This window comes from Stenotrophomonas maltophilia R551-3 (assembly GCF_000020665.1).
Taxonomy (GTDB): domain Bacteria; phylum Pseudomonadota; class Gammaproteobacteria; order Xanthomonadales; family Xanthomonadaceae; genus Stenotrophomonas; species Stenotrophomonas maltophilia_L.
On the sequence record NC_011071.1, the window covers coordinates 362,501 to 475,644 of the forward strand.

98 protein-coding genes and 3 rRNA genes (2 of these 101 running past the window's edge) are annotated in these 113,144 nt (G+C 65.0%); 60 read left to right on the forward strand and 41 right to left on the reverse strand.

The genetic code is table 11. The features are described 5' to 3' along the window. From SMAL_RS01565 to rrf (SMAL_RS01575), 3 genes are all read left to right on the forward strand, one after another. Positions 1–1,124: ribosomal RNA gene (locus SMAL_RS01565) — 23S ribosomal RNA — on the forward strand (it extends 1,756 nt beyond the left edge of the window). A gap of 125 nt (positions 1,125–1,249) precedes the next feature. Further along, positions 1,250–1,364, forward strand: a 5S ribosomal RNA gene (rrf, locus tag SMAL_RS01570). A gap of 132 nt (positions 1,365–1,496) precedes the next feature. Next, positions 1,497–1,611 (forward strand): 5S ribosomal RNA (rrf, locus tag SMAL_RS01575). A 379-nt stretch (positions 1,612–1,990) separates the two neighbouring features. Here the strand turns inward: rrf (SMAL_RS01575) and SMAL_RS01580 are convergent. Together SMAL_RS01580 and SMAL_RS01585 are read right to left on the reverse strand one after the other, a co-directional pair. Beyond that, positions 1,991–3,706 (reverse strand): M28 family metallopeptidase, encoded by a 1,716-nt coding sequence (locus tag SMAL_RS01580; RefSeq protein WP_012509827.1) that lies wholly within the window; start codon positions 3,704–3,706, stop codon positions 1,991–1,993. Positions 3,707–3,792: 86 nt separating this feature from the next. Continuing rightward, positions 3,793–4,455 carry a DUF4097 family beta strand repeat-containing protein gene (locus SMAL_RS01585; protein WP_012509828.1) on the reverse strand — a complete coding sequence of 221 codons (663 nt, stop codon included), beginning with the start codon at positions 4,453–4,455 and terminating at the stop codon, positions 3,793–3,795. Between the two features lie 95 nt (positions 4,456–4,550). On the opposite strand from SMAL_RS01585, the gene SMAL_RS01590 reads away from it, so the two are divergent. Continuing rightward, positions 4,551–5,849 (forward strand): murein hydrolase activator EnvC family protein, encoded by a 1,299-nt coding sequence (locus SMAL_RS01590; protein ID WP_012509829.1) that lies wholly within the window; start codon positions 4,551–4,553, stop codon positions 5,847–5,849. Between the two features lie 108 nt (positions 5,850–5,957). After that, positions 5,958–7,454 carry a S41 family peptidase gene (locus SMAL_RS01595; RefSeq protein ID WP_012509830.1) on the forward strand — a complete coding sequence of 499 codons (1,497 nt, stop codon included), beginning with the start codon at positions 5,958–5,960 and terminating at the stop codon, positions 7,452–7,454. Positions 7,455–7,563: 109 nt separating this feature from the next. On the opposite strand, the gene SMAL_RS01600 is transcribed toward SMAL_RS01595, so the two are convergent. After that, on the reverse strand, positions 7,564–8,256 hold the full coding sequence (locus SMAL_RS01600) for a rhomboid family intramembrane serine protease (RefSeq protein ID WP_004138280.1): 693 nt from the start codon (positions 8,254–8,256) through the stop codon (positions 7,564–7,566). A gap of 226 nt (positions 8,257–8,482) precedes the next feature. Here SMAL_RS01600 and SMAL_RS01605 point away from each other — a divergent pair, with 226 nt between their 5' ends. Together SMAL_RS01605 and pnuC are read left to right on the forward strand one after the other, a co-directional pair. Next, on the forward strand, positions 8,483–9,832 hold the full coding sequence (locus tag SMAL_RS01605) for an outer membrane protein transport protein (protein ID WP_004138282.1): 1,350 nt from the start codon (positions 8,483–8,485) through the stop codon (positions 9,830–9,832). A gap of 112 nt (positions 9,833–9,944) precedes the next feature. Further along, positions 9,945–10,517, forward strand: coding sequence for a nicotinamide riboside transporter PnuC (pnuC, locus tag SMAL_RS01610; protein WP_032968313.1), 573 nt, complete (start codon positions 9,945–9,947; stop codon positions 10,515–10,517). Positions 10,518–10,635: 118 nt separating this feature from the next. Here the strand turns inward: pnuC and putA are convergent, their stop codons facing one another. Then, the gene (gene putA, locus SMAL_RS01615) at positions 10,636–13,854 is read right to left on the reverse strand and encodes a bifunctional proline dehydrogenase/L-glutamate gamma-semialdehyde dehydrogenase PutA (RefSeq protein WP_041864463.1); all 3,219 of its coding nucleotides are present in this window, start codon (positions 13,852–13,854) and stop codon (positions 10,636–10,638) included. Between the two features lie 274 nt (positions 13,855–14,128). Between putA and SMAL_RS01620 the strand changes: the two genes are divergently transcribed. Genes SMAL_RS01620 through SMAL_RS01645 form a run of 6 tightly spaced genes read left to right on the forward strand, consistent with a single transcriptional unit; the run spans position 14,129 to position 18,965 of the window. Further along, positions 14,129–14,605: a DUF2244 domain-containing protein gene (locus SMAL_RS01620; RefSeq protein WP_012509832.1), complete on the forward strand. Its 477-nt coding sequence runs from the start codon at positions 14,129–14,131 to the stop codon at positions 14,603–14,605. An 11-nt stretch (positions 14,606–14,616) separates the two neighbouring features. Then, the gene (gene coxB / locus SMAL_RS01625) at positions 14,617–15,579 is read left to right on the forward strand and encodes a cytochrome c oxidase subunit II (protein WP_012509833.1); all 963 of its coding nucleotides are present in this window, start codon (positions 14,617–14,619) and stop codon (positions 15,577–15,579) included. 59 nt (positions 15,580–15,638) lie between these two features. Next, complete coding sequence (ctaD, locus tag SMAL_RS01630; RefSeq protein WP_012509834.1) at positions 15,639–17,246, forward strand: cytochrome c oxidase subunit I; 1,608 nt, start codon at positions 15,639–15,641, stop codon at positions 17,244–17,246. An 8-nt stretch (positions 17,247–17,254) separates the two neighbouring features. Beyond that, entirely contained in the window at positions 17,255–17,488 is a 234-nt protein-coding gene (locus SMAL_RS01635) for a hypothetical protein (protein WP_004138469.1), read from the forward strand. Further along, complete coding sequence (locus SMAL_RS01640; RefSeq protein WP_012509835.1) at positions 17,485–18,075, forward strand: cytochrome c oxidase assembly protein; 591 nt, start codon at positions 17,485–17,487, stop codon at positions 18,073–18,075. Before SMAL_RS01635 ends, SMAL_RS01640 begins: the two co-directional genes overlap by 4 nt. Before the next feature lie 14 nt (positions 18,076–18,089). Beyond that, complete coding sequence (locus SMAL_RS01645; RefSeq protein ID WP_005412024.1) at positions 18,090–18,965, forward strand: cytochrome c oxidase subunit 3; 876 nt, start codon at positions 18,090–18,092, stop codon at positions 18,963–18,965. 20 nt (positions 18,966–18,985) lie between these two features. Here the strand turns inward: SMAL_RS01645 and SMAL_RS01650 are convergent, their stop codons facing one another. Further along, positions 18,986–19,204 (reverse strand): twin transmembrane helix small protein, encoded by a 219-nt coding sequence (locus tag SMAL_RS01650; protein ID WP_010484233.1) that lies wholly within the window; start codon positions 19,202–19,204, stop codon positions 18,986–18,988. 57 nt (positions 19,205–19,261) lie between these two features. Between SMAL_RS01650 and SMAL_RS01655 the strand changes: the two genes are divergently transcribed. The 5 genes from SMAL_RS01655 to SMAL_RS01675 all read left to right on the forward strand — a co-directional run bounded on the left by SMAL_RS01655 (position 19,262) and on the right by SMAL_RS01675 (position 23,741). Then, complete coding sequence (locus tag SMAL_RS01655) at positions 19,262–19,990, forward strand: SURF1 family protein (protein ID WP_012509836.1); 729 nt, start codon at positions 19,262–19,264, stop codon at positions 19,988–19,990. A gap of 96 nt (positions 19,991–20,086) precedes the next feature. Then, positions 20,087–20,656 (forward strand): hypothetical protein, encoded by a 570-nt coding sequence (locus SMAL_RS01660; RefSeq protein WP_012509837.1) that lies wholly within the window; start codon positions 20,087–20,089, stop codon positions 20,654–20,656. Positions 20,657–20,666: 10 nt separating this feature from the next. Next, positions 20,667–21,830: a COX15/CtaA family protein gene (locus SMAL_RS01665; RefSeq protein WP_004138484.1), complete on the forward strand. Its 1,164-nt coding sequence runs from the start codon at positions 20,667–20,669 to the stop codon at positions 21,828–21,830. 4 nt (positions 21,831–21,834) lie between these two features. Then, complete coding sequence (cyoE, locus tag SMAL_RS01670; protein WP_004138490.1) at positions 21,835–22,728, forward strand: heme o synthase; 894 nt, start codon at positions 21,835–21,837, stop codon at positions 22,726–22,728. A 191-nt stretch (positions 22,729–22,919) separates the two neighbouring features. Continuing rightward, the gene (locus SMAL_RS01675) at positions 22,920–23,741 is read left to right on the forward strand and encodes a hypothetical protein (protein ID WP_012509838.1); all 822 of its coding nucleotides are present in this window, start codon (positions 22,920–22,922) and stop codon (positions 23,739–23,741) included. 132 nt (positions 23,742–23,873) lie between these two features. Here SMAL_RS01675 and SMAL_RS01680 read toward each other — a convergent pair whose 3' ends face one another. The 6 genes from SMAL_RS01680 to rpsU form a co-directional block, all read right to left on the reverse strand. Then, positions 23,874–24,845 (reverse strand): bile acid:sodium symporter family protein, encoded by a 972-nt coding sequence (locus SMAL_RS01680; RefSeq protein WP_012509839.1) that lies wholly within the window; start codon positions 24,843–24,845, stop codon positions 23,874–23,876. 28 nt (positions 24,846–24,873) lie between these two features. Then, on the reverse strand, positions 24,874–25,374 hold the full coding sequence (locus SMAL_RS01685; RefSeq protein ID WP_012509840.1) for a protein tyrosine phosphatase family protein: 501 nt from the start codon (positions 25,372–25,374) through the stop codon (positions 24,874–24,876). A gap of 28 nt (positions 25,375–25,402) precedes the next feature. After that, positions 25,403–27,142: a DNA primase gene (gene dnaG / locus SMAL_RS01690; protein ID WP_012509841.1), complete on the reverse strand. Its 1,740-nt coding sequence runs from the start codon at positions 27,140–27,142 to the stop codon at positions 25,403–25,405. A 60-nt stretch (positions 27,143–27,202) separates the two neighbouring features. Beyond that, positions 27,203–28,147, reverse strand: a complete 945-nt coding sequence (locus SMAL_RS01695) for a YihY/virulence factor BrkB family protein (protein ID WP_012509842.1) — start codon at positions 28,145–28,147, stop codon at positions 27,203–27,205. Between the two features lie 103 nt (positions 28,148–28,250). After that, on the reverse strand, positions 28,251–28,694 hold the full coding sequence (locus tag SMAL_RS01700; protein ID WP_012509843.1) for a GatB/YqeY domain-containing protein: 444 nt from the start codon (positions 28,692–28,694) through the stop codon (positions 28,251–28,253). A gap of 132 nt (positions 28,695–28,826) precedes the next feature. Further along, positions 28,827–29,042, reverse strand: a complete 216-nt coding sequence (rpsU, locus tag SMAL_RS01705; protein ID WP_002808376.1) for a 30S ribosomal protein S21 — start codon at positions 29,040–29,042, stop codon at positions 28,827–28,829. A 166-nt stretch (positions 29,043–29,208) separates the two neighbouring features. Here rpsU and tsaD point away from each other — a divergent pair, with 166 nt between their 5' ends. Then, positions 29,209–30,234, forward strand: coding sequence for a tRNA (adenosine(37)-N6)-threonylcarbamoyltransferase complex transferase subunit TsaD (gene tsaD, locus SMAL_RS01710; RefSeq protein WP_012509844.1), 1,026 nt, complete (start codon positions 29,209–29,211; stop codon positions 30,232–30,234). Between the two features lie 137 nt (positions 30,235–30,371). Here the strand turns inward: tsaD and SMAL_RS01715 are convergent, their stop codons facing one another. Then, on the reverse strand, positions 30,372–31,037 hold the full coding sequence (locus SMAL_RS01715; protein ID WP_012509845.1) for a hypothetical protein: 666 nt from the start codon (positions 31,035–31,037) through the stop codon (positions 30,372–30,374). 516 nt (positions 31,038–31,553) lie between these two features. Here SMAL_RS01715 and folB point away from each other — a divergent pair. The 4 genes from folB to SMAL_RS01735 all read left to right on the forward strand — a co-directional run bounded on the left by folB (position 31,554) and on the right by SMAL_RS01735 (position 36,208). Then, on the forward strand, positions 31,554–31,907 hold the full coding sequence (gene folB, locus SMAL_RS01720) for a dihydroneopterin aldolase (protein ID WP_012509846.1): 354 nt from the start codon (positions 31,554–31,556) through the stop codon (positions 31,905–31,907). A gap of 58 nt (positions 31,908–31,965) precedes the next feature. Continuing rightward, positions 31,966–33,237 carry a mechanosensitive ion channel family protein gene (locus SMAL_RS01725; protein ID WP_012509847.1) on the forward strand — a complete coding sequence of 424 codons (1,272 nt, stop codon included), beginning with the start codon at positions 31,966–31,968 and terminating at the stop codon, positions 33,235–33,237. Positions 33,238–33,365: 128 nt separating this feature from the next. Next, on the forward strand, positions 33,366–35,540 hold the full coding sequence (locus tag SMAL_RS01730; protein ID WP_012509848.1) for a glycoside hydrolase family 3 N-terminal domain-containing protein: 2,175 nt from the start codon (positions 33,366–33,368) through the stop codon (positions 35,538–35,540). 131 nt (positions 35,541–35,671) lie between these two features. Beyond that, complete coding sequence (locus SMAL_RS01735) at positions 35,672–36,208, forward strand: hypothetical protein (protein WP_012509849.1); 537 nt, start codon at positions 35,672–35,674, stop codon at positions 36,206–36,208. Between the two features lie 117 nt (positions 36,209–36,325). On the opposite strand, the gene SMAL_RS01740 is transcribed toward SMAL_RS01735, so the two are convergent. Then, positions 36,326–37,489: a PQQ-dependent sugar dehydrogenase gene (locus tag SMAL_RS01740; protein ID WP_012509850.1), complete on the reverse strand. Its 1,164-nt coding sequence runs from the start codon at positions 37,487–37,489 to the stop codon at positions 36,326–36,328. 170 nt (positions 37,490–37,659) lie between these two features. Here SMAL_RS01740 and yiaA point away from each other — a divergent pair, with 170 nt between their 5' ends. After that, positions 37,660–38,112 carry an inner membrane protein YiaA gene (yiaA, locus tag SMAL_RS01745; protein ID WP_012509851.1) on the forward strand — a complete coding sequence of 151 codons (453 nt, stop codon included), beginning with the start codon at positions 37,660–37,662 and terminating at the stop codon, positions 38,110–38,112. Between the two features lie 52 nt (positions 38,113–38,164). Here yiaA and SMAL_RS01750 read toward each other — a convergent pair whose 3' ends face one another. The 6 genes from SMAL_RS01750 to SMAL_RS01775 form a co-directional block, all read right to left on the reverse strand. After that, positions 38,165–38,494, reverse strand: a complete 330-nt coding sequence (locus SMAL_RS01750) for a hypothetical protein (RefSeq protein WP_012509852.1) — start codon at positions 38,492–38,494, stop codon at positions 38,165–38,167. A 108-nt stretch (positions 38,495–38,602) separates the two neighbouring features. Further along, complete coding sequence (locus SMAL_RS01755) at positions 38,603–39,904, reverse strand: APC family permease (protein WP_012509853.1); 1,302 nt, start codon at positions 39,902–39,904, stop codon at positions 38,603–38,605. Beyond that, complete coding sequence (locus SMAL_RS01760; RefSeq protein WP_012509854.1) at positions 39,901–40,662, reverse strand: L,D-transpeptidase family protein; 762 nt, start codon at positions 40,660–40,662, stop codon at positions 39,901–39,903. The genes SMAL_RS01755 and SMAL_RS01760 overlap by 4 nt, the downstream gene beginning before the upstream one ends. 15 nt (positions 40,663–40,677) lie before the next feature. Further along, positions 40,678–41,526 carry a MurR/RpiR family transcriptional regulator gene (locus tag SMAL_RS01765; RefSeq protein WP_012509855.1) on the reverse strand — a complete coding sequence of 283 codons (849 nt, stop codon included), beginning with the start codon at positions 41,524–41,526 and terminating at the stop codon, positions 40,678–40,680. A gap of 421 nt (positions 41,527–41,947) precedes the next feature. Then, a complete protein-coding gene (locus SMAL_RS01770) occupies positions 41,948–43,042 on the reverse strand; it encodes a dipeptide epimerase (protein WP_004139139.1) in 1,095 nt (364 codons plus the stop codon). Then, positions 43,039–44,478 (reverse strand): C40 family peptidase, encoded by a 1,440-nt coding sequence (locus tag SMAL_RS01775; protein WP_012509856.1) that lies wholly within the window; start codon positions 44,476–44,478, stop codon positions 43,039–43,041. The genes SMAL_RS01770 and SMAL_RS01775 overlap by 4 nt, the downstream gene beginning before the upstream one ends. A 132-nt stretch (positions 44,479–44,610) precedes the next feature. Between SMAL_RS01775 and SMAL_RS01780 the strand changes: the two genes are divergently transcribed. The 9 genes from SMAL_RS01780 to hglS all read left to right on the forward strand — a co-directional run bounded on the left by SMAL_RS01780 (position 44,611) and on the right by hglS (position 55,573). Then, the gene (locus SMAL_RS01780) at positions 44,611–46,101 is read left to right on the forward strand and encodes a transglutaminase-like domain-containing protein (RefSeq protein ID WP_041864464.1); all 1,491 of its coding nucleotides are present in this window, start codon (positions 44,611–44,613) and stop codon (positions 46,099–46,101) included. Positions 46,102–46,152: 51 nt separating this feature from the next. Beyond that, positions 46,153–49,176, forward strand: coding sequence for a TonB-dependent receptor (locus SMAL_RS01785; protein WP_012509858.1), 3,024 nt, complete (start codon positions 46,153–46,155; stop codon positions 49,174–49,176). Positions 49,177–49,231: 55 nt separating this feature from the next. After that, positions 49,232–50,785 carry a serine hydrolase domain-containing protein gene (locus tag SMAL_RS01790; protein WP_012509859.1) on the forward strand — a complete coding sequence of 518 codons (1,554 nt, stop codon included), beginning with the start codon at positions 49,232–49,234 and terminating at the stop codon, positions 50,783–50,785. After that, entirely contained in the window at positions 50,718–51,431 is a 714-nt protein-coding gene (locus tag SMAL_RS01795) for a M15 family metallopeptidase (protein WP_012509860.1), read from the forward strand. The genes SMAL_RS01790 and SMAL_RS01795 overlap by 68 nt, the downstream gene beginning before the upstream one ends. Before the next feature lie 232 nt (positions 51,432–51,663). Beyond that, positions 51,664–52,035 carry a hypothetical protein gene (locus tag SMAL_RS01800; RefSeq protein WP_012509861.1) on the forward strand — a complete coding sequence of 124 codons (372 nt, stop codon included), beginning with the start codon at positions 51,664–51,666 and terminating at the stop codon, positions 52,033–52,035. A gap of 232 nt (positions 52,036–52,267) precedes the next feature. Then, the gene (locus SMAL_RS01805) at positions 52,268–52,678 is read left to right on the forward strand and encodes an EF-hand domain-containing protein (protein WP_004139214.1); all 411 of its coding nucleotides are present in this window, start codon (positions 52,268–52,270) and stop codon (positions 52,676–52,678) included. Positions 52,679–52,773: 95 nt separating this feature from the next. Then, positions 52,774–53,526 (forward strand): HAD family hydrolase, encoded by a 753-nt coding sequence (locus tag SMAL_RS01810; protein ID WP_004139358.1) that lies wholly within the window; start codon positions 52,774–52,776, stop codon positions 53,524–53,526. Between the two features lie 31 nt (positions 53,527–53,557). Next, positions 53,558–54,046 (forward strand): hypothetical protein, encoded by a 489-nt coding sequence (locus tag SMAL_RS01815; RefSeq protein ID WP_012509862.1) that lies wholly within the window; start codon positions 53,558–53,560, stop codon positions 54,044–54,046. A 162-nt stretch (positions 54,047–54,208) separates the two neighbouring features. Then, on the forward strand, positions 54,209–55,573 hold the full coding sequence (gene hglS, locus SMAL_RS01820) for a 2-oxoadipate dioxygenase/decarboxylase HglS (protein WP_012509863.1): 1,365 nt from the start codon (positions 54,209–54,211) through the stop codon (positions 55,571–55,573). Positions 55,574–55,692: 119 nt separating this feature from the next. Here the strand turns inward: hglS and scpC are convergent, their stop codons facing one another. Continuing rightward, positions 55,693–57,207, reverse strand: coding sequence for a succinyl-CoA:acetate CoA-transferase ScpC (gene scpC / locus SMAL_RS01825; RefSeq protein ID WP_012509864.1), 1,515 nt, complete (start codon positions 57,205–57,207; stop codon positions 55,693–55,695). 386 nt (positions 57,208–57,593) lie between these two features. Between scpC and glnE the strand changes: the two genes are divergently transcribed. Continuing rightward, positions 57,594–60,389: a bifunctional [glutamate--ammonia ligase]-adenylyl-L-tyrosine phosphorylase/[glutamate--ammonia-ligase] adenylyltransferase gene (gene glnE / locus SMAL_RS01830; protein ID WP_012509865.1), complete on the forward strand. Its 2,796-nt coding sequence runs from the start codon at positions 57,594–57,596 to the stop codon at positions 60,387–60,389. Between the two features lie 304 nt (positions 60,390–60,693). Here the strand turns inward: glnE and SMAL_RS01835 are convergent, their stop codons facing one another. The 6 genes from SMAL_RS01835 to SMAL_RS01860 form a co-directional block, all read right to left on the reverse strand. Continuing rightward, complete coding sequence (locus SMAL_RS01835) at positions 60,694–61,254, reverse strand: queuosine precursor transporter (RefSeq protein ID WP_004139497.1); 561 nt, start codon at positions 61,252–61,254, stop codon at positions 60,694–60,696. 75 nt (positions 61,255–61,329) lie between these two features. Continuing rightward, entirely contained in the window at positions 61,330–61,845 is a 516-nt protein-coding gene (locus SMAL_RS01840) for a hypothetical protein (protein ID WP_004139500.1), read from the reverse strand. Between the two features lie 32 nt (positions 61,846–61,877). Beyond that, the gene (locus SMAL_RS01845; protein ID WP_012509866.1) at positions 61,878–62,381 is read right to left on the reverse strand and encodes a hypothetical protein; all 504 of its coding nucleotides are present in this window, start codon (positions 62,379–62,381) and stop codon (positions 61,878–61,880) included. Between the two features lie 19 nt (positions 62,382–62,400). Continuing rightward, complete coding sequence (locus tag SMAL_RS01850; protein WP_012509867.1) at positions 62,401–63,252, reverse strand: DUF2145 domain-containing protein; 852 nt, start codon at positions 63,250–63,252, stop codon at positions 62,401–62,403. A 48-nt stretch (positions 63,253–63,300) separates the two neighbouring features. Continuing rightward, complete coding sequence (locus SMAL_RS01855; protein WP_012509868.1) at positions 63,301–63,528, reverse strand: hypothetical protein; 228 nt, start codon at positions 63,526–63,528, stop codon at positions 63,301–63,303. 199 nt (positions 63,529–63,727) lie between these two features. Next, positions 63,728–64,693, reverse strand: a complete 966-nt coding sequence (locus SMAL_RS01860) for a mitochondrial fission ELM1 family protein (RefSeq protein WP_012509869.1) — start codon at positions 64,691–64,693, stop codon at positions 63,728–63,730. Between the two features lie 121 nt (positions 64,694–64,814). Between SMAL_RS01860 and SMAL_RS01865 the strand changes: the two genes are divergently transcribed. Beyond that, on the forward strand, positions 64,815–65,405 hold the full coding sequence (locus tag SMAL_RS01865; protein ID WP_012509870.1) for a malonic semialdehyde reductase: 591 nt from the start codon (positions 64,815–64,817) through the stop codon (positions 65,403–65,405). Between the two features lie 75 nt (positions 65,406–65,480). Beyond that, on the forward strand, positions 65,481–66,188 hold the full coding sequence (locus SMAL_RS01870) for a YceI family protein (RefSeq protein WP_012509871.1): 708 nt from the start codon (positions 65,481–65,483) through the stop codon (positions 66,186–66,188). 515 nt (positions 66,189–66,703) lie between these two features. On the opposite strand, the gene SMAL_RS01875 is transcribed toward SMAL_RS01870, so the two are convergent. After that, a complete protein-coding gene (locus tag SMAL_RS01875) occupies positions 66,704–67,105 on the reverse strand; it encodes a hypothetical protein (protein WP_012509872.1) in 402 nt (133 codons plus the stop codon). A 236-nt stretch (positions 67,106–67,341) separates the two neighbouring features. On the opposite strand from SMAL_RS01875, the gene SMAL_RS01880 reads away from it, so the two are divergent. After that, positions 67,342–68,286 carry an IS481-like element ISStma3 family transposase gene (locus SMAL_RS01880; RefSeq protein ID WP_012509873.1) on the forward strand — a complete coding sequence of 315 codons (945 nt, stop codon included), beginning with the start codon at positions 67,342–67,344 and terminating at the stop codon, positions 68,284–68,286. A gap of 58 nt (positions 68,287–68,344) precedes the next feature. After that, positions 68,345–69,178, forward strand: coding sequence for a hypothetical protein (locus SMAL_RS01885; RefSeq protein WP_012509874.1), 834 nt, complete (start codon positions 68,345–68,347; stop codon positions 69,176–69,178). Between the two features lie 74 nt (positions 69,179–69,252). On the opposite strand, the gene SMAL_RS01890 is transcribed toward SMAL_RS01885, so the two are convergent. Next, positions 69,253–70,050 carry a siderophore-interacting protein gene (locus tag SMAL_RS01890; RefSeq protein ID WP_012509875.1) on the reverse strand — a complete coding sequence of 266 codons (798 nt, stop codon included), beginning with the start codon at positions 70,048–70,050 and terminating at the stop codon, positions 69,253–69,255. 59 nt (positions 70,051–70,109) lie between these two features. Continuing rightward, positions 70,110–70,670 carry a PadR family transcriptional regulator gene (locus tag SMAL_RS01895; RefSeq protein WP_012509876.1) on the reverse strand — a complete coding sequence of 187 codons (561 nt, stop codon included), beginning with the start codon at positions 70,668–70,670 and terminating at the stop codon, positions 70,110–70,112. Positions 70,671–71,238: 568 nt separating this feature from the next. On the opposite strand from SMAL_RS01895, the gene aceE reads away from it, so the two are divergent. After that, the gene (gene aceE, locus SMAL_RS01900) at positions 71,239–73,926 is read left to right on the forward strand and encodes a pyruvate dehydrogenase (acetyl-transferring), homodimeric type (RefSeq protein ID WP_004139606.1); all 2,688 of its coding nucleotides are present in this window, start codon (positions 71,239–71,241) and stop codon (positions 73,924–73,926) included. A gap of 74 nt (positions 73,927–74,000) precedes the next feature. Beyond that, complete coding sequence (locus SMAL_RS01905; RefSeq protein WP_012509877.1) at positions 74,001–77,039, forward strand: DEAD/DEAH box helicase; 3,039 nt, start codon at positions 74,001–74,003, stop codon at positions 77,037–77,039. A 98-nt stretch (positions 77,040–77,137) separates the two neighbouring features. Here SMAL_RS01905 and SMAL_RS01910 read toward each other — a convergent pair whose 3' ends face one another. From SMAL_RS01910 to SMAL_RS01920, 4 genes are all read right to left on the reverse strand, one after another. Next, positions 77,138–77,506, reverse strand: a complete 369-nt coding sequence (locus tag SMAL_RS01910; protein ID WP_012509878.1) for a hypothetical protein — start codon at positions 77,504–77,506, stop codon at positions 77,138–77,140. Continuing rightward, entirely contained in the window at positions 77,503–77,922 is a 420-nt protein-coding gene (locus SMAL_RS21005) for a hypothetical protein (protein ID WP_157628456.1), read from the reverse strand. Before SMAL_RS21005 ends, SMAL_RS01910 begins: the two co-directional genes overlap by 4 nt. Positions 77,923–77,958: 36 nt before the next feature. Beyond that, entirely contained in the window at positions 77,959–78,384 is a 426-nt protein-coding gene (locus SMAL_RS01915) for a TonB family protein (protein ID WP_041864465.1), read from the reverse strand. A gap of 274 nt (positions 78,385–78,658) precedes the next feature. Continuing rightward, complete coding sequence (locus SMAL_RS01920; protein WP_012509880.1) at positions 78,659–79,306, reverse strand: HEPN domain-containing protein; 648 nt, start codon at positions 79,304–79,306, stop codon at positions 78,659–78,661. A gap of 903 nt (positions 79,307–80,209) precedes the next feature. On the opposite strand from SMAL_RS01920, the gene SMAL_RS01925 reads away from it, so the two are divergent. The 7 genes from SMAL_RS01925 (at position 80,210) to SMAL_RS01955 (ending at position 93,906) form a co-directional block, all read left to right on the forward strand. Beyond that, positions 80,210–81,214, forward strand: a complete 1,005-nt coding sequence (locus SMAL_RS01925) for a helix-turn-helix transcriptional regulator (protein WP_004139622.1) — start codon at positions 80,210–80,212, stop codon at positions 81,212–81,214. Further along, complete coding sequence (locus SMAL_RS01930; protein WP_232054002.1) at positions 81,171–83,066, forward strand: dynamin family protein; 1,896 nt, start codon at positions 81,171–81,173, stop codon at positions 83,064–83,066. The genes SMAL_RS01925 and SMAL_RS01930 overlap by 44 nt, the downstream gene beginning before the upstream one ends. Next, positions 83,063–85,276, forward strand: coding sequence for a dynamin family protein (locus tag SMAL_RS01935; RefSeq protein WP_004139628.1), 2,214 nt, complete (start codon positions 83,063–83,065; stop codon positions 85,274–85,276). Before SMAL_RS01930 ends, SMAL_RS01935 begins: the two co-directional genes overlap by 4 nt. Then, the gene (locus tag SMAL_RS01940; protein WP_012509883.1) at positions 85,273–87,138 is read left to right on the forward strand and encodes a dynamin family protein; all 1,866 of its coding nucleotides are present in this window, start codon (positions 85,273–85,275) and stop codon (positions 87,136–87,138) included. Before SMAL_RS01935 ends, SMAL_RS01940 begins: the two co-directional genes overlap by 4 nt. Positions 87,139–87,668: 530 nt before the next feature. Then, the gene (locus tag SMAL_RS01945) at positions 87,669–88,859 is read left to right on the forward strand and encodes a DUF6361 family protein (protein ID WP_004139630.1); all 1,191 of its coding nucleotides are present in this window, start codon (positions 87,669–87,671) and stop codon (positions 88,857–88,859) included. A 35-nt stretch (positions 88,860–88,894) separates the two neighbouring features. Continuing rightward, entirely contained in the window at positions 88,895–90,694 is a 1,800-nt protein-coding gene (locus tag SMAL_RS01950; RefSeq protein ID WP_232274004.1) for a phospholipase D family protein, read from the forward strand. Next, positions 90,694–93,906, forward strand: a complete 3,213-nt coding sequence (locus SMAL_RS01955) for a helicase-related protein (protein WP_012509884.1) — start codon at positions 90,694–90,696, stop codon at positions 93,904–93,906. Before SMAL_RS01950 ends, SMAL_RS01955 begins: the two co-directional genes overlap by 1 nt. Before the next feature lie 53 nt (positions 93,907–93,959). On the opposite strand, the gene SMAL_RS01960 is transcribed toward SMAL_RS01955, so the two are convergent. After that, the gene (locus SMAL_RS01960) at positions 93,960–95,252 is read right to left on the reverse strand and encodes an XVIPCD domain-containing protein (protein WP_004139633.1); all 1,293 of its coding nucleotides are present in this window, start codon (positions 95,250–95,252) and stop codon (positions 93,960–93,962) included. Positions 95,253–95,279: 27 nt separating this feature from the next. After that, complete coding sequence (locus SMAL_RS01965) at positions 95,280–96,140, reverse strand: hypothetical protein (protein ID WP_004139637.1); 861 nt, start codon at positions 96,138–96,140, stop codon at positions 95,280–95,282. Between the two features lie 219 nt (positions 96,141–96,359). Here SMAL_RS01965 and SMAL_RS01970 point away from each other — a divergent pair, with 219 nt between their 5' ends. From SMAL_RS01970 to SMAL_RS01990, 5 genes are all read left to right on the forward strand, one after another. Further along, a complete protein-coding gene (locus SMAL_RS01970; RefSeq protein ID WP_012509885.1) occupies positions 96,360–97,286 on the forward strand; it encodes an XVIPCD domain-containing protein in 927 nt (308 codons plus the stop codon). 165 nt (positions 97,287–97,451) lie between these two features. Beyond that, positions 97,452–98,597, forward strand: a complete 1,146-nt coding sequence (locus tag SMAL_RS01975) for a YncE family protein (protein ID WP_012509886.1) — start codon at positions 97,452–97,454, stop codon at positions 98,595–98,597. A 143-nt stretch (positions 98,598–98,740) separates the two neighbouring features. Beyond that, positions 98,741–99,316 (forward strand): hypothetical protein, encoded by a 576-nt coding sequence (locus SMAL_RS01980; RefSeq protein ID WP_012509887.1) that lies wholly within the window; start codon positions 98,741–98,743, stop codon positions 99,314–99,316. 77 nt (positions 99,317–99,393) lie between these two features. Continuing rightward, the gene (locus SMAL_RS01985) at positions 99,394–99,969 is read left to right on the forward strand and encodes a hypothetical protein (protein ID WP_012509888.1); all 576 of its coding nucleotides are present in this window, start codon (positions 99,394–99,396) and stop codon (positions 99,967–99,969) included. Between the two features lie 40 nt (positions 99,970–100,009). Continuing rightward, complete coding sequence (locus SMAL_RS01990; protein ID WP_012509889.1) at positions 100,010–101,077, forward strand: XVIPCD domain-containing protein; 1,068 nt, start codon at positions 100,010–100,012, stop codon at positions 101,075–101,077. A 63-nt stretch (positions 101,078–101,140) separates the two neighbouring features. Here the strand turns inward: SMAL_RS01990 and SMAL_RS01995 are convergent, their stop codons facing one another. Beyond that, the gene (locus tag SMAL_RS01995; protein WP_012509890.1) at positions 101,141–101,557 is read right to left on the reverse strand and encodes an XVIPCD domain-containing protein; all 417 of its coding nucleotides are present in this window, start codon (positions 101,555–101,557) and stop codon (positions 101,141–101,143) included. Positions 101,558–101,632: 75 nt separating this feature from the next. Next, positions 101,633–102,112 (reverse strand): nuclear transport factor 2 family protein, encoded by a 480-nt coding sequence (locus tag SMAL_RS02000; RefSeq protein ID WP_012509891.1) that lies wholly within the window; start codon positions 102,110–102,112, stop codon positions 101,633–101,635. Positions 102,113–102,334: 222 nt separating this feature from the next. On the opposite strand from SMAL_RS02000, the gene SMAL_RS02005 reads away from it, so the two are divergent. From SMAL_RS02005 to SMAL_RS02025, 5 genes are all read left to right on the forward strand, one after another. Beyond that, a complete protein-coding gene (locus SMAL_RS02005; RefSeq protein ID WP_012509892.1) occupies positions 102,335–103,144 on the forward strand; it encodes an alpha/beta fold hydrolase in 810 nt (269 codons plus the stop codon). A 113-nt stretch (positions 103,145–103,257) separates the two neighbouring features. Beyond that, complete coding sequence (locus SMAL_RS20600; protein WP_139103709.1) at positions 103,258–104,214, forward strand: hypothetical protein; 957 nt, start codon at positions 103,258–103,260, stop codon at positions 104,212–104,214. Between the two features lie 244 nt (positions 104,215–104,458). Next, a complete protein-coding gene (locus SMAL_RS02015; RefSeq protein ID WP_012509894.1) occupies positions 104,459–105,076 on the forward strand; it encodes a hypothetical protein in 618 nt (205 codons plus the stop codon). Positions 105,077–105,105: 29 nt separating this feature from the next. Then, a complete protein-coding gene (locus tag SMAL_RS02020) occupies positions 105,106–105,765 on the forward strand; it encodes a hypothetical protein (RefSeq protein ID WP_012509895.1) in 660 nt (219 codons plus the stop codon). A 134-nt stretch (positions 105,766–105,899) separates the two neighbouring features. Further along, positions 105,900–106,868, forward strand: a complete 969-nt coding sequence (locus SMAL_RS02025) for a polysaccharide deacetylase family protein (RefSeq protein ID WP_012509896.1) — start codon at positions 105,900–105,902, stop codon at positions 106,866–106,868. 3 nt (positions 106,869–106,871) lie between these two features. Here SMAL_RS02025 and SMAL_RS02030 read toward each other — a convergent pair whose 3' ends face one another. Next, a complete protein-coding gene (locus tag SMAL_RS02030) occupies positions 106,872–107,714 on the reverse strand; it encodes a class I SAM-dependent methyltransferase (RefSeq protein WP_012509897.1) in 843 nt (280 codons plus the stop codon). Between the two features lie 1,228 nt (positions 107,715–108,942). Further along, on the reverse strand, positions 108,943–109,359 hold the full coding sequence (locus SMAL_RS02035; RefSeq protein ID WP_012509899.1) for a hypothetical protein: 417 nt from the start codon (positions 109,357–109,359) through the stop codon (positions 108,943–108,945). A 90-nt stretch (positions 109,360–109,449) separates the two neighbouring features. Here SMAL_RS02035 and SMAL_RS02040 point away from each other — a divergent pair, with 90 nt between their 5' ends. After that, entirely contained in the window at positions 109,450–109,734 is a 285-nt protein-coding gene (locus tag SMAL_RS02040) for a hypothetical protein (protein WP_012509900.1), read from the forward strand. Positions 109,735–109,822: 88 nt separating this feature from the next. Here SMAL_RS02040 and dmeF read toward each other — a convergent pair whose 3' ends face one another. Continuing rightward, positions 109,823–110,797, reverse strand: coding sequence for a CDF family Co(II)/Ni(II) efflux transporter DmeF (gene dmeF / locus SMAL_RS02045; protein ID WP_012509901.1), 975 nt, complete (start codon positions 110,795–110,797; stop codon positions 109,823–109,825). 48 nt (positions 110,798–110,845) lie between these two features. On the opposite strand from dmeF, the gene SMAL_RS02050 reads away from it, so the two are divergent. Continuing rightward, positions 110,846–111,130: a metal/formaldehyde-sensitive transcriptional repressor gene (locus SMAL_RS02050; protein ID WP_012509902.1), complete on the forward strand. Its 285-nt coding sequence runs from the start codon at positions 110,846–110,848 to the stop codon at positions 111,128–111,130. Positions 111,131–111,591: 461 nt separating this feature from the next. Here SMAL_RS02050 and SMAL_RS02055 read toward each other — a convergent pair whose 3' ends face one another. Continuing rightward, positions 111,592–111,966, reverse strand: a complete 375-nt coding sequence (locus SMAL_RS02055) for a MerC domain-containing protein (RefSeq protein WP_012509903.1) — start codon at positions 111,964–111,966, stop codon at positions 111,592–111,594. Positions 111,967–112,035: 69 nt separating this feature from the next. Here SMAL_RS02055 and SMAL_RS02060 point away from each other — a divergent pair, with 69 nt between their 5' ends. Further along, positions 112,036–113,144, forward strand: partial view of a GTP-binding protein gene (locus SMAL_RS02060; protein ID WP_012509904.1) — the 5' portion only. 217 nt of this gene lie beyond the right edge of the window; 1,109 of the gene's 1,326 nt are visible here — the first part of the coding sequence; its start codon is at positions 112,036–112,038; its stop codon lies off the right edge, out of view.

Sequence of the window (113,144 nt, forward strand, 5' to 3'; positions counted from 1 at the left end):
TCAAAAACACAGCACTCTGCAAACACGAAAGTGGACGTATAGGGTGTGACGCCTGCCCGGTGCTGGAAGGTTAATTGATGGGGTCAGCCGCAAGGCGAAGCTCTTGATCGAAGCCCCAGTAAACGGCGGCCGTAACTATAACGGTCCTAAGGTAGCGAAATTCCTTGTCGGGTAAGTTCCGACCTGCACGAATGGCGTAACGACAGCGGCGCTGTCTCCACCCGAGACTCAGTGAAATTGAAATCGCTGTGAAGATGCAGCGTTCCCGTGGCAAGACGGAAAGACCCCGTGAACCTTTACTATAGCTTTACACTGAACGTTGAGTTCGTCTGTGTAGGATAGGTGGGAGGCTATGAAACTGTGGCGCTAGCTGCAGTGGAGCCATCCTTGAAATACCACCCTGTCGTGCTTGACGTTCTAACCTGGGCCCATTATCTGGGTCGGGGACCGTGTATGGTGGGTAGTTTGACTGGGGCGGTCTCCTCCTAAAGAGTAACGGAGGAGCTCGAAGGTACGCTCAGCGCGGTCGGACATCGCGCACTGTGTGCAAAGGCATAAGCGTGCTTGACTGCAAGATCGACGGATCAAGCAGGTAGGAAACTAGGACTTAGTGATCCGGTGGTTCTGTATGGAAGGGCCATCGCTCAACGGATAAAAGGTACTCCGGGGATAACAGGCTGATACCGCCCAAGAGTTCATATCGACGGCGGTGTTTGGCACCTCGATGTCGGCTCATCACATCCTGGGGCTGTAGTCGGTCCCAAGGGTATGGCTGTTCGCCATTTAAAGTGGTACGCGAGCTGGGTTCAGAACGTCGTGAGACAGTTCGGTCCCTATCTGCCATGGGCGTTGGAGATTTGAGAGGGGCTGCTCCTAGTACGAGAGGACCGGAGTGGACGAACCTCTGGTGTTCCGGTTGTCACGCCAGTGGCATTGCCGGGTAGCTATGTTCGGAAGCGATAACCGCTGAAAGCATCTAAGCGGGAAGCGCGCCTCAAGATGAGATCTCCCGGGGCACAAGCCCCCTGAAGGAACCATATAGACTATGTGGTTGATAGGTCAGGTGTGTAAGTACAGCAATGTATTGAGCTAACTGATACTAATGATCCGTGTGGCTTGACCATATAACCTCAAGTTGCCTTGGCTTTACGACAGCGTCGTAAGAGCATCCAAGTGCACGCTACGTCACAAGAACTATGCGAGGCTGGCGCCTTGTCCTCCGGGACGAGTGCGACTCTCCAAAAGCCTCCCTGGTGAAATTAGCGCTATGGAACCACCCGATCCCATCCCGAACTCGGAAGTGAAACGTAGCTGCGCCGATGGTAGTGTGGCCTAAGCCATGCGAGAGTAGGTCATCGCCAGGGTTTATACCCAAAAACCCCGCTGCTCACGCAGCGGGGTTTTTCTTATTAAGTGAAGGCACTGCTTTTTGAGTGGCTTCCGCCCCAAGGGCAAGATCGCAATGCTGGCGCTGCAAGCGCTGCTGCAACCGTCTCCCTGGTGAAATTAGCGCTATGGAACCACCCGATCCCATCCCGAACTCGGAAGTGAAACGTAGCTGCGCCGATGGTAGTGTGGCCTAAGCCATGCGAGAGTAGGTCATCGCCAGGGTTTACACCCAAAACCCCGCTGCTCACGCAGCGGGGTTTTTCTTTGTGTGCCGGAAATACGGGTAGTGCCGGCCGCTGGCCGGCAACCCGATGGCGTTACATCGCCCGGTACATCCGCGCCACGCGTGGATGCCCTCTGCGAGGAGGCATGGCGCCAACCAAGGTTGGCGGCTACCAACAGCAGGCCCACACAGCGATCGCTTGCCGGCCAGCGGCCGGCACTACAAGTAGAACCAAGCCATGCGTGGATGCTCTCTGCACGGAACCACGGCGCCAACCAAGGTTGGCATCTACAACTGCAGGGCGATCACACACAAAAAAGCGGCGCCCTTGCGGGCGCCGCTTTGACCTCAACGATGCTCAGTCGAGCAAGCTCGACGCTACTTCGCCGCAGCCGGGGCCTTGTCCTTCATCATTGCATCGCGGGCCGCCTTGAACGGGTTGCCTGCATACCAGTTCGGCCAGCGATCGCCGCCGGCCAGTTCCTTGCCGACGCCGTACATCAGCTGCAGGTCTTCGACAGTACCGTCCAGCTTCCAGGTGGCCGCGTCGAACTCGTCCTTCGGGCCGTGGTAGCGGTTGGCGCCGTAGTCCGCTGCGGCCTTGCGGCCCGCGTCCACGCCACCGTCGCGCAGGTCCTCGCCGCCATCGGCGTACAGAGCCGGCACGCCGGCCTTGGCGAAGTTGAAGTGGTCGGAACGGAAGTAGAAGCCGCTCTGCACCGAGGTCTCACCGTGCAGGGTACGGTCCTGGGCCGCGGCCAGCGGCTTGAGGATGTCTTCCAGCTCCGAGCTGCCGAAGCCGGTGACGGTCACGTCCTTGGCACGGCCAGCCACCGACATCGCATCGATGTTGATCACGCCGGCGATCTTGTCCAGCGGGAAGGTGGGATGCGCGACGTAGTACTTCGAACCCAGCAGGCCGGATTCTTCCAGGGTCACGGCCAGGAACACCACCGAACGCTCCGGCTTCGGATCCTGGTGGGCCATTGCTTCAGCCACCTCGAGGATGCCGGCCACACCGGTCGCGTTGTCGACCGCACCGTTGTAGATGTTGTCGCCGGTCTCGCCCTCGTGCTTGCCCAGGTGATCCCAGTGCGCCATGTACAGCACGGCCTCGTCGGCACGCTTGCTGCCCGGCAGTACGCCCACCACGTTGCGCGATTGCTTCTGCGCGATCTGGCTCTTCAGATCGACCGCAGCGGTGGCCTTCAGCGGCACCGGCTTGAAGCCGCGCTTGCTGGCGTCCTTGTACGCCTGCGCCAGGTCCAGGCCGGCACCGGCGAACAGTGTCTTGGCGGCGTCGGCACTCAGCCAGCCCTGCACCGGGATGCGGGCTTCCGGGTCATCCTTGGCCGGCAGGTCGTACTGCGGGCCCGCCCAGGAGTTCTTCACCACGTCCCAGCCATAGGAGGCGCCGGCGGAGTCGTGCACGATCAGCGCGGCGGCGGCGCCCTTGCGAGCGGCCTCCTCGAACTTGTAGGTCCAGCGGCCGTAGTAGGTCATGCGCTTGCCGTCGAACAGCTTCGCGTCATCGACGTGGAAGCCCGGGTCATTGACGAACATGACGACCGTCTTGCCCTTCCAGTCCTGGCCGGCGTAGTCGTTCCACTTCTGCTCCGGCGCATCTACGCCGTAGCCGACGAACACCAGGTCGCTGGCATCGACCTTCACTTCGGCCTGGCCGGTACGGGTGCCCACCACCATGTCGGTGCCGAACTTCAGCTCGGTGGTCTTGCCGCCCTGGGTGATCTTCAGCACGGTCGATTCGTTGGCCGTGGTCTCGGTCATCGGCACGTCCTGGAACCAGCTGTCGCCGTTGCCGGGCTGCAGGCCGATGCGCTGCATCTGGTCGCGGATGTAGTTGACCGTCAGTTCTTCGCCCTTGCTGCCCGGGGCGCGGCCTTCGAATTCATCCGAGGCCAGGGTCTTGACCATTTCGGCGAAGTCGCCGGCGTTGATTTCCGGCGAGAACGAATGGGCGGCCGGCTTCGCAGCGGCGGTGTCGGTGGCCGGCGCGGGCGCCGGAGTATCTTCGCCTTTGCAGGCACTGAGCGCGGCCGCAGCGGCCAGGCACAGGAGGAGTTTGCGGGGCATCGTCGATTCCTGGAAAACAAAGGGCGGCCACACCTCGTGCGTGGCCGGTAACAGCGAGTATCACCGAACCGAACGGCCCGGTGCGCTCAATCCGCCGGAGCGGTTTCGGCGTCGAACGAGATCGGCTCGGCGCCGGTGACCGGCCCGATACGAGCGGTGCGATGCACGTACAGCACCACCTCGCGTTCGAACTGCAGTGGGCCGCTGACCACGGCGTTCGGGCCAATGATCACGCGCGGCTTGCGGCTGGCGGTGAGCGAGACGCTGAAGTTCGGCTTGCGCACATGCACGCCACCGTTCACCTGCGAACCGATGCCGACGGTGATATCGCCGTTGACGGTCTCCACGTCCTTGCCGACGCGGCTTTCGACCAGGCCGATGCCACCGTTCACGGTTTCGACGCCGCCTTCGATCTGGCTGCCGCGATCGCTGAAGATGCTGCCGTTGACCGTGCTGACGTCGCCACGGGCGATCACCTCGCGGCCCAGGCGCACGCCGCCGTTGACCGTCTCGATCTGGCCGGTGCGTGCGCGGTCGGCGACCTTCACCCCGCCGTTGACGGTGTCGATACTGCCGGTCTCGACACCTTCGCCGACACGGATGCCGCCGTTGACGGTATCCAGTTTGCCGTAGCGCTGGCCGGCGTCGGCGCTGATGCTGCCGTTGACCTTGCTGATGTCTTCCTGGGCCGCAACCGGCCCGGTGGCCAGCAGCACGCCGAACAGCAGCGGAATGGAAAGAGTTTTCATGGGGACCTCGATGGATGTGCGGCTGGCAGGCCGCGTGCGGAGATGTCACCATTCCCCGGTACCCCCTGCAACTGCCTGAAGTCACTGGAAAGCCCTTGCGCAACAACGCCTTCCCATCACGCCGACATCACATCGCCGCCATCCGCGGCGGGCGCTGCCTGCTGCTGGGGCTGGCGTTGGCCCTGGCCCTGCCGTTGCCCGGTGCTGCGCAGACCACCCGCGAGACCGAGCGCAAGCTGCAGAAGCTGCGCACCGAACTGAAGGGCGTGGCGCAGGAGCGCCGGCAGATCGAGGGGCAGCGCGGCCAGGCCTCGCAGCAGTTGCGCGACGCCGACGAGAAAGTCGCGCGCAGTGGCCGCGCCCTCGCGCAGACTGAAAGCGCCTTGCGCGAACAGAGCCAGGCGCTGGCCGAGGCCGAGCAGCGCCGCAGCACCCTGCAGACCAACCTGGCCCAGCAGCACCGCGAGCTGGCCGGGTTGCTGCGCGCGGCCTACCAGCTGGGCAACCACGCACCGCTGAAACTGCTGCTGTCGCAGGATACGGTGGCCGACGCCAACCGCGCCCTGGCCTACCACCGTTACCTGCAGCGCGAACGCGCGCAGCGCATCACCACGCTGACTGCCGACCTGAAGGAACTGGAGGCGCTGCAGGCGCAGATCGCCGAGCGCCGGCAGAAGCTGCAGGGCAGCCAGCGCGACCAGAAGCAGCAGGCCGCCACCCTGGCGGCCGATCGACGTGACCGCGCGCAGACCGTGGCTTCGCTGGACGAGCGCTTCAAGGACAAACGCGAGAAGGAACAGGCGCTGGGCCAGGATGCCAAGGCGCTGGAAACGCTGCTGGCCAACCTGCGTGCGGCTGCCGCCCGTGCCGAAGCCGAGCGTCGAGCCGCCGCGCGTCGAGCCGCCGCCGAAAAGGCCGCGGCCGAACGTGCCGCACGCCAGGCCGCCGCGCAGGGCCGGCCGCCGCCGCCCACCAAGGTCCCGCCTGCCGTGGCCTCGGCACCTGCGCCGAAGGTTGGAGGCCTGGGCTGGCCGTTGTCCGGCAATCTGCTGGCGCGCTACGGCGGCAAGTTGCCTGACGGCCGCACCAGCAGCGGTGTGCTGATCGGCGCCCCGGCCGGCAGTACCGTTACTGCCGTGGCCGATGGCACCGTGGTGTTCTCCGATTGGATGACCGGCTACGGCATGATCCTGATCGTCGACCACGGCAATGGCTACATGAGCCTCTACGCGCACAACGACACCCTGCTCAAGGACGCCGGCGCCCGGGTCAGCCGCGGCGACGCGGTGGCCAAGGTCGGCAATTCCGGCGGCCAGGGCGTGACCGCGCTGTACTTCGAGCTGCGGCGTGGCGGGCAGCCGGTCAATCCGGACAGCTGGCTGCAGCGGCGCTGAATCCAGCGCTACTGCGGGCATGGCCGATTCAACGGGAATTTAGCTGTGCTTCGCGCATAATCGGTGCATGTGCCTTGGGCACGATGCCATCGTCGACAGGAGTGATCCATGCGCGCAGCCCGTACCGCCACCCTCTTGCTGGCTCTGTTGCCAGCGCTGTCCTGGGCGCAGCAGACCGCGCCCGCCCCGAGCCAGGAAACCAGCGGGCAGGCGGCGAACAGCGAGGAGGCGGTGACCTCGAAGGTGCCGCTGGAAGACATCCGCCGTTTCGTGGCGGTCTACAACGCGGTTCGCGCCGCCTACGTCGATCCGGTCGATGACAAGAAGTTGATGCAGTCGGCGGTGCGCGGCCTGCTGCTCGACCTTGATCCGCACAGCACCTATTTCAACAAGGAAGACGCGCAGGCCTTCGACGAGCAGGCCAGCGGCGCCTATGAAGGCATCGGCGTGGAGCTGCAGCAGCAGCCGGACAACGCCAGCATGAAGGTGATCTCGCCGATCGACGACACACCGGCGGCGAAGGCCGGCATCCTTGCCGGTGATCTGATCATCGCCATCGACGGCAAGCCGATAAGCAAGATCGACGCCAGCGAACCGCTGCGGGGCGCCGCCGGCAGCAAGGTGGTGCTGACCATCGTGCGCGAGGGCAAGCCGAAGCCGTTCGATGTCAGCCTCACCCGGCAGACCATCCGTGTGACCAGCGTGCGCAGCCGCCTGCTGGAACCGGGCTATGGCTACATCCGCCTGAGTACCTTTCAGGCCGACACCGGTTCTGATTTCCAGAAGCATGTGCAGCAGCTGCAGAAGCAGTCCGGCGGCCAGCTCAAGGGCCTGGTGCTGGATCTGCGCAGCAACCCGGGTGGCCTGCTGACCGCCGCCGTGCAGGTGGCCGACGACCTGCTCGACAAGGGCAACATCGTCAGCACCCGCGGCCGCATCAGCATCAGCGATGCACGTTTCGATGCAACGCCGGGCGATCTGTTGAAGGGCGCACCGGTGGTGGTGCTGGTCGACGCCGGATCGGCCAGCGCATCGGAAGTGCTGGCCGGCGCGCTGCGCGACAACAAGCGTGCCCGCGTGGTCGGCAGCCGCACCTTCGGCAAGGGCTCGGTGCAGACCGTGCTGCCGCTGGACAACGGCGATTCGGTGAAGCTGACTACCGCGCGTTACTACACGCCCAGCGGCAAGTCGATCCAGGCCACCGGCATCGTGCCGGAGGTCGAACTGAAGCCGGCCGCTACGCCGGTCGAGGATGCACTACCGGCCAGCCTGAGCGACTACAGCGAAGCGACCCTGCCGGGCCATCTGCGCGGTGACGACGAAGGCACCGAGGGCTACCACGCCGGTGCGGTACTGCCGGGCGATGGCCCGATCAACGACGCGCTGGCCGAGCTGAAGAACCCGGGTTCGGTGGCTGCACGTCTGAAGGCCGAGGCAGCGAAGGCCGCTGCGGCCAAGGGTGCGAAGGCGGCGGCCGCGAAGCCGGAGGCCACGCCGGATGCGAAGGCCGAGCCGAAGGCGGAGAGCAAGCCGGAAGCAAAGCCGGAAGCAAAGCCGGAAGCAAAGCCGGAAGCAAAGCCCGCTCCGGCCCCTGCCAAGCCCTGACGGTAGCGCCGGGCCATGCCCGGCGACGAAACCTGCAGTCGAGCGAGCTCGACGCTACGAACGAACGAGCGGGTGCATGGAGCCGGCCAGCGGCCGGCACTACCAGGGGTCAGAAACCGTGGCGCTTGCGCAGCTTGCGGGCGATCGCGGCGCGCACGTAGACCCCGTACACCAGGCCGAACATGAAGCCGCCGATGTGCGCCCACCAGGCGACCATGCCGAAGCTCGGGCCGATGTGAGCGAACACCACCTGCAGTGCGGCCCAGACGCCGATCAGCAGGTAGGCCGGCGCGCGCACGAACTCCAGGAACAGGCCGAGCGGGATCACCACGCCCAGCCGGGCGCCCGGGAACAGGGCCAGATAGGCGCCGATCAGTGCGGACACCGCGCCGCTGGCGCCGATGATGATCTGGTCCGGGCTGCCCATGGTGTAGATCGCCACCAGGTTGGAGACCGCACCGCCGACCAGGAACAGCAGCAGCAACCGCCACGGCCCCAGTACCCGCTCGGCGGGCAGGCCGAAGATGAGCAGGAACACCAGGTTGCCCAGCAGGTGTGACCAGTCTGCGTGCAGGAACAGGGCCGTGAATAGCCGCAGCACGCTGCCGTCCTGCAGGGTCGCCCACCAGTCCAGCGGGTGGGTCAGGCCGGTGGACAGGGCGCCCCAGTCCAGCCAGAGGCTGCCCCGGGCGTCGTCCGGACGCGAGATCGACCACAGGAACGCCAGCCACAGTGCCGCAAACAGCACGGGCGTGGCCCAGCGCAGGGCCGCCTTCTTGCGCGACGGGAGGGAGACGAACATGGGCAATAGCCTAGCGTGCGGGCGCCTGCGGCGGGATTTGTCCTGTTCAGCTTTTGAGACGAAAAAAGCGCCTGCGCCGTTATTGTTTCATTAACAGCTCTGGGTAATACTCGCATACGGCGTCGTATGTCGGGAGGGGAATCCGGCGCGCTCCGAAGGGCCCCAGGGCCTGCCGGGCGCAGGCGCACTCAGAGCACCATCACCGCTTACCGGAGAGAGAACTACGATGCAAACCGCTTCCACCATTGCCCGACTGACCCTGCTGGCCGTCGGCGTTGCCGGTGCGCTGGCCGCCGCCGATGCCAACGCTGCCGCCTTCCAGCTGAAGGAAAACAGCGCCAAGGGCCTCGGCCGCGCGTTCGCCGGTTCCGGCAGCGCCGAGGGCGACGCCTCCATCATCGCCGTCAACCCGGCCGGCATGCGCCAGCTGGAAGGCACGATGGTCCAGGGCGACCTGAGCGCCATCAGCTTCAAGGCCGAGTTCAAGGGCCAGGGCCGCAATGCGGCAGGCCGCCCGCAGACCGGTGGTGACGGCGGCGACGCCGGCATGATCGCTCCGGTCCCGGCTGCGTACTTCCACATGCCGATCGGCGAGAAGGCCCACTTCGGTGTGTCGCTGACCGCACCGTTCGGCTTCAAGACCGAATACGACAACGGTTGGGTCGGTCGCTACAGCGGCCTGAAGACCGATCTGAAGGCCATCGACCTCGGCTTCGCCGCGTCGTATGACGTCAACCCGTACGTGTCGTTCGGCGCGTCGGTGTTCGTCGAGCACCTGACCATCGAGCTGAGCAACGCCGTTGACTACGGCAGCATCCTGGCCGGCGCCGGCGCTCCGGGCTTCGCCCCGGGCAGCTCGGATGGCACCCTGAAGATCGAGGGTGACAACAATGCCGTGGGCTGGACCGTCGGTGGTCTGTTCTCGATCGACGAGAACACCCATATCGGCCTGAGCTACCGTTCGAAGGTCGAGCACAAGATCACCGGTGGTGATGCGACCTTCAGCGGCGCCGACCGCGCCCGTTCGCTGCTGACCAACTCGCCGCGTACCCGTGGCTGGTTCATGGACACCAGCGGCAAGGCCACGGTGACCATGCCGGCCTCGGCCACCCTGAGCGTGACCCACAAGGTCAACGACCGCTGGACCGTGATGGGCGACGTGACCCGCACCGCCTGGTCGACCGCGTTTGACAGCGTGACCGTTGACTACGCTTCGCCGCAGCCCGATTCGGTTCTGGAGTTCGGCTACCGCGACACCACCTTCGTGTCGCTGGGCGCCGACTACAAGCTGAGCGACACCGTCACCCTGCGCGGTGGTGTTGCACTGGACCAGACCCCGACCACCGACGCACACCGCGACGTGCGCGTGCCGGATACCAGCCGCAAGTGGCTGTCGCTGGGCGTGGGCTGGACCCCGTCGGCAAACACCGAGTACAACTTTGGCTACACCCACCTGTTCACCAGCGATCCGAACGTGAACGTGCCGGCGACCACTGCCAACCAGGGCAATTCGCTGTCGGGCAAGTACAAGGTCCGTGGCGACGTGCTGGCGGCTTCGTTCCAGTACAAGTTCTGATTCGGGCCTCGGCCTGACGCAGTACACGGAAGGCCCCGCGCAAGCGGGGCCTTCTTTTTTGTGGGGCGGTTTGGGGCATCCACGCATGGCGTGGATCCACGACAATAGCGCCATGAACCTGTCCGATCCGAACTTCCAGCTGGAGCTGGCCGCCAACATCGCCGTCGCCGGCTCGATCCTGCTGGCCGGACGCAACAACGTGCACACCTGGTGGCTGGGCATCGTCGGCTGCGCATTGTTCGCCGCTGTGTTCGAGCGTTCGCACCTGTACGCGGACATGGTGCTGCAGTTCTTCTTCATTGCCATCAGCGTGCTGGGCTGGTGGCAGTGGCTGCGCGGCGATCACGGTGCGCCGCTGCCGATCACCTCATTGCGACCGCGTGCATGGGCCTGGCTGGCGCCGCTGGCGGTGGTGGCCACGTTCGGCTACGGCTGGATGCTGACCCGCCTGACCAATGCCTATGCGCCGTACATCGATTCGGCGGTGCTGGTGCTGAGTGTGATCGCGCAGATCCTGATGATGCGGCGCAAGCTGGAATCGTGGTGGGTGTGGCTGCTGGTGAATACCGTTGCAGTGCCGCTGTACTACAGCCGAGGCCTGCACCTGACCTCGATCCTCTACGTAGGTTTCTGGATCAACGCGCTGGTGGCATTGCGCCACTGGCGGCACCTGATGCGGGGGTAGAGCCGAGCCCATGCTCGGCTGCACCGTGCAAGCCGAGCATGGGCTCGGCGCTACAGGAAACAAGGCACAAAAAACCCCGCTTTCGCGGGGTTTTTCGTTCACCGCATCAACCGGGCGATCAGTCGCCCAGGGTCAGCAGCGAGGCGTTGCCGCCGGCAGCGGTGGTGTTCACCGTTACCGTCTTTTCAGTGGCGAAGCGCAGCAGGTAGTGCGGGCCGCCGGCCTTCGGGCCGGTGCCGGACAGGCCCTGGCCGCCGAACGGCTGCACGCCGACCACCGCACCGATCTGGTTGCGGTTGACGTAGACGTTGCCGACGTGGACGCCGTTGCTGATGCGGTCGACGGTCTCGTCAATGCGCGAATGCACGCCCAGGGTCAGGCCGTAGCCGGTGGCGTTGATCTGGTCGATCACCGCGTCGAGCTGGTCGCCCTTCCAGCGGATCACGTGCAGGACCGGACCGAACACTTCCTTCTGCAGCTGGCCCAGGTCCTTCAGTTCGTACGCACGCGGTGCGAAGAAGGTGCCGTTGGCTGCTTCGACAGACAGCTCGGCGGCAGCAATCAGGCGCGCTTCGCGGTCCATGCGTTCGGCGTGGTCCTGCAGGATCTTCAGCGCGTCGGCGTCGATCACCGGGCCGACGTCGGTGGACAGCAGGCCGGGATTGCCGACCTTCAGTTCCTTCATCGCACCGGCCAGCATGGTCATCACCTTGTCGGCGATGTCGTCCTGCACGAACAGCACGCGCGCAGCCGAGCAGCGCTGGCCGGCCGAGGTGAAGGCCGAGCCGATCGCATCCTTGACCAGCTGTTCCGGCAGCGCCGAGGAGTCGGCGATGAAGGCATTCTGGCCACCGGTCTCGGCAATCAGCACACCGATGGCGGCGTCACGTGCAGCCATCGCGCGGTTGATCGCACGGGCGGTGTCGGTGGAGCCGGTGAAGGCCACGCCAGCCACGCGTGGGTCGGCGGTCAGCGCGGCACCGACGGTCGCGCCGTCGCCAGGCAGGTACTGCACCACGTCGGCCGGCACGCCGGCGTCATGCAGCAGCTTCACCGCGTAGTAGCCGATCAGATTGGTCTGCTCGGCTGGCTTGGCGATGACGCTGTTGCCGGCGGCCAGTGCAGCGGCCACCTGGCCGAGGAAGATCGCCAGCGGGAAGTTCCACGGGCTGATGCAGACGAACACGCCGCGGCCATGCAGCTGCAGCTCGTTGGATTCGCCGGTCGGGCTCGGCAGCTTCTCGGCGTGGCTGAACTGCTCGCGTGCCTGCTTGGCGTAGTAACGCAGGAAGTCCACCGCTTCGCGCACTTCGGCGATGCCGTCGGGCAGGCTCTTGCCGGCTTCCTTCACGCACAGTGCCATGAACTCCGGCATGCGCGCTTCCAGCTGGTCGGCGGCGTGCTCGAGGATGGCGGCGCGGCTGGCGGCCGGGGTGCGGTTCCAGGCCGGCTGCGCGGCCACGGCATTGGCCAGTGCCTTCTGCACGGTGGCGGCATCGGCGGCCTGCCACTGGCCGACCACTTCGCGGGTGTCGGCCGGATTGGTCACCGGCTGCGTGGCGCCGGCTGGGTTGGCACCCGGCACCAGCGGCGCGGCCGACCACGGCTTGACGGCGGTGTTGAGCTGCTCGGCCAGGGCGCGCAGTTCGTTGTCGTTGGCGAGGTTGGCGCCCATGGAGTTCTTCCTGTCGTGGTTCTGGCTGCGCAGCAGGTCAACCGGCAGCGGGATCTTGGGATGCGGAATCGATTCGAACGAAGCAACCATCTCGACCGGATCGCGGATCAGGTCGGCGATCGGTACGCGCTCGTCGGTGATGCGGTTGACGAAGCTGGAGTTGGCGCCGTTTTCCAGCAGGCGGCGCACCAGGTACGGCAGCAGGTCTTCATGCGAACCCACCGGCGCGTACACGCGGCACGGCAGGTTCAAGCGGTCGGCCGGCACCACTTCGGCGTACAGGTCGTCGCCCATGCCGTGCAGCTTCTGGTGCTCGTACACGCCGCCATTGGCGATGCTGCGCACGGCCGCGATGGTGTGTGCGTTGTGCGTGGCGAACATCGGGTAGATCGCGTCGGCATGGGTGAACAGGCGCTTGGCGCAGGCCAGGTAGGAGACATCGGTGTTCTGCTTGCGGGTGAACACCGGGTAGCCCGGATAGCCTTCGATCTGCGCGCGCTTGATCTCGGCGTCCCAGTAGGCGCCCTTGACCAGGCGCACCTGCAGCCGGCGACCGGCGCGGCGCGCCATGTCGGCCAGGTGGTCGATCGTGTACGGCGTACGCTTCTGGTAGGCCTGCACGACCACACCGAAGCCATCCCAGCCGGCCAGCGACGCATCGGAGAACACCTGCTCGATGATGTCCAGCGACAGTTCCAGGCGGTCGGACTCTTCGGCGTCGACGGTGCAGCCGATGCCGTAGCTCCTGGCCAGCTGTGCCAGTTCCAGCACGCCCGGCACCAGGTCCTTCAGCACGCGCTCGCGCTTGGCATGCTCGTAGCGCGGGTACAGCGCCGACAGCTTGATCGAGATGCCCGGGGCGTTGTTGACGTCGCCGTCCGGGCGGCCACCGCGTGCCTTGTGATCGCCACCGATGGCGTGGATCGCACGTCGGTAGTCTTCCAGGTAGCGCAGCGCGTCCTTCATGGTCAGCGCGCCTTCGCCCAGCATGTCGAACGAGTAGCGGTAGCTGGCGTTGTCGCCCTTGTGCGAGCGCGACAGCGCTTCGCTGATGGTGCGGCCCATGACGAACTGGTGGCCCATGATCTTCATCGCCTGGCGCACGGCCAGGCGCACCACCGGCTCACCGACGCGGCCGACCAGGCGCTTGAACGCGCTGGGCGCATCGGCGCGGGTTGCGTCGTTCATCTGCACCAGCTTGCCGGTCAGCATCAGGCCCCAGGTGGAGGCGTTGACCAGCACCGAGTCGCTGCCGCCCAGGTGCTTTTCCCAGTCGGCATCGGCCAGCTTGTCGCGGATCAGCTTGTCGGCGGTGTCCTGGTCCGGAATGCGCAGCAGCGCTTCGGCCACGCACATCAGCAGCACGCCCTCCTCGCTGCCCAGGTCGTACTGGCGCATGAAGGCTTCGATTGCGCCCTGGTCCTTGGCGCGCACGCGCACGCGGCCGACCAGGTCGGCGGCCAGCGCCTGCACCTTGGCCTGTTCCTCGGCGGGAAGGCGCGCCTGTGCCAGCAGTTCACGCACGTGGCTGGCCTCGTCCTTCAACCAGCCATCGGTGATGGCCTGGCGGAACGGGTTGGGGGACGCCGGCAGTTCCGGCGACAGCAGCGCGCCGGGACGCGAAGCGTCGCTGGCGGCAGGGGAGGAGAAGGGTGCGTTCATGCCGGTCCGGCCAATGGAAAACTTGGCGATTTTAATCATTTTTGCGGCTTGGGGAAGTGCCCCGCAGCCACCTTCGTGAAGGGCTGATAGCCCCTAACGGTAGTGGGTTCAGCCTGTTCAGAAAGTCCTGCAGAATTTGTGCCGAATTCGTCATTCGCGTTGCCGGGGTCATGCTGTGTTGCAGCATCGGAAAAAGTGTGAATGCACCCTTGCTACTGGCGAGAGGGCGGGGCTACCATCGAGACGTTTCCCGCGGCAGGAACGCGGTTGCGACATGATCGAGGTGCTTACAGCTCCAGATGGATCAGGTACGCAGCTGCGACTGCGTCCCCCACGGGCGCTCGATGCCCGGCAGTTCGTCCTGTTGTTTGCTGTGTTGTCGGGAGCGATGTGGCTGGTGTCCGCCTTCGGGTGGTTGGCCGGCAATGCATTCGCCCCCCTGTTCGCGCTGCTGTACAGCCTGCTGCTGGCAGCCGCGTTGCGCGCGTTGTGGCGCAGCGGTGAACGGCAGGAGGAGATCCGGGTAGTACCGGCGTGCGTGGAGGTCATCCCCGTACCCGGTGGATCGCCGGTGTTCCGGGCCCACCCGCACTGGGTGCGCCTGCTCACCGACGACGAGAAGGTCCGGCTGGCATCCAGCGGCCGGCAGGTGGAGGTGGGGAGTTTCCTCGCGCCGGCCGAACGTCAAACGCTTGTTGAAACGCTTGAAGATTTGCTCGCCGCCAGCGATGGCGGCAACCGACGACGCTAAGGGTCTAGGCAATGAAGCAAAGCAGAGGGTGGGGCACGAAGTGCGTTGCAATGGTCGCCACGATGGCGGCTCTGCTGTCGATGCCGGGGACGGCACTGGCCCAGGCGGCCGATCCAAAACCGTGGCAGCTGAACATGGGCAAGGGGGTGACCCAGACCTCACGCCTGGCCTGGGAATCGAACAATCTCTCGCTGATCGTCTGTACGGTGATCGGCGTGATCGTGTTCGGCGCCATGGCCTACGCCATGTTCAAGTTCCGCAAGTCGAAGGGCGCGGTGGCCGCCACCTTCAGCCACAACACCAAGGCCGAAATCATCTGGACAGTGATCCCGGTGATCATCCTGGTGGTGATGGCGTGGCCGGCCACGGCCAACCTGATCAAGATGTACGACACCCGCGATGCCGAGATGACGGTGAAGGTCACCGGCTACCAGTGGATGTGGAAGTACGAGTATCTCGGTGAGAACGTCACCTTCACCAGCCGCCTGGACCGCGAGTCCGACCGCGTGCGGCAGAGCGGGGTCGTGCCGACCCGTGAGAGCCATCCGCATTACCTGCTGGATGTCGACAACCGGCTGGTGCTGCCGGTCGATACCAAGGTGCGCTTCGTCATCACCTCCGACGACGTGATCCACGCCTGGTGGGTACCGGCACTGGGCTGGAAGCAGGACGCCATCCCCGGTTTCATCAATGAAGCCTGGACCAGCATCGAGCAGCCCGGCGTCTACCGCGGCCAGTGCGCCGAGCTGTGCGGCAAGGACCATGGCTTCATGCCGATCGTGGTCGAGGCGGTGTCCAAGGAGGAGTTCAAACAGTGGCTGGCGCAGCGCAAGCCGGCGCCGCCCGCTGGGCCGGCAACGCCGGCGGCACCTGCCGAACCGGCTGCACCGGCTGCACCGGCGAGCGAGGCACCGGCTGCGCCTGCTGCTGCAGAAGCGGGCAGCGCACCTGCCACCGCTGCCAGCGGCGCGTGATGTAAAGCCCGCGGCCGCTTGCGGCTGCGGTGACAACCGATTCTGAGAGGTGTTTTGCAATGGCGCACTCGGCAGTTGGGCACGACGATCACCATCACCAGCAGAGTTTCTTCGAGCGTTGGTTCTTCTCGACCAACCACAAGGACATCGGCACGCTGTACCTGGGCTTCAGCTTCATCATGTTCATCATCGGCGCGGCGATGAGCGTGGTGATCCGGGCCGAACTGGCGCAGCCGGGCCTGCAGTTCGTCAAGCCCGAGTTCTTCAACCAGATGACCACCGTGCATGCGCTGGTGATGATCTTCGGTGGCGTGATGCCGGCCTTCGTCGGCCTCGCCAACTGGATGATCCCGCTGCAGATCGGCGCGCCGGACATGGCGCTGCCGCGCATGAACAACTGGTCGTTCTGGCTGCTGCCGGTGGCGTTCAGCCTGCTGCTGCTGACCCTGTTCCTGCCCGGCGGCGCGCCGGCCGGTGGCTGGACGCTGTACCCGCCGCTGTCGCTGCAGGGCGGCTACAACGTCGCCTTCAGCGTGTTCGCCATCCATGTGGCCGGCATCAGTTCGATCATGGGCGCGATCAACATCATCGCCACCGTGCTGAACATGCGTGCGCCGGGCATCGATCTGCTGAAGATGCCGATCTTCTGCTGGGCCTGGCTGATCACCGCGTTCCTGCTGATCGCGGTGATGCCGGTGCTGGCTGGCGCGGTAACCATGCTGCTGACCGACAAGTTCTTCGGCACCAGCTTCTTCAACGCCGCCGGTGGCGGTGACCCGGTGATGTACCAGCACATCTTCTGGTTCTTCGGGCACCCCGAGGTCTACATCATGATCCTGCCCGCCTTCGGCGTGGTCAGCGAGATCATCCCGACCTTCAGCCGCAAGCCGCTGTTCGGCTACCAGGCGATGGTGTACGCCACCGCGGCCATCGCGTTCCTGTCGTTCATCGTCTGGGCCCACCACATGTTCACCGTGGGCATGCCGCTGGGCGGCGAGATCTACTTCATGTTCGCCACCATGCTGATCTCGATCCCGACCGGCGTGAAGGTGTTCAACTGGGTCAGCACCATGTGGCGTGGCTCGCTGACGTTCGAGGCACCGATGCTGTGGTCGGTGGCCTTCGTCATCCTGTTCACCATTGGTGGCTTCTCCGGCCTGATGCTGGCGATCGTCGCCGCCGACTTCCAGTACCACGATACCTACTTCGTGGTCGCGCACTTCCACTACGTGCTGGTGACCGGCGCGGTGTTCGCGCTGATCGCCGCGGTGTACTACTGGTGGCCGAAGTGGACCGGGCGGATGTATAGCGAGAAGTGGGCCAAGGTGCACTTCTGGTGGTCGATCGTGTTCGTCAACCTGCTGTTCTTCCCGCAGCACTTCCTCGGCCTGGCCGGCATGCCGCGGCGTATTCCCGACTACAGCGTGGCCTTCGCCGACTGGAACCTGATCAGCTCGATCGGTGCGTTCGGCATGTTCGCCACGCCGTTCATGATGGCCGCGATCCTGCTGTCCTCGCTGCGCAACGGTGAGAAGGCCGAGGCCCGTTCCTGGGAAGGTGCGCGCGGCCTGGAATGGACGCTGCCGTCGCCGGCGCCGGCGCACACCTTCACCACGCCGCCGACGATCCGCCCGGGCGACCTGGCACACGACGACATCAGTCATTGAGGTGCGCGATGCACAACGAAGGCCCGCTGCAGACCTGTAGAGCCGAGCCATGCTCGGCTGATGCCCTGGGTAGAGTCGAGCCATGCTCGACTGACGAAAAGCAGCCGACCAGCGGTCGGCTCTACCAGGGTGGAAGCATCGAGCAGCAGCGCCAACGCGCCAGGCGCACCGCGCTCTGGGTCGGCGCCATCGCCGTGCTGGTCTACGTCGGCTTCATCCTCAGCGGGGTGATCGGCCGATGAGCGAGGCGCCGGCCAGCACACCGTCACCCAGTGCCGGGCTGCCGCGCCTGATCGGCGTGGCGGTGGCGGTGTTCCTGCTCACGTTCTCGCTGGTGCCGCTGTACCGTATCGCCTGCGAGAAGGTATTCGGCGTGCGCCTGGAGCGCGGTCCCGGCAGCGAGGCCAGTACCGGCGCCGTGACCGGCAAGCGCACCGTGCGCGTGGAATTCGATGGCGGGGTCAACTCACGGCTGCCATGGTCGTTCCATCCCGAGCAGCTGACCATGGACGTGGTGCCCGGCGAACTCAACGAAGCGCTGTACTTCGCCCGCAACGACAGCCAGCAGGCAGTGGTCGGCAGCGCGGTGCCTTCGGTGGCGCCGGCGCGCGCGTCGGGTTTCTTCAGCAAGACCGAGTGCTTCTGCTTCACCGCGCAGACGCTGCAGGCCGGCGAGAAGCGCGACATGCCGGTGCGCTTCATCGTCGATCCGGACCTGCCGCCGGAGATCAAGACGATCACCCTGTCCTACACCTTCTACCGCAACGACGCGCTGTCCGATCGGCTGGCTCCGGCCGCCACCTCGGAAGGCGCGCACGCCGCACCCTGACCCCGGATACCGACATGGCCCAGACACCGACCGACGCCAACGTGTACTTCGTCCCGGCCCAGAGCAAATGGCCGTTCGTGGGTTCCATCGCGATGATGGTGACCATGGTCGGCGTGGCCAGCTGGCTCAACGATGCCAGCTGGGGACGTTGGACGTTCTACATCGGCATCGCGATGCTGGTGCTGACCCTGTTCTGGTGGTTCAGCGATGTGGTGCGCGAATCGCAGGCCGGCAACTACAACCATCAGGTCGATGGCTCGTTCCGGATGGGGATGATCTGGTTCATCTTCTCCGAAGTGATGTTCTTCGGTGCGTTCTTCGGCGCGCTGTTCTACACCCGCAACCTGGGCCTGTCGTGGCTCAGCGGCGAAGGCCGCGGGGTGATGACCAACGAGCTGCTCTGGCAGGGCTACTCGGCGGGTTGGCCCACCAATGGCCCGGCGGCGATCGGTGGTGCGTTCCAGACCATTCCGGCCTGGGGCCTGCCGCTGATCAACACGTTGATCCTGCTCACCTCCGGCGTGACCCTGACCATCGCCCATCACGCGCTGAAAGCCGGCAACCGCCGCCAGCTGCTGATCTGGCTGGGCCTGACCGTGGTGCTCGGCCTCGGCTTTCTGACCCTGCAGGCGGAGGAATACATCCACGCCTACAAGGAACTGAACCTGACGCTCGGTTCGGGCATCTACGGTTCGACGTTCTTCATGCTGACCGGCTTCCACGGCGCGCACGTGCTGCTGGGCACGATCATGCTGATCGTGATGTGGCTGCGTTCGGCGAAGGGGCACTTCACCCGCGACAACCATTTCGGTTTCGAAGCCGCCGCGTGGTACTGGCACTTCGTCGACGTGGTGTGGCTGATGCTCTTCATGTTCGTCTACGTGCTTTGACCGCGCACGTATCGGTGGCCTCAGCCGCCGATACCGTGCGGTTTGATCCAGCCCATGTAGATGCTCACGATCACCAGTACGATCAAGGCCACCGACACCCCGATGCGGCGTGTCAGTGCGTTGACCGTGCGCTTGGTCTGGCCGCGGTCGACCAGCAGGTAATACAGGCCGGCGCCCAGATTCCAGACGATGACGATCAGAAACGCGATTACCAGCAGGGTCTTCAGCGAATCACTCATGCGCGGCTCGAGGGCAGGGTGGATGCGCCTATCTGACCGCGTTTGCGCGGACTTGTCATGATGCGCCAGCACACGCGCGTGATCGGATGGCTGCTGGCGCTGCTGGCGATGGCCGGTTTCAGCGCATTGGGGCTGTGGCAGCTGCAGCGCATGCATGCCAAACAGGCAATGTTGGATGCGCAGGGTCCAGCCGTGGCACAGGCGCTGCCACTGGCGCAGGCTCTGGCGCAGGCTCTGGCGGCGCCCGGCGCGTTGCACGGCGTGGCCGACCACGGCCGCTTCCTGCCCGGCGTGGTGCTGCTGGACAACCAGACCCGGCATGGTCGCGCCGGGGTGAAGATCTATCGTCCGTTCCGCAGTGACGGAGGCAGCGTGCTGCTGGTCGATCTCGGCTGGCGCGCGCTGCCGCCGGATCGCACGCTGCCGGATGTGCCGGCGCCGCCTTCGCCAGTGGCCGTGCGCGGGCTGCTGGCGCCGCCGCCGTCGGCGGGACTGGCACTGGGTCCCGCATTCTCCGCAACCGATGAGGCCGGGCGTTGGCTGGCCAGCCGCTTGCCCGCCGAGGGTCTCGCGCAGGCGCTTGGCCTGCCGGCATTACCCGACCGCGTGCTGCGGCTGGATCCGGCGCTGCCGTTCGGCGACGAACGCGATCTGGACCTGCTGCCGAACACGCTGCCGCCGCAGCGCCACCTGGGCTACGCCGTGCAGTGGTTCGGGCTGGCGCTGACCGTGCTGGTGGTGGCGCTGGTACTGGAATGGCGCAGGAGGCGCCCCATCGCCCGGTAGTGCCGGCCGCTGGCCGGCAATCCCTCGGTTTCCTGGGGGCCGGCCAGCGGCCGGCACTACCGGCATCCCTTTCCCAACCATGAGAAAATGCCCCGCATGAACACTGCTACGTCCCCGCAGGCGCGCGGCTCCGGCCGCCGGACCCTGGTGCTGCTGTTTGCCGTGTTCTTCGGGGCGATGGCGCTGGCCGCCGTGCTGCGCTTCACCGGCTGGCAGCCGACCGGGCACCGCAATGCCGGCCAGCTGCTGAAGCCGCCGGTCGACCTGCGGCAGCAGGCTCCGGCCCTGGCCAATGGCCAACCCTACCCTTGGAACCCCGAGGCGCGTACCTGGCGTCTGCTGGTGGCACCGGCCGGGGCCTGTGATGCGCAGTGCGTCACTTTGTCGCAGGGACTGGGCAAGGTGTGGCAGCTGTTCGGCCATAACGCCGATAATGTCGAGATTCTGTGGCTGGGAACGCCACCGGCGTCGATCGCCTCGCTGCCCGCGTTGCGGCCGCTGGCTCCGTCGCCAGCCCTGCGCGCGGCGTTGCCGGGCGTCGATGATCCGGCGGGCCTGCCGGTCTACGTGATCGATCCGAACGGCTTCGTGATCATGCGTCATGCCCCGGGCAGCGACCTCGGTGGCCTGCGCAAGGACATGGCCACGTTGCTGAAACTGAAGTGAGTCCTGTTTGATGAGCCTTTCCGCGCGTCCGGCGCTGCACCGCAATTTCCACCGCCTGGCGTGGTTCGCCATGATCATGACTGCGAGCACGATCATGTTCGGTGCGTTCGTGCGTCTGTCCGATGCCGGCCTGAGCTGCCCGGACTGGCCGACCTGCTATGGGCAGGCCACCTGGCCGCAGCATGTGGAAGAGACCCTGGGCCACCCGGCGACGGAGATCCGTCCGCTGGAAACGCACAAGGCCTGGCGTGAGCAGGTGCACCGCTTCCTGGCCGGCGCGCTGGGCATCGAGATCCTGACCCTGGCGCTGCTGGCCACGCGCAAGCGGCGATTCGGAAGCACGGCGGTGGTGACCGCCTGCGTGCTGGTGGCCGCCGGCATACCGCTGTACATGATGGGCTGGCATGGCACGGCCAGCGCCCTGGCGCTGATCGGCGAGGCGATCCTGCTGATCGCCGCGCTGCGCTGGAGCAACATCGACCTCGCCCGCGCTGCGTTGCTGACCTTGGCGGTGGTGATCTTCCAGGCCCTGCTGGGCATGTGGACGGTGACCCTGCTGCTGAAGCCGGTGGTGGTGATGGGCCATCTGCTGGGCGGCATGCTGATGTTCGGCCTGCTGGTGTGGATGGCGTGGCGCGCCACGCACATGCCGATCACCCTGGCCGAAGCACCGAAGCTGAAGTGGCTGCTGCGCATCGGCGTGGCGGTGCTGGTCACCCAGATCGCACTGGGCGGTTGGGTCAGCGCCAACTACGCGGCGCTGGCCTGCGGCGGCGGCAGTGCCTCGCTGGACAACTTCCCGCGCTGCGCCAACCAGTGGTGGCCGCAGCACAATTTCGTCGAGGGCTTCACCCTGTGGCGCGGCATCGGCGTGGACTACGAAGGGGGCGTGCTGGATGGCGCCTCGCGTATCGCCATCCAGATGGCGCACCGCATGTTCGCGGTGGTGGTGGCCGTTTACCTGCTGTGGCTGGGCGTGCGCCTGTTCCGGTTGCCGAGCATGCGTGGCTGGGCCAGCGCGCTGATCGCGCTGCTGGTGCTGCAGGTCACCCTCGGCATCCTCAATGTAAAGCTGGCGCTGCCGCTGGAAGTGGCGGTGGCCCACAACGGCGTGGCCGTTGCCCTGTTGTTCGTGCTGGTCAGCCTGCTGGCCCGCCTGCGTGCCCCGGACTGATTCCATGTTTTCCAATTACCGCCAGTACTGGGACCTGACCAAGCCCAAGGTCGTCGCCCTCATTGTTTTCACTGCCCTGGTCGGCATGGTCCTGGCCATCCCCGGCGTGCCCAGCTGGGAGCAGGTGCGCGCCGGCGTGCTCGGCTTCCTCGGCATCTGGCTGGCGGCGTCGGCCGCGGCCGCGATCAACCAGCTGCTGGATGCGCACATCGATGCGCAGATGGCACGTACCTCGTGGCGGCCGCTGGTGGTGGGCAAGGTCAAGCCGTGGCAGGTGCTGGTGTTCGCCAGCGTGCTGATCGTGCTGTCGATGGTGATCCTGGTGCTGTGGGTGAACCTGATCACCGCAGTGCTGACCTTCGCCTCGCTGATCGGTTACGCGGTCATCTACACCGTGTACCTGAAGCGTGCGACCTCGCAGAACATCGTCATCGGTGGCCTGGCCGGCGCGATGCCGCCGATGCTGGGCTGGGCCGCGGTGACCGGCATGCAGGGCTCGTCGGACTGGGCGTACTCGTCGCTGCTGGTGCTGATCATCTTCATCTGGACGCCGCCGCACTTCTGGGCGCTGGCGATCTTCCGCCGCGAGGATTATGCCAAGGCGGAAATTCCGATGCTGCCGGTGACCCACGGCGTGGTGCACACCCGCAAGCAGATCATGGTGTATTCGGTGGTGCTGGCGCTGGTCTGCCTGCTGCCTTACCTGGTGGGCATGAGCGGTGCGTTCTACCTGGGCGGCGCGATCGTGCTCAACGCCGTGTTCCTCTGGTACGCCTGGCGCATGCTGGACCCGCCGGACGAACTGTTCTCGATGAAGATGTTCTATTACTCCATCGTCTACCTGATGGCGCTGTTTGCGTTCCTGCTGGTCGACCACTGGATCCTGCCCTGGTTGTGACCTCGGGGTCGGATCCCCGAAGGGGCTCTGACCCCGTCTGATCCATGGCGCCAATCCACTGTAGAGCCGAGCCCATGCTCGGCTGAGGGTGGGTTGGAAGAGCAGCCGAGCGTGGGCTCGGCTCTACACTTGATCTCTTCCAGTGGCGTCGCCATTGCTGTTCCTGACCCCAAGGAAAGGAGGGAGCAGGGATGCATTCGATCTTCCGCTGGACCACTGCGTTGCTGCTGGCGCTCGGCATGGCCCTTAATGCGCATGCCGATGACACCGCCGCGCAGATCCGCCAGCATGCCGGTGACCATCGCCTGCTGGTGCTGGGTGAGTTCCACGGTACCCGCGAGACGCCGCTGCTGGTACGGGAACTGATGGAGGCCTACGCGGCCGATGGTGCACCGGTGCGGTTGGCTTTGGAGCTGCCGACTGACGAGAACGCCGCGCTGGCGACCTATATGGCGTCTGCCGGCACGGCCCGAGCGCGGGCTGCATTGCGTGGCACGACGTACTGGAACGTCCGCAGCCGGATGCATGACGGCCGCCGCAACGAAGACATGCTCGACCTGATCGAAGCGGTACGCGTACTGCGTAGCCAAGGCCGCGACGTGCAGGTGTTCGGCTTCGACCGCGTGCTTCCCGCCGAAATGGCCGGCACCGGCGCGCGTGACCGGGTGATGGCCGAAGAAGTACGGGCACGAGCGCAGGTGCTGCCGAAGAAAGGGCGGCTGCTGGTGCTGACCGGCAACGTGCATGGCATGCGCACGCAGCCGAAGGCGATTGCGTACCCGCCGATGACCGCGCTGCTGAAGGATCTGGATCTTTACAACGTGCGTATCGAGGCGCGTGGTGGGGAAGGCTGGGGATGTACCGCCGTTCAGCGCTGCGGAGCACGTCAGCTGGGCAGCCATGAAGGTGCATCGCCCAGACTGGATACCGACGCCGACCGTAGTTACGACCTGTGGGTGTGGCTGCCGCGCTTCAGTGTGGCGCGGCTGCTGGACAGCGCTTCGGTCTGGTGATCATCCACGCGCCGTTCAACCGCCAGCCGAGCATGGGCTCGGCTCTACAGTAGATCCACGCCATGCGTGATGTTTTCCCGCAGCGGCCCACGCGTCCAGTAGATCCACGCCATGCGTGGATGGATTTGCGGCTCAGGGCTTGCGCCGCGCGTACCGCTGCGCGATCACGCCGCAGACGATCAACTGGATCTGGTGGTAGATCATTACCGGCAGCACGATGGCACCGAGACTGCCGCCGGCGAACAGCACCTTGGCGATCGGCACGCCGGTGGCCAGGCTCTTCTTCGAGCCGCAGAACACGATGGCGATCTCGTCCTCGCGGTTGAAGCGCAGGCGACGGGCGATGAAGGTGATCAATGGCATGGCGATGCCGAGCAGCACGGCGGCGACCACCGCCACGGCCAGCAGCGACAGCAGCGGTGTCTTGCTCCACAGCCCTTCGGTCACCGCTTCGCCGAACGCGGAGTACACCACCAGCAGGATGGTGGCCTGGTCGGTGTAGCGCAGCAGCGCGCGCTGCTTCTCCACCCAGCCGGCAATCCACGGCCGCAGCAGGTGGCCGGCCACGAACGGCACCAGCAGCTGCAGCATGATGCCGCCGATCGCGTGCAGCGGGTCGTGCACGCCGCCGGAGGTACCGGCCAGCGCGGTCAGCAGCAGCGGCGTCAGGAACACACCGAGGATGCTCGACAGCGACGCGCTGCATACCGCCGCAGGCACGTTGCCGCGTGCCATCGAGGTGAACGCGATGGACGACTGCACGGTGGAGGGCAGGGTGCACAGGAACAGCACGCCCAGGTACAGCTCCGGGGTCAGCAGCCAGCCCGACAGTGGCTTGACCATCAGCCCCAGCAGCGGGAACAGGATGAAGGTGCAGGCCAGGATGGTCAGGTGCAGCCGCCAGTGCAGCATGCCGCCGATGATCGACTCGCGCGGCAGGCGCGCGCCATGCAGGAAGAACAGCGCGGCGATGGCGACGGTGGTGACATCGTCGAGCACGATGGCGGCGGCGCCCTTCATCGGCAGCAGCGAGGCCAGGCCGACGGTGCACAGCAGGGCGAGGGTGAAGTTGTCCGGTCGCAGGCGCGACCACCAGCGGGTCATGGTGGGCAGAGTCCTTGGTGCGGAGGGTTCAGGGCGAGGTGACCGGCGTGGCCAGGCGCTGGCGGGTGGCGGCTTCCAGCGACTTCAGGCCGGCACGCTGGCCGAGCTGCAGGGCCTGTTCCGGGCTGGCGTGTTCGTAGCGTGCATTGATCAGGCCGAGCACGGCACCGGCGCGGTTGCCGGAGGCGCAGTGCAGCAGCACCGGCCCCTGGCTCTGCTGCAGGGCCTGGTGCACGGCACGGATGTTGGCTGCATCCAGGCCGTCGGCGCCGGCCACCGGAATGCGTACGTAGCGCAGACCCAGTGATTCGGCCACGCGGGTTTCATCGAAGCCGCGGTCTTCGTCGGGCTGGCGCAGGTCGATCACGGTGCGCACGCCCTGCGCGGCCAGGGCCTGCAGCTGTGTGGCGCTGGGTTGGCCGCCGGCATACAGGCCGGGGCGGACTTCGTTCAGGGGCGCGTCTTCGGCCAGGGCCGTCAGCGGCAGGCAGAGCGACAACAACAGCAGGCAGGTCAGACGCAGCAGCATGGTCCTCTCCGTGAAAACGTTCTGCCCGCTACAGGCGCAGTCCGGCCCGCGCTTTCAGCAGCTCGCGCAGTTCGTATTTGTCAGTATCGTCCAGACCCTGTTGGCGCTGCTTTGCCAACAACTCCTCCAGACGTTGCACCAGCAGCTGTTTCTCCAGCTGGGCCACGGCATCGTGCAGTTCCTGGGTCCACATCGCGTCGTCGCCGGGCATCGTCTGCGCGGCCAGCGTGTGCAGTGACGCCTGCTCCTCACGCCCGTCGAAGTGCTCCAGCAGTGCGCCGGTGCTGATGTCCGGACGTTGCTCGACCAGGTCCAGCAGCTCCAGCAGCAGCTCCACGCCCGGCAGGCGCAGGCCCTGGAAGTGGTGCTTGCCGCCCAGCGTCAGCGCCAGCGACGGCTGCTGCAGCAGTACGGCGATCGCGCCGCGTACCAGGCTGCGCTTGGCCACGGGCTGGATCGCTCGCGAGGGCTGGCGTTGCGGCATCGGTGCGCGCGCTGCCTGGGCATTGCCGCCAAGGCCGGTCAGCTGCGCCAGCTGCTGCTTCATCAGGTCGCCGAAGGCGCCGTCGGGAATCTGCGCCAGCATCGGCTTTGCGCGCTCGGCCAGGCGCGCCTTGCCATCGAGCGTGCCCAGGTTGATTTCGCGGGTGAGCTCGTCGAAGAAGAACTGCGACAGCGGCGTGGCCTGTTTCAGGCGTTCGTTGAAGGCTTCGGCGCCTTCCTTGCGCACGATGGTGTCCGGGTCTTCGCCATCGGGCAGGAACAGGAAGAAGGCCTGGCGGCCATCCTTCATGCGCGGCAGCACCGACTCCAGCGCCTTCCAGCCGGCGCGGCGGCCGGCGGCGTCGCCATCGAAGCAGAAGAACACATCCGGCGCGTTGCGGAACAGCAGCTCGGCATGGTCCGGCGTGGTTGCGGTACCCAGCGTCGCCACCGCCTGGGTGACCCCGAACTGGAACAGCGAGACCACGTCCATGTAGCCCTCGACCACGATCAGCCGCTCGATCTTCTGGTTGGCCTGGCGCACCTGCCACAGGCCGTACAGTTCGCGGCCCTTGTGGAACAGCGCGGTTTCCGGCGAGTTGAGGTACTTGGGGCCGTCGTCCTTTTCGAACACGCGGCCACCGAAGGCGATCACCCGGCCGCGGCGGTCGAAGATCGGGAACATCACCCGGTCGCGGAACTTGTCGTAGACGTGACCGCGATCGTTCTTGGAGAACAGGCCGGCGCGGTCGAGCAGCTTCATCCGCCGCTCGTCCTTGCCCAGTGCATCGCGCAGGCCGCTGTAGCCATCCGGTGCGTAGCCGATCTGGAAGCGCGCGCGGTTCTCTTCATCCACGCCACGGCCATCCAGGTAGCTGCGGGCCTTGTCGCTGCCCTGCAGGTTGCTCTGGAAAAACTTCGTGGCCGCCTCAAGCGCCGAGTACAGCTCGCGGCTGTCGTCCTGCTGCTGGGGGCTGCGCGGATTCTCGCTGCGCGGCACTTCCATGCCTGCGCGCTTGGCCAGTTCATCCACCGCGTCGAGGAATTCGAGGCGGTCGTAGTTCATCAGGAAGCTGATCGCGGTGCCGTGCGCGCCACAGCCGAAGCAGTGATAGAACTGCTTGGTGGGCGAGACCGTGAACGACGCCGAGCGCTCGTCATGGAACGGGCAACGCGCTGCGTATTCCTTGCCCTGTCGCTTCAACGGCACGCGGCTGCCCACCACCTCGACGATGTCGGAGCGGGCGAGCAGGTCGTCGATGAAAGCGTCGGGGATACGGGCCATGGGCAACAGAACGGGGCGCGGCCGCCAGGGCGCGCAGCAGGGGCGGCGGATTCCCCTAGTTTACTCGCTGGCGGTGCCGGGGCTGGCCTGTTCGGCCTCGATCCCGGCCCTGGCCAGTTGCGCCCGTGCATGCTGGCGTTCGTCGATCACCGCAGTCATCAGCGCGCCCACGAAGAACACGGCGGTGGCGTAGTAGATCCAGACCAGCGAGATCACCAGCGCGCCCATCGAACCGTAGGCACTGCCCGGGGCCACGGTGGCGATGTAGACGCCGATGCCATAGCGGCCGAGGGTGAACAGCACCGAGGTGATCGCACCGCCAATAAAGGCCTGGCGCCAGGCCACGCGGCGGTCCGGCAGGTAGTGGTAGAGGAAGGCGAAGGCCAGCGTGTACAGCAGCAGCGAGGTCAGGTAGCCGATCGCCGGCAGCACCGAGGGCAGCTGCGCAAACACCACCTGCAATGCGGTGGTGGCGGTCATCGACAGGATCAGCAGGAAGCCCAGCGCCAGCACCACGCCGAACGAGAACACGCGCTTGCGCAGCCAGGCCTTGACGCCTTCCAGGCGCTGGCCACTGGTATGGAAGATGCGGTTCAGCGCGTTCTGCAGCTGGGCGAACACCGCGGTGGCGCCGATGAACAGCAGCAGCGTGCTCCACAGCCCGGCCAATGAACCGACGCTGGGCTGGCTGTTGGCGTTGTGCAGCACGGTGTCGGCGACGCTGGCCACGCTGCTGCCGGCCACCGAACCGATCTGGCTGATCAGCGTCTGTTGTGCCGGTGGGTACAGCGAGGCGGTCAGCCACAGCAGCAGCACCAGCAGCGGTGCCATCGACAGCAGGGCGTAGAAGGAGACCGAGGCGGCCTGGGTCAGCACGTCGATTTCGACGAAGCGCTTGGCGACGGCCATCGGGAAGCTGTCCTGCAGGCGGTCAGCGTAGTGGCGAAGCCGTGCGGGAATGCCGTGGGGACGCGTGTCGGCGGGGGAGTGCGATTGCTCGACCATGGGGATGTTGTAGCAGCCGGGGGTCGAAGGTGCGGTGAAGCGGGTGCATCAATGGGGTCAGAGCCCTTCCGCGATGCGAAAGGGATCCGACCCCGGCAATGGCTTACGCCAGCTGCTGCTTGACCAGCTTGGAGACCAGACCCATGTCGGCCTGGCCAGCGAGCTTGGGCTTCAATGCGCCCATCAGCTTGCCCATGTCGGTCGGACCGGAAGCGCCGGTCTCGGCGATGGCGGCCTGGATCGCGGCGACGATCTCGGCTTCGCCCATCTTGGCCGGCAGGTAGGCTTCGATGACCACGATCTCGGCGCGCTCGATCTCGGCCAGGTCCTCGCGGTTGGCGGCTTCGAACTGGCTGACCGAGTCCTTGCGCTGCTTGACCATCTTGTCGAGCACGGCGATCACGGCGGTGTCATCCAGCTCGATGCGCTCGTCCACTTCACGCTGCTTGATGGCGGCGTTGATCAGGCGGATCACGCCCAGCTTGTGCTTCTCGCCCGCCTTCATGGCGGCCTTCATGTCTTCGGTGAGCTGCAGCTTCATGCTCATGAGGAACCTCGTGGTGGTGGTGGGGCGGGGCGGATGCCCGAACCCGGAAACGCAAAAAGCCGGCGACGCTCGCGCGTGCCGGCTTCGGCTCCATCGCGACAGGCAAGCCCATCGCAATGAAGATGCGTCCGATCAGTACAGGCGCTGACGCTTGGTGACGTCGCGCGACGAGCGGCGCAGCTGACGCTTCACAGCAGCGGCGGCCTTGCGCTTGCGCTCCTGGGTCGGCTTTTCGTAGAACTCGCGCTTGCGGGTTTCGGCCAGCACACCGGCCTTTTCGCAAGTGCGCTTGAAGCGGCGAAGAGCAAACTCGAAGGGCTCGTTCTCGCGGACTTTGACGCTGGGCATGGAATCTCCGGGACACAGTAGAACCGGGTCACGCCCGGCGAGCCGCACATTATAGCGGCGAATAGACAAACTGCAAGCGGCCAACCCTGAATACGGGCCAGAGGTTCGAAAGCAGTGAGACCTGCGCGTCCCCCGAGGGGGCGGCAGGGGCGTCATAATAGCAGGCATGCGAGTCCTTGGCATCGAATCTTCCTGTGATGAGACCGGCGTGGCGGTGTATGACACCGACTTGGCCGGCAGCGCGGCCCTGCGCGCCCATGCGGTCTACAGCCAGATCGCCCTGCACGCCGAATACGGTGGTGTGGTGCCCGAACTGGCCAGCCGCGACCACGTCCGCAAGCTGCTGCCGCTGGTGCGCCAGACCCTGGCCGAAGCCGGCCTGGGTGTAGGCGATATCGACGGCGTGGCCTACACGGCCGGTCCCGGCCTGGTTGGCGCCCTGCTGGTCGGCGCGGGCGTGGCGCGGTCGCTGGCCTGGGCGCTGGAGGTACCGGCGGTGGGCGTACATCATATGGAAGGCCACCTGCTGGCCCCGCTGATGGAAGACGACCCGCCGCAGGCGCCGTTCGTGGCGCTGCTGGTGTCCGGTGGCCATACCCAGCTGGTGGCGGTGGACGCCATTGGCCAGTACCGCCTGCTGGGCGAGACCCTGGACGATGCGGCCGGCGAAGCCTTCGACAAGACCGCCAAGATGATGGGCCTGCCCTATCCGGGCGGTCCGCAGCTGGCCAGGCTGGCCGAGCAGGGTACGCCGGGTGTCTACCGCTTCGCGCGGCCGATGATCGACCGCCCGGGGTTGGATTTCAGCTTCTCCGGCCTGAAGACCCAGGTCCTGATGGCCTGGCGCGACAGCGATCAGAGCGAACAGACCCGTGCCGACATCGCCCGTGGCTTTGAAGATGCCGTGGTCGAGACGCTGTCGATCAAATGCGAGCGCGCGCTGGAAGCAGCCGGCACCAACGTGATCGTGGTGGCTGGCGGTGTTGGCGCCAATAAGCGCCTGCGCGCCCGCTTGCAGCAGATGGCCGAACGCCTGGGCGGCCGTGCTTGCTTCCCGCGGCCGGCGTTGTGCACCGACAACGGCGCGATGATCGCCTTCGCCGGCGCGCTGCGGCTGCAGGCCGGCCAGCACAGCCCGCCGAAGGTGGACGTCACCCCCCGCTGGGACATGGCGACCCTGCCGGCGGTCTGAGCCCCCGGCCGCGCGAACCGCTCGATCGGCGTTTGTAGAGTCGAGCTTGCTCGACTGGGCGCAATGACCAACACAGAGCAGTCGAGCAAGCTCGACTCTACAGGCCTCCGTAGCGCCGGGCCACGCCCGGCTACACATTACGGACGCCCTGCCAACGGCGACGCGGCCAACACCGTTGTCGCCCGCTCATGGCGCTGCAGCCAGCCCAGCGTATGCGGGCAGCGGGCGTGGATCAGCCGTCCGATCGCCGCCAGGTCGGCACCGATGTCGCGTTCCAGGATGGGTTCGTGGTGCGCGATGCGGTTGCGCAGGTGGCGAATGCGTCCGATGTCAGCGTGGATGGCTTTTCTGATGACGCTGGGATGAGCTGAGGGTGCATGCCGCAGAACTCCATTGAGTGCGGGTATCCACAGCGTGTCGTCGAAGCGACAGGTGAAAAGCTGCTGCCAGAACACCATCGGCAGCTTGGCGACGATTTCGGGTGTATCGGTCGTGCGGCCAGCAACGTGTTCCAGTGCTGCACGTGCGGAAGTACAGGACGAGGTTGGCAGCCTGCGTCGGAAGGCATCATTCCAAGGCCAACGCGGGCCATGCTGCCGGGCGAGCACGGTAGCAGCGGCGTTACGGGTGACCACTTCGCACAGATGGACCGGCATCATCAGTGCACCGCACATCCGCATGTTCCAGAGGTACAGAGATTCGGCCGTGACGTCGGGGCTGCAGGTCGATGCGATTCTCTCGTAAGTAGACAGACGCTCCGCTGACAACGCGCGCCGCAGTACATCGTGTGGAGCCATCGTCATGTGCGGTGGTGAAGGAGGGATCGATGTTCGCGAGAGTGGGCGGCGGCCACCATCAGGGAACGTCGTTGTCTGCGCGGCTGATTCTCTGCGTTTGACCTCGGACGACTACCTGACCTGCCCTGTCGGAATTGGCCTTGACCGGTGATCTCGTCTTTACCTAATCTGCGTGCCTGCGCCACCGGGACCCGCGGCTGTTCAACAGCTCCCCCCGGGGACAAACGGTAGTACCAAAGGGCCCTGCTAGCGGGGCCCTTTGTTTTTTCCATCGTCGGGAGTTGCCGCAATTGCCTCTCGAACCAAGTAGCACCGATGGGATACCTTCGGTAGCGTGTGCTCCGGGACTCGCGGCTGGTTTCCAGCTTCCCCTGGGGACGTTGAGAGGTGCCAAAGGGCCCCGCTAGCAGGGCCCTTTGTCTTTTCTGGAGCCGCGTTCCTGCCGGCCACCCACCGCCCGTTCCGGGCAGGCTCACCGCCGTGCCGTTACCATGGCCCCCTGTACTCGGGCTGGTAACCGCAATGGACAAGGTTTTCATCGAGGGGCTGACGATCGACGCCCTGATCGGTATCTACGATTGGGAACGACGGATCCGCCAGGACCTGGTGTTCGACCTGGAAATGGGCTTCGACAACCGTCGTCCTGCGGCCTCCGACGACATTGCTCACACCCTGAACTACAAGGCGGTGAGCAAGCGCCTGGAGCAGTTCGTGCGCGAGTCGGAATTCGGCCTGGTCGAAACCCTGGCCGAGCGCTGCGCGCAGATCGTGCTGAGCGAATTCGACGTGAAGTGGCTGCGCCTGAAGCTGAGCAAGCCGGGCGCGGTGCGCGGCGCGCGCGCGGTGGGCGTGATCATCGAACGCACGCGGGACTGACCCGGACGTGCCGGCCGCTGGCCGGCAACCTCAACGGCAATGACGAAGGAGACAACTGATGGTGGACGCGGTGGTGGCGGTACAGTGGCTGGAACGGCTGCAGAACACACTGGAACCCTATCCTGGCGCCTACCTGGCGTTGATGATCACGGCGCTGCTGGTCGCAGCCGGCCTGGCCAACTGGGTGACCAAGCGCATCCTGGTGCGTGGCCTGCGGCGCCTGCTGCAGCGCCTGCCCGGTGCCGAGTCCGGGCGCGGCAGCCATCTGATGCGGGTCATCTCGCGCCTGTCCAACGTGGTGCCCAGCCAGGTGATCGCCTCGGGCATCACCCTCATTCCCGACCTGCCGCCTGGCCTGGTCAACGTCATCATCAAGCTGTGCATTGTGTGGGCCGTACTGACGGTGTCGATGGCGTTCTCGCATGCGCTGGACGCGGCCAACAGCCTGTACGAGCGCAAGCCCGATGCGCGCAACAAGCCGATCAAGGGCTACCTGCAGGTGGTCAAGATCGTGGTGTTCGTGGCCGCCGGCTTGTCCATCATTGCGACCCTGCTGGGGGTGAAGCTGGGCCCGCTGGTGACCGGCCTGGGCGCGGCCACCGCAGTGCTGATGCTGATTTTCCAGGACACCATCCTGTCGCTGGTGGCCAGTGTGCAGATCAGTGGCGATGGCCGTGTGCGCATCGGCGACTGGATCGAAATGCCCAGCCAGAACGCCGACGGTGACGTCATCGATATCGCGCTGCACACCGTCACCGTGCAGAACTTCGACAAGACCATCACCACCATTCCGACCAAGAAGCTGGTGACCGAGTCGTTCAAGAACTGGCGCGGCATGCAGGAGGCCGGTGGCCGCCGCATCAAGCGCGCGCTGTACCTGGACCAGCACAGCGTCGGCTTCCTGGACGAAGGCGACCTGGCCTTCCTCGGCCAGTTCGCGCTGCTGCGTGATTACCTGCAGGAGAAGGAGCAGGAGCTTGGCCAGTGGAACGGGCGCCTGCGCGAGCAGGGCGTGGCCGAGGTCAACAGCCGCCGGGTGACCAACCTGGGTACCTTCCGGGCCTATGTGGAGCGCTACCTGCGCAACCACCCGGGCATCCATACCGACATGACCCTGCTGGTACGGCAGCTGCAGCCGACCACCGAGGGCCTGCCGCTGGAGCTGTACTGCTTCACCCGCAGCACCGCCTGGGGTGAATACGAGTCGGTGCAGTCGGACATCTTCGACCACCTGCTGGCGATCCTGCCGGCGTTCGGCCTGCGTGTGTTCCAGGCCTCCAGCGACGCCATGTTGATGGCCGGGCAGCGCCAGTTGGCTGGGTCGGAGTAAGCTGCGATGCCTCCGGCGGGGCCATACGGACCCCGCTGGTGGCTGAAACTGAATGAAGAAACCTCTCGCCAAATCGCCCGGGATCGCTAGAATGCCGGGCTTGTAAACGTTTTCATCAAGGACTGCCGGTGGCCTCCGATCGCATCGAATCCCTCATTGCCCAGATGACCGTCGAGGAAAAGGTCGGCCAGCTGGGTGTCTTCGCGGACATGGTCCGCCCGTTCGCCCCGGACGTGAACCCGGAAGCCAACGTGCGCAATGCCGACCAGGTGCTGCAGCAGGTGCGCGAGGGCAAGGTCGGCTCGCTGTTCAATGGTGTGGGCGCCGAGCTGGGCCGCCGCATCCAGCAGGTCGCCACCGAAGAGAGCCGCCTGGGCATCCCGGTGATCCTGGCTGCCGACGTCATCCACGGCATGCGCACCGTGTTCCCGATTCCGCTGGGCGAGGCCGCCAGCTTCGAACCGGAGCTGGCCGAGCGCACCGCCCGTGCCACCGCCGTCGAGGCCACCGCTGCCGGCCTGCACTGGACCTATGCGCCGGCGGTGGACATCGCCCGCGACCAGCGCTGGGGCCGTGGTGCCGAAGGCGCTGGTGAGGACGTGGTGCTGGGCTGTGCATTCGCCGCCGCCCGCGTGCGCGGCTTCCAGGGCAGCGACCTGCGCGCCGACGATTCGCTGTTGGCCACGCCGAAGCACTTCGCCGCCTATGGCGCGGTGATGGCCGGCATGGAATACAACATGGTGGACATCTCGCCGCAGACCCTGCGCGACGTGCACCTGCCGCCGTTCAAGGCTGCGTTCGACGCCGGCGCGATCACCGTGATGTCCTCGTTCAATGACATCAACGGCGTGCCGGCCAGTGCCAACGCCGAACTGCTGACCGACATCCTGCGCGGTGAGTGGAAGTTCCCGGGCGTGGTGATCTCCGATTACACCGCCGACATGGAACTGGTCGCGCACGGTTATGCCGCCGACGACCGCGATGCCACCGCCAAGGCGTTCACCGCCGGCCTCGACCTGAGCATGCAGAGTGGCTTCTACGCCGAGCACCTGCCGGGCCTGGTCGAGAGCGGCGACGTGCCGATGGCGGTGCTGGATGAAGGCGTGCGCCGCATCCTGTGGCTGAAGGAAACCATCGGCCTGTTCGACGACCCGTACCGTTCGCTGGATCCGGCGCGCGAAGCCGATACCTCGCATATCGCCGACCATGACGAACTCTCGCGCGATGCCGCGCGCCGCTCGATCGTGCTGCTGAACAACCGCGACAACGTGCTGCCGTTGCAGAAGACCGGGCAGAAGATCGCACTGATCGGCCCGTTCGTGCAGGACCGCGAGAACATCGAAGGCTGCTGGACGCTGTTTGGCGACAAGCAGCGCTACGTGGACCTGGAAACCGGCGTGCGCGCCGCCATCGGCGATGAATCGCTGCTGGAAATCGTGCCTGGCTGCGAACTGGAAGTGGCCATCCCCGGTGGCACCGAAGCGGCCGTGGCCGCCGCGCTGCGCGCCGACGTGGTGGTGCTGGCGCTGGGCGAGCCGCAGCGTTACAGCGGCGAAGCGCAGTCGCGCGTGGAGATCACCCTGCCGCCGGCACAGCAGGCGCTGGCCGAAGCGGTGGCGATGACCGGCAAGCCGCTGGTGGTGCTGCTGCGCAATGGTCGCGCGCTGGCCCTGCAGGGCGCCGTGCGTAATGCGCAGGCGGTGGCGGTGACCTGGTACCTGGGCACGCAGACCGGCCATGCCGTGGCCGATGTGCTGTTCGGCGATTACAGCCCGTCGGGCCGCCTGCCGGTCAGCTTCCCGCAGGTGTCCGGCCAGCAGCCGTACTTCTACAACCACCCGCGCACCGGCCGGCCGGAACTGCCGACCATGTCGGAGTTCAAGGCGCGCTGGCGCGAGATTCCGAACGAGCCGCTGTATCCGTTCGGGCATGGCATCGGCTACACCACCTTCGCCTACGGCGTGCCGCAACTGAGCGCAGCCCAGCTTGGCTGGGACGACACCCTGACCATCACCACCACGCTGACCAACAGCGGTGACGTGGCCGGTGAAGAAGTGGTGCAGCTGTATATCCACGACCGCGTGGCCAGCCGCGTGCGTCCGGTGCGCGAGCTGAAGGACTTCCGCAAGGTGGCGCTGCAGCCGGGCGAGTCCACCGAGGTGGTGTTCACCCTGAGCCGCGAGCAGTTGGCGTTTACCGGCCGCGACGGCGTGCTGCGTGCCGAGCCGGGCCAGTTCGATGTGTGGGTGTGCGCATCTTCGGCCGTGGGCGAGGCCGTGCAGTTCGAGCTGCTGAAGGCCTGATCGAGAAAAAGGGGACGGAGGGGATTAAGTCGTTTGTGCCACAAACGACTTAATCCCCTCCGTCCCCTTTTTTGTTGTCCTCACTGCGGCGGCGCTACCATCGGCATCCTTGAACCGATGGATGCCCGCGCATGCGCATGATCGCTGTGTTGATTCCCGCCCTGTTTCTGGCGGCCTGTTCGCAGCCGCCGGCCGAGCCTGCGGTGGATGCACCGCCACCGATGGAGGCCAGTGCCGCGGCGACGCCTGCGGCTGAACCGGCGAAGGCTGCTGCCGAGCCGGCCGGCGCCGCACCGACGGATGCGCCCGCGGAAGACGCGCGTGCGCGCATTGAAAGCCTGCTCGGCGATGCCGCGCAGTACGAAAAGGTGTTCAACGCCTTCAGGACTGCGGTGGTCGGTGGTGATCGCGCTGCGGTGGTGGAAGAGGTGCGCTTCCCGCTGAATATCGCTAACGGAAAGAAGATCACCGGCCCCGGTGAGTTCCAGCGCAGCTACGAGAAGATCATCACGCCGGCGGTGGTCAAGGCGGTGTCCGAACAGGACTTCGGCAAGGTCTTCGTCAACCAGCAGGGCGTGATGATCGGTGATGGCCAGGTGTGGTTGAACGGGCAGTGCCTGGACCAGGCCTGCACGAAGACCGAGGTGAAGGTCATCACCATCCAGTGAATGCGAACGGCCCCGCATACGGGGCCGTTTCGTATGGGTAGTGCCGGCCGCTGGCCGGCAACCGCAGGATGCCGGAAGAACCCAGGGTGCCGGCCAGCGGCCGGCACTACCAGGACATCAGGTCTTCGGGGTGAGCTTCAGCAGGCGCGCCTTGTTGCCGTCTTCCAGCAGCCACAGTGCGCCATCCGGGCCCTGTTCCACTTCACGGATGCGTTCGCCCATGTTGAAGCGTTCGGCTTCGCGCGCGCTGTCGCCATCGAAGGCCACACGCACCAGCGAGGTGGATGACAGGCCGCCGATGAAGCCGCTGCCCTTCCACTGCGGGAACAGGTTACTGCTGTAGATGACGAAGCCGGCCGGCGAGATCACCGGCGTCCAGGTCACCTTCGGGGCGGCGAATTCCGGGCGGGTGCTGTGGTCGGGAATCGGGCGGCCGTCGTAATGGTCACCATTGGAGACGATCGGGTAGCCGTAGTTGGCGCCGCGCACGATCAGGTTCAGTTCGTCGCCACCGGCCGGGCCCATCTCGTGGGCCCACAGCTTGCCGTTGGCGTCGAAGGCCATGCCGAGGATGTTGCGGTGGCCCAGCGACCACACCTGCGCGGCAACACCACCCTGCGAGGCGAACGGGTTGTCGGTGGGCAGGCTGCCATCATCGTTGAGGCGGATGATCTTGCCGAGGTTGCCGCCCATGTCCTGTGCCGGATCGAACTTCTGCCGTTCACTGGAACTGATCCACAGCTTGCCGTCCGGGCCGAAGACGAGGCGGTGGCCGTAGTGGCCCTCGCCGCTGACCTTGGGCGTCTGTCGCCAGATCACCTTCAGGTCCTTCAGCTCACCGCCACCCTTGGCATCCAGCGCCAGCGTGGCACGCGCGACGGCAGCGCCTCGGGTGTCCAGCGTGCCTTCCTCTGCATAGCTGAGGTAGATCACGTGGTTGCTTGCGAACTGCGGGTGCAGGATCACATCGCCGAAACCACCCTGGCCACCGTAGGCGACCTTGGGCACACCGGTGATTTCATGCTTCTGGCCACTGGCCAGGTCCAGATGCTGCAGCTTGCCGCGCTTCTCGGTCACCAGCAGGCTGCCATCGGGCAGGAAGGTCATTGCCCACGGTTGGTCGAAGCGGCTGACCTCGGTGGCGGTGAATGGGCGTTGGTCTGCAGCGGCGCTGGTGGCGGCAGCCTTCTGCCCACTGGCATCGGGGCCGGCGGCACTGCAGGCCGTGGTGGCGAGGATCGGCAACAGGCCGAGGGCGAGCAGCAGGGGCGTGCGGGTCATGGGTATCTCCAGCGGAAGGGGATGCGGATGGCCAGGCTCTCCCTTGTATACCACCGGGGCGGTGACGGTCCTGGCCCGAAGGTCCTGTTTCCCCCTGTGCGGCGGCGGCGGGATCGTCTAGGGTGGGTTCGCCCGGGCAAAGCATGCCCGCCTGACTGCAAGGAACCGCAATGAACGCACCGATCATCCATCGACCCTCGCCGGCCTTCATTGCCGCCTCCTGGGTGGCCCTGCTGCTCGGCGCGGTGGCCTACCTGGTAGGCCTGTTCAATGCGGAGATGCCGCTGAACGAGAAGGGCTATTACCTCACCCTGCTGCTGTTTGGCCTGTTCGCAGCGGTGTCGCTGCAGAAGAGCGTGCGCGACCGTGTCGAGGGCATTCCGGTGAGTGGCCTGTATTACGCGCTGTGCTGGTTCGCCTTGCTGTCTGCGCTGTTGTTGCTGCTGGTTGGCCTGTGGAACGCCACCCTGGTTCTGAGCGAGAAGGGCTTCTACGGCATGGCCTATGCGCTGTCGCTGTTCGGCGCGGTGGCGGTGCAGAAGAACACCCGTGACCTGATCGCCGCCGGTGGCGGTGAAAGCAAGCGCAGTGCGGGCGTCCCGCCGCTGCCGGAACAGGAGTGATGCAGCAACGGTAGCGCCGGGCCATGCCCGGCGCTGCCGCATATCGGGTCCGTCAGGGGCCGCGTGCCAGGCGCGGTTCCACCTGCTGCGCTTCCTCCCAGCCACGGCGCACGGCATTGCGCGCCTGCGCCCACTCCAGCCGGCTCTTGCCACGTTCGCTGGCCCAGCGTGATTCCAGTTCGCCCTCCATTTCCTCGTAGGCGCGGATCATGTCCTGCGCGCGGGCCGAGTGGCCGATGCGGTAGGCCGGTTCGTAGTCGTCGAAGAACAGCTGGTCGTCATAGTACGGTTCAGAGGTATAGCGCTCGCGCCAGTAGTTGCTGACCGCGTCGCGCGGCGTGCTGTCGTCCGGCACGCGGCCGGGGATCTGGTATTCGGCCATGGAAGGGCTCCGTTGTTGACGAAGCCTGATCGTGCCTGCGTGGCGGTTAACGGCCGGGGCCGGCAGCGTGATCGTCAGATCAATCTGCCGGTCAGGGCGCGCCACCGTTCACCCGGCGTCGGCATCCTTGCGCGGCAGTTTGTAGATCACTGCGCCGATGGCGAAGGCGACCAGCGCGGCGGCGATGTTCTGCCAGCTGGCACTGGCGAACAGGGCCAGGCACAGCAACAGCGCCAGTACCGGAATCAGCGGGCCACCGGGCAGCTTCAGCGCACCGGGGCGGTCGGCGTAGCGCTTGGCCAGTACCAGGACTGCGGCGGCAGTACCGATGTAGGCGAACAGGCGCGTGGTCATCGACAGCAGCGCCAGCTGCACGAACGAACCCGACAGCGCCAGCCCGAGCGCGATCAGGCCCTGGCACAGGATCGATGCGGCCGGTGTATGGAAGCGCGGATGCACCTGCGCCAGGATCTTCGGCCCGTAGCCATCGCGCGCCAGCGCGAACAGGAAGCGCGGGCCCATCATCATCGTGTTGCTGTTGGTGCCGAGGATGGAAATGGTCGCGCCCACGGTGAGGATCAGCGCGAGTGCCTCACCACCGAAGCCGGCGGCGGCGTCGGCCAGCGGCGTGGCCGAGCTGGACAGCCCGGCCAGCGTGCCCTGCGCCACCACCTGAACCGCTCCATAGATGACGGTGACGGTGATGATCATGGTGATCAGTGCGAATGGAATATCGCGGCGTGGGTTGCGGTACTCGCCGGCCGCAGCCGGAATGTTCTCGAAGCCCGCGTAGGCGTACAGCAGCAGCAAGGCGGCTTCACCCATACGCTGCAGGTCGTGCGGGTCCGGGCGCTGGCCGGAGAACACCAGCTGCGGATCGATGTAGAACGCGCCGATGGCCACGAACAGCAGCAGCGGCAGCATCTTGCCGATCACCAGCACCACGCCGGTCCGCGCGGCCGAGCGCACGCCGATGATGTTGACGCCGGTGAGGAAGCCCAGCGACACCACGATCACCGCGATGCGGCCCATGCCGGCGCCGGCCCAGGGCCAGAAGCGTGCCACCGCATCGGCCAGCGCATTGCTGAGCGCGGCCGCCGAGCTGATGCGGGTCAGCCAGATCATCCAGCCGATCTCGAACCCGGCAAAACGGCCGAACGCCTCGCGGGCATACAGGTAGCTGCCGCCGGGTTCATCGAAGTAGCTGGCGGCCTGTGCGTAGCACAGCACCAGCAGCGCGACGACGATGCCGGCGGCGACCACGCCCCACAGGCTGAAGGGGCCGAGCAGGGCGACGGTGGCGGCCGGCAGCAGGTAGATGCCGCTGCCGATCACGTCGTTGATCGACAGGCCGACGATCTGCCAGCGGCTGACCGCGCGCTGCAGCTGCGGTTCGTCCTGCGCGCTCAACGGGCGTCTCCGCTCAGTGCGGGCAGCTGCCACTGTGCCTGCAGGCGCGTGTACTCGGCGCGCGGCAGCAGCACGAAGCGCGGCGTATCCTGCGGCCGCAGCCAGTCCAGCAGCGCCTGCATGCGTGCCTGCGGCATGGCGGTGCAGCCGGCCGTGGCCTCACCGGGCGCGCGCCACAGATGGGCGAAGATGCAGCTGCCCTTGCCGGGCTGGTTGTCCGGGTTGTGGGCAATCACGAAGCCTTCCTGGTAACGCACGTCGCCCTTGTTGTGCAGGTCCAGCCGCATCGGCTCGGTGGAGCCCTTGATCGCGGCGCTGCCGACCTTCTTCGCATCGACGATGCGGTTGTAGAACGGTGAACCGGGCACATCCATGCAGTAGCTGCTTTCAAGCATGGGCTGGTAGGCCATCGCAGTTCGGGGGCGGGTGATGGCATAGCCGAAGGCGCTGCCGAGCGCGAATACGCCGGCCGGGCTGCGGCCATCGCCTTCCTGCTTCTGTGGGCCATCGCCCTGCGCCGGATGCAGGCCCAGACCCCACGCGCTGCCGGTACGGCCGAGCGCGACCGGGAAGCCCTGCCCGTGCGTGCGCCAGCCCTTGCCGTCGCGTTCATAGGCCTGCAGCTGCCCCTGGGTGCTGCTCCAGTTGTCGCTGGTGACCACGATCAGCTGGCGTGCACCATCGAGCGGCGCAGCGTAGGCGGACATCGCAGCGGCAAGCAGCAGCGCAGTGGTGGCGAGACGGGCCAGCGAATTCATCAACGTGCGCTCCGGTCAGGAATCCAGCAGGTGGTCGATCCGCTCCAGGTTCACCGCCAGTTGCTGCTGGCGGTCCGGATTGGCGTGGCAGAGCAGCACGAACAGGAAATCGAGCAGCGCGTGCATGGCGCTACGGTACAGCAGCTGCGCGACCTGCGGCGTGCGGTCGTGCGCGCACACCGCCAGCGCGGCATCAGCATGCGCGCGCAGCGGGTTGGCGGTGTGGCGGGTAATGGAAATCACCTTGCCGCCCATATCCTGGAACTGCCGCGACAGCTGCGACAGCTGGGGCAGGTTGCCGAACTCGGAGAACATCAACAGCACGTCACCCGGGCGTGCCGCTGACAGGTTGGCCAGCATCAGGATCGGGTCGGTATGCGGCACCACCAGCAGCCCGAGCAGCGACAGCCGCATGGCGAACTCACGCGCGTACAGGCCGTCATCACCCAGTCCGTACACGAACAGCTTCGGTGCCCCATCGAGCAGCTGCACGATGCGCTCGATCTCCTCGCGCGGATTGGCCTGGCGGGTTTCCTCCTCGGCCTGTGCCTTGCTGCGGCGCAGGGCCTCGCCCAGGCGCAGGTAGTCGTCACCGCTGTCTGGTTCGCTGGGCGCCTGTTGCGGGTCGGCACCCGCGCGGGCCACGTCCTGACCGATGGAGTATTTCAGGTCCGGGTAGCCCTTGAAGCCGAGCTTCTGGCTGAACTTCACCACGCTGGACTGGCTGATGCCCAACGCGCTGGCCAGCTGCTGGGACGAGTAGTCGCGCAGCAGGTGGGCGTTGTCGAGGATGAAGTCGGCGATGCGGCGCTCGATGGCCGACATCTGCCCGCGCTCGGAACGGATCTTCAGCAGGGGCGGCATGCGGGGAGTCCGGGCAAGGATAGGCGCGTTGCGGTTGGCAGCGTAGAGCGTGTCATGGAATGGGCCGGGCGGGTGCCAGCCGCGAGGGGGGTACGGGGTAGAGCAGAAGCAGGAGCATTCACGCATGGCGTGGATCTACGGGGGGCAGTTGTTGCCTTTGACGTTGAGTCCGCCTTCAAGCGAGCCGAGCACCGCAGGTCCGGCGAGGGCGAAGAGGCGCGGGTGTCTGAGCGCAGCGAGTTCCGCGCCGTCCCTCGCCGGACCGAGGAGCACAGGGCACCGACGTGCGCAGCACGTCGGCTCGCGGCCGGCGGAGCGTTTCTTTTGGTTACTTTTCTTTTCGCGAAAAGAAAAGTAACGCCCGACCAAGCATCAGATACGCACGGCCCTTGTAGAGTCGAGCCATGCTCGACTGCGCGGTTCAACCCAGCATCTCCAGCCCGCGCACTTCGGTGATGCCCAGCCCCGGCACGTCGCTGATGCTGATCTCCGATTCGTTGAAGTGCACGCCGCCACTGACCGGGTCGAACTGGCCCAGCGAGGGGCCGTCGAGGTCGACCTTGGTGATCACATCGCTCTTGGCCACCGCCAGGTGCACCGCCGCGGCCACGCTGATGCTCGATTCGATCATGCAGCCGATCATGCAGGGCACACCGTAGATACCGGCGATGTCGGCGATGCGGATCGCGTTGGACAGGCCGCCGGTCTTCATCAACTTGATGTTGATGATGTCGGCCGCGCGCTGCTGGATCAGGTCCATCACCTGGCTCGGGCTGAACACGCTTTCGTCGGCCATCACCGGCGTGTTGACGCGGTCGGTCACGTACTTCAGGCCACTGATGTCGGCCGCCTTCACCGGCTGCTCCAGCAGCTCCAGCACCACGCCGGCCTCTTCCAGTGTGCGCATCGCATGCACCGCCTGCTTGGCGGTCCAGCCCTGGTTGGCATCCAGCCGAAGCAGGGCGCGGCCTTCCACGGCGGCGTGGATTGCCTTGACCCGTTCGATGTCCAGACCGATGTCCTTGCCAACCTTGATCTTCAGCGACTCGAAGCCGCGTTCGATCGCCGACAGCGAGTCAGCCACCATCTTGTCGATGTAGTCCACGCTGATGGTGATGTCGGTGGTGATCACCGGGTCGCCGCCGCCCAGCATCTGGTACAGCGGCGCGCCATGCAGCTGTGCCCACAGGTCGTACAGCGCGATCTCCACCGCCGCCTTGGCACTGCTGTTGCGCTCCATCGCGGTCTGCACCAGCGTGCACAGATGGTTGAGGTTGACCACGTCCTGGCCGATCAGGCGCGGCGCGATGAAGTGGCGGATCGCCTCGATGATCGAGCCGTGGGTATCACCGGTGATCACCGCGGTGGCCGGTGCTTCGCCATAGCCGGTGTGGCCGGTATCGGTGCGGATCAGCACCACCACGTCTTCCACGGTTTCCACCGTGCGCAGGGCGGTCTTGAACGGTGTTTTCAGCGGCACGCGCAGCATGCCCAGTTCGATGGCAGTGATCTTCATTCAGGAGTCTTGGCACGCAGGCGTTGGATGTTGGTGATGCGATCGATGTAGCGGACGCTGTCGCTGGCCATCATCGGCTCCAGCGGGGTGACCGAAACACCATTGAGATGGGCCTGCACGCGTTTGCCGTCTGCACCGTACCAGCTGCCGCCCGCCGTATCGTGGATGACCCAGGTGCGGCCGTCGACATGGCCGATGGCCATCATCACGTGGCCGGGGATGTAGACCAGATCGCCCACCTGCAGATCGGTGACGGCGCTGTCGCGCACGGCCTTGCCGTCCTTGCCGGTGAACGGCACGCGGTCCAGCGCCGGACTGACCGCCTGCGCGCTGGTATTGCGCGGTAGGAGCACGCCGAAGCTGCGGTAGATCTCGGAAACGAAACCGCTGCAGTCGCGGGTGTCGTAGTCGTGGCCCCAGCCGTAGCGTTCACCGAGGAATTTGAAGGCCTGCTGCAGCAGCAGGCGTGGAGTCAGCGGTAGGTAGTCGGCGGCGGTGTCCTGCGAACGCGGCAGCAGCGCCGGTACCAACTTCAACCGGCCATCGCTTTCGCGTACCGGCAGCTGCACCACCCACGCGGCGTGCGCCTGCTGGCCGTTCACCGGTTCGGCGGCCGGCCAGTCAGCCAGCACCGGCAGGCGCACGCCCATGTCCAGCTGCAGGCGCGAGACGCGTGGTTCTTCCGGTGTGTAGGCGGTCTGTGCGGTGGCGCCGGTGACGATGCGGTACGGCCCCTTCGCGCCGTAGCCGAGCACCGTGGCCTTGTCGCCGCTGGCGATGGCGTCGGCCTCGATCCACGCGCTGTAGCGTTCGCTGTGCACGAACAGCCAGCGGCCATCGGCGCTGCGATGGACCACGGCGACCTTGTCGCCGGGGAACAGAGCCGATTCCTGGAAGCGGTCGATGTCGGTGTCGCCGACGGTGCTGAAGACGCGCTCGCGGGTGGGGAAGGTGCGCAGTGCGGCGCGCTTCACCACCAGCCCGTATTGCGGTGTCGTCTGCGCGGGAATGGCATCAAGACCGAGATTGGCTTCGATCGCGCTGCGCAGTGCCGGGGTGATGGCCTGGCCCTCGTCGTTGTACAGCGTGCGGGTGGGCCAGCTCGACAGTGCGGTGATGCTGCCGCGCACTGCCGCTGCATCAAGCTGTGCGGGCAGCACGGCGATGTCCTGGATGTGTCTGTCCTGCGCCCGCATGCGTGCGTTCTGCGCGTCGATCTGCATGCGGTCGAGGATCGGGGTGTCGGCGTTTTCGAGCCGTGCTGCCCAGTAGCCCGGCGTGAGGTAGGCCTCGTGCAGGCCGATCACATACGGCAGCGGTGCGCCGGGATCGGGCGCCGGGGTGGCCTGTGCAAAGGCCGGTGCGGCCAGCAGGCACAGGGCCAGGGTCAACCGGCGCGGCCAGTGCCGGCGCGGTTCGCGGGAAGCCAGGATCATGCGCTGCACACCCTCCTCGAATGCCTGTAGGAATATTTATTCCTTTCTGTGTCGAAATCAAGAATAAATTATTGACCGCCCCCCCGGCCCGTGTTACACAGCCGTTACCACCCGCGCTTGGGAAGTGTCGCTGTGGATCCTGCCGTTCGCAAACTGCGTCTGCCTGCTGCTGCCGGCCTGAGTGCCGCGCTGCTGCTGTGCGCGTGGTCGGCGGGAGCGCAGCCACCGCCGTCGGCCACGCAGTTCGCGCAGGTGGTGCAGATGATCGATGCGGGACGGTTCTTCGAAGCGGGAAGTGCGCTGAACACGTGGTCGGCAGCGGATGCGGCGGAACCTGGCGTCAGCGAACAGGACATCGGCTTCCAGCAGGAGCGCATGCGGCGGATCCGCCTGGATTTCTCCCTGGACCAAGCCGCTGCCAAGGCGGCAGTACGCCGCTGGATTCCCGACCTGACTGACGAAGAATTCGCGCGCTGGGACCAGCTCGGCCTGATCGAACATCTCGATATCGACGGCACGCGCTGGTACTTCAAGCGCGCACCGTCGAACCTGTTCCTGCTCAGCGACGAAGCGCGCGCACGCCGCCGCGCGGATGCGCCGCTGCCGGCGCCCGGCCCGAACGAAGTGCTCAATGCACACCATGCGCGCGTGATCGCGGTGGCAGAACAGAGCGGCCAGGCCTCGGTGCTGCCGCAGCGCATCGAATTCATCCAGTCGCTCACGGTCAAGGCCGATGCGGTACCGGCGGGGGAAACGGTTCGTGCCTGGATTCCATACCCGCGCGAAATTCCTGGCCAACAGGAACGCGTGCAGTGGCTGGGCGGCACCCCCGGCAGGGCGCGCGTGGCACCGGCCAGCGCTCAGCAGCGCACCGCTTATCTGGAAGCAAAGGCGGTGGCTGGGCAGCCGACGCACTTCGAGATCCGCTACGCAGTATCGATCTTCGCCCACCACACTGCGATCGATCCGGCCAAGGTGCAGGCCACGCCGGCCGATGCGGCACTGAAACCCTACCTGGCCGAACAATTGCCGCATGTGCGCTTCACTCCGGCACTGAAGCTGTTCTCCGACCAGGTGCTGCAGGGGGAAACCCGCCCGTATGACGTGGTGCGAAAGCTGTTCACCGCCGTTGATCGCATTCCGTGGGCCGGCGCGCGCGAATACTCCACGATCAGCAGCATCAGTGATTACGCATTGCGCGCCGGCCATGCCGACTGCGGGCAGCAGACCCTGTTGCTGATCGCGCTGCTGCGCATGAACGGCATTCCCGCGCGCTGGCAGTCGGGCATGGTGTTCTCCGACGATGGCAGCGGCTACAACAACCTGCATGACTGGGGGCAGGTCTACCTGGCGCCGTATGGCTGGCTGCCGATGGACGTGACCACTGGTGCGCTGGCCAGCGATACGCCCGCGCTGCGTGATTTCTACCTCGGTGGCCTCGACGGCTACCGCATCGCCTTCAACGACGATTTCGGCCAGGCCCTGGTGCCGGCCAAACAGCACCACCGCTCGGAAACGGTCGACTCGCAGCGCGGCGAGGCCGAGTGGGCAGGCGGCAACCTGTACTTCGACCAATGGAACTACGACTTCCAGTGGCGGGTACTGCCAGCCGGGCAACGCTAGCGCGATACACCACCCACACCACCATTCAATTCTTGCAGGAGAGAGCAGGGGATGAAGGCTTACACCATCAAGCGGGCGGCGTTGTGCGTCGCCCTCGGGGCGTGCCTGGGCGCGATGCTGCCCAGCATCGCGTTGGCACAGAATGTCAGTGGCGCCGTGGCCGGCCGTGCCACCGCCGGCGACCAGGTCACCGTGGTCAGCAGCAGTACCGGCCTGACCCGCACCGTCACCGTCGGTGCCGATGGCAGTTACCGCCTGGGTCAATTACCGGTAGGCGACTACCAGCTGCAGCTCAGCCGTGAGGGCCAGGCGCTGGGCGATCAGGTCGCGGTCAGCGTCGCCGTCGGTGGCACCACCACGGTCAACCTGGCAAGTGGTGGCGGTGTCACCAATCTCGATGCACTGCAGGTGCGCGGCACCCGCGTGATCAACCGCGTGGATGTCTACTCCACCGAAACCTCGTTCAACATCAACCGCCAGGAGATCTCACGGCTGCCGGTAGCGCAGGACCTGTCCGCGGTCGCGCTGATGGCACCGGGCGTGGTGGGGGGCAATTCGTCGTTTGGTGGCCTGTCGTTCGCCGGCTCCTCGGTGGCCGAGAACGCTGTCTTCATCAACGGCCTCAATGTCACCGACATGTACACCCGGCGCGGCTTCAGTACCGCGCCATTCGCCTTCTTCAACGAGTTCCAGGTCAAGACCGGTGGCTACTCGGTCGAGTTCGGCCGCTCCACCGGCGGCGTGATCAATGCGGTGACCCGTTCGGGCAGCAACGTGTTCGAAGGCGGCGTGGAAGTGACCGCTGAACCGAGCGCGTGGCGTTCCAGTGGCGGCGATCATTTCCACCGTGACGGTACGCCGCATTCCTACGGAAGCCGCGACAACAATTCGTTCCTGAAGACCAACGTCTGGGGTTCCGGCCCGATCATCAAGGACAAGCTGTTCCTGTTCGCCATGTACGAGGACCGCAGTGACAAGGGACACAACACATCGTCCGATGGCAGTACCTGGTTCAAGAATGATTCCGGCAACGGCTTCTGGGGCACAAAGCTGGACTGGAACATCAACGACAACCACAGCCTGGCACTGCTGGCGTTCTCCGACGAGGGTGACGTCACCAATGCCTCGTATGGCTACAACTGGAACAACGACCGGCTTGGCGCCTGGGGGGGGGACTCGATCACCGAGACCGGCGGCCGCAACTGGTCGGCGACCTACACCGGTCATTTCGGGCAGAACTTCACTGCCCGCGCCATGGTCGGCCAGAACAAGCAGCGTGCGTTCACCAACTCGTCGCTGGACCAGGCCTGCAGCCCGGTGTTCACCGACAGCACCTACGGTCCGCGCCTGGGCAAGCTGCAGGGCCTGCGCGCCGGCTGCCATCCCACCGGCACGGCGGTGGCCGAGCGCGATGACACCCGCGACGTGGCCCGCCTGGACTTCGAGTGGCAGCTGGGCGACCACCTGCTGCGCTTCGGCGTGGACCGCGAGCTGATGACCACCGACCAGTCCACCCGCTACCCGGGACCGACCGCGCTGAGCTATACCGCCTACGTCGCGCGGCCCGGCGATGAAGTGTGGGACGGCGCCAACGCCTATGTTCCGGCCGGCGTCACCGAGATGCTGCGCGCACGCAACCGCCAGTCCGGCGGCAAGTTCGAGACCGAGGCCAACGCGTTCTACCTGGAAGACATCTGGAACATCACCCCGAACCTGATGCTCAACCTCGGTGTGCGCTGGGACCGTTTCGAGAACCGCACCGCCGCCGGCAAGGCGTTCATCAAGATGGACGACCTGATCGCACCGCGCGTCGGCTTCTCGTGGGACATGCGCGGTGATGGCAGCACCAAGCTGTTCGGCAACGCAGGCCGCTACTACCTGCCGGTGACCAACAACATCAACGTGAACTTCGCCGGTGGCCTGACCGACGAGTACAGCTACTACGTGCTCAACGGCTGGGAGCAGAAGACCTCGCCGACCGGCTCGCCGTACATGGCACCGATCGTCGGCCAGCAGATCGGGCCGACCGACACCCGCATGAACACCGGTGGCGCCGATCTGCGCCAGAGCGTGGACCGCGACCTGAAGGCGGTCTACCAGGATGAGTACATCCTCGGCTTCCAGAACATGATCAACCAGGCCTGGTCGTGGGGCGTCAATGCTACCTATCGGCGCATGACCCGCGCGCTGGATGACATCCGCATCAACTACACCCCCTGTGGCCCGACCCCGAGCACGCTGTGGCCGATCGCCAACCCGGGCGAGAGCCTGACGATATGGGGCGACAAGAGCATCGGCTGCGCCAATGAAGGCTGGATCACCATCGATACCGCCAACAGCGGCTACCGCAAGGGCGGCAGTGGCGAGGTGATCGGTTACTCCAAGCCCAAGCGCACCTACAAGGCGCTGGAGTTCCAGATCGACCGTGCATGGGACGAGAAGTGGATGCTCAACGCGTCCTACCTGTGGTCGAAGAGCGAGGGCAACTTCGAGGGCCCGGTCAACTCCGATACCAACTACGGCGACACCGGCATGGTCCAGTTCTGGGATCATCCGGCCACCAACGAGCGCTACGGCGTGCTGTTCAACGACTTCCGCCATCAGTTCAAGCTGCGTGCCGCCTACGCGCTGAACAAGCAGTGGTCGTTCGGCACCACGCTGCAGGTGCAGTCCGGTGGCCCGATCACTGCCTACGGCGTGATGTGGCCGAACGATTCCATCGCCGGTGGTAGTACCTCCAGCGAAGGCAGCGGCGGTGGCACCGGCTGGCTGTGCGTGGCCAACTGCTCGGGCCCGTACGACAAACGCCAGTTCGAGTACAGCCCGCGCGGCGCGTTCGGTCGCCTGCCGTGGACCTGGACCATGGGTGCCAATGTGACCTGGCGCCTGCCGGTGGAGGGCATCGACCTCAGCGCGCGGCTGTCGGTGTACAACCTGTTCAACAACCAGAAGACCATCAACGTGCATCAGCGCTATGAAGCGCAGCCGGGACAGTACCGCGAAGCTACCTTCGCAACCGGCACGCGTTGGCAGGCGCCGCGCTACACCCAGCTGGTGGTGACCTGGAACTTCTGAGGCCGTGATCCGCGCCGTCCACCGTGACGGCGCGGGCAATGGAGGCGCTGCCCGCATGCACCATCTGCTGATCCTCGCAGCGGCACTGACCGCTCCTTCCGCTTCGGCAGCCGATACCGCATCCATCGATGCGGATGTCGCCGCCGTGGTCCGCGTCGAGCATCTGCCCGGACTGGCGATGGCGGTGGTCGAGAACGGGCAGGTGGTCCATCGCCATGTGGAAGGTACGCGTGGTGATGGAGGCCGCATCGATGACGACACGCTGTTCAAGATTGCCTCCAACAGCAAGGCGATGACCGCCGCGCTGCTGGCACGGCTGGTGCAACAGGGCAAGCTGCGCTGGGACGATCCAGTGCAGCGGCATCTGCCGGGCTTCCGAATGCATGACGCGTGGGTCGGCCGGCAGATGCAGGTGCGCGATCTGCTGATCCACAACAGTGGGCTCGGATTAGGTGCCGGCGATCTGATGCTGTGGCCGGAGCCGAACGCGTTCACCCGCGCCGATATCATCGCCGGACTGGCGCACCTGAAGCCGGTCAGCAGCTTCCGCAGCCACTATGCCTACGACAACCTGATGTACGTGGTGGCCGGTGAAGTGGCTGCTGCGGCCGGTGGCAAACCGTACGACCAGCTGATGCGCGAGCAGGTGTTTGAACCACTGGGCATGACGCGCTGCCAAGTGGGGGCATGGTCGGTGAAGCGCGTGGGCAATGTGGCGCAGCCGCACGCCTGGCGTGGTGAACGCAACGAGGTGGTGAACGCCGACGGTGAGACCAGCCCTGACCTGCCGTCGATGGCAGCTGGCGGCATCCGCTGTTCGCTGCGTGACATGACGCGTTGGATGCAGGTGCTGCTGGATCCTGCCCTGGTGCCGGACTGGCTGGGCAGCGAGCAGCGGCGCACGCTGTGGACCCTGCACATGCCGATGCCGCTGGGTGAGCGCCAGCGGCGCTGGGACAACGCGCACTTCCATGGCTACGGCTACGGCTGGCGGGTGTCCGACATGGATGGACAGTGGAAGGTGGCGCACACCGGCACGCTGTCGGGCATGTACTCGTCGCTGGCGCTGCTGCCCGACCGCAAGGTGGGCGTGGTGATGCTGATCAATGGCGAAGGCGAGGATGCGCGTGTCGCGTTGATGCAGGCCGCGCTGAAGCGCTTCACCGCGCCAGATGAAGCGCGGCCTGCGATGGAGTACCTGGCCGAACTGAAGGCGGACCAGGCAACGCGGGCGGCGACCGGCCATTCGCGGCCGTCCACCGTTGCGGCGCAGGAGACGAGCCGCACGGATCTGCCACGCTGGCAGGGCCGTTACCGCGATCCGTGGCTGGGTCCGGCCTCACTGTGCCCGGGCGCGGACGGCCTGCGCTTCAGCGTGGACAAGTCGCCAAAGCTGCGGGCCACGGTGCTGCAGTTGCAGGGGCGTTGGCTGCTGCGCTGGGATACGCTGGGCGAAGACGCACAGGCCTGGCTGCAGCCCGGTGACGGTGCGCCGCCCACGCTGGACCTGCGTGCCATCGACCCGGACATCGACTTCAGCTATGACTTCCAGGATCTGCATTTCACTCGTACTGGCGACTGCGCTGGCAGCGACCACCCGCGCCGCTGAGCCACCGCGCGTTTCACCGGCCACTGATGCCGCCAGCGCCGGATTAGTGGAGATCCGCACGTTGTCGCCAGGCATCGACATGGACATCCGCTACGCCGGCGCCAACAACTTCACCGGTGCGCGCGTGCCGGGCTACGAGGCGCCGTCCTGCTATCTGCTGGCGCCGGTGGCGAAGGCGCTGGCGCAGGTGGAACAGGACCTGCGCGCGGATGGCTTTGGCCTGCGCATCTACGACTGCTATCGGCCGGTACGTTCGGTGCAGGCCTTCATGGCCTGGGTGAACGACCCCAGCGAGCTTTCGCGGAAGGCTTTGCAGTACCCGGATCTGGACAAGCCACGGTTGCTGGCCGACGGCTACATCGCCGAGCGCTCCGGCCATAGCCGCGGCGCCACGGTCGATCTCGGTCTGCTGGATTGCCGCAACGGTCGCTGCAAGCCGATGGACATGGGTACCGACTTCGATTTCTTCGGCCCACGTGCGCATACGCAGACGAGCGGACTGAGCGATGCACAGCAGGCCAATCGGCAGCAGCTGGTAAGCGCGATGGCCCGGCGAGGCTTCGCCAACTACCCGAAGGAGTGGTGGCACTACACCCTGCAGCCCGAACCGGACCCCGGCACCGCATACGACGTCCCCGTGCGGTAGGGACATCGGCAGAGGGGCGCCGCTGTTGGTAGGTGTCGACCTTGGTCGACACGGTAGATCCACGCCATGCGTGGACGCCTTTCGTTCAATCATCGGAGTACTCGATTTCGATGGAGATTTCGTCCACGCATGGCGTGGATCTACCAGAAACCGGATTGGCGCGATGGCGCGCAGCAGGGCGCCGCCCTGCCGATACCCTTACACTGGCCGCCATCCCACCGTTGCCCACCCGATGAACCTTCCCCTGCACTTCGGCCTGCTCGGTACCCTCGAAGCGGGCGCCATCGCCCTGCTGGTCGGGCTGCTGGTGTACTTCCTGTGGTCGCAGCTGTGCCGGCTGCTGCACTGGACGGTCGGCCACGCCATCGGCTGGTCGTGTGTCATCGCCGTGATCATCTCCGCCGGCATCGATGCCTGGAAGCTGTTCTACATGGGCATCGTGCGCCTGGAGTCGCCCCTGTATGCGCGCCTGTTCCTCGCCACCATCCACGATCCGAACGAACTCGGCAGCCGCGTGGTGCTGGAAATCGCCGGTGCGCTTGCCGGTGTTGCCCTCGGCTGGGTGATGTTCAGTTCGCGGTCATCGGCGCAGAACGTCGACTGACGCAGGTTTTTCGTTGGTTGCCGGTTAAATCAGGCAGCGCTGAATGCGCAGCTTATGAGCCACTCACTTCGTGCTAACCACCGCGCTAAAGCATGCGCGTAGGTCAGTGGTTAATCGTGCGTGTTGACGCCGGTCGCGACGCAAAATCGATTCAGAAACGCGGTGGCAGGGTAGGTGCCGTGCGGAGACAACACGCCGCGCAACACCACCCAATTGGTAGGAGACACCCCTGATGACTATTCGCAACCGCAAGCCCCTGATCGCCCTGATCGTCGCCGCCGGCAGCGTGCTGGCCATTCCGGCGATGGCCCAGTCGGCCAAGCAGCAGGCCGCGCAGGCACAGAACGAGGCTGCACAGGCGCAGCAGTCGGCGGCACAGGCAGGGCAGGCGGCTGACCAGGCGACCAATGCGGCCGCAGCGGCTTCGGCACAGGCCAATGGCGGTGGCCAGACCTGGGCCAGCATCGATACCGATGGCAACGGCACCATCAGCAAGACCGAGGCGCAGGTGAACGCCGGCCTCGCCCAGGTGTTCGACCAGGCCGATACCAACAAGGACGGCGAGCTGAGCGCCGATGAGTACAAGGCCTACGTGGCCGCCCAGCAGGCCGGTGCAGGTGCCGGCGCGGCGCAGGGCCGCTGATCCACGCCTGATTCGGGAAGACCGGTGCATGGGGACCCGGGCGGCTGCGGCCGCCCGGGTTTTTCTCGTCAACGCCGCCCCTGTATCCTTGGCCGATGAATACCCCCACGCCTGCGCCGTCGCGCGCCATCGGCCTGGTCGGTTTTGACGGTGACGATACGCTGTGGAAGAGCGAGGACTACTACCGCAAGGCCGAGCAGGATTATCTTGACCTGCTGTCGCGCTATGTCGACGTGCATGACACCCAGACCGCGCGTCACCTGCTGGAAGTGCAGCAGCGCCATCTGGGTACCTTCGGCTACGGCGTGAAGAGCATGACGCTGTCGATGATCGAAGCGGCCATCGACATCACCGGCCAGCGCATCGAGGCCAAGGACATCCAGCGCATCCTGGAGATCGGCCACGACACCCTGCGCCACCCGGTCGAGCTGATCGACGGCGTGCGTGAAGCAGTGGCTGCGATCGCCGAAGATTATCCGGTGGTGCTGATCACCAAGGGCGACCTGTTCCACCAGGAAGCCAAGATCAAGGTCGCCAATCTCGCCGAGCTGTTCCCGCGCATCGAGATCGTTTCGGAGAAGGACCCGGAAACCTACGCCCGCGTGCTGGCCGAATTCGACCTGCCGATGCAGCGCTTCGTGATGGTCGGCAACTCGCTGCGTTCGGACATCGAGCCGGTGGTGACCCTGGGCGGCTGGGGCGTGCATACCCCGTACGCAGTGACCTGGGCCCACGAGACCCAGCACGGCGTGGCCGACGACGAACCGCGCATGGTCACCGCCGACACCGCCCACGATTGGCCGGCCGCACTGGCGGCGATCGAGGCCAAGGCCTCGGCGGCGGCCTGACAGGGCGCGGCGGCTGCGGCAGAATCGGGGCATGAACGTCCGACTGCGCGCACTGTTGTTGTCCCTGCTGCTGGCGCCGGCCACCGTGCTGGCCCAGCAGACCGCCGAGCGTTCGGCCGCCTACGAGGTGGAAACCGGTGACCGCTGGGTCGATGCCCAGCTGCAGGACATCAATCACTACGCCGAACGCTACCCGGACGCCTTCCTCGATGAAGTGTCGCGCTATGCCGGCGTGCCGCGCGGCTACATCAGCGCGCTGTTCACCACCCATGGCTGGCAGGCCGGGGACATCTACTTCGCCTGCTTCTGGGCCAAGGCCAGCGGCCAGACCTGCCGCGACAGCGTGCGCGCCTTCAGCCAGGACCCGGAGGGCGGCTGGGAGACGGTGGTGAAGCGCATGCCGACCAAGCCGGACAACCTGCATTACCGCGCCGTGCGCCATGCCATCGTGGCCAGCTACCAGCACTGGGACCGGCCGATCACCCTGGATGCCACCCTGAAGCGCCAGCTGAAGCGGTAGCGCCGGGCCACGCCCGGCGAGCGCGCAGCGCGGCCCTGGAATCCGCCGGGCATGGCCCGGCGCTACCCATATTTCTCATGTTGCTCTGCATATCGCCGCGGCCCCGCGCTCCGGCGACAATACGGGTTCTCGCTGTTCCCCGTTCCCGTAATCGAGTGACTGATGAGCGCCTCTTTCGTTTCGCCTGATGTGATCCGCCGCCTGTTCGCGCAGGCCATGTCCCGCATGTACCGCACCGAAGTGCCGCTGTACGGCACGCTGGTGGAACTGGTGGAGCGGATCAACGCGCAGGTGCTTGACCAGGACCCTGCGCTGGCCGCGCAGCTGCAGCGCAACGACGAGCGCGCGCGCCTGGATGAAGAGCGCCACGGCGCGATCCGGGTCGGCACCGTGCAGGAACTGGCCACGCTGCGCCGCCTGTTCGCGGTGATGGGCATGTACCCGGTGGGCTACTACGACCTGTCGGTGGCCGGCGTGCCGGTGCACTCCACCGCGTTCCGCCCGCTCACCGGTGCCGCGCTGGCGCAGAACCCGTTCCGCGTGTTCACCTCGCTGCTGCGCCTGGAGCTGATCGAAGACGAAACCCTGCGTGCCGAGTCGGCAAAGATCCTGGCACGTCGCCGCATCTTCACCGACGGCGCGCTGGCGCTGATCGACCAGGCCGAGCGTGACGGCGGGCTGTCGCAGGCCGACGCCGAGCGCTTTGTCGATGAAGCCTTGGAAACCTTCCGTTGGCACGGCGATGCCACCGTCGATCTGCCGACCTACCACGCGCTGCACAACGCGCACCGGCTGGTGGCCGACGTGGTCAGCTTCCGCGGCCCGCACATCAACCACCTGACCCCGCGCACGCTGGACATCGATGCCGCGCAGGCCGCGATGATCGAATACGGCATGGCCGCCAAGGCGGTGATCGAAGGCCCGCCGCGCCGCGCCTGCCCGATCCTGCTGCGGCAGACCAGTTTCAAGGCACTGGAAGAAGCCGTGCAGTTCCCGGACAGCGAAGGTGGCGATGCCGGTACCCATACCGCGCGCTTCGGCGAGATCGAACAGCGTGGCCTTGCGCTGACCCCGAAGGGCCGCGCGCTGTACGACCAGCTGCTGTCGCAGGCACGCGATGCCGGTGGCGAAGGCAGCACTGGTGGCGACTACGGCCAGCGCCTGCAGGCGGTGTTCGCCAGCTTCCCGGATGACCATGACACGCTGCGCCAGGAAGGCCTGGGCTATTACCGCTACCAGCTGACCGACGCTGGCCGCGCTGCGCCGGAACGCGTGGCTGATCTGCCAGCTGAAGTGCTGGTGGCCGCGGGCCTGGCCACCGCCGACCCGATCGTCTACGAGGATTTCCTGCCGGTCAGTGCCGCAGGCATCTTCCAGTCGAACCTGGGCGGTGAAGAACAGCGCGCCTATGCCGCACATGCCAACCGCGAAGCCTTCGAGCAGGCGCTGGGCGTGGCGGTGCATGACGAGTTCGAGATCTACGAGCGGCTGCAGGCCGAATCGCTGGCGGCGCTGCGCACCGCGTGAAGGTAGAGCCGGCCGCTGGCCGGCTGTTCTGGGGAGCCGGCCAGCGGCCGGCTCTACCCGATGTCCGTACCTGGGGTCAGAGCCCTTTCCAATGGAAAGGGATCCGACCCCGACGGCGATCAGCCCTTCATCGTGCCGGTATCCAGCCAACGCTGGTGCCACGACAGCGCTTCCGGCAGCAAGTGCGGGGTGTGCTTGCCGTAGCTCTCGCGGCTGGCGCGGTCGAAGTAATCCTGCAGCTGCGGACGGAAATCCGGATGCGCGCAGTTGTCGATCAGCACCTGCGCGCGCTTGCGCGGGGTCAGGCCACGCAGGTCGGCCAGGCCCTGTTCGGTGACGATCACCGACACGTCGTGCTCGGTGTGGTCGACATGGCTGGCCATCGGCACGATCGCCGAAATGGTGCCGTTCTTCGCGGTGGACGGGCTCAGGAACGCTGACAGGAAACCATTGCGGGCAAAGTCACCCGAACCGCCGATGCCGTTCATGATCCGCGTGCCCATCACGTGCGTCGAATTGACGTTGCCGTAGATGTCCACCTCGATCATGCCGTTCATGCCGATGCAGCCCAGGCGGCGCACCAGTTCCGGATGGTTGGAGATTTCCTGCGTGCGCATGATGATGCGCTCGCGGTAGAAATCGATGTTCTCCTTGAACGTCTCGTTGGCCTGCGGGCTCAGCGCGAAGCCGGTGCACGAGGCGTAGCTCAGCACGCCGTCGCGCAGCAGATCGAGCATGCCGTCCTGGATCACTTCGGTGAACGCGGCCAGGTCGCGGAAGCCGCTCTTGGCCAGGCCGGCCAGCACGGCGTTGGGGATGTTGCCCACGCCCGACTGCAGCGGCAGCAGGTTCGGCGGCAGGCGGCCCTTCTTCACCTCGTGCTTGAGGAATTCGATCAGGTGCGACGCGATCTGCTCGCTGGTCGCATCGATCGGGCTGAACGGGCTGTTGCGGTCCGGGCCGTTGGTGCGCACCACGGCCACGATCTTGTCCGGGTCGCAGCGCAGCGCGGTGTCGCCGATGCGGTCGTTGGCGTTCACCAGCGGAATCGGCTTGCGGTGCGGCGGCAGCGCGGTGCCGTAGTAGATGTCATGCATGCCGTCGACGCCGGCCGGCTGCCATTCGTTGACCTCGACGATCACCTTCTTGGCCAGGTCCAGCCAGGTCTTGTTGTTGCCGACCGAGGTGGAGGGCACCAGCGAACCATCCTCGCGGATGGCCGAGACCTCGATCACGGCGGTATCGATCTCGCCATAGAAACCGAACCACACGTGCTGGGCCACGTGGCTGAGGTGGATGTCGATGTAATCCAGCTTGCCCTCGTTGATGCGGTTGCGCGCATCCGGGTCGCTCTGGAACGGCATGCGCATGGCGATGCCATCGGCCTTGGCCAGCGCGCCATCGAGTTCCGGCGCGGTGGAGGCGCCAGTCATCAGGCTGATCTGGAAGGGCTGGCCCTGGGCATGCACCGCTTCGATGCGGCGGGCCAGTTCGACGGGAACGGCCTTGGGATACCCGGAGCCGGTAAAGCCGCTCATGGCCACGGTTTCACCGGGCTGGATCAGCGCGGCTGCGGCCTCCGCGGAGACCACGCGGTCACGAAGACGCGCGTTGGCGATGCGATCAACAGACATGACGACACGTGTTGCTGGGGGGAATTCCGATTATCGGCCATCCTCATCCGTACGGGGGGTTCTACCTTCGTGGAATGGCTTTTCCCGCAGGGGTCACCCAAACCCGCCGGTTTTGTTTTGCAGTGCAGCGTGCAAAGTGCTTTCGCAGCCCGCACGATGGACCTGCATCCCGACGTGGGGGAGGGAGCAGAGCCCGCTGGCAGTTCGCTGCAAGCGGGCTTTTTTATTGTCTGCCGTCCAGTATGAATACGCGGTTCCCATCGGGGGTCGGATCCTTTTGCCACAGGCAAAAGGCTCTGACCCCACCAGGGGCATCAACCGGCGGCATCTCGGGGTCAGAGCCCTTCGCCGTTGGCAAAGGGATCCGACCCCGCGAGAATCAGCCCATGACCCTCGCTCCCGCTGACCTGCCCGCCTCCCTGCAGCCTCTTGTCGACCGCGCTCTGGCGCGTCTGGCCCAGGTCCTGCCCGAGCCCATCCCGGCCAACCTGCTGCCGCTGCTAACCCGGCTGGCGGTGACCAGTGACTTCGCGCTGGACACCCTGGTGCGGCAACCGGCCTTGCTGGCACAGCTGGCCGCGCCCGGCTGCCCGCCGATCCCGGCGCCGGTGCTCGATCCTCTGCAGCCCAGCGACTGGCCGGCGCAGATACGGCGCTGGCGCACGGCAATGTCCACACGGCTGATCTGGCGTGACCTGACCGGTCTGGACGACGTGGCGCAGACTCTGGCCGGTGCCACCGCCCTTGCCGAGGATTGCCTGCGGCTGGCGCTGGACGCCCTGCAGCAGGAATTCGCCCAGCGTCACGGCGTCATCGCCGATGAACACGGCATCCCGCAGCAGCTGGTGGTGTTCGGCCTTGGCAAGCTGGGCGGTGGCGAGCTCAACTTCAGTTCCGATGTGGACCTGGTCTACGCCTACCCGCAGGGTGGTGAATCCGATGGACCGCGTCCGTTGGCGGCGGAAGAATATTTCGCCCGTCTCGGCCAGCGCCTGGCCAAGCTGCTGGATGAAACCACCGTCGATGGCTTCAGCCACCGCGTCGACCTGCGCCTGCGTCCGTTCGGCAGCGCCGGCCGCGTTGCACTCTCGTTCGCGGCGATGGACCAGTATTTCCAGCGCGAGGGCCGTGATTGGGAGCGCTATGCGTGGCTGAAGGCGCGCGCGGTGGCCGGCGATATCGAGGCCGGTGAGGCGTGGCTGCAGACCCTGCGCCCGTTCGTGTACCGCCGCTACCTGGATTTCACCGCGCTCGATGGCCTGCGCGAAATGAAGGCGGCCATCACCGCCGAAGTCGCACGCCGCGAACTGCACGACGACATCAAGCGCGGCGCCGGTGGCATCCGCGAGATCGAATTCCTGTGCCAGGCGCTGCAGCTGATCCGCGGTGGTCGCGAACCGGCATTGCGCGAGCGTCGGCTGCTGGTGGCGCTGGACGCACTGGTGGCCGCCGGGCAGATCGCGCCCGAGGATGGCAGCGCGCTGCGCGAGGCCTACCTGTTCCTGCGGCGCCTGGAAAACCGCCTGCAGATGCTGCGTGACGCGCAGACTCACGTGCTGCCCAGCGACGCACTTGACCGCGAACGCATCGCTGTTGGGCTCGGGTATCCGGACTGGGAGGTGCTGCGCGCGGCGCTGGCCGTGCAGCAGCAACGGGTCAGTACCGAATTCGCCGCGCTGCTGGCACCGCGCAAGGGCCAGGCCGCGCCCGACGCACTGGCCAACTATTGGCGCAGCCTGCCCGAAGGCAGCAACGCACCGCTGCTGGCCGAAGCCGGTTTCCTCGATGCCAACGGCGCCGACCAGTCGCTGCGCGATTTCGCCCAGGGCACCGGCGTGAAGTCGTTGTCCGATGCCGCGCGTGCGCGGCTGGATCGCGTACTGCCCGCGTTGCTGCATGCGGCCACGCGCTCGCCACAGCCCGATGCCGCGCTCAAGCGCGTGCTTGGCCTGCTGCAGGCGGTGCTGCGCCGGACCAGCTATCTCGCCTTGCTGGACGAACAGCCCAGCGCGCTGGCGCGGCTGGTGGACGTGCTGGCGCGCAGCGCGTTGCTGGCCGAGCGCCTGGCAGCGTATCCGCTGCTGCTGGACGAACTGCTGGACGTGCGCGTGTCCGGGCCGATGCCGGATGCGGCTGGCATGCTGGCCGAGTGCCAGCAGGTGCTGGCGGTGGAAGATCCCGAATCCGCACTGCGCTGGCTCAATGAAACGCGGCTGGCACTCAGCTTCCGCATGGCGATGGCCACGCTGGATGGCCGCCAGGGCGCGGTCGACAGCACGCGTCAACTGGCCGAGCTGGCGCAGGCCGTGGTGGTCACCGTGTTGGCGATGGCCGAAGCGGACATGCATGCCGCACACGGCGAGATTCCCGGCGGACGTTTCGCGATCATCGGTTATGGCAGCCTCGGTGGTCTGGAGCTGGGCTTCGGTTCCGATCTGGACCTGGTGTTCCTGCACGACAACCCGGCCGGCGTAGACGCCAGTGATGGCGCGCGTCCGCTGGAACCGGGGCGCTGGTATGCGCGCCTGGCGCAGAAGGTGATGGCGCTGCTCGGTGCGGTGACCGCCGCCGGGCGCCTGTACGACATCGACGTGCGCCTGCGCCCGGATGGTGGCAAGGGTTCGCTGGTGTCTTCGTTGGCCAGTTACACCGAATACCAGCGCGAACGCGCGTGGACCTGGGAACACCAGGCGCTGGTGCGCGCGCGTGGCGTGGCCGGCGATGCCAGCCTGCTGGCCGACTTCGAGCAGGTGCGTGCGCAGACGCTTGGGCGTGAGCGCGACACCGGTGTGCTGTATGCGGACGTGCTGAAGATGCGCGGCCGCATGCGCACCGAACTGGACCGCAGCGATGCCGCGCGGCTGGACCTGAAGCAGGGCGCGGGTGGCGTGGTGGACCTGGAGTTCCTGCTGCAGACCGGCGTGTTGGCGCGTAGCGCCCGGCATGCAGCGCTGCTGCAGCCGCGCGACACGCCGTCGTTGATCGATGCGTTGGCGGTTGCGGAATTCCTGCCGGAAGACACCGCGCAGGCGCTGCATGGAGCACATGCCACGTTGCTGGATGTGGGCCTGGCCTGCACCCTGGACCGGCGCCCGCGGCTGGCACCGACCACGCCCGCGATTGAAGAGGCGTGTGCGGCGATTACGGCAGCGTGCATCGCCGCGGAGCTGCCGTTCGCCTGAGTGGGTGCAAATGCTGCAACAACTTTGGGTGGCTGCCGACCGTTGGTCGGCACAATCTGTCGGCAGCGATGGGTTCTGCAGGGCGTGCCGACCAACGGTCGGCACCCACCGGATCAATGGTCCTGCGGATGGCCCACCGGATCAATGATCTGAGCGTTGGCCCGCTGTTGGTAGGTGCCGACCGTTGGTCGGCACAATCTGTCAGCAGCGATGAACGCTGAAGGAACGTGCCGACCAACAGTCGGCACCCACCGGGTTCAAGGTGTGTGCCAACCAAGGTTGGCACCTACCAGAGCAACGGCGGTCAGCTGGTGGTGCGCAGCGGCGCCATCTTCCACAACAGCGCGCGGAATGGGGCCAGCAGGCAGACGCCGATCGCCAGCTTCACCGCCAGGTCGCCGGCAGCCCAGCTCACCCACGGCAGGGTCGAACCGGCAAACGCGATCGACCAGAAAATGGTGGTATCCACCGTCGCGCTGCAGGTGGTGGCCACCATCGGTGCGCGCCACCAGCTGCCACGGCGCAGGCGGTCGAACACGGTGATGTCCAGCAGCTGCGCCACGATGAAGGCCGAGCACGAGGCAATGGCGATGCGCGGGGTGGCCACCCAGATCGACAGCAGTACCGCCACCGCAAAACCAATCCACGCCACGCGGCGGGCGGGGCCCGGGCCGAAGCGGCGGTTGATCAGGTTGCTGACCAGGAACGCGACCGGGTAACTGAAAGCACCCCAGGTCAGCCAATCGTTGATCGGGTACTGCACCAGTACGTTGGACAGCAGCACCACCGCGCCCATGGCCAGCACCGCCAGCACCAGGGCGCGGGCGGTCAACGGGGCAAACACAGGGGCAGGACGCACGGACATGGCGAGCCAGGGGGACAAAGGGGATCGCCCATTATCCGCCCGGCCCGCGGTAATGCCAAAACCGGCCGTTCAGCTTTACAGCGTTTCGCTCATCACATCGCCGGCGGCATAGGCGGTCGGTACATAGGCCAGCGCCTGGCCCTGCGCGCTCTTCACGGTCCAGCCGGCACCCGCGTCGGTCGGGTCGAAGCGCACCTGCTGGCCGACGACGAAACCGGCAATCGGGTCATCGCCTGCAGCCGCCGGCCATTGCAGCGTTGCGGTCTGGTCGGCCTTGCCGGGCACCTGCAGGTGCACCTGGCGATCACCGGCTGGCGTGGTGGCGACCTGCTTCACTTCCATCGGTGGCAGCGGCACCGCCGGCGTGCGTGCGGCGACCTTGCCGTTGCGCTCGCTGGCCTTGAACGGGGCCTTGGACAGTTCGGCCAGTCCCATCGACGTGGCCAACGGAATCGACAGCACGATCAGCGACGTGACCAACACGCTGGTCTGGCCGCTGTTCAACTGCGGCGCGGCGCCGGCATGGACGGTGGGCACCACCAGCGCCGAAAGCAGCAGGGCAGTGGCGGGAACGCGCAGGCAACGGAACATGGAGACCTCCTGGTCAGGGTGGGGACGGCGGCTCAGTGCCGGGTATCGAAGATGTCGCGCGGGCCGGTGGCCTCGGGCAGATATTCCAGTGGACGGCCCTGGTTGTCCTTCAACTGCCAGCCCTGGTCGGCGCCGGTCGGTTCGAAGTTCACGGTCTGGCCCACGGTGAACTGCACGGCGGGATCGCCGATGCCGCGCGGGTACTGCATCGATGCGGTGTTCTGCGGATCGTTGGCATCGCGCAGCAGCACTTCGCGGCGGCCATCCACGGTGGTGGCGATCGCACTCACCTGCATCTGCGGCAGCTTGATCTGCTGCGGGCGGGCCAGCGGCCGGCCAGCGTCGGCGGCATCCTGGGCTTCCTTCGCCGCCGCCGCGCGGGCCGACGTCACCATCTGTGTGGACATCTCCAGGCTCGGTCCCTGCGGGCCCGGGTCGTGGATGATCACGATGCGGCGCTCTGCATGAGCGGCCGTGGACCAGGCCAGGCTTGCGACGATCAGCATCGGCATCAGGACGGCGGGCAGGGTACGCATGTCGTTCTCCTTGCTGGATTCAGGGCGTGGCGGCGGCAGCACCAGCTACCGGCACGTGAGGGATCACCAGTTCCTGCTGCAGCTGGCTGCGCTGGTGCAGGAAATCGAACACCGATTCCACCGTCACCACCGAATAGTTGCCGGAGATGCGTTCGCCGGCCGGATGGTCAGTGGTGGTGGCGTTGGCCACGAACAGGCGCGCACCCACGCGCTTGCCGAGGCCGATATGCAGCACGCTGGGTTGGTACTTCTGCTGGCGCAGCCACTGCTGCGCCTGTTCGCGCTTGACGATGGCCGGCGCGCCTTCGGCCTGTGCCATCGCCGCGGCCAGCACTTCCAGCACCCACTGGTTGGAGTTCTGGTAGTCGGTGGCGAACGGGTAGGCAACCACGTTGTATCTGGTTTCGTGCAGTGCCTTCGGCTGGATCGACGGCGACACCAGCATCGCTTTCAACGCGGCACGCAGCGGCGCCGAGGGCACGCCGATGCGCAGGTCGGTATGGCCTCCGCTCTCGCCGACGAAGTTGCCCAGCCCTTCGTGGTACAGCTGCGAGCTGTCGGTCTTGCAGCGGTTGAGCAGGTGCATCGCGCGCCAGCGGCCATTGTCCTCACGCACCAGGAAGGCCAGGTGGCTGTGGCGCAGGCCGTAGCGACTCAGGTCCTGGCCACCGCGCGCGGCCACCACCACGTCCACATCGGGCAGCGCGTCCAGGCGCTCAGCGGTGGTCCAGGCCACGTCCAGCATCGCCGCCTGCGCGGCCACGCTCGGGTAGCGCTCGCGGCATTCGGTGCTGTTGGCCCGGGCCGGTGCGGTCGCCAGCAGGCTGGCGATCAGCAGCGCGGCGCGCGGCAGGCGGGAGAAACGATCCATGTCGATACCTTCAACGGCGGGCAGGCCCGCGCGCCGATCATACGCCGGTCAGCGCAGGGGACGATCCACGCCCTTGCGCTTGAGTTCCCGGTCACAGGCGTCGCTGATCGGTGCCACCGGCAGCGGCGGGCGCTGGCCCTTCGGATCGCGCAGCGCCGGTTGTTCGCGATACGCGTCCAGCTGCTGCTGGCATTGATACGAGATCGGATCCAGCTCGGTGGGCGTGGTGGAACAGGCAGCGAGCAGGGCCAGGGGCAGCAGGAGCAAGGTACGCATGAAGACGTTCAGAGTGATGGGGGACGCTGGACTCTAACCGCGCAGCCGGATCGAAATGTTCAGAAATCGCTGGGCACCCGGGTAGTGCCGGCCGCTGGCCGGCAACGACAGGGTGTTCGGCAATGGGTACAGCGTTGCCGGCCAGCGGCCGGCACTACCGTGATGCCAGGCGCCGAGGATTGCCGGCCAGCGGCCGGCACTACCTCAATGCCAAACGCAGCTTCACCTCCGCCGCCACCCGCGCGGTCTCGCGCAGCGGTTCGATGCGGTCGTACTGCCAGTCCAGCCAGTGCGCCTGCAGCCGCCCGCGCTCGCGCAGCTGCTGCTGAAAGCGTGCCAGCCGCCCCTGCGCGGTATCGGCCAGCGCCACCATCACCGGCATGCGCGTGGCGCAGGCTTCAGAAAGCAGGTTCACCGAATCGGGCGAGACCACCACGCGGTTGGCCCAGCCGAGCAGGCCGCCATAGGGATTGGTTCCGTCGCCGCCATCGCCCCAGATCACATGCGGCAGATCGGCGAACGTCGCGCGCAGGATCTCGGCCAAGGCCGGCGGCGTGCGTCGCGAGGTGGTCGCCAGCAGGCTGCCGCCCTCAGCGCGAATCTGATCGGCCAACGCCTGGAACACGCCCACCATCGCCGTCTCATCCCACGGAGCCAGCGGTGTCGGTCCACCCACCAGCAACGCGGTGCGCGGGCCGGGCAGGGTGCTGAAGCTGGCGAACGCGGCACGGCCCCAGGCCAGCCAGTCGTCGTCCACCGGATTGAGGCTGCCGAGCAGGGTCAGCACATTGCTGCCACGCAGGGCATCGTGTTCGGGCACCACCACCATGTCCCAGTGGCGGGCGCTGATGCGCGGGTCGAGGATCTGCACCACCTGGCTGCCACGTGCACGCAGCACGCGCAGGGCGCCGGCGGCCTGACGGCCACAGCCGATCGCCAGGGCGGGAGGCTCCGCGGCCAGCGACGCGAACGCCTCGCCGTAGCCGTTCACATCGCCCGGCAGGCGCCGCGGCGAGAGCCAGCGCCAGGGCGCACGGGGCTGCAGGACCAGCGGCCGATGGGTGCCCTGGCGCAGCGCAGAGGCCAGCGCGACCGCCTGGCGGACATTGCCCGCACGGCCGTCCGTGACCGTCCAGGGCGCACTCGATCGTTTCACCTGTGGCATTAATTCGTTTCAGCCCTGCTGGGTGTTGCAACAGTCGCGACACTCTACACTGCGGCTCGTCGATTCGCCCCGCGCCGCCCGCGGGCACTGACCTTCCCTTAGCCGCCCTGGAGATCCACCGATGTCCCACGCGCTCGACGCTGCTGCCCTCGATCAGTTGTTCCGCACCGCCCGCACCCAGAATGGCTTCCTCGACAAGCCGGTGCCGGCCAGCCTGCTGCAGGAACTGTACGACCTGGTGAAGTGGGGCCCGACTGCGGCCAACACCACGCCGGCCCGCTTCGTCTTCGTCACCTCGAAGGAAGCCAAGGCCAAGCTGGCCCCGGCCCTGTCCGAAGGCAACCACGACAAGACGATGGCCGCCCCGGTCACCGTCATCATCGGCTTCGACCTGGACTTCCACGAGAAGCTGCCGTACCTGTTCCCGCACACCGATGCCAAGGCCTGGTTCGACGGCCCGCAGGAAGGCCGCCACGAAGCCGCCATCCGCAACGGCAGCCTGCAGGGCGCCTACCTGATCCTGGCCGCACGCGCGCTGGGCCTGGATGCCGGCCCGATGTCCGGCTTCGATGCGGCCAAGGTGGATGAAGCCTTCTTCGCCGGCACCTCCATCAAGTCGAATTTCCTGGTCAACCTGGGTTACGGTGACTCGGCGGGCCTGTTCCCGCGTCTGCCGCGCCTGTCGTTCGACGAAGCGGCGCGCATCGCGTAAGTCGCTGTATCGATTCCGGGCCGCCGCCTTGGCGGTCCCTGCTGTACCCACCCTACGATCCGGAGAGTTCCTGAGATGAGCGCCACCCGTAAACTGCTGCTGCCGCTGGCCCTGACCCTGGCCATCGCCGCCTGCTCCAAGCCGGCCGACACCGCTGCCCCGGCGGCTGACGCCGCCGCCCCGGCCACCACCGAACAGGCTGCCACCCCGGCTGCCGATGCTGCCGCCGCCGCGCCGGCCGCCGAAGCGATCCAGATCGCCTCGGGCACCTACAAGCTGGACCCGACCCACACCGACGTGCTGGCCCAGTGGAGCCACTTCGGCTTCTCCAACCCGAGCGCGCACTTCGGCAACGTCGAAGGCACCCTGGTGTACAACGCCGAAGACGTGACCAAGTCCACCGTGGAAGTGAAGCTGCCGTTGAGCGGCCTGAACAGCTTCACCGCCAAGTTCGACGAGCACCTGAAGAGCGCCGACTTCTTCGACGCCGCCAAGTTCGCCGATGCCACCTTCAAGAGCACCAAGGTGGAAGCGGCCGGCACCAACAAGCTGACCGTCACCGGCGACCTGACCATCAAGGGCATCACCAAGCCGGTCACCCTGGACGTGACCGTCAACGGCGGCGGCGAGCACCCGATGGCCAAGGTTCCGGCCGCCGGCTTCGATGCCACCACCACCCTGAAGCGCAGCGATTTCGGCGTCGGCGCGTATGCCCCGAACGTCAGCGATGAAGTGAAGATCCGCATCACCACCGAAGCCACCGGCGAAAAGCCGGCGGCTTGATGCACCCCGCTCACTCGTCGTGAGAAGGCAGAAGGCCCGCTGAAAAGCGGGCCTTCTTTTTTGGGCGTGGGGGACGCCTTGGTAGGCGCCAACCTTGGTTGGCACACGAGCATTTCGCAGGCCAACCGAGGTTGGCCACTACCGGTTCATGCAGGGCGGGAGAATGCTTTGGTAGATGCCAACCTTGGTTGGCGCACGAGCACTTCGCGGGCCAACCAAGGTTGGCCACTACCGGTTCATGCAGGGCCGGAGAGTGCTTTGGTAGGTGCCAACCTTGGTTGGCACACGAGCATTTCGCGGGCCAACCAAGGTTGGCCACTACCGGTTCGTGCAGGGCCGGAGAGTGCTTTGGAAGGTACCAACCTTGGTTGGCACACGAGCATTTCGCAGGCCAACCAAGGTTGGCCACTACCGGTTCATGCAGGGCCGGAGAGTGCTTTGGTAGGTGCCAACCTTGGTTGGCACACGAGCACTCCGCGGGCCAACCAAGGTTGGCCACTACCGGGTACGCGGGTTCAGCGCAACGCGCCCAACCATGCCACGCACGCTTCGCTCGGGCTCTGCTTGGCCTTCACCGTCATCCCGCTCGCGCGCGCGAAGGTCTGCGCGGCCTGCGCCACCACCTGGCGTGCGATCAGCGCCGCCTGCTTGGTCGCGGCCTGCTGCTTGCGCAGCTGCACGATGTTGATCGACGGCCGACCCACCGGGGCATATTTCTGGTCACGTCGCAGCACGTCGGCCACCTGCGCCACTTCGAATTCGGCCTGCAGGTAGCGGTGTTGTGCCTCCACCAGCTCACGTAGCGGCGCGCGCAGCGCGGCCGGGTCGGCGAAGGCGGCCAGTGCGGTATCGCAGGCGGCGTCATCGGCAAAGCGGGTACGCAGCGCATCCACGCTGGCCAGGGTCAGTTTGGCCATGTGGCCCTCGTTGCTGCAGGAAAGGAGCGCGATTGTCGCATTGCTTGGCGTGCTCCGGGCCGGGAGGCCTCCGCTTTGGTAGAGTCGACTGTTAGTCGACGGCTCTTGGCGCGATGCCTGGAACCCCCGCGCTGCGCGCGATAGTCGACTAACTGTGATCTCTCTGTAGGTTGTTCATCCGGGACATCTTTGGAAAATGGTGGTTACCACACCGTTCCAGTCCCCAAAGAGCCCGGATGAACAATCATAAAAATGCCCGTTTGACGCCGTTTAGTCGAGCGCTTCTGGTCCGCCGCATCCTCCACGAGGGCCTACGCCCGGAAGAAGCAGCTCAAGCGTGTGGCGTAAGTGTGCGTACGGCCTACAAGTGGCTGGCCCGATTCCGCCAGTTCGGGGCACCGGGCCTGGAAAACCGCAGCTCACGGCCTCACCAGACGCCGCATGCCACACCTGCTCCGGTAGTCGAGCAAATCAAGGAGCACCGCCGTAAGCGGCAGACCTACCTGACCATCTCCAAGGCGCTGGGGGTCGGCCACAGTACGATTTCAAGGCTGATGCGCGCCCACGGCCTCAATCGGTTGTGTCGGCTTGATCCGCCCAAGGAGGTCATCCGATACGAATACGATCAGCCCGGAGGGCTGCTGCATCTGGACATCAAGAAGCTGGGCAACTTCCAGCGGCCAGGGCACAGAACCGATGCCAAGCGCAGGGGAAACGCCGCCGGCGGTGGCTGGGGCTACGTCCACGTGGCCATCGACGATCACTCCCGGGTCGCCTTCAGCAGCGTCCACCCCAACGAACAGGGCGAAACCGCTTGTCAGGCGTTGCTGGGCGCTCTGGAGTACTACGCCAGCCTGGGAATCACCTTCAAGCGGATCCTGACCGACAACGGTGCCTGCTATCGCTCTACCGCCTTTGCCAAGCTGCTCAAATCCCTTGGGATCAAGCACATCAGAACCAAGCCCTACACGCCGCGGACCAATGGCAAAGCCGAGCGCTTCATCCAGACCAGCCTGCGCGAGTGGGCTTACGCCTGCGAGTACGCATCCTCGGACCAGCGCAATTCCGTGTTGAACCAATGGCTGCACCACTACAACTGGCACCGTCCCCATATGGCGATCGGCGGCCAGCCACCTATCTCAAGAGTACGGCTGAACAACGTAGTGGGTTTACACAACTAACAGTCGACTCTACCTGGCTGGCATTTCAGGCGCAGCCGCATCCACGGAAGGAAGACCCATGCAGGACACGCAGTACTGGTTGAACGAATTCTGGACGGGCCTGAGCGTGCTCGATCTGCTGGGCGGCAGCGTGCTCGGCACGTTGCTTGGCCTGGTGCTGGGCATCTTCGCCTGGCGCTGGCTGCACCGCCGTGGTTGGTTGCAGCGGCGCAAGCGCTGGCATCACTGGCTGCTGGCCAGTTACGTGGTGCTGCTGCCGCTGGCCACTGCCTTCTTCGGCCTGCAGCTGGGCTTCACTGCTGGTGCGCACCGCGCGCTGTTCAAGCAGCTCGATCATTTCCAGCCGCACCTGCAGACCCTGGTGGAAGGCTGGAGCGAAGGCTTCACCGATTCACTGGACGACCCGCGCATGCGCGAGGCATTGCGCAGCGAGGGCACGGTGGGCGATGTGGCCGACACCATCGCCTCGGCCTACCTCAGCGAGCACCCGTTGCCCGGTCTCGACCGTCTTGGCGATGGTCCGTTGGCGCGCGGTACCGGCTGGGTGATCGGCAAGGTGCGCGAAGGCCTGCTGCGCGGCATGGTGGAAGACACGCTGGTGGACAAGGCCGGCACCCTCGGCCTGGAACCCAAGGTGGTGCGCGAGGCGCTGACCATGCATGTGGATGAGCTGCTGCACACCCGTGGCGTGCTGCGGCTGGTGAAGGCACAGATCAACGGCATGATGCCCGGCGTGTACTTCGGGCTGCTGTTGCCGCTGCTGATCATCGCGCTGCTGGTGGCGCTGGAGATATGGGCCGCGCACCGGTTCGGGTGGACGCGGCAGGTGGCATCCAGCGCGGTAGTGCCGGCCGCTGGCCGGCAGCTGCAGGTTCCTGCCGAGGGTTCATGAGGTTGCCGGCCAGCGGCCGGCACTACCTGTCGGAGGGCGTGCGGACCAACGGTCCGCACCCACCGGATGCCCGGTCAATCGCCGTCGGTTTCGTCCGGGTGGGCTTTCCAGTAGCCGGTGGAACGGATCCAGTCGCGCGGCACGCCCAGGTGGCCTTCGATGAACTTGCGCATCATCCGTGCGCGGCGCGATTCGGTGGCGATCCAGTAGAAGACATCGCCGTCCGGTGCCTCGAAGTCGGTCAGCATGTCTTCCAGCAGCGTGCTGCTCGCTGCCGGGAAGCCATTGCGCTCCAGCCAGTGGATACGCACGTTCTCGTACTGCGGCAGGTCCTGGCGTTCGGCTTCATCGCTTACTTCGATGAAGGCCTGCACCTCGGCATCCTCCGGCAGCACGTCCAGCCAGCGGGCGATGGCCGGCAGCGCGGTTTCATCGCCGATCAGCACATAGGCGTCGTAGCTGTCGGCCACCACGAACGAGCCGCGCGGGCCGCCGATCACCAGCGTGTCGTCGGCCTTGGCCTGCTCGGCCCACGGCCCGGCAATGCCCTGGTCGTGCAGCACGAAGTCGATGGCCAGCTCGCCGGTTTCATGGTCCCACCAGCGGGGGGTGTAGTCGCGGGCCGGTGAGGGCTCCTTGCCGGCCGGATAGCTGCGGCCTTCGGCAGTGACCACCGGCAGCACCATCTCGCCGCTGGCATTGGGGAAGAACAGCTTGATGTGGTCGTCAGCGCCGGGCGAATCGAAACCGGCCAGCTCGGCGCCACCCAGCACGATGCGGCGCATGTGCGGGGTGACCTCTTCGGTGCGCAGCACGGTCAGTTCACGGAAGCGCACATCCAGGCGCAGGCGCGTGTTGTTGTGTTCGGTCATGGGGTTACCTGTAAAGGTGTCGCGCGGGGGCGCGCGGCGTAGGGGCGACCTGGCTGGAGTCAGTCTGGCTGGGTCGTTGAAAAGGCTTGGCTCTCGCTACCGGCCGCACCGTTGAGCAGCGCGGACGCCCGCGTCAGCAGCGCCGCTACTTCTTCTGCCTCGCCCTCGGCCCAGCGGCCGTGGTGATGCACCAGCGCCCGCTTGAACTCGCGCAGGGCGCCGGCCAGCGGCGGCGGCAGCGAGGCCTTGGTGATCTCGCGGGCACGGTCAAAGGCACGTCGCTGCGCCAGGCGCACCTGGGTGCGCTGCACCTTCAGCTCGAACTCGCCGGCGGCGGTGATGCGGAAGATCCGCTTGCCGTCCACTTCCTCGGCCTCGATCCAGCCGGCCTGCTCGAAGCTGGCCAGCAGCGGGTACATGGTGCCGGCGCTGGGCGTGTAGGCCTGCATGAACTGGTTGCTGATCAGCTGCATCAGCTCGTAGCCGTGGCGCGGCTGCTCGCCGATCAGGGCCAGCACCAGCAGGCGCAGGTCGCCGCGGCTGAGCACCCGCGGCTGGCCGTTGCGGCGTGGTACTTCCGGATTGGTGGAACGGGCTCTGGGAGAAGCGGTACGGCTCATTTCGATATATCGGTAAACGAGTGTGCAAACGATATATCGATATATCGAAGCCGACAATCATCGATCCGGCCACAAGCGGGTCAGTTTTGGGCCACGGTGGGCCCCGCGCACAGCAAAAGGGGCGCCTCTTGCGAGGCGCCCCGGGCAACACTGTGGAAGGGAGTGAGGCAGGGCCAGACGGCGGACCGAAGCGGGCGAGGCCAACACTCGAGGCCTACCCTGAGGGCAGTGCGGGGGGCGATCCAGAGGCAGGTGCGACACGTTGTCGCCCGTTCAGCGCCAGCACGCGGAGCCGATACAGGTGGGCATGGCGCTGCCCTACAACCGTCATCGGCAGCGGTAACACTGCGTCCTGCACATGGGCGCAGCGGCCCGCAAGCGACAGCCCGCGCAGCCACCAAGGCCCGCCGCAGGGCCTTCAGCGGCCCCGGCAAGCCCCTTGCGGACACTGGCCGGTTGCATCCATACGCCTGCGTAGCCAAGTGACGAAAGCCCTTGGTGCGCTACACTTTGCGGTCTAGAAATCTATACAACAGTCGCGCGCGTGCGTGCGGTTATGGGAGCGCTAATGAACTGGTTGAACGAGGTGCTGAACAACGACCCGAATCCTGTGGAAACCCAGGAGTGGATCGAGTCGTTGAAGGCCGTTATTGATGTCGAGGGCTCCGAGCGCGCGCATCAGCTGCTGGAAGGCATGGTGGAACTGACCCGTCGTTCGGGCGCCTACCTGCCGTTCTCTCCCACCACCGAATACGTCAACACCATCGAGCCGCAGCTCGAGGCCAAGAGCCCGGGCAATGCCGAGTTGGAATGGCGCATCCGTTCGATCATCCGCTGGAACGCGATGGCCACCGTGGTCCGCGCCAACCGCAAGCCGGGTGACCTGGGCGGCCACATCGCCTCGTTCGCCTCCGGCGCCACCCTGTACGACGTGGGCTTCAACCACTTCTGGCGCGCCCCGAGCGAAAACCACCCGGGCGACCTGCTGTTCATCCAGGGCCACAGCGCCCCGGGCATCTACGCGCGTTCCTTCCTGGAAGGCCGCATCAGCGAAGAGCAGCTGGACAAGTTCCGCATGGAAGTGGACGGCGGTGGCCTGTCCTCGTACCCGCACCCGTGGCTGATGCCGGAATACTGGCAGACCCCGACCGTGTCGATGGGCCTGGGCCCGCTGGCCGCCATCTACCAGGCGCAGTTCATGCGCTACCTGGAAAACCGTGGCCTGATCGAGAAGTCCGACCGCAAGGTGTGGTGCTTCATTGGCGACGGCGAGAGCGACGAGCCGGAAACCCTGGGTGCCATCGCCCTGGCCGGCCGTGAAGGCCTGGACAACCTGATCTTCGTGGTGAACTGCAACCTGCAGCGCCTGGACGGCCCGGTACGCGGCAACGGCAAGATCATCCAGGAACTGGAAGGCGTGTTCCGTGGCGGCGGCTGGAACGTGATCAAGCTGCTGTGGGGCGGTTACTGGGATGCCCTGCTGGCCAAGGACAGCGACGGCGTCCTGAAGAAGCTGATGATGGAAACCGTCGACGGCGAATACCAGAACTGCAAGGCCTTCGGCGGCGCGTATACCCGCGAGCATTTCTTCGGCAAGTACCCGGAAACCGCTGCGATGGTTGCCGGCCTGAGCGACGACGACATCTGGCGCCTGAACCGTGGTGGCCACGACCCGCACAAGGTGTACGCCGCCTACCACCAGGCCGTGAACACCAAGGGCATGCCGACCGTCATCCTGGCCAAGACCGTGAAGGGTTACGGCATGGGCAGCGCCGGTGAGGCACTGAACCCGACCCACCAGACCAAGAAGCTGGACGACGAAGCGGTGCGCCACTTCCGCGACCGCTTCAACATTCCGGTGACCGACGCGCAGCTGGCCGACGGCCAGGTGCCGTTCTACCACCCGGGCCCGGATTCGCCGGAAGTGCAGTACCTGCAGGAACGCCGTGCCGCGCTGGGCGGTTACCTGCCGCAGCGCCGCCGCAAGGCCGACAAGACCTTCGTGGCACCGAAGCTGGAAGCCTACGAGCGCCTGCTGAAGAGCAGCGGCGAGCGCAGCTACTCCACCACCATGGCCTTCGTGCAGAGCCTGAACATCACCCTGCGTGACAAGGAACTGGGCCCGCACATCGTGCCGATCGTGGCCGACGAAGCGCGTACCTTCGGTATGGAAGGCCTGTTCCGCCAGATCGGCATCTACGCGCCGTTCGGCCAGAAGTACAAGCCGGTGGACGCCGACCAGCTGATGTTCTACCGCGAAGACCAGAGCGGGCAGGTGCTGCAGCAGGGCATCAGCGAGCCGGGCGCGATCAGCTCGTGGATGGCGGCCGGTACCAGCTACTCGGTCAGCAACGTGCCGATGCTGCCGTTCTACATCTACTACTCGATGTTCGGCTTCCAGCGCGTGGGCGACATCGCCTGGCAGGCCGCCGACATGCGTACCCGCGGCTTCCTGCTGGGTGGCACCGCCGGCCGCACCACGCTGAACGGTGAAGGCCTGCAGCACGAAGATGGCTTCAGCCATCTGGTGGCCGGTGGCATCCCGAACGTGCGCAGCTACGACCCGACCTTCGGCTTCGAAGTGACCGTGGTACTGCAGCACGGCACCAAGCGCATGATGGAAGACCAGGTGGACGAGTATTACTACGTCACCCTGATGAACGAGAACTACACCCACCCGGAAATGCCGGAAGGTGCGGCTGAAGGCATCGTCAAGGGCATGTACCTGCTGACCGACGCCGGCAAGCCGAAGAAGGGCGAGCTGCGCGTGCAGCTGCTGGGCTCGGGCACCATCCTGCGCGAAGCCATTGCCGCCGCCGAGCTGCTGGACAAGGACTTCGGCGTGACCGCCGACATCTGGAGCTGCCCGAGCTTCAACGAACTGCGTCGCGATGGTTTCGACGTGGAACGTGCCAACCGCCTGCATCCGGAAGGTGAGCAGCGCAAGGCCTACGTGACCGAGCTGCTGGAAGGCCGCCAGGGCCCGGCGATTGCCGCCACCGACTACGTGCGTGCGTATGCGGACCAGATCCGTGCGTTCGTGCCGATGTCGTACACCGTGCTGGGTACCGATGGCTTCGGCCGTTCGGATACGCGTGCGAACCTGCGTCGGTTCTTCGAGGTGGATCGCTACTACATCGCCCATGCCGCGATTGCGGCGCTGGCGAAGGAAGGGAAGATGACCGCGAAGGATGTGGCCCGGGCGATCAAGCAGTACAAGATTGATCCGGAGAAGGCTAACCCTGTTGGGGTTTGATTATCTCGGCGTTTCGTAATAAAAGGGCGATCATCTGATCGCCCTTTTTTAATGGACAAGATTGGAGTTAAGGAATGCTCACCACGGGAGAGGAATTCGCGGTAGCAGCAGCGATGCGAGAAGGACAACGTCGCGCGGCCAATGCGGTTCGAGAATATCTTGCAAGGGACTACGCAGGTAAGTCATTCCTGGTCGTAATGCCTACCGGCGCAGGAAAATCAGGACTGATTGCCTCCGTCTGCCAGTCTCACCCTCGCGGCCCAATCGTTGTACTCAGTCCTCGAGCGGCAGTCTGCCGGCAGCTTATGGACGAAATATCAGGGAAGTTCTTCTCGGACAGGGGCGTGCTCGTAGAGTCGCCTCGCTCAGTCAAAGAGTTGGGCGGAGAGATTAAGGAGGACTGCATCTATGTCGGTACTTTCCAAAAGCTGATCCGCATGAAGTCGACGGCGTTCCGCCGTCTAGCCGAGAGCTGCTCGCTGCTTATTGTCGATGAAGGCCATTCGGAGCCCGCTCCGCTCTGGGGTAAGGCTGTTCGGCAGTTCAGCTGTCACAAGATAATAGTGACGGCGACCCCGTACCGTAATGATCTGTTCCAATTCGACATCGGCCTTGAAACGACATTTTGCTACACCTTCAAGAAGGCGGTCGAGCATCAAGTCATTTTGGAGCCGGCATTCGAGCAGTGCACAATTGCGGACGCCGCCCAACGTACATCGATCTTCCTCTCAGAAAACCCAACCGCAAAGGCAATCGTAAAGGCCAAGAGTCTTGGGGATGTCAAGATGCTGAAGGAATTGATGGGCGGCGCGGGACTAAGTACGCTGGCAATCCACGATAAGTTGCCGGACGATACCTCGGCAGGAACCGCCAAGACTGTCCCTTCTGGACTAAACTCGCGAGACGTTCGAGTAGTGATTCACCAAAGAAAGCTGGATGAGGGCGTGGACCTTCCATCTGCAAAGTTGTGTGTCCTCACCTATCCAGTAGCAAGCGGTCAAGAGCTCGTGCAGACCGTTGGAAGAATCGTGCGGAACTTCGAGAGCATACAGCCACTGGTGCTTGATTGTGGCTCGTCCAGCAACACAAAGATGTGGGCTAACTACCTCGAGTTTGACTCATCCATCTCCTCAGATGATGGATGGGCCAAGTTCGTCAATTCTCTTGACACGGCAAAGCTGATCGAGAGCTACCTCGACACCTTCCCCCAGTACATGTACCTGGGAGCGGCATTCCGGGAAAAGTTCGAACTGTTGAGCCTCGATGTGGATAGAGATATTCGAGTGCCGACCGCGTCTGTATGCTTCCTGGGGGTGGAGGAGGGCTTCACAATCGAGTCCTTTGTTGACGCCATGCTTTGGAGAAATGATCACGCTGGGGAACTGGCGAAATGCTATGACTCGGCGCACGGATTCAAGGTGATCGTGTCTATCCGGTTTGAGAGTTCCAAGTATCTGAAGAGTAAGTTGTTCTTCGAGCCGTCTCTTCATGTGGTAGTTGCAAAAAAGATTGGCAACTACTTGGCAGTATTCGACAGTCGCTCAATCAATCATGCGGGGGACACGGCGCTGGGTACAAAGCAGCCCGTCGATCCACAGCGACTATTCAATCTCTCAGCAAGGGGTGCTTTCACTAGAGTAAAAGAGACGCACGCGCGATCGATAAGCTCGGCTAGAAGAAGGCCGGAGCGAGTTTCGCATGTAGGACCAGAGCTAAGTGCCTCGTACTCAGGGCAGTCGGCAGCTAGCTATGCTCTTTCAGTAACGAAGGTCGACAATCTCGATTTGGCCCAAGGTGTAGAGAGCAGCTACTACCTCAGTACCGGATCGGGAAGAGTCTCTGACCAAAAAAATGGCTCATTCAGCCTGGAGCGGCTGTCGGAGTGGGTAGACGAGGTGGCGTCCGTTTTGGATGAGGATGCGCCGTCGCTGAGTCCGGTGATCGGGGCTTTTGCTCTGCCAATCGATGCGATGGCAGTTAGCGGGCCCCTATCTATGACTATCGACTTCACGGATCTCCCGGCGGGTACCAAGATGGTCTCCGGCGCAAAATCCACACCGCTTGACGCAGGGTTTCTTTTTCTAGAGTGCCCGAATTGGCAAGTCAAGGTCGGATCGTCGACGTTGAGATTTGCCTACATCGAAGAGGTCGAGAGGATAGTCTTCACTGCTAGCCCAGACGTGATGTTGGTGTCTCCCGATGGAGAGGCCGTATCATTGGTTCAAGACATGAACTCGAGATCGCTTAAGATCTTGTTCGCCGATGGAGTTTCATACGTAGATGGAAAGTTCTACAAGTCGGCTTTGCCGACTACAGTGGGGATCGATCTAGAGAGCACTGTTATTGGCGCATCAATCTATCCTGTCCCTGAGCTTCAGTTGGCTGGTTTGTCCGAGAAAGGGTTGTTTCAGGATCGGGAGTATGTCGGGACTAGCGCGGAGAACTTTGATGCGAACTCAGTGTTCAATCTTATCGACAGCTTGGCTCGCGGCGACTATCAAAAATATCGATCAACCCAATACGATGTGCTCAGGAGGCTAGTTCCCGACATCGATCTTGTGGTGTGCACAGATATGGGTACGGAGGCTGCGGATTTCATAGTGTCGTCACCAAAGTCGCTTTGCTTTGTACATGTTAAGTGTGGTGAGTCAAAGCGTCCCAAGTCGCCAGCTGGTGCCCTTGCCGAAGTGGGGGCTCAGGCGATAAAGAACATTGAGTATCTGGTTTCGTCGAATGAATCGCTGCCCTTCGGAAATGAGGGGCGGCTTGCATTGCCTTGGCCGCATAGAGGTGCGATCCACAAGCTCAAGCATCGGGTGCGATTCATAGCGAAGGACGGCGTGGAGCGCACGGTTCCATCAACGCCAAAGGCTTACTCTAAATGCGTAGCATCAGCAATTGAAACAATAAAGAAGCGGAGGAGATCACCTGGATGCAAGAAAGAAGTGTGGATCGTCGCCGCAAACTCCTTCTCTTACGGATCGTTCAAGAAAGAAATTAAAATGGGGGCTGCTGCTAAGGCGGAATCACTACAGGCATATCAACTAATAGATGCATGGCTGGCAGTGTGCAGCGCAAACGATGTTGATCTTAAGATCATGGTCTCCCCGTAGGATGGCGATGGCCGGCAGGTCAGATCTTTGTGACTTCATTGGAAGTCCCGCAGATCGATGACGCTCCCCACTGTGATCGAAGCTCTGAGTCGCCCTCGCTACCCCCCTCCGTGCAACCGCTCAGTAACCTGCGCAGTCAACGCCACACACGCCATCTTCAACCCCTCCATCACCCGATCCCCTACGTACTCCTCGGGCGCACCATTTTGCCGAGTCCGCTCCGCAGCCAACATCAGCTCCGCCACCACACGCAGCCCCGCCAGCGCGCAATCCGCATCCGCCAGCTGAAGGCAACGCCCAGGCAGTTGATGCCGCTCCGGCCAAGGCTGGCCGTCCGCAGCCACACCGCTGCCAATGCGGTGCAGCGTGGCGACGAAGGCGTTGGGATCGACGGACGGTTCGCGCTCGGGTTCGGCGTTGTCCGGATCGTACTGCGCGTGCAGGGAACGGAAGTCCGATGTGTTCATGGCAATGCTCCGTACAGGACAGAAAGCAGCGCCACCAATAAAGGTGGCGGACGGTGCGGGCTCGAAAACCGGTATGTACCAGACCGGCGGATCCGAAGATCCCCACGCACCGCCCGCCATAGAACGCGAACGGATTGCCAGCCGGCGCCACATAAAAAGTGACGCCGGCCGGCAAGCGCATACATCTGGTACATAGACGGGTTTTCGAGTCCCGCGCCACCCTTTTCCGGTGGCACGCCAAGAGATACCCGTGCAGCAACCAAATGCCAAGAAACCACAGGACTGATGATTGCCAGCCCTGACGCTTTCGGCATTGTCGCATACGGTGTTAAGCCGGCAAGCGATTGCGCTGCAACGCTCTTGAAGGGCTTGGCGCTATTGACCCCAAGCGCAGGAATGCCCGCAGTCTGGGCCATGGCGTAGGATCAATTGCGACAGATTGGACCAGCGGTTCAGCCGGGCGGCGCCTCGGTCGTGGCCACGAAGGTCAGACGGACCCGCACCCGCGCATGCTGCGCGATGCCCTCAACCACGACCGGATCAAAGCGCCATTGGTCCACTGCGGTAAGGGCCGCACGATCCATCTCCCGCAGTCCGCTGGACCGCGCCACCATCACGTTGGAGACGTGGCCCAGCTCATCCAATTGAGCAACCAGCAGCACCGCCATGGGAGCCTGCAGGAAGGTATCGGGCGACGTGGCAGGGGCCGTTGAATACTCAATGGCAGGTGCCTGCCGCAGCTTGAAGGAGGGGTTGTCACCGGCCTCTACGAACACTTCGGTGGACACCTGCAGGTCTGCCGCCATGGCCATGGCATGTGTAGCGCTCAGCAGCATGAGGGCGAGGTTCAGTGCCAGGGCGGCGTTCAAACGGGGCATACGTGGTATCCATTCCGGTGCGCTGCCAGCATAGCGGCTATCCCCCGGCTGGCTCCCGCTTGGACCGGCTGGTCGCGCCCATGCCGACGTCGTAGTGGCGGGTGATAGCGCGTGGGTAAAACCTTCCAGTCGCCCGGCGAGGATCGTGGGCATGATCATCTCCTTGGGGTCAGGGGATGGCGTGGAGCGTGCATGGCTGGGGCGGGTCCCAGCCATGCGCTCAGTCCCTAAACCGCGTTGCCGGGCCTGCCGACATCTCTGGCCGTGCCGTGGTTCAGATGGGGATCATCGGGTAGGCGACTTCACCTAGGTCGGGCGCGTCGTCCCTCATCATCAGATGCAGGATTGCCGGTACCAGTTGGCCCAGGATGGCGGCGCCATCTCGCAACTGCTCACGGTTGGCATGGCTGTCCCACGTGGCCCCGCCATGTACCAGCTGGTTGCGCAGTACGTACAGCCGGTCAAGCACGATGGAGAGCACGACTTCAGTACGCCGCTCAACTACGGCCTGCAGCGCCGAGCGCTGGTCCTTGGCAAAGCGCTCTGCCCACTGGTCGCTGCTGTCATGTTCCCGCAGTGCCTTCCAGAAGCGTGCATAGACAAAGCGATTCCCGATAAGGGTTCGGATAGGCCCGGGAAACTGTTTGAACAGGATGTCCTGCAGGCTTCCTTGCTTGTCATGCCTCAGCAAAGCATCGAAGAACCTGCGCAGTTGTTCGCGCTCGGCATTCTCGAATCCGAACTCCTGGGCATAGGCTGCGTTCAGCGCAATCCACAGAAACAGGAATCGCGCGTCCGTATCCTCGTCTTCCTGTTCGGCGCGGTTGAGCCAGCTGATGGCGCGGTGTAGGCGCACGCGCGTCGAGTCCGGCTGTGCATCGCGAATCTGACGATGCACTTCCTTCAGAGCAGTCGAATCCATTTTCCCCCCTGTAAGATTTGCCATTATGCATGGCACCTCCGGCTGGGAAACTACTCCGAACGTCGCGCACTCCGCCAAGCCTCGGGTAATCCCTGCCAAAGCGCATCCAGAGTGGCTGCGCTGCCGCACGCCAGCGCAGTGGAGCGGCACTCGGGGCAGGTGCGGAACCAGGTCAGTCCCTCGATACGCGCATCCCCGGACGAAGGCAACGTCCGCTTCCAGCCGCAGTCTCGGCAATGGTAGGTCGACTTTTGCGCCAGTCCCCACATGCTCTGCCGAGCCTCAGTCATCTGCGCCGACAAGCTGCTGGTCCGTCAGCCAGCGGCCCAGCCCATACAGCGCGAAACCGTAAACCACCGTGGCACCGATAATCTTGAACATGCAGTCCCTCCTCCTGGGTAGTAGCGGGGCGTCCAATGCCCCTGTTCCGATCCTTCGGCGTCCATTCTGCAGAGGGGTGCGACAACCTGTGTCGCGTCACCCAGGCCGATACTCGGCGCTCCCGGGATCGTGGCGGCGCGATTGGATTTCGGACCATTCCTAAAGACATCGCGCGCGAGTTGGCGATAGATTCTGCTGCAGAGCGATCCACCACAGGCGCCCCGTGCAGGCCGCGTCGATGCCCGCCGAGCGCCGTGCCATTGGCATCCGTAGCCGGCCGCTATCGGCTTGCGTTTGGATTACTTGAGCCTCCATCGGAGCACACATCGTTCCACATCCACACCCGCAGATCGTCCTGTGTCTGCTGTGAAAGCGTGATCGGATTCAAGATAATCACGAGACCAAGGGAAGGAACCCGTTGTTGGCCGAAGTGGCTTCTTGCGACATCAGATGTCGCAGCTTTCGGTTGAATCGGCTCATCCCCTGCTGGGATGTCGTGGAAACATACAAAGGACTGGCAACATGGACACCGATAACCGCTCCTCGCTGGCGCGCCAGTGGCGTCTGCTGCAGTTGCTGCAGCCTGCTCCGCACTACCGCACCGTGAAGGAGCTCGCCCAGACCTTGGCGGCGGAGAGCTACAAGGGAGGGACTCGAACCATCGAACGGGATCTGAACGCCCTGTCGCTGCAGTTCCCCATCGAGAGCAATGATCTTCAGAAACCCTATGGTTGGGCATGGATGCGCGGCGCGGCCGCCTTCAGCATGCCGGGCATGTCCGTTTCACAGGCGGTGGTGCTGCTCACCGCGCAGCGCAACCTGCAGGGACTGTTGCCAGCCAATCACTGGCCTGCACTGACGCCGTTCTTTGACCAGGCAGAGAAGACGCTGGCGGCGGTCCGCACGACGCGTTCCACGCGGCGCTGGCACGAGAAGGTCGCCGTCGTGCCAGCCAGCCAGTCCCTGCTGCCGGCTGCGGTGGACACCGACGTGGCGGTCAACGTGCATCAGGCGCTTTTCAACGAGAAGCAGCTGCGCTTGTACTACGTGGCCCGTGGCCGTAGCGATGCCAGTGAGTACGTCTTCCATCCCTACGGGATGATCCAGCGTGGAACGTCCAGTTACCTGGCTGGACGGATTGATGGGCGCACGGAGACCACTACGCTGTCGCTGCACCGGGTACAGCGTGCAGAAATGCTCGACGCCGACACCGAAGGTGCTGAGTCCTTCGAACTCGGAAACTATGCGAGCCGGGTTGCCGCAGGCTTCGAGAGCAAGGGACCTCTGTCCGTTGAGCTGGAGCTTGATGAAGCCCTGGCCCAGCACCTGGCGGAGACACCGCTCTCCCGTGATCAGAAGCTGGACGTCGGGGACGGTCTTGTTCCCCGTCTGCGGGCCACCGTCGATGACTCCGCCCAACTGCGCTGGTGGCTGCTCGGCCTGGGCGCATCGGTACGCGTTCTGGCTCCCGCAGCACTGGCCGATGATATCGCCGCTCGCCACCGAAGCGCCGCACAGCGTTACTGACGTGTGGGTGCGACGCCGGATGTCGCACGCCCGCAACACAATCTTTCCGCGCTACTCCTTCGACCTACACGCCACACAGGGGAAACAGATGTTCGCTGTTAAGAATCAATGCCTTGGTCTGTTGGACCGGATTACGACGCTGGCTGACAGCGCAGCGATCGAACTGCCTGAAAACCACTCGCTCGCCGAAGAAATGCAGCGGGCCGAACTGTTGGTACCGATCATCGGTGCGTTCAGTGCAGGAAAGAGCTCGCTGATCAACACCTTCCTGGGCGCGGACATCCTCCCGGTCGGTATCACCCCGGAGACTGAGCTGGCCACCGAGTTGCGCTTCAGCCGGGATCCCCACGTTCTGGCGCACCGTGCCGATGGTGGCAGTGATCGGCTCGCCGTGGAGGACTTGCTGTCCATCAAGCCGCGGGCCTCGTCGTACACGCACCTGGAACTGCATCTGGACGACCCGCGCCTGGAAGCGCTGTATCCACAGGTTCTCGTGGACATGCCCGGCTTCGGCTCCTCGCTGGACAGCCACAACAAGGCCATCGCCCATTATCTGCCGCGTGGCGCGCACTTCATCGTGGCCGTGAGCGTGCCCGACGGTACTCTGGCCGAGTCGACGCTGCGCCAGCTTGAAACCATGCATACCTATGAGGCTGGATTCTCGATCCTGCTGAGCAAGGCGAACCTGCGTTCAGCCGAAGAAGTGGATGCCGTGGAAGTGGCTGTACGGGAGCAGCTTGAGCTGCGCCTGGGCGTTGCGCCGGCCATGGCACGCGACGACCGCAAGCAGGGCAATGGACTGGCCAGTCTGCTGCCCAAGATCAGCGCAAGTGATCTGTGGATCGGCCGCTTCCTGCCGCGAATCTCGAGCCAGCTTGCCCACGCTCGTGCCCAGGTGAAAATGGCACGCAAGGCTTTGGATCAGAGCGATGCGGATATTGATCGCAGCGTACGTCAGCTGAATGATGCCCTGGATGATCTGAACGCCCAGCGCGACGCCCTCGTGGCCAAGCTGGGCCGTAGCCGCCTGAGCCAGGTGGTCGAACAGTGCGTTGAGGAAGTAGGCCAGGCCCTTCGCGAGGCCTCCAGTGAGCTGCAGGCGGCCGCTGCCGGTGGCAACAACCCGCGGTTTGCGCAGGTCGTCAGCGATATTTCCCGCCAGCGCTTGAGTCGTGTGGTCAAGGAACGCATGGAAGGGCTGAGCCAGCAGGCGATTGGTGATCTGGCCAAATCCCTGTCTCAGCGCGAGGTGGATGAGGTTGGCAGTGTCGGCGGACCGGACTGGACGCAACAGATGCAGACGCGCGTGCAGGAGACGCTGACCCAGACCGGTCAAGCGCTCGAGCGCTGGCAGGGCAACCTGCAGAAGGCGCGTGAAGACGAGAAGCTGCTGCGTCCCTATGCCGGTGATGACGAGAATGATCGGGAGAAGACCCAGAGAGCCCGAGTCGCCTTCCGCAGTATCACCACCGTTCTGGCGGTCACCACCAGCGTCGTGGCGCCGGCGATCGAGCTGGTCGTGATCTTCCTGCCGGAGATCCTCGGGTTTGTGTCGCGCAAGCTCCGCGAGGAGGAGCTGCGCAAGACCATCGACAACCAGGTTATTCCGTCGGTGCAGCGCGAGTTCCGGACCAAGCTGCCCGAGCTGCTGCAGGCACAGGTTGATGGCCTGATCGAGCAGGCCGTGCATGAGTTCAAGACGGCCATCGAGGAAAAACGGCAGCTGCTGGAAAGTGTTGTGGCCGAGCAGAGCAGTCCTGCCCGCGCGGCACGCGTGAAAGCACTTGACGCTGCGGAAGCTGGTCTGACCTCCGTTGCGAACGAAGTCGTCGCGCTGGAGTCCGCCCGATGAGTGCTGAAGTGATCCTGGACCGTCAGCAGAAGTTGATCACGTGGCTTGCAGCACACGCCGACATTCTCAATGGCGCCGTCGGGGCTTCGTCGCAGTGGGAGATCGACACGATCGATAGCCTGAAGGAAGCGTTGTTGCGACTGGACGACGAAAATCGCCTGATGGACATTGGCATTGTCGGCCGGGTCAAGGCCGGCAAATCGACGCTGCTCAACGCGCTGGTTTTCAACGGGGAGTCAGTACTGCCGCAGGCGGCGACGCCGATGACCGCAGCACTGACCACGCTGACCTACGGCGAGCGGTTCAAGGCGACCGCGCGCTTCTACTCCCAGGCGGATCTTGCCAACATCGAGCAGGCTGCTGCTGTGTACAGCGACCTGCTTGAGAAGTCGCTGATCGAAGAGCTGCGACGCACGGAAGGGCGTGCGGGCCTGGACCCTGAGCGCCGAAGGGAGCTGGCCGAGCGGGGTGCCCGACGGGCACTGGCCACCCAGCAGCCGTCCTTGCAGGCCTCGCACGAACAGTGGGCGAAGATCACGGCGTCCGGCCTTTCGCTGGCCCACCTGAAGGAGGACAAGCCGCTGGAGGCCGACGACGTAGAGGGCCTGGCGGCGTTGCTGGCGGACTACGTTGCCGCGGAAGGTCACTACATGCCTGTAACCAAGAGCGTCGACATCGAGATGCCGGTGGAGGCGCTGCGCGGGCTGCGCATCATCGATACGCCGGGGCTGAATGACCCGGTCGCATCGCGCGAGGCACGCACCCATGATCTCTTGAAGTGCTGCGATGTGGTGTTTGTCGTCAGCCCGGCAGCGCAGTTCATGAGTCAGGAAGATCTGGACGTGATGGCGCGGATCACCGCTGCCGAGGGCATCCGCGAACTGGTGCTGGTTGCCAGCCAGGTGGACAACACGCTGCATGGTTCGGAAATGCAGGCACAGCTGCATGCTTCGCTTACCGGTCTGCGGCGGGAGCTTGCGGGCCATGCGGGCAAGGTGCTGGATAAGCTGAAGCTCTCCAACCCCGAGGTTGGAGATGTATTCCAGAGCCTGGTGGACAAGGGTGAGGATGCGATCATCCACAGTTCCGGCATGTGCCATTCGATGTCCGTCGAGTTCGACAGCGTGGCGGATTGGCAAGGTGGCCGCCTGACGGCGTGGCAGAACCTCAAGGAAACCTACCCGGACTACTTCAGGGATGACAATCCAGGGCTGTCACGCACCAATCTCGATCAGTTGGCCAACATGGCCGGTCTGCATGAGGTGGTGGAACAGACCCGTCTAGCGAAAGCGCGCGTGCTGGCCGCTCGGCGCCAGGACCTGCTGGATGCCAAGGAGCGGAAGCAGGTCGAGCTGCTGCGTGAGCTGCGCAGACAGTTGTCTTTGCGCAGAGGGGAGATTGGTGAGGCCGGGCTGACGGAGCTGAAGAAGAACAAGCGAGGGTTGGAACGTCGCAAATTCAACCTTACGGTGGCTCTGGATGATGAGCTCATGGGTATCAAGACTGGTTTCGTGAATGGCCTCAGGAAGGCCATGAAGGAGGTCATCGATGGCGCCTACGACGCTGCCGATTCGGGGGTGAGCAGGACGGTAGGTACCGAGAAAACCACCCGCCGCACTGAGTCTCCTGGCGCCTTCAATTGGGTGGCAAGAAAACTCTGGGATGGCGGCTACCGGGAGTATGAGGAGAACAACCGCACCGTCCTGCCTGCTGCTGTGAAGTCCGCCGTATCGGCATTTGCTAGTGGGCTGCGAACAGATCTTGACAGCAGAGCGACTGAGTTGCAGGCCAAATTTGGCAAGCGGCTGTTTGCAGAACTGCTCCAGACGGCGCGACGGCAGTTGGACGATGAGCTGGACATCGAGGCGGTTTATTCATCGCTGAAGAGCATCGTCAATGGCGTGGAGTTTCCTCCGGTTTCGCTTCGGGCACCGGTGCTGAAGGCATCCACCATGAAGCTGAAGGGTAGCGAGGCCGATACGTTCCTCGAGCAGGCGCAGCACGCCATTGAGACACTGCGAGAAACGGCTGAGGCCGCGGTCTACGAGTATGTTGAGACAGTAAAGAGGGCAATTCCAAAGTCTGTTGCAGATGACTTCATTGGGCACATTCAAGCTCAGTTCGATGCACTGCAGGCGCTGATGGAAGACGCTGAAAAGACGCGGGCGACACTGACCATGATGGATGCGGAGCTGGAGGCAATGCAGTGAGTGGTGACAATGGCAGGCCGTTGTTCGAAGGCACCAGCGCGCAGCACCTTACCTACCTCGCCGGGTGGAAGCCGTGGGGCCGTCGGCTCCACGTGACCGCCATCCAGGAGCAGATGGATGCAGCCAGCCAGCGTTGGATCTCCATCGTGGAGGACCATCGACGGCTCAACATCACGGCGGAGCAACGCGCGCTTGCCTTGGCAGAGCGGGAAGCTGAACTGAAACACGCATCCGGGGCTCTGGCGGAGCGCGAGACCGAACTTGAACGCGCATCGGAGGCTCTGGCGGAGCGGGGAACTGAGCTGAAGAATGTGTCCGAGGCCCTGGCCGAGAGTGAGACCACCCGTAGTCGCGAGCGTGACGATGCACAGACCCGCGAGCAGGCACTGGCTGGCGAACTCGATGCCCAGAGGCAGGCCTCGCAGGAGTTGCAGAAGGAGCTTCAGGAAGCGGGCAGGCGCGAACTGGACCTGAGCCAGCGCTACGGCGCCGAGAAGATGGCCCGGGCGCAGCTGACGACGAGCCTGGTGGATGCCCAGGACCGCCTTAAGGTGCAGTCCATGCAGCATGCTGCAACCCAGGCTGCGCTTGAAAGCGAGCAGGAGCAGAGCCGCCAATTGGGTGGCGACCTGGATCTTCTGCAGGCCGAACATGCCGCAACGCAGATCCGCTTTGCGCTCGTTTCGCGCCTGCTTGCTGTGCCGCCGCCGCGAAATGAGGGAATCGAAGCCTTCCAGAAGCTGCTCGATGATGACTACATGCGCTTTGCGAGTGCCGAGGCGTCCCTCGCTGACGAAGCGAAGGCGCTGAGGTTGTTGCAGTCCATCCAGCAGGAGCTGCACCTGATGGCGGCCAATCCGGACATCTTCCGCCGCACGGTCGTGGGGGTGGTCGGTGGCTTCAGCAGCGGAAAGTCGGCCTTCATCAACAGCTTCCTCGGCAAGGATTTCAAGCTGCTCTCCAGCGTCACGCCGGCAACCGTCATCCCCAGCTACGTGTATCCCGCGCAGCAGACGAAGATCCAGGCGTATTCGTTCAATGGCGGCTGCATTGATCTGGATGCCGGGTTCTACCAGGAAATGTCCCGTGCGTTTGTCGAGAAGTTCAGCTTTGACCTCAAGCGGATCATGCCCTTGGTAAGCGTCGGTACCAGCATGGACACCGAGCGCACCGGCAACATCTGTCTGATGGATACCCCCGGCTACAACCCGGGTACCGAGGGTAGTTTCAGTCAGAGCGACCGCGCGGTAGCCGTGTCTCACTCGCGGAAGTCGGATGTGCTCTTCTGGGTCATCGGAATTGACGCCAACGGTACGACTCCGGATTCGGATATCGAATTCCTGAAGGAGATTGGTTTCGAGGGACGCCCTGTCTACGTGGTTCTGAACAAGGCCGATCTGCGATCAGCTGATCAGATTGAAGAGATCCTGGGGCAGATCGAGGACGAAATCGAGCTGAATGGAATCACGGTTGAGGGCATCAGTGTTTACTCCTCAAAGTACGGCAAGGAGTACGAATTCCGTGGAAAATCCATGCAGGACTTCCTGCGTGAGCGTCCCAAGGGTCGTCTGCCGATGGAGCATGTCGAGGATCGGATCAACGAGGTGTTCGAGCTTTATCGCAGTGCCATCACCGAATCCATCGCGACGGCGAAGGCCTGCCGCTCGGCCGCGCGTGCGCTTGCATTGGACCTGATGCAGGGAGATGTCCAGGATGCGGCAACCATGCGTTCGGCAACCCAGAACGTGGAGACCATCAACGCGGCGATGAACCTCGACGCCCTGTCCAGACTTCTTGTCGATGCGGACCAGATCAATGCCGCTTTCCTCGATGCAGCAAGACGGGTGCTCACGCCCGCTTGATGCGGGTGTGGCCTGGCATGACCGGTCTTTGCCTGAATGTCGCTATGGCTTGGGGTCTGCCTTCCGCCAGGCCTCAGGCAGACCGTCCCAAAGGTGGTCGAGGGTGCGGGTGGGGCGGCCAGAGACGGCGGGTGACCTGCACTGCGGGCAATGGGAGAAGTGCGTCAGCCCCGGCAGACGCACATCCCCCGTTGGCGGGGTGATACGAAGCCAACCGCAGGCTGGGCAGTGATAGGTCCAACGTTGTGTACGTCCCCACATGGGCGGCTTGCCTCCGTATGAATGGCGGGGGCATCCCTGCCCATGGTGCGTCCTGCTGGTCCATCTTCTTTGAGGGCGCGACAGCCAGTGACGCATTGATCGGAAGAATGGCTGGCCGGCACATGCAAGAGCAATCGAGCAGCACAGATACAAGCGTCACCCACACCAGGAACAGGAACAGGGGAAAGTGATGAACCAGCAGACCCAATGCACGCGCCATGTATCGCGCCGTGCATCCACGCGCGCACGCGCCTGCGGGAGGATTTGAGATGCCTTCCAGCCTGACATGGCTCGACCATGACGCTGCGGCACAGGCACGCAGCGCTACGCTGCTGGCCCTTCTGGACCAGCCCGGCACCCGCGACGAGCTCGGATTTGGCGGTATCCGCGATGCGTTGTCCGACCAGCTGTTCCCCGGCACCTCCGTCATCCAGACGCGGCTGCGATACATGCTTCTGCTGCCGAGGATGTTCATGGGCCTGGAGGCTTCTTCGGTACGCCCCAGGGATTTTGCAGAGCGTGCGCGGCAGGATGAGCTGAAGCTCAATGATTGCCTGGCGGCGGAGGACGGGGCGTTCGGTCGTGATTCCGGCCACACGCTCAAGCGCCTTGCCAGCTCCGTCTACTGGGCGGGCATGCGCTCCTGGGGCATCTTCGCGCGATCGGGCTCCCAGCAGGACTACTTCTCGGCCATCGAGCAGATTCGCAGGGAGCGCAGCTGGAAGCAGCAACGCGACGACGGGATGGAGGACGCTGAGCTGATTGCACAGACCTGGCATCCCTCACTGGAGAAGCTCGTACCGGTGGCCGCACTGGAAGAGGGATCGCTGTCCCTGACCGCGGACGAGGCGGAGTTCATCCGCGAGCAATGGAAGGTTCATCACCCGCAGACCCTGCTGGTGTGGCTGGCGCAGGACAAGGGGCGATTGGGCGACTGTGCCGACGCCGGGTTCCCATGGCTGCATCCACAGATCCGCCAGGCTCCGCAGCCGCTGCGTGAGCTCGTGGAACACGCGCGTCAGTTCTCCCGTCTCGCCAACGGTGCGTCGCTGGTCTACAACCTTGCCCTGGCGGAGGCGTCTTCCAACGATGAACGTCGTGAGGAGTACGGCCAGGAACTGAAGACCTGGATCGACGGCGTTCCGGCTTCGCAGCTGGGCGAATGGGACATGGTGCAGTTCTGGGAGCAGGTGGAACGGGTGGGGCGTCCGATTCATCCGCGCACCCGCGAGTTCGTGAGCAGCTGGCTTGCGCTGGTCAAGGCCGGCCAGGCCGACAGCCCGCAGTCACGCAGTCTCGTGCGTGAGCGGGAGCGCTCGCTGAAAGGCAATCTCTCGCGCTTCAATCCTGAAAACCTCGATCGCTGGAGCGGTGCGTCCGGCCTCGGAATCCTCAATTACCGGTGGGGCATCACGCGCCGTCACCTTGCCGACCTCCTGCACGGCCTGGAGGCCGCATGATCCATCCATCTGCACGCAGTACTCTGACCGAGGCCTTGCAGCCCCCCAGCGGCTACCGGTTTGATGCCGGCGTCGCCACTACGTACAGCCTGTCGCTGGGCGCGTTGCTGGGATTGCCTGCACATTTCGCTTTGCTCGGCGACCACGACAACAGCGCCGAAGAAGATCCTTTGCGCCTCGTGGAAGGGCTGCGCCGGGCAAGCCGCAGGCTTGCGGTGTTCTGCGAACGGGGACGGATGGAAGCACCGCCAGCAGGCAACGCATTGGCGGTGCTGGCTGAGGGCATGGTGCATGAGGTCTGCGCCCCACACGGCGGCGCCTTCCACCCGAAGATCTGGGCGCTGCGCTATGTGGCCATCGATGCGGCCGCCGAACCTGCCACCGTCGTACGTCTGCTGGTGCTGACCCGCAATCTGACCTGGGACCGCTGTTGGGACGTGAGCCTGCGCCTGGATGGTGTGCCAGGAAAGGCCAAGGAGGCCAGCAACAAGCCGCTGGCGGACTTCCTGCGCTGGCTGCCGCTGAATACCGAAGGGGCGTCGCCGGACCTGGAGCGGCAGGCGATGATCGTATCGTTGGCGAAGGACATCGAGCGCGCTGACTGGGAAAAGCCTCCGGGCTTCACCCAGCTGGCGTTCCACGTGCTGGGTACTGCAAAGCGGGCCGTGCCGTGGAGTCCGCTCGAGGGCGGTGGCAAGGCCCAGGATGTGTTGATCGTCTCTCCCTTCGTACGCGCTGGCGCGCTGCAGACGCTGCGCGAGCACTGCAACGGCGACTTCATGCTGGTGAGTCGCGCCGATGAGCTGGATAGGCTTCCGGCCGGCGCCTGCCTGGCCGATGACAGTGCCTACGTGTTGAAGCCCGACACGCTGCTCTCCGAAGGTGAAGAGGCTGGACAGGCCGATACGCTGCAGGGCCTGCACGCCAAGGTGGCCGTGTTCCAGCGCGGCCAACGGGTGCACGTTGCAGTCGGTTCGGCCAATTACACCAACGCGGTTGTGCAGAACGGCAGCAACGTTGAAGTGGTTGCGGAGCTGAGTGGTCCGGTGAGCAGGATTCCCGCGCCGAGGCAGTGGCTTGACGAGCATCTTCAGCCCTTGCTGGACACGTACACGCCCGGTGGGGGCGAAGATGCGGAGGGCGCAGAGCGTCGCCAACTGCAGGACCAGCTGGAGGCCATCCGTCGCCAGATTGCTGCTGCCGCCTGGACGCTGCACTGCGAAACCCATCCGGTCTCGGGATGGAACCTCGCGCTTTCGTGCCCGGGCCTTCCGCTTGACGGTGCCACGCTGCACGCGTGGCCGTTGGCGGTGGTTTCCGAGCGGGCCCGTCCTGTACAGGCGGGTCAGGTTGATCTGGGAACCTTTGCCGGCCATGAGGTGAGTTCGCTGGTTGGCTTCCAGGTCACGCCCAACAGTACCCGCGCCGAGGAGCTGGCCGTCCCGCCGTTGCGCTTCGCGCTGGAAGTTTCACTGGAGGGCGCTCCAGACGACCGCGCGGACGCGCTGGTGGCACAACTCCTGGGTAACCGCGCGGCGTTCCTGCGCTATCTCGCGCTGCTGCTGGATGATCCCCAGGCCGCAGGCTGTGGAGCGCGCAATCGATCCGAAGGCAGCGGCGGCGGCAGCAGGGATGCGAGTGGCCTCATGGCGAACTACCCGCTGTTTGAACAGCTGCTGCGGATCTATTCCCGCGAGCCTGAACGACTTGAAGCGATTGATCGCATGGTGAAGCGGTTGAAGGACAAGCAGTTCGATGGGCAGCCCTGTCTGCCCGATGATTTCCTGGCCCTCTGGGAAGTTGTGGGAAACGCTATTGGCAAGGAGGCTGCGTAATGAACAGGAATACAGATCTTTCGGATCCGACCCCCGTTCTTGAGCGGCTGAAGGGCTTCCAGCGTAGGACGGTGAACTATGCGTTCCGACGCATGTACGAAGATCACGATCCGGCACTGCGTTTCCTGGTCGCCGATGAGGTGGGGCTGGGCAAGACGCAGGTGGCCAAAGGTCTGATCGCGCGCGTGGTTGCCCATAAGGCAGCCAGCAAAGAGCGCATGGACATCATCTACATCTGCTCCAATGCTTCCATCGCGTCGCAGAACCTGGAGCGTCTTCGGCTTCGTTCGACCAAAGCGGTTCGCGCTACCCGGTTGACCCTGCTGCCGCTGGCGCTTGCCGATGGCGGTCTGGAAGGCGACGGTGTGAACTTCATCAGTTTCACACCAGGTACTTCGTTTGAAACAACCAGCCGTGGAGGACTGGCCCGCGAGCGCGTGCTCATCCATCGCATGCTGCAGGGCGTATCCAGGCTCAATGCCAACGGCTTGGCCTGGGTGCTGCGTGGCGGTCTGGGAGATGGCTGGCGGCAGCATTTTGAGCACGAGGACGGCGTGGATGAACCGGATGAGGCCATCACCCGTACGTTTGTCAAGTCGTTGGACAAGAAGCGATTGAGACAGCTTGTCGAAGTCTGTGACAGGCACGCCGGTCGGCGGACGCGTGCACTGGACAGTGACGAGCGCGCCGAAGCCCTCGAGCTGACGTCCTGGCTGCGCACCACGCTGGCGCACTGTTGCCTGAAGGCACTGAAGCCTGATCTGGTGGTGCTGGATGAGTTCCAGCGCTTCCGCGAGCTTCTTGCCGTGCAGGATCCTGACTCCGATGACGAGGCTGCCCCGGCATCTTCTGCTGCAAAGCTGGCGCAGGAGTTGTTCGACCATGAGAACAAGCCTCGCGTGCTCCTGCTTTCGGCCACGCCCTACAAGATGTTCGTCGCCCAGCAGGAGCAGGAGGATCACTACCGCGACTTCCTGGCAACGGCGTCATTCCTGTTCAATGATCCGGAAGAGGTGACCGCGCTCCGCGCTGACCTCGCCGCATTCCGTGCATCGCTGGTGGGCGTGGGGGCATCGCAGGATGATGCACGTGTGCTCAAGGGTGCAATCGAGAGTCGGCTCAAGAAGGTGATGTGCCGGACCGAGCGCGTGGGTGTAACCCGGGGCCGCGATGCGATGGTGAGGGATGTCCCGCTTCCGTTGTCGCTGACATCGGAGGACCTGGCGGACTACGCCTGCGTGGATGCGCTTGCAAGAGCGGCGGGGACGAATGATGTCATGGAGTTCTGGCGCTCCAGTCCCTACCTGCTGAACTTCATGCGTGAGGACGGATACACCTTCAAGCGCCGCATGATGGATCGACAGGGCAAGGCGGCTCTGGGGCGGGCGTTGTCCCAGCATCCGCAGTACAGGACGCTGGATCAGGATGCGCTGCAGCGGTACAGCCCGTTGGTGGCGGCAAACCCGAGAATGGACGTGCTGGCCAAGGATATGGAGGACCAGGGCAGCTGGCGCTTGTTGTGGGTTCCTCCTTCCATGCCTTACTGGGCAGGAGAGGGTGCGTACGCGCAGGTATCCCATTTCAGCAAGACGCTGGTGTTCTCAAGCTGGAACATGGTTCCTGATGCGATTGCCGGCCTTCTTTCCTACCATGCCGAGCAATTGGCCATGGCGGGGCATGCGCTCCAGCCCGGATACGACGCGCCTGGCAAGAGCCTGAGTGCTCGCTTGCGCTTCAACAGCGGCAAGAGCGGGCATGAGGACATGAACGCGCTCACTCTGCTGGTTCCTTCCCTCGCGCTGGCCACAATGGTCGATCCCTTGGCGATGTCGGTCGCTGCAGGTGGCTCGCTGCACTTGGCAGATGCCAGGCGTGAGGCTGCCGGTCGGATCAGGGAGAGGATGGAGTCGCTTGACCTGCCAGCGTCCAGGCACTCGGGGCCGCCTGACGTGCGCTGGTACTGGTTGACGCTGCTTCTGCTTGAGCGTGCGCATGTCCAATCGCATGTGGACCCGTGCTGGGGTTCGGAGGACCTGACGATTGGTGCGGGTGAGGATGAGGAAGACGGTGGCGCCAGCGTTTCAGGGCAGGGGTTCTCCCGTCATGTGGCTTACTGGCGACAGGTATGGGGGCGCGGTTTTGACGAGCCCTCTCTGCAGACGCTTGGGCCACGTCCCGACGACATTGCCGAGGTACTGGCTGATATCGCATTGGCGGCACCAGGTGTGTGCGCTTTGCGTGCATTGCTGCGCCTGCTGCCGGGAGACAATGAGGCCGACCTTCGCCAAGCCGCCATAAAAATTGCGGACGTGTTCCGCCGACAGCTGAATATGCCCGAAGCGGTCGCCATCATCACTCACGAGGAAGGTGGGGTGTATTGGCGGCGGGCGGTGGCATACTGCGCAGAAGGCAATTTGCAGGCTTTGCTTGATGAGTACCTGCATCTGCTGCACGAGCAGAACGCAGCGGACGAGAAATCTACCCATGCTCAGGCCATCGCGAAGGGCGTGAGTGATGCGGGCCACGTGCGCGCAAGCCAGCTTCACCCTGAGGGTGTGAAGCTGTTGGATGGAAAGCTCGTGCGCGACGATGCGCTGTCATTGCGTTGCCGGTATGCGATGCGCTACGGAAATGCCACCGAGGACGACAAGGTGGTTGCCCGCAAGGACGCGTTGCAGCATGCATTCAACTCGCCCTTCCGTCCCTTCGTGCTCGCATCCACTTCGGTGGGGCAGGAAGGGCTGGACTTCCATTCCTGGTGCCACTCGATTGTTCACTGGAACCTGCCTGGCAATCCGGTGGATCTTGAGCAGCGGGAGGGGCGCGTTCATCGCTACAAAGGACTGGCCGTCCGCCGAAACGTTGCGCGGCTGGCCGGGTTCGTGCCCGACCAGGCAGCCGGTGACCCATGGGCGGGACTGTTCACCAATGCAGAGGTGCCTCACAAGGAAACGCCATTGGCGGGCCTGATTCCATATTGGATCTGCGAGGCACCGGGCGGTGTGGCGGTTGAGCGAAAGGTGTTCCATTTTCCTCTGAGCCAGGACAAGCACCGCTTTGATCGGCTGAAGAGCAGCCTGGCGCTGTATCGTATGGTCTTCGCGCAGCCCCGCCAGCAGGATCTTCTTGGGCACCTGCAAGCGCGTGCGGAAGGCGGTGAGGATGTCCAGGCATTGCTGGACACCTGGCGGATCGAACTGCTGCCGGACTGACCGGGTCGGCCGGGCAGGGCGCATGCGCGGCCCCTGCCTGGCCCACGGATGGCTCACGCCATCCGCATCGCGTCCCGCTGCACCTGCTGCGCGCTTTCCACATCCTGCGCCTGCCGCTGCGCCAGCGCATCCAGCTGCCGGTAGCTATGCTCGACCGGCGCCTGCACGGCCTGTTCGGCGGAGATGGCCACCCGCAGGTGGGCCGGATCATCCAGCGCGCCCTGCACCAGGAACAGGTTCTGCCCCGCACCCCCAGGGCCGTTGGCCTTGCCGAGCATCACGTGGTCCACCTGGCTGAGGTTGTTCTCCTTGGCCAGCACCGCCAGGCGCGCGGTCACGCCATCAGGGTTGTTGCCCAGCACCAGGCCGTGCTCGGCCTGCAGGCTGGCCACCTGGCCGCGGATCTGCTGGTACACAGGGTCGTTGGCGTGATCGGGGCGGTTGGCGGCCAGCTGCGTTTCGCGGCCATCGCGCTCCAGCGGCTCGTTCATCACCACCTTGGGCGTTTCAAGGCGGGTGCGGTAACTGTCCTCGGGGTGGAAGTGCGTGGCCTTCTCCGCGCGCTCCAGGCGCACGGCACGGGCGTCGTCCAGCGAGGCGATGATCCTCGGGTTGTGCTCACGCAGTGGGATGCTGCCTGGCACCTGCAGGTACCAGGCCTGCTCCTTTTCCGAATACATGTGGTACGAACTGCGCGAGCCGATGACATTGGGATCGCTGCTGGGCAGTGCCTCAGCCATGAGCGAGCCTTCGTACAGGCCCAGCCGGCCGACATAGCCGGTGGCGCTCCAGAAGGGCATGGCCAGGTACGCGCTGCCCAGCGTGTTGGCCGCGCGCTGGGTACCACCGACGTCGTTGTTGAGCATCTCCTTCCAGACTTCCTCGGCCTTGCCCTCTCCGCGTTCCTTGCGGGTGGCTTCCAGCAGCACACGCGGGGTCCAGCAGTTGGGGTCGAGGTGGTGGCGCTTGAAGGCTTCATCGTGCGCCTGCTGCACATCGCGGCCGGGCAGATTCAGGGCCAGATCGGGGCGCTTGGCCTCCATCCAGTGCTCGCGGCGTTCCAGGTCGCGGTGCAGCAGGGTCTGGCCGAAGGCCTCCCATTCGCGCTCGGTCAGGTTGCGGTTCTGCAGGGCCGGGTTGCGGTCGTGCTGGTCACGGGCCTGCGACTGCGCGTAGGCGTTGGCTACCTGGCCCGGCAGGTTGTCGTTGCGCACCACGCCCAGGGCCAGCAGACCGTAGCCATCGGAATGTTCCTTGTGCGCCAGGTAGCTCCAGTAGCGCTCGCGGTTTCCGCTGTCTGCGTATTCCCTGAGGATCTCCAGATCCTTGCGGGTCAATTCACCCATGTGTCGTTCCTCCTGAACCCTGGTCGGTTACCGCAGCTTGTAGCGGGCCAGCAGGACGCGCGTGGCGTCCTCCACGGCCTTCCAGTCCTTGAGCAGCACGCGCGGGTAGATCGCGCGCACCGACAGCCCATCCTGCGGGTCGGTGAAGGTATGCGTGCAGGTGGCCACCGGCACATCGGGGTCATCCACCAGCGTGGTGCCCTGCACGGTCAGCCCCTCGCGCCCATCCTGCGGCGGATTGCAGGTGATGAAGGTGGCCAGCGCGCCCTGTGTGTCGCGGGCGATGTACCACTCCTGGTCGGTTTCGGGCGTGCGCACCGGCGGCGTGCCGCGCTGCGCGGCATACGCCTCGGAAAACCGCGTCATGCGGGCTTCGTCGATGGCGTACGGGGTGAGCCCGAAGTGCGGCGTACCGGCGTTGCGCAGGTCCAGCCGGCGGCGCGGGTCGTCACGGTTGATCGAGCCGTCCTCGGTGGTCGCTTCGGTACTGGTCTTGCGCGGCAGCAGCTCGGCGATGGGGAGGGCGTCGATGTAATCCAGCGACAGGCTGATGGCGCGGTGGTGGTCGGACATGCTGCGCGAGGCGCGCGTGCCCGGCGGTGCCGCCTGCAGGTCGGGCCACAGGAGGGTGAGGCCGATGCCGCCGCCCACCGCCGGACCCATCTGGTCGTCGTACAGGTTGGCGGGGAAGGCGTAGCGGTGTGGGCCCAGCGTGGCTTCCACGGGGGCGGTGGTGTAGGTGTAGCCGTCCACGGTGTGGGACTGTGCGGTGTCGGTCATGGGGGTCTCCCGGTGCTCCGGTTCCTTGGAGGGGGCCTTGCTGCAGGCCGTGCTGCTTGCCAAGGCGATGGCCAGGGCCAACCAGCGGCCCGGCGGTGGCAGGTTCATGCGGCCGTTCCTTGAGGTGTACGAGGCACTATAGGACAGGTTCTGCGGCGTATTCCACAGAGCCGGTCACGCTCCATATCTGCATCCGGTGCCTCAGCGTTCGCTGGTTCACACATTCAGCATGCCTCCACTACGGGCTCCGTGCTTCTCCACCTGCCCGCCATCCCACCTATGCCATCATCCGCTCAGGACCGCAGCACCCATCAAGGCTGAACAGGCATGGAGCAGGCAACACGCTACACGGCAACGCTGTACCTGGCCGCCCCCGGTACCCCACTTAAGAGTGGGGGCATCTCACCGCGCGGCCACATGTACCTGCAGGTAGCCGCGGGCGGCGAGGCCCACAGTTACGGCTTCGCACCGCCGCGCCAGGCGCCGGGCGAAACCCGCACCGACGTGCAGTACGCGCAGGTGCGCCACGACGATGCCGACGAGCATCTGGACCCGTATTACAGCCGCACCCTGGAAATCACCGAGGAGCATTACGGCTGCCTGCGTGATTTCGCCGAGGAACCGGCAGAGTTCGAATTCGATGTTGATCGCCCGGCCACCATCAACCGTTGCAGCGATTTCGTCTGGGCGGCGCTGCACTACGCCGGCCTGCATCCGCTGCCGGCGCCGCTGGACGGCGGCAGCAATCTGGGCGAGTTCGCGGTGTTGTTCAACCTGCCGGAAATCCAGTGCATTGCCGCGCCGTTCCCGGGCAGCGATCTGAATGCCGAAACCCACCATGCGATGCCCGAGCGCGAGGCCGAACACCATCGCCAGGGCGACCGCGCCAGCGATGAGCCGCCGCCGACGCCGATTGAAGTGGCCGGCACGCTGCTGGACCCCTCGCATCCGGACCATCGCCTGTTCGCGCAGCTGATTCAGAAAGTAGCCGAGCTGGACGCCGCGCATGGCCGCCCGTTCGATGCGGCCAGCCAGCGCATCAGTGCCAGCCTGCTGGTGCTGGCCAAGCAGAACAATCTTTCGCGGGTGGACCACGTGCTGCTCAGCCAGCCGACCAAAAGCAGCCATGCCGCCGAGAGCATCTTCATCGTGCAGGGCGATCGCAACGACCCGGGGCACCGCCGCGCCAGCATCGCCACCGAGGTGGCGGCCAAGACCGATGTGGCCGATTCGCTGCGCTTGAAAGAGCAGTAATCCGCGCGCCTGCCATACGCGCACAGACGCACGCCACGCCCCCCACCTGCTACCATTCCCCCGCTACCCAGCCAGCCCACCCCGCGCAGACAGATGCAGGTCGGGCCGTCGTAGAACGGCCCAGCGAGCCAGGACACCCTCCCGTGCCCATTCAAGGACGCTCGCATGTTCCGTAATCCTCTCTTCCGCTCGGCCGCCCTGGCCGTTGCCGTTTCGCTCAGCCTCGGCGTGCCCTCCGCGTTCGCCGACAACGCCCCCACCGCCAGTGCCACCGCCGCCGTGCAGCGCCAGGCTGTGGCCAAGGGGCTGTACGAGCTGGCCTACAGCCCGAAGCAGAATGCCGTCTTCGTGGCCTCGTCCGGTGGCTTCGGCGATGACGCCGGCCCGGCCCAGGTGCTGCGCCTGAACCCGACCACGCTGGCCGTGGAAACCCGCATCCCGCTGGAGCGCAAGGCGTTCGGCGTGGTGCTGGATGACACCCAAAACCGCCTGTACGTGGGCAACACCGTGGACCTGTCGGTGACGGTGGTCGACACCGCGCAGAACAAGGCCGTCGGCACCATCCAGCTGATGGAGAAGAAGACCGGCAAGGATGGCAAGGCCGCCTACACCCACGACCTGCGCGAGCTGGTGGTCGACAGCGCCGCCAACCGCCTGTACTTGACCGGCCACAGCAGCCAGCCGGACGTGAGCAGCGTGCTGTTCGTGATCGATACCACCACGCTGAAGGTGGTCAACACCATCGACGGCCTGGGCTATGCGAAGGCGCCGGGCCTGGCGCTGGATGCGGCCAACAAGCGCGTCTACACCAGCAACCTGCTGGCCGACCTGGTGGTGGTGGGCACCGATTCGAACAAGGTGGTGGCACAGCACAAGATCGCCGCCGAGCAGCCGATGAACATCGCTCTGGATCCGGCAGGCAAGCGCCTGTTCGTGACCGACCAGGGCTCGGAATTCCTGCGTGGCTACCAGACCAAGAGCAGCGGCCTGGTCAGCAAGCATCCGGGCCAGCGCGTGCTGGTGCTCGATCGCAGCACCGGCAAGGAACTGGCCAGCATCCCGACCGATGCCGGTCCGCTGGGCATCCTGCTGGATGCACCGCGCAAGCGCCTGTACGTGACCAACCGCGAAGCGGGCACGGTGACCGCCTACAACAGTGACAGCTACCAGAAGGTGGCCACCTACACCGTGCCGACCCACCCGAACAGCCTGGCGCTGGATGCGAAGAACAACGTGTTGTTCGTGAGCATCAAGAACGGCGAGAAGGACGACAAGGGCGCTGACGAGAGCGTGGCGCGGATTCAGCTGTAATGCGATGACGCCGGGCCACGCCCGCCGACGTGCCGCGTGAAGAAGGCAGGGTGCAGACCCTGCCTTTTTCTTTGCCCGGTTGCAGTGCCGGAGGCCGCCCGCTAGGGTTGAAGCCCATGGCAGGGAGCCAAAGGGTCTGAATCATGATGGGTATCCATCGCTGGCTGCGTGCCGGCCTGATCTTCACGCTGGCGGGCGCACTCGGCGCCTGCAACAGCCGCATACCGGATGCGCCAGAGCCGCTGGATCTGGTCAAGCCAATCATCGTTGCCGAGCCCGGTCAGGCGGTGCGGTTCGAGTTCGAGACGAATGCCCGCAACTTCCACCCGGGTCGCACCTATGCGCTCGAGTTGGAAGTTGAGCATCAGGGGCCGGAAGACACCCGCGAGCCCAGCATCGCCACAATGCAGATCCCCTTTGAGGTGTCCCTGCAGCGGTTGACCGCAGGTACTTGGCAGGACGTTGCGACCTACGACAGCTACCAGGCAATGGCTCGCAACGCGGGGGAAGCGCTTCCAGAATGGCATGCATCCAGCGAATGGCGGTATACGTCGCCGCACATGGGGAGTGACGGCCAGTACACGCTGAGCTTGGTTGCTCTGCCAATGGAAATTAACTCCCGCTACCGCGTGGACGTGCGTACGGTGCAGAGGACCGCGGCACTGCAGGATTACTCGGCCCGTTTGCGGATCCATGCCGCCCGTCCCGCCGGAAAGTAATCAATCGCTTGGTTGTGGCGCCCTTGTTCGCTCGCCAGGGTAGAAACTTCATGGCAGGGAGCCAAAGGGTCTGAATCATGCTGGGTATCCATCGCTGGTTGCTTGCCGGCCTGATCTTCACGCTGGCGGGCGCACTCGGCGCCTGCAACAGCCGCATACCGGATGCGCCAGAGCCACTGGATCGGGTCAAGCCGATCGACGTTGCCGAACCCGGCCAGGAGGTGCGGTTCGAATTCGAGACGAATGCCCGCAACTTCCATCCGGGTCGACCCTATGTGCTGGATCTTGAGGTGCAGCGACACGGACCCGCGCCTGACAGTGAGCCTGACATGGACAGTCTTCATGTTCCCTTCCAGCTTTACCTGCAGCGCTGGGTCGCAGGTGCCTGGCAGGACGTCGCAACCTCTGATGTCCATCAAGCAACGACGAGCAATCTGGGTGAGCCGCTGCCCGAATGGCATGCATCGGCAGGCTGGCGCTACGCGCAGCAGGTATCGATGGACGCCAGCCGATATAGGTTGAGCATCGTCACCCTACCGATGGAAATGGGTGCCCGCTACCGACTGGAAGTGCGCACGGTGCAGCCCACCGCCGCGCTCCAGCATTACCCGGCTCAGCTGCGGGTCCATGCCGACCCTCTCTCTGGAAAATAGCCGCTGTCACACCTCTGATGGGAACTGAAGGATTCTTCTTATGGACAAGCCACGTTACGCCGTCGAGATCATCATCGCCGCCCCCGGTACGCCGTTGATAGACAAGAAGACCGGTAGCCAGGAAGTTATTGATGGGGTGCCGCAGACTTCCGGGCCAGGCCACATGTTCTACGTGCTTCGTGCGCCCGGTCAGCAGCCTCAGAGCTATGGGTTTGCACCCATAGAACACGGAAGCGTGAACGGCCAAGGCAAGGTCATGAATGATGATGCGACGATCTACAAGGACCCCCATTACAGCCGCACTCTCGAAATCAGCGAGGAGCAGTACAGGAAGCTTGAAGCGTTCGGCACGTACCCAAGTAAGTACGGCTTCGATCTGCAATACAAGGACGTGCGGCACAACTGCGTGGACTTCACCTGGGAAGCGCTTAACCATGCAGGCATCGAGCGGAAAAGAAGCATCGACGTGAACGCGCTGGGAGGCGGTATTGGCCAATTGCTTCCCGATGTCCGTATTCCCTTGGAGAGCAAGGGCGCAGGCAAGGATGGATTCCGACCGCTGCGCAACATCCATGGTGTGGACAGCATTGATCCGCCGTTTCCGGACAGCGAGCTCAATCAGAAGAAAACCAATCCCTTGCCCGCGCGCAGCTTCCAGCAACGCATCCTGAGCGACGCTGAGGGCGTGGGCGAACGAAGCGGTGATCATCTCGCCAGGCACGGCAACGATTTGCTGCTCTCGCAGATCCACCAGGGCGTGGCCCTGCTCGATGCAGAGCGGGGCCGCGCCTTCGATGCCACCAGCGAGAACATCAGCGCCAGCCTGTACGCCCTGGCCAAAGCGAACGGCCTGACCCAGGTCGACCACGTGCTGGTGAGCGATCGCACGGCGCAGGCCGATGTGGCGCAGAACATCTTCATCGTGCAGGGCGAGCGCGACGACCCGGCACAGCTGCGCGCCAGCATGCCAACTGCGGTGGCCGCGCAGACACCGGCGGAAACCTCGTTCGAGCGTGCCGAGCAGCTGTCGCAGTCTGCGCAGTCGCGCACGCAGGATGAGCTGCAGCAGCGCCAGGTGCAGGAGCAGTCCGGGCCGCGTATGGCCTAGGGCGGCAAGCGCCACGGCGAGCCGGCATTCTCGCGCTGGGCCGCCAGCAACGCTGGAGGCGGTTCAACCCAGGCGGTGTGCCGGGTTCTGCTGCTGTTCCTGCTCACGGGCCTGCTGTTCGGGCAGCTGCCCCATGGCGGGCTGCTGCGGGGCAATGCCCAGCTTCTGCATCGATTGCTCCACCGGCGTCTGCGCCGCCACAGCGGTCGGCATCATCGCGCGCAGGTGCGCGGGATTGGCCGGGTCGCCCTGCACCACGAAGATGTTGTGCCCAGCTGGATGATTGCCCGTGGCGTTGCTGACCAGCACATGGTCGACCTGCTGCAGGCCCTGTTCGCGGGCGAGAACGGTCAGGCTGGCGGTCAGGCGCTCGCTGGTCTGGTCGAACGGACGGCCATGCTGGGCGTCCAGTGCGGCCACGCCCTGACGGATCTGCTGGTTGAGGCCGTACTCGGGGTGGTTGGGGGTGATGTCTGCCATGGCGATCGAACGGTAGCGGTGGGTCGTGGTGGGCCCGGTCAGTATAGATCCGGCCCGTGAAGCACGCCCGAGGGGTCAATCCGCCGCACGATGGTCGTAGCTGATTACCCGTTCGGCCAACCAGCGCCCGTCTACGCGGCGCCAGACCTGGATGAAGCGGGCCTGGCCTACCCAGCGCTCCACGCCGTCCTTGCCGCGTTCATGGAAGCGGTGGTCGCCGATCTCCAGCGCCCGCTCGTCGTGCAAGGGGAACACCTGCAGCGAAGGTTCCACCAGTTCACGACGCAGGCTCCAGCCGCCCTTGCGCGCATTGCTGCACATGTTGGCCACGCTGCGGCGGAAGTCCTCGCGGCTGCTGGCAGACTTGCCGTCCTTGTCATGGAAGAACTCCATGTCTTCGGTGGTCATCGCGGCGGCCCGGTCGGCATCGCAGGCCTCGAAGGCGACGGCGAACAGCTGGGTGTCGGCCTGGCGGATCTGTTGGCGCAGGTCTTCGGCGGGCGACGGTGCGGCAGCGAGACCGGCGGCGAGCAGGGGCAGGGTGAGCAGCAACATGGCGAAACTCCCGGGGATGGTTCACGCAGGCTCGCATGGCATCTGGGCCGCTGCAGCCGACCTGCGACGAAACGAGCTTTCCGCGGAGCGAATGCCCGCATTGGCGGCCCGACCCAGGCGGCGTCGCCTGTGCAGGCGATGTCATGGCGACCGGCGATTCCATCACGGTCGCGATAGGGGCCCGCCACTAGCCTGAAAGCCTCCCCTTCCACAGGAGCTCCCATGCCTGCTTCCCGCATCCGCCTGCACGTTGAAGACACCGGTGGCGACGGTCGCCCGGTCATCCTGATCCACGGCTGGCCGCTGTCCGCCGATGCCTGGAAGACGCAGGTGTCGATCCTGCGCGATGCCCAGTACCGCGTGATCAGCTACGACCGCCGTGGTTTCGGCCGTTCCGACAAGCCGGCCGAGGGCTATGACTACGACACGCTGGCGGCCGATCTGGCCGGGTTGATCGAGGAGCGTGACCTGCGTGACGTCACCTTGGTCGGCTTCTCGATGGGCGGCGGTGAGGTGGCGCGCTATGTGGCCAATCACGGGCAGGATCGCCTGCACAGCGTGGTGTTTGCTGCTGCGGTGCCGCCGTATCTGCTGCGCAGTGACGACAATCCGGAAGGGCCGCTCACCCAGGAAAAGGCCGATGAAATGCGCAGCGGTCTGGAGAAGGATCGCGAGGCCTTCTTCGATGGCTTCACCCGCGACTTCTTCAGCGCCAATGGCCAGTTGATGGTGACCGAAGAGACGCGTCAGGCGGCGATCGCGCTGTGCCATCAGTCTGATCAGACTGCGGCGCTGGGCTGCATGCATTCCTTCGCCACCACCGACTTCCGCGAAGACCTGAAGAAGACCACCGTGCCCACCCTGATCCTGCACGGCGACAGTGATGCCATCGTGCCCTTCGAGCGCTCTGGCGAACGCACCCATCAGGCGATTGTCGGCAGCGAAGTGGTGATCCTGGACGGTGCGCCGCATGGCTGCAACACCAGCCATGCTGATCACTTCAATCTGGCACTGCTGAACTTCCTACGTTGAGTGACGTGATTCCCATTATCTTTGTGACTGGATCGATAATTCTCATCACATTTGGCTGGAGTTAATGAAGACTGATACGTTCGGGTCGATACCGTTGCCGGTACTCCAGCGAGATGAAAATGGCAACGGAACTAGCTTTCAGCATTGAATTTAACGACACCATCAACGCAGAGCGCGCCTACGAGCTGTACTGGGCGGACGTGATTACGGACAAGCGCGCGTTTCTTTGCCCCGAGCACGAGAGTGGCTGTCCAGCAAAGTACACCTGCGCGAACATGGATACCGAGCAGCTTCAATTGAAGCAGGTGCCCCACTTCCGCAATCAGCACGATAGCGAGCTGCACATGGAGGGCTGCCCCCACGTCGCTGAGCTCGACGTGCGGGGATGTAGCGGAGAAAGCCGTCCCAGCGAAGTGGGACAGCCGGCGCCAGACCGATTTCTTCTGACGCGCCCTGTGGGACATTTCGATGTTCGCCAGGGTACAGCGAGTGAGACTGACTTTGGTGCCGGCGGCCGCAGCGGCAGCGGGGAAGCAAGCGGAACGCGCAGCCGTCGCACCCAGTTCTACTCGCTCGCCGCGCTGGTATCGCGCTGGCTCAAGGCCAGGCAGGACAACATGGATGACACGATGATTGTCAGCGCAGGTACACAGGAACCAATGACCTATCGGGAGCTGTTCGAGAATTTCTTCGAGAAGCGTCCTTACCTTTCTGGGAACACGCGCGTGTACTGGAGTAAGGCATGGATCCGGAAGACAGACGATGGCTTCAAGATCATTTTCTGTGAACCGATCACGGCCCTTGTCGGCGAAATGCTGGCGGAACCTTTGCGTCCCTCTGCGATGGTGTGGAACAGCGTCTTGGCGGCATCGGAGATGAAATCCCTGCATGCCAGGCGTCTTCAGCGCTTCGCGGAAAGCGAAGCACCCTGCGTGGTATTCCTCTATGGGACTCCCGCGCTGCAGGAGAAGCACTCACGGACCTATCTGAACTTCGACGTGAAGAGCTTGGATCTTGTTGATGTGCAGGGTACCGATATCTTTGACAGGATCCGACGTCCCCAAGACTGAGTAGCTTTGGCCCATCAGTAGGACCAAGGGGACGCCAGCCTTGGCGTTCCAATGTCCCGCCGGCCGGATTCGTGATACGTGAGTCTCGCTGGCGGGCAGATGTCCGCAAATTGAGCGCAGTGACTTCAAACCAGCGTCATGATTGCCGCTTCATTCGCGAGATTGTCCTGCGTCCGAATCGAGCCTTGCCACGTTCGGGCAGTAGGATGCCGCATAGGGATTGTGAGCCGTACCGGGAGATCATATGAGTGACGTGGCGATGTTGTTGGATGCTGGGCTTCCCGTAGCTGTCGTCGCGGTGATCAGTGGCGTAGTGCTCGGCGCGAAAGTAGTACAGGCGCTATGCGCGTACCTTCGTCAGGGGCGAAAGGAGTGTCTGGAGCTGTGGGATCGCTCAAAGGTAGATGATGCGTTCTGGCTGGAGTCATATATCAACCATCGATACAACGTGCGTTCTCCCCCGGCGGATCTGGTTCGAGCGTGCCTAGAGGCAGGTAATTCGACAACGATGATGAGGGATCTTGTCATGAACTGGCGATTCTTCCAGGGAAATTCCCTGCCTACATTGCGCTGGCGTGGCGCCAGCAGGAACCACCCGATTCTTCTCTGGGTTGAGCTGGCGATGCTCCCTCTGGTCTATTTTGGTTTCGTTGTTCTGGGCCTATTGGTTATCGACAAAGGGGGGGAGAGGGGGATTGTGGCTGCGGGCCCGTTGATTGCATTGGGTGCACTGAGCTTCTGGTCGTTCCTGACATTGATCGGCGCACGAAGAGCGCTATCTGATCTGAGAAGGCAGGATGAAACAGATGAGCGGGTTTCGTTGTCGCATCCGCCAGCCGACAAGCACAGGGCGCTTGGTTAGGATGGTCCTTTGTTGTCATGGATGAACCGATGGTCTCTGCCGCTTCGCGCTTCTGCCGCATCTGTGGTCCCGGCCCGATCCTGATGGTGCTGCAGGTGGTGGCGCTGCTGTCGATGGCGCTGGCAGCCGGCTTCTTCCACTACCGCGTGGATCTGCTGCTTGAGCCGGTGGATGAAACCTGCGGCGGCCCGGATCCGGTGGCACGCATGCAGGTGGCGGAGCAGTTGATGGCCCGTTCGCTCGCGCTTGAGCCTTGGCAGCCGTTGCATTGGATTCCGCTGGCCGGCGTGACACTGGCCATGCTGGGCGCGATGTCGATCAGTCTCTATAGGCTCGGGCGCCTGCCGGGGAGACTGCGTTTGGCCAACTGGGGAATGATGGCACTGCATGGCGCGATACTGGCATTGGCCAGTTGGGCGCTGCGTCTGTACGACACGGCGTGGACCAGCGTGGCGACGCTGTCTCCTGCGGCGTGCCTGGTGGAACTGGGCGAGCAGGGCAGGTTGCCGCTGGCGCAGGCGCAGCAGGTGGTGTTCGAGATCCTCACCCATGAGCATGCGCCGCTGCTGCGCAACCCCGATGATCTTGCCCTGGTGCTGGTCGCGCTGATGCTGACGGCGATGACTGCGGGATTCATGCTGTGGCGGGCGATCGTGCGGATACGCGAGGCGGAGTTGCCTGCGGCGTAGCTGGCTTGGCTGGGCCAATGGCGTATGGCTGATCGCGCACGTGCCGCCGCAGTGCATTGCCGGCTGAGCACTCTTCCTGCCATGGGCCCGCAATCGCGCTACAGTCCATGCCTCGCCCCTGCAAGGAAGTGCTGATGCGTTGGTTGCTGCGTGCTGTGCCGTTGCTGCTGTGTTCGTTGGCGGTACATGCCGCCGAAGTGGACCGCCGGATTGCGGTGACCATCGACGATCTGCCCTGGGCACGGGTGGATGAGATCGTGCCGCCGGATCTGCAGGCACGCCATGAGGCGCTGATGGCACAACTCCGCCAGGCGGGTGTGCCGGTGGTGGGCTTCGTCAACGAGAACAAACTCGAAATCGACGGGCAGGTGCAGCCGGCGCGGGTGCAGATGCTGCGCGACTGGCTGGACGGCGGCTACGTGCTGGGCAACCACACGTATTCGCACATGGATCTGAATGCCAAGGGCGTGCCTGCGTTCCAGCGGGATTTCCTGCGTGGTGAAACGGTGCTGCGGCCCTTGCTGGCCGAGCGCGGACTGAAGCCGCAATGGATGCGCCATCCCTATCTGCGTGCCGGGCGCACGCCGGAAGAACGCGCGGAGATGGACGTGTTCTTCAAGGCGCACGGCTACCGCGTGGCGCCGGTGACGGTCGACAACAGTGAGTGGGTGTGGGCGTTCGCCTATGCCAATGTTATGAACGAACAGCCTGACTCACCCGAGCGCGAGGCGACGCTGGCACAGCTGCGCAAGGGCTATGTGCCCTACATGCTGAACAAGCTGGACTACTACGAGAAGCAGTCGCAGGCGCTGCTGGGCTATACGCTGCCGCAGGTGTGGTTGATGCACGCGAACGAGCTCAATGCAGCCACGTTCGCCGAACTGGTGGCGGCGACGAAGCGGCGCGGCTATCGCTTCATTTCACTGGACGAGGCGATGCGTGACCCGGCCTATGCGCGTGGTGCCGAGGGCTACAGCGGACGCTATGGCCCGAGCTGGCTGCACCGCTGGGCGATGGCCGAGAAGAAGCCGAAAGACTTCTACGCCGGAGAACCGGTGGTGCCGGCGTGGGTGATGAAGCTGGCCAAGGTGGATTCGGAGTGAGGCTCAGCGCTTGACGGCCAGCACACCGTCCAGCGCCAGTTCGGCCTTGAAGCCGGCCTTTTCCAGGCGCTTGGCTACTTCACGCGGCACGTCGCGGCCGCTGGTCAACTTGTTCGGCGCGCCGGTGTAATGGAACAGGCGTCCGCCCTTGCGGATGACGCGGGCGAGGTGGTCGTAGAACACCTGCGAGTACAGCTCGCCGGCGATGCCGAAGCGCGGCGGGTCGTGCAGGATCGCGTCGACACTGTTGCTGGCCACCTGTTCGATCTGCTGCGAGACGTCCCCGTGGCTGAACCGCAGGCGGCCACCGGCCGCAGCCGATTCCGGATCTGGAGACCACGGGTTGAGCGTGCGCAGCCACATCACATCGGCGTTCTTCTCGAACGAGCGGATCTGGCCGACACCGGCTTCCAGCGCGCAGGCGGCGAAGTAGCCCAGGCCACCGCAGGTATCGAGGATGACCTTGCCGGCCGGGGCAACCAGCTCGACCTTGCGGCGCGCGTCCTCGAACGGTGACAGCTTGGAGGTCGGCAGCATCTTGATGCCGTCGATCTCGAAGGTCGGTGCGCCCCATTCGGTCGGCACCAGCTTGATCAGCGAGCCGCTGTAGCGCGAGATCGGTGCGAAGTCCTCGCCGTCCCAGTAGTACAGCGTGCGGTCCTTCAGCTTGCCCGGCCACGGGTAGGCCTGGCCACGGAAGTGGAAGCCGTCGGCGTTCAGGGCCACGCTGTCCTGGCTCCGGCCCAGGTCGAGCGAGCCCTGCCATTCAGCAGCGCCCTTGTCATGGGCACGGCGCAGGTTGTCAGCGCTGTCGCGGGTCAGCAGGGGGCCGGTGTAATGGGGCACGGCGGGTACCGGGGCGGTTCGGGGGAGGGCATGGTACCGCAGGGCTTGGCAGGGTTACTGAGATTCCGTAGTACAGGCCCAACCGGATGAGGGACTTGGTAGAGATGCAGTACCCAATGAGGGCGTCATGCCCATGGCGGCGCAGAATTCTTCGTGGAAGGCTCGTGCCGCTGAGGGTTGAAGAGCGTAGTGATAGGTCAGTATTCCTTCTTCATTTCTGATGAGAAGTTGCTGCATGCATATCATGTTTCCAGAACTGTCAGGGGCCGATGTGCTACGGATGACGATAGGCGTCCCGGACAGACTGTAGTCGGCACTCAGTTGGCCTGGAAGGCACGATCCTGATAGGAAAGTCAGGGATTGAAAGATGGCGGCGATCATCGGGATGGGATCATGAGCCTGAGCAACGAGGGCGACTTCGTCACCCTCACTGCTTCGTCAAAGGGTTTGGATGTCAGTTGGCTCTGATGGAGCCGCGATTGCTTGCACAGGCACGCGGTACACAGCCTTCCATCAACGTATTCATTGTCTGTGGGGCATGAGCGAAGCAGAGTACTCTTGCGGTATGGCTACCCACTGTGTTTGGTGGGTAATACTCGTTATAGAAGGTATGGCACCTCCCGTTGTCTATTTGCGCGCTACCCTGGATGTTCCCGCTGACTGAGCTGTTGAATCTTACGGTTCCGTAGGAAATGAAGTTCTGGCCAGCTGATACCTGTCCATTGGGTGCATAGGCGATTACATAGTCAGTACTCTTTGCGTCGCTAGCACTGTTCGACTCGATGCTTGAGCAATGCCACGCGGCGCTTCCTGGCCCCACTGTGATGGACTCGCCCTTGGCGGGGTTCATCCCGATATCCGCGCAGGAAGCCTCGTGATACTGCTTCGTCGCTTCCGTTTGATCGTCGTAGCGATATACATACTGTCCCTTCGAGTTGCGATTGAGGGACTGCTCCACACTGATCGTTCCCCCAATGAAGTCAGGCCATTCCGCGCTGCGGACGATTCTTGATGGGGTCTTTGCTTCGTCAGCGATTTGTCCATCAGCTGGAGCTCCGTCTCCTGCCTGAACGGATGCAGAGACAATGAACGTGAGAATCGCTATCTGCAGTTTCATTTGAGCCTCTCAGATCTGAGTGAGGCTCCATCTTCATTACTTGCCCCATTGCATTTTGGGGCGCATCAGGCAGTTCTTCGGATTTCAAACATTTCTCAATTCTGTCTGTCGCTATTGGCACTTCACCGCATACACCGGCCCAGCCCCGATCAGCATCAGTGCCATGTAGTCACTGTCGCTGGCCTTGCCCTTCAGCGTCGCGCCCTTGTTGAAGTGGAAGATGCCGAAGCCACCGGCCATGCGGATCAGGGCGCTGTCGATCTGATCGGCGTCGTCGCGGAAGTAGCGGCTGATCTCGCTGCGGGTGGCCTTGTGCAGGGCATTCGGCTCGCGCTGCCACTGCTCGCCACGGCTGAAGGAGACGAAGTACTGGCCGCCTTCCTTCTCGATGCGGAAGTCGGCCGGTTTGCGCGCACTGGTGGCGAAGCAGCCCTGCAACGGGTCGGCGCTGAAAGGAAGCCCGGCATCACCACTGCAGGCGGTGAGCAGCAGGAGGGCACCGGGCAGCAGCAGGCGGAGCGTGCGCATGGGATGTCCCGACGGGGCAGGTGCGGCTAGTGTAGGCAGCGCACGGGCGTGGTCCGTACAGAAATTCGGCAAGGACACAGGGGTTTTCGGATGGCGAAGGGCAAGGCACCGTGGTGCGGCGTGGCGAGTTGGCTGGGGATCTTGGTGGGCTGGGGCGCGGGCAGCCTCGCTGCGCAGGCGGCGGTGGCCGCAGGCGGCAATGGCATGGCTGCGGGATTGGGCGTGGGGGTGCTGGGCGCGGCGCTGGTGGGCTGCGGTCTGGCGGTGGCCTCGCGCGTGCGCGGCGAGCGCTGGCCGTGGATCGGCATCGGTGGTGCAGTGCTGAGCGCGCTGCCGCTGCTGATGTACCTGCTGCGGATGATGTTGAAGCTCTAGCGGTAGTGCCGGCCGCTGGCCGGCACCTGCAGGTTGTGTGCGGCGTTCATGGGGTTGCCGGCCAGCGGCCGGCACTACCAGATGCGGGTCAGGCGCTGCGGTGAATCTCCACCGTCACGTGCACCAGTTCCTCATGAATCGCCAGCGCGTTGCGCACGGTATCGGCATCCAGACTGGCGTCGCTGGTGACCACACTAGCGCTGACCGCGTACTTGCCGCGACCCACCTGCCAGACGTGCAGGTCGGCCAGGCGTGCCGGCCACGGGCCCTGTTCGATCACTTCGCGCACTTCGGCCACCACCGGTGCATCCATCTGCGCGTCGAGCAGGATGCGGCCGCTGTCGCGCAGCAGGCCGATCGCCCAGACCGTCACCAGCACGGCGCCGACGAGGCCCATCACCGGGTCCAGCCAGGTCAGGCCCAGCAGCTTGCCGCCAAGCAGGGCGACGATGGCCAGCACCGAGGTGGCGGCGTCGGCCAGCACGTGCACGTAGGCCGAGCGCAGATTGAGGTCGTGACCGTGCGCATGGCTGTGGTCGTGGTGATCGTGATCATGCCCATGGTGATGGTTGTGCCCATGCCCATGATGGTGATGCGCGTGGCCCGGGCTGTCGTGCAGCCACCAGGCGCAGAGCAGGTTCACGCCCAGCCCTACCGCCGCGATGGCGATGGCTTCGTTGTAGTGGATCGGCGCCGGTACCCACAGCCGCTCCAGTGATTGCACGGCCATCAGCGCGGCAACACCAAGCAGTGCGATGGCGCTGGTATAGCCGGCAAGGATCTCGATCTTCCAGGTGCCGAAGGCGAAGCGCGGATCGTGTGCATAGCGCCGCGCACAGCGGTAGGCGAACACCGACAGGCCCAGCGCCAGCGCGTGCGAACTCATGTGCCAGCCGTCGGCGAGCACGGCCATGGAGTTGAACCACCAGCCGCCGACGATCTCTACCAGCATCATGGCGACGGTGAGCCACAGGGCGCGGCGGGTATTGCGTTCGGCCAGCGGGTTGCCGTCGTCGAAGCGGTGTTCGTGGCGGCGGGCGGCGGCTAGGGCGTCCAATTGCATGGGGGCGGGAGCTGGAGTGGATACCCTCATAGGGTATATGATCGCGCCATGGCTCATGTACACAAGAATCGAAAGCAGCTGCTGACCCGGGTGCGCCGTATCGCGGGTCAGGTGGCGGCATTGGAGCAGGCGCTGGACAGGCCCGAGGGTGAGGCTGGCGACTGCGCGGACGTGCTGGTGCAGGTGGCCGCCGTGCGCGGTGCGGCCCACAGCCTGCTGATGGAGCTGCTGCACGAACATCTGCAGGAGCACGTGGTCGGCGCCGAGGACCCGCAGCAGCGGGCGGCTGAGGCCGAAGTACTGGTGGAGCTGCTGCGCCGCTACGGCAAATAGCAGGGGTAGTGCCGGCCGCTGGCCGGCAACTGCAGGTTGCGTCCGAAGCTCATGCGGTTGCCGGCCAGCGACCGGCACTACCCGCGGCGTCCGAAGCTCATGCGGTTGCCGGCCAGCGGCCGGCACTACCCGCGGCGTCCGAAGCTCATGCGGTTGCCGGCCAGCGGCCGGCACTACCCGTGGCGTCCGAAGTTCATGCGGTTGCCGGCCAGCGGCCGGCACTACCCGTGGCGTCCGAAGCTCATGCGGTTGCCGGCCAGCGACCGGCACTACCCGCGGCGTCCGAAGCTCATGCGGTTGCCGGCCAGCGGCCGGCACTACCCGCGGCGTCCGAAGCTCATGCGGTTGCCGGCCAGCGACCGGCACTACCCGTGGCGTCCGAAGCTCACGCGGTTGCCGGCCAGCGGCCGGCACTACCCGTGGCGTCCGAAGCTCATGCGGTTGCCGGGCAGCGGCCGGCACTACCCCGCGTGCCGGTGCCGCGCGTTCCAGATATGCGTGGCGGCCAGCAGCAGGCTGCCGGTGACGGTCATCGGTGTTTCCCATGCATGCGTCGGCAGCGCCAGTGCGCCGGCCAGCAGCAGGCCAAGACCCACGCCGGCGGTGGCCCAGGCCAGTACCGGCAGCGGGTGACGGCGCTCGGCCCGCCACAGCGCGTAGCCGGTCAGCGGCAGGGCGATGGCCACGAACAGCAGGTGCACCCATTCCGCTTCGGCCCACGCGCCGAACAGGGGGAGCGCGGCGGCCAGCAGGGGCAGCGCCAGGCAGTGCAGCAGGCACAGGCTGGACAGGGCGACCGCGCCGGCATCAAGCAGGACGGCAGAAGGCGACTTCATCGGGGGAGGTTCCTTGCGCAACAATTGTTATACAGTAACATTTCCGTTCCGCAGCCAACCCGCTCCGACATGAACACTGTTTCCCGCGCCGACCGTCGCCTTCCGGTCACCGTGCTGTCCGGCTTCCTCGGGGCCGGCAAGACCACCCTGCTCAACCAGATCCTGCGCAACCGCGAGGGCCTGCGCGTGGCGGTCATCGTCAACGACATGAGCGAGGTCAACATCGATGCGCAGCTGGTGCGCGAGGGTGGCGCCGAACTGCGCCGCACCGAAGAGACGCTGGTGGAGTTCAGCAACGGCTGCATCTGCTGCACGCTACGCGACGACCTGCTGCAGGAAGTGCGGCGCCTGGCTGATGCGGATCGCTACGACTACCTGCTGATCGAATCGACGGGCATCGGTGAACCGATGCCGGTGGCGGCCACGTTCGCGGTGCGCGACGAGCACGGTTTCAGCCTGAGTGATATCGCGCGGCTGGACACGATGGTGACGGTGGTCGACGGCAGCGCATTCCTTGCCGACTTCGGTTCGACCCTGCGCCTGGCCGAGCGCGGCCAGCAGGCCGGGCCGGACGATGATCGCGGTGTGGTCGACCTGCTGTGCGAACAGGTCGAGTTCGCCGACGTGATCGTGGTCAGCAAGGTGGACCAGGTGGATGACGAAGTGTTGCAGGACACGCTGGCGGTACTGCGTGGCTTGAACCGGGATGCGAAGCTGCTGCTGTCCAGCTTCGGTGATGTGCCGTTGGCCGAGCTGCTGGATACCGGTCGCTTCGACATGGAGCGTGCGCAACGCGCGCCGGGTTGGGTGAAGGAGCTGCGTGGCGAGCACACACCGGAAACCGAAGAGTACGGCATCGGCAGCTTCGTCTACCGTTCGCGGCGTCCGTTCCACCCCGCGCGATTCGCCCGCGCGCTGCAGTCCGGCATGCCCGGCGTGATCCGCAGCAAGGGCTGGTTCTGGCTGGCCAACCGCATGGATTGGGTAGGCGAGTTGAACACCGTGGGCGCGGCGACGCGGACGCAGGCGGCGGGTTTCTGGTATGCCGCGCGCGACCGCGTGCGGGCTAGGCTGGAAGACACCACACCGTTGTTGCCGCCGACGCCGTTGCCTTACAGCGACCTGGGATGGGCGCGGCAGCAGGCCGATTGCTGGAGCGCGCCGCTGCCGGGGCTTGA

What these genes read in the sequence shown, in the direction of transcription:
- SMAL_RS01580 (WP_012509827.1), bottom strand. Translation starts at nt 3,706, where the DNA reads ATGCCCCGCAAACTCCTCCTGTGCCTGGCCGCTGCGGCCGCGCTCAGT.
- SMAL_RS01585 (WP_012509828.1), bottom strand. Translation starts at nt 4,455, where the DNA reads ATGAAAACTCTTTCCATTCCGCTGCTGTTCGGCGTGCTGCTGGCCACC.
- SMAL_RS01595 (WP_012509830.1), top strand. Translation starts at nt 5,958, where the DNA reads ATGCGCGCAGCCCGTACCGCCACCCTCTTGCTGGCTCTGTTGCCAGCG.
- SMAL_RS01600 (WP_004138280.1), bottom strand. Translation starts at nt 8,256, where the DNA reads ATGTTCGTCTCCCTCCCGTCGCGCAAGAAGGCGGCCCTGCGCTGGGCC.
- SMAL_RS01605 (WP_004138282.1), top strand. Translation starts at nt 8,483, where the DNA reads ATGCAAACCGCTTCCACCATTGCCCGACTGACCCTGCTGGCCGTCGGC.
- pnuC (WP_032968313.1), top strand. Translation starts at nt 9,945, where the DNA reads ATGAACCTGTCCGATCCGAACTTCCAGCTGGAGCTGGCCGCCAACATC.
- putA (WP_041864463.1), bottom strand. Translation starts at nt 13,854, where the DNA reads ATGAACGCACCCTTCTCCTCCCCTGCCGCCAGCGACGCTTCGCGTCCC.
- SMAL_RS01620 (WP_012509832.1), top strand. Translation starts at nt 14,129, where the DNA reads ATGATCGAGGTGCTTACAGCTCCAGATGGATCAGGTACGCAGCTGCGA.
- coxB (WP_012509833.1), top strand. Translation starts at nt 14,617, where the DNA reads ATGAAGCAAAGCAGAGGGTGGGGCACGAAGTGCGTTGCAATGGTCGCC.
- ctaD (WP_012509834.1), top strand. Translation starts at nt 15,639, where the DNA reads ATGGCGCACTCGGCAGTTGGGCACGACGATCACCATCACCAGCAGAGT.
- SMAL_RS01635 (WP_004138469.1), top strand. Translation starts at nt 17,255, where the DNA reads ATGCACAACGAAGGCCCGCTGCAGACCTGTAGAGCCGAGCCATGCTCG.
- SMAL_RS01640 (WP_012509835.1), top strand. Translation starts at nt 17,485, where the DNA reads ATGAGCGAGGCGCCGGCCAGCACACCGTCACCCAGTGCCGGGCTGCCG.
- SMAL_RS01645 (WP_005412024.1), top strand. Translation starts at nt 18,090, where the DNA reads ATGGCCCAGACACCGACCGACGCCAACGTGTACTTCGTCCCGGCCCAG.
- SMAL_RS01650 (WP_010484233.1), bottom strand. Translation starts at nt 19,204, where the DNA reads ATGAGTGATTCGCTGAAGACCCTGCTGGTAATCGCGTTTCTGATCGTC.
- SMAL_RS01655 (WP_012509836.1), top strand. Translation starts at nt 19,262, where the DNA reads ATGATGCGCCAGCACACGCGCGTGATCGGATGGCTGCTGGCGCTGCTG.
- SMAL_RS01660 (WP_012509837.1), top strand. Translation starts at nt 20,087, where the DNA reads ATGAACACTGCTACGTCCCCGCAGGCGCGCGGCTCCGGCCGCCGGACC.
- SMAL_RS01665 (WP_004138484.1), top strand. Translation starts at nt 20,667, where the DNA reads ATGAGCCTTTCCGCGCGTCCGGCGCTGCACCGCAATTTCCACCGCCTG.
- cyoE (WP_004138490.1), top strand. Translation starts at nt 21,835, where the DNA reads ATGTTTTCCAATTACCGCCAGTACTGGGACCTGACCAAGCCCAAGGTC.
- SMAL_RS01675 (WP_012509838.1), top strand. Translation starts at nt 22,920, where the DNA reads ATGCATTCGATCTTCCGCTGGACCACTGCGTTGCTGCTGGCGCTCGGC.
- SMAL_RS01680 (WP_012509839.1), bottom strand. Translation starts at nt 24,845, where the DNA reads ATGACCCGCTGGTGGTCGCGCCTGCGACCGGACAACTTCACCCTCGCC.
- SMAL_RS01685 (WP_012509840.1), bottom strand. Translation starts at nt 25,374, where the DNA reads ATGCTGCTGCGTCTGACCTGCCTGCTGTTGTTGTCGCTCTGCCTGCCG.
- dnaG (WP_012509841.1), bottom strand. Translation starts at nt 27,142, where the DNA reads ATGGCCCGTATCCCCGACGCTTTCATCGACGACCTGCTCGCCCGCTCC.
- SMAL_RS01695 (WP_012509842.1), bottom strand. Translation starts at nt 28,147, where the DNA reads ATGGTCGAGCAATCGCACTCCCCCGCCGACACGCGTCCCCACGGCATT.
- SMAL_RS01700 (WP_012509843.1), bottom strand. Translation starts at nt 28,694, where the DNA reads ATGAGCATGAAGCTGCAGCTCACCGAAGACATGAAGGCCGCCATGAAG.
- rpsU (WP_002808376.1), bottom strand. Translation starts at nt 29,042, where the DNA reads ATGCCCAGCGTCAAAGTCCGCGAGAACGAGCCCTTCGAGTTTGCTCTT.
- tsaD (WP_012509844.1), top strand. Translation starts at nt 29,209, where the DNA reads ATGCGAGTCCTTGGCATCGAATCTTCCTGTGATGAGACCGGCGTGGCG.
- SMAL_RS01715 (WP_012509845.1), bottom strand. Translation starts at nt 31,037, where the DNA reads ATGACGATGGCTCCACACGATGTACTGCGGCGCGCGTTGTCAGCGGAG.
- folB (WP_012509846.1), top strand. Translation starts at nt 31,554, where the DNA reads ATGGACAAGGTTTTCATCGAGGGGCTGACGATCGACGCCCTGATCGGT.
- SMAL_RS01725 (WP_012509847.1), top strand. Translation starts at nt 31,966, where the DNA reads ATGGTGGACGCGGTGGTGGCGGTACAGTGGCTGGAACGGCTGCAGAAC.
- SMAL_RS01735 (WP_012509849.1), top strand. Translation starts at nt 35,672, where the DNA reads ATGCGCATGATCGCTGTGTTGATTCCCGCCCTGTTTCTGGCGGCCTGT.
- SMAL_RS01740 (WP_012509850.1), bottom strand. Translation starts at nt 37,489, where the DNA reads ATGACCCGCACGCCCCTGCTGCTCGCCCTCGGCCTGTTGCCGATCCTC.
- yiaA (WP_012509851.1), top strand. Translation starts at nt 37,660, where the DNA reads ATGAACGCACCGATCATCCATCGACCCTCGCCGGCCTTCATTGCCGCC.
- SMAL_RS01750 (WP_012509852.1), bottom strand. Translation starts at nt 38,494, where the DNA reads ATGGCCGAATACCAGATCCCCGGCCGCGTGCCGGACGACAGCACGCCG.
- SMAL_RS01760 (WP_012509854.1), bottom strand. Translation starts at nt 40,662, where the DNA reads ATGAATTCGCTGGCCCGTCTCGCCACCACTGCGCTGCTGCTTGCCGCT.
- SMAL_RS01765 (WP_012509855.1), bottom strand. Translation starts at nt 41,526, where the DNA reads ATGCCGCCCCTGCTGAAGATCCGTTCCGAGCGCGGGCAGATGTCGGCC.
- SMAL_RS01770 (WP_004139139.1), bottom strand. Translation starts at nt 43,042, where the DNA reads ATGAAGATCACTGCCATCGAACTGGGCATGCTGCGCGTGCCGCTGAAA.
- SMAL_RS01775 (WP_012509856.1), bottom strand. Translation starts at nt 44,478, where the DNA reads ATGATCCTGGCTTCCCGCGAACCGCGCCGGCACTGGCCGCGCCGGTTG.
- SMAL_RS01785 (WP_012509858.1), top strand. Translation starts at nt 46,153, where the DNA reads ATGAAGGCTTACACCATCAAGCGGGCGGCGTTGTGCGTCGCCCTCGGG.
- SMAL_RS01790 (WP_012509859.1), top strand. Translation starts at nt 49,232, where the DNA reads ATGCACCATCTGCTGATCCTCGCAGCGGCACTGACCGCTCCTTCCGCT.
- SMAL_RS01795 (WP_012509860.1), top strand. Translation starts at nt 50,718, where the DNA reads ATGACTTCCAGGATCTGCATTTCACTCGTACTGGCGACTGCGCTGGCA.
- SMAL_RS01800 (WP_012509861.1), top strand. Translation starts at nt 51,664, where the DNA reads ATGAACCTTCCCCTGCACTTCGGCCTGCTCGGTACCCTCGAAGCGGGC.
- SMAL_RS01805 (WP_004139214.1), top strand. Translation starts at nt 52,268, where the DNA reads ATGACTATTCGCAACCGCAAGCCCCTGATCGCCCTGATCGTCGCCGCC.
- SMAL_RS01810 (WP_004139358.1), top strand. Translation starts at nt 52,774, where the DNA reads ATGAATACCCCCACGCCTGCGCCGTCGCGCGCCATCGGCCTGGTCGGT.
- SMAL_RS01815 (WP_012509862.1), top strand. Translation starts at nt 53,558, where the DNA reads ATGAACGTCCGACTGCGCGCACTGTTGTTGTCCCTGCTGCTGGCGCCG.
- hglS (WP_012509863.1), top strand. Translation starts at nt 54,209, where the DNA reads ATGAGCGCCTCTTTCGTTTCGCCTGATGTGATCCGCCGCCTGTTCGCG.
- scpC (WP_012509864.1), bottom strand. Translation starts at nt 57,207, where the DNA reads ATGTCTGTTGATCGCATCGCCAACGCGCGTCTTCGTGACCGCGTGGTC.
- glnE (WP_012509865.1), top strand. Translation starts at nt 57,594, where the DNA reads ATGACCCTCGCTCCCGCTGACCTGCCCGCCTCCCTGCAGCCTCTTGTC.
- SMAL_RS01835 (WP_004139497.1), bottom strand. Translation starts at nt 61,254, where the DNA reads ATGTCCGTGCGTCCTGCCCCTGTGTTTGCCCCGTTGACCGCCCGCGCC.
- SMAL_RS01840 (WP_004139500.1), bottom strand. Translation starts at nt 61,845, where the DNA reads ATGTTCCGTTGCCTGCGCGTTCCCGCCACTGCCCTGCTGCTTTCGGCG.
- SMAL_RS01845 (WP_012509866.1), bottom strand. Translation starts at nt 62,381, where the DNA reads ATGCGTACCCTGCCCGCCGTCCTGATGCCGATGCTGATCGTCGCAAGC.
- SMAL_RS01850 (WP_012509867.1), bottom strand. Translation starts at nt 63,252, where the DNA reads ATGGATCGTTTCTCCCGCCTGCCGCGCGCCGCGCTGCTGATCGCCAGC.
- SMAL_RS01855 (WP_012509868.1), bottom strand. Translation starts at nt 63,528, where the DNA reads ATGCGTACCTTGCTCCTGCTGCCCCTGGCCCTGCTCGCTGCCTGTTCC.
- SMAL_RS01860 (WP_012509869.1), bottom strand. Translation starts at nt 64,693, where the DNA reads ATGCCACAGGTGAAACGATCGAGTGCGCCCTGGACGGTCACGGACGGC.
- SMAL_RS01865 (WP_012509870.1), top strand. Translation starts at nt 64,815, where the DNA reads ATGTCCCACGCGCTCGACGCTGCTGCCCTCGATCAGTTGTTCCGCACC.
- SMAL_RS01870 (WP_012509871.1), top strand. Translation starts at nt 65,481, where the DNA reads ATGAGCGCCACCCGTAAACTGCTGCTGCCGCTGGCCCTGACCCTGGCC.
- SMAL_RS01875 (WP_012509872.1), bottom strand. Translation starts at nt 67,105, where the DNA reads ATGGCCAAACTGACCCTGGCCAGCGTGGATGCGCTGCGTACCCGCTTT.
- SMAL_RS01880 (WP_012509873.1), top strand. Translation starts at nt 67,342, where the DNA reads ATGAACAATCATAAAAATGCCCGTTTGACGCCGTTTAGTCGAGCGCTT.
- SMAL_RS01885 (WP_012509874.1), top strand. Translation starts at nt 68,345, where the DNA reads ATGCAGGACACGCAGTACTGGTTGAACGAATTCTGGACGGGCCTGAGC.
- SMAL_RS01890 (WP_012509875.1), bottom strand. Translation starts at nt 70,050, where the DNA reads ATGACCGAACACAACAACACGCGCCTGCGCCTGGATGTGCGCTTCCGT.
- SMAL_RS01895 (WP_012509876.1), bottom strand. Translation starts at nt 70,670, where the DNA reads ATGAGCCGTACCGCTTCTCCCAGAGCCCGTTCCACCAATCCGGAAGTA.
- aceE (WP_004139606.1), top strand. Translation starts at nt 71,239, where the DNA reads ATGAACTGGTTGAACGAGGTGCTGAACAACGACCCGAATCCTGTGGAA.
- SMAL_RS01905 (WP_012509877.1), top strand. Translation starts at nt 74,001, where the DNA reads ATGCTCACCACGGGAGAGGAATTCGCGGTAGCAGCAGCGATGCGAGAA.
- SMAL_RS01910 (WP_012509878.1), bottom strand. Translation starts at nt 77,506, where the DNA reads ATGAACACATCGGACTTCCGTTCCCTGCACGCGCAGTACGATCCGGAC.
- SMAL_RS21005 (WP_157628456.1), bottom strand. Translation starts at nt 77,922, where the DNA reads ATGGCCCAGACTGCGGGCATTCCTGCGCTTGGGGTCAATAGCGCCAAG.
- SMAL_RS01915 (WP_041864465.1), bottom strand. Translation starts at nt 78,384, where the DNA reads ATGCCCCGTTTGAACGCCGCCCTGGCACTGAACCTCGCCCTCATGCTG.
- SMAL_RS01920 (WP_012509880.1), bottom strand. Translation starts at nt 79,306, where the DNA reads ATGGATTCGACTGCTCTGAAGGAAGTGCATCGTCAGATTCGCGATGCA.
- SMAL_RS01925 (WP_004139622.1), top strand. Translation starts at nt 80,210, where the DNA reads ATGGACACCGATAACCGCTCCTCGCTGGCGCGCCAGTGGCGTCTGCTG.
- SMAL_RS01930 (WP_232054002.1), top strand. Translation starts at nt 81,171, where the DNA reads ATGATATCGCCGCTCGCCACCGAAGCGCCGCACAGCGTTACTGACGTG.
- SMAL_RS01935 (WP_004139628.1), top strand. Translation starts at nt 83,063, where the DNA reads ATGAGTGCTGAAGTGATCCTGGACCGTCAGCAGAAGTTGATCACGTGG.
- SMAL_RS01945 (WP_004139630.1), top strand. Translation starts at nt 87,669, where the DNA reads ATGCCTTCCAGCCTGACATGGCTCGACCATGACGCTGCGGCACAGGCA.
- SMAL_RS01955 (WP_012509884.1), top strand. Translation starts at nt 90,694, where the DNA reads ATGAACAGGAATACAGATCTTTCGGATCCGACCCCCGTTCTTGAGCGG.
- SMAL_RS01960 (WP_004139633.1), bottom strand. Translation starts at nt 95,252, where the DNA reads ATGGGTGAATTGACCCGCAAGGATCTGGAGATCCTCAGGGAATACGCA.
- SMAL_RS01965 (WP_004139637.1), bottom strand. Translation starts at nt 96,140, where the DNA reads ATGAACCTGCCACCGCCGGGCCGCTGGTTGGCCCTGGCCATCGCCTTG.
- SMAL_RS01970 (WP_012509885.1), top strand. Translation starts at nt 96,360, where the DNA reads ATGGAGCAGGCAACACGCTACACGGCAACGCTGTACCTGGCCGCCCCC.
- SMAL_RS01975 (WP_012509886.1), top strand. Translation starts at nt 97,452, where the DNA reads ATGTTCCGTAATCCTCTCTTCCGCTCGGCCGCCCTGGCCGTTGCCGTT.
- SMAL_RS01980 (WP_012509887.1), top strand. Translation starts at nt 98,741, where the DNA reads ATGATGGGTATCCATCGCTGGCTGCGTGCCGGCCTGATCTTCACGCTG.
- SMAL_RS01985 (WP_012509888.1), top strand. Translation starts at nt 99,394, where the DNA reads ATGCTGGGTATCCATCGCTGGTTGCTTGCCGGCCTGATCTTCACGCTG.
- SMAL_RS01990 (WP_012509889.1), top strand. Translation starts at nt 100,010, where the DNA reads ATGGACAAGCCACGTTACGCCGTCGAGATCATCATCGCCGCCCCCGGT.
- SMAL_RS01995 (WP_012509890.1), bottom strand. Translation starts at nt 101,557, where the DNA reads ATGGCAGACATCACCCCCAACCACCCCGAGTACGGCCTCAACCAGCAG.
- SMAL_RS02000 (WP_012509891.1), bottom strand. Translation starts at nt 102,112, where the DNA reads ATGTTGCTGCTCACCCTGCCCCTGCTCGCCGCCGGTCTCGCTGCCGCA.
- SMAL_RS02005 (WP_012509892.1), top strand. Translation starts at nt 102,335, where the DNA reads ATGCCTGCTTCCCGCATCCGCCTGCACGTTGAAGACACCGGTGGCGAC.
- SMAL_RS20600 (WP_139103709.1), top strand. Translation starts at nt 103,258, where the DNA reads ATGAAAATGGCAACGGAACTAGCTTTCAGCATTGAATTTAACGACACC.
- SMAL_RS02015 (WP_012509894.1), top strand. Translation starts at nt 104,459, where the DNA reads ATGAGTGACGTGGCGATGTTGTTGGATGCTGGGCTTCCCGTAGCTGTC.
- SMAL_RS02020 (WP_012509895.1), top strand. Translation starts at nt 105,106, where the DNA reads ATGGTCTCTGCCGCTTCGCGCTTCTGCCGCATCTGTGGTCCCGGCCCG.
- SMAL_RS02025 (WP_012509896.1), top strand. Translation starts at nt 105,900, where the DNA reads ATGCGTTGGTTGCTGCGTGCTGTGCCGTTGCTGCTGTGTTCGTTGGCG.
- SMAL_RS02035 (WP_012509899.1), bottom strand. Translation starts at nt 109,359, where the DNA reads ATGCGCACGCTCCGCCTGCTGCTGCCCGGTGCCCTCCTGCTGCTCACC.
- SMAL_RS02040 (WP_012509900.1), top strand. Translation starts at nt 109,450, where the DNA reads ATGGCGAAGGGCAAGGCACCGTGGTGCGGCGTGGCGAGTTGGCTGGGG.
- dmeF (WP_012509901.1), bottom strand. Translation starts at nt 110,797, where the DNA reads ATGCAATTGGACGCCCTAGCCGCCGCCCGCCGCCACGAACACCGCTTC.
- SMAL_RS02050 (WP_012509902.1), top strand. Translation starts at nt 110,846, where the DNA reads ATGGCTCATGTACACAAGAATCGAAAGCAGCTGCTGACCCGGGTGCGC.
- SMAL_RS02055 (WP_012509903.1), bottom strand. Translation starts at nt 111,966, where the DNA reads ATGAAGTCGCCTTCTGCCGTCCTGCTTGATGCCGGCGCGGTCGCCCTG.